The organism is Altererythrobacter ishigakiensis, assembly GCF_001663155.1.
In the GTDB taxonomy this organism is placed as follows: Bacteria; Pseudomonadota; Alphaproteobacteria; order Sphingomonadales; family Sphingomonadaceae; genus Erythrobacter; species Erythrobacter ishigakiensis.
In genome coordinates, this window is sequence record NZ_CP015963.1 from 283368 (window position 1) to 398710 (window position 115343).

The 115343-nt window shown below is 57.5% G+C and carries 94 protein-coding genes, 2 tRNA genes and 2 pseudogenes (2 of these 98 cut by a window edge); 56 read left to right on the plus strand and 42 right to left on the minus strand.

Annotation, left to right across the window (positions count from 1 at the left end; genetic code table 11):
* The 4 genes from A6F69_RS01385 to A6F69_RS01400 form a co-directional block, all read left to right on the plus strand.
* Positions 1 to 177, plus strand: partial view of a hypothetical protein gene (locus A6F69_RS01385; RefSeq protein ID WP_144573548.1) — the 3' end only. Its footprint begins 378 nt before the window's first position; 177 of the gene's 555 nt are visible here — the last part of the coding sequence; the start codon falls outside the window, past its left edge; it ends in the stop codon at positions 175 to 177.
* Between the two features lie 221 nt (positions 178 to 398).
* Positions 399 to 5051 (plus strand): glutamate synthase large subunit, encoded by a 4653-nt coding sequence (gene gltB / locus A6F69_RS01390; RefSeq protein ID WP_067596613.1) that lies wholly within the window; start codon positions 399 to 401, stop codon positions 5049 to 5051.
* 19 nt (positions 5052 to 5070) lie between these two features.
* Entirely contained in the window at positions 5071 to 6507 is a 1437-nt protein-coding gene (locus A6F69_RS01395) for a glutamate synthase subunit beta (RefSeq protein WP_067596614.1), read from the plus strand.
* Positions 6508 to 6622: 115 nt separating this feature from the next.
* Entirely contained in the window at positions 6623 to 7972 is a 1350-nt protein-coding gene (locus tag A6F69_RS01400; protein ID WP_067596615.1) for a carbohydrate porin, read from the plus strand.
* On the opposite strand, the gene A6F69_RS01405 is transcribed toward A6F69_RS01400, so the two are convergent.
* The 3 genes from A6F69_RS01405 to ung are packed head-to-tail and all read right to left on the minus strand — an operon-like array spanning position 7969 to position 9788.
* Entirely contained in the window at positions 7969 to 8754 is a 786-nt protein-coding gene (locus A6F69_RS01405; RefSeq protein ID WP_083984816.1) for an enoyl-CoA hydratase, read from the minus strand. The two genes, A6F69_RS01400 and A6F69_RS01405, sit on opposite strands and share 4 nt — an antisense overlap.
* Before the next feature lie 10 nt (positions 8755 to 8764).
* Positions 8765 to 9136, minus strand: coding sequence for a TraR/DksA C4-type zinc finger protein (locus A6F69_RS01410; protein ID WP_245638311.1), 372 nt, complete (start codon positions 9134 to 9136; stop codon positions 8765 to 8767).
* Entirely contained in the window at positions 9111 to 9788 is a 678-nt protein-coding gene (gene ung, locus A6F69_RS01415; protein ID WP_067596616.1) for a uracil-DNA glycosylase, read from the minus strand. Before ung ends, A6F69_RS01410 begins: the two co-directional genes overlap by 26 nt.
* 79 nt (positions 9789 to 9867) lie before the next feature.
* Between ung and A6F69_RS01420 the strand changes: the two genes are divergently transcribed.
* The 3 genes from A6F69_RS01420 to A6F69_RS01430 are packed head-to-tail and all read left to right on the plus strand — an operon-like array spanning position 9868 to position 11725.
* A complete protein-coding gene (locus A6F69_RS01420; protein WP_067596617.1) occupies positions 9868 to 10488 on the plus strand; it encodes a ribonuclease D in 621 nt (206 codons plus the stop codon).
* 26 nt (positions 10489 to 10514) lie between these two features.
* Complete coding sequence (locus A6F69_RS01425; RefSeq protein ID WP_067596618.1) at positions 10515 to 11180, plus strand: LPS export ABC transporter periplasmic protein LptC; 666 nt, start codon at positions 10515 to 10517, stop codon at positions 11178 to 11180.
* Positions 11180 to 11725, plus strand: a complete 546-nt coding sequence (locus tag A6F69_RS01430; RefSeq protein ID WP_067596619.1) for an LptA/OstA family protein — start codon at positions 11180 to 11182, stop codon at positions 11723 to 11725. The genes A6F69_RS01425 and A6F69_RS01430 overlap by 1 nt, the downstream gene beginning before the upstream one ends.
* Before the next feature lie 3 nt (positions 11726 to 11728).
* Here the strand turns inward: A6F69_RS01430 and holA are convergent, their stop codons facing one another.
* The 4 genes from holA to A6F69_RS01450 are packed head-to-tail and all read right to left on the minus strand — an operon-like array spanning position 11729 to position 16263.
* On the minus strand, positions 11729 to 12769 hold the full coding sequence (gene holA / locus A6F69_RS01435) for a DNA polymerase III subunit delta (RefSeq protein WP_067596620.1): 1041 nt from the start codon (positions 12767 to 12769) through the stop codon (positions 11729 to 11731).
* Entirely contained in the window at positions 12766 to 13266 is a 501-nt protein-coding gene (lptE, locus tag A6F69_RS01440; protein ID WP_067602188.1) for an LPS assembly lipoprotein LptE, read from the minus strand. The genes holA and lptE overlap by 4 nt, the downstream gene beginning before the upstream one ends.
* A complete protein-coding gene (gene leuS, locus A6F69_RS01445; protein WP_067596621.1) occupies positions 13266 to 15785 on the minus strand; it encodes a leucine--tRNA ligase in 2520 nt (839 codons plus the stop codon). Before leuS ends, lptE begins: the two co-directional genes overlap by 1 nt.
* Positions 15786 to 15810: 25 nt before the next feature.
* Positions 15811 to 16263: a DUF3576 domain-containing protein gene (locus A6F69_RS01450; protein ID WP_067596622.1), complete on the minus strand. Its 453-nt coding sequence runs from the start codon at positions 16261 to 16263 to the stop codon at positions 15811 to 15813.
* 401 nt (positions 16264 to 16664) lie between these two features.
* On the opposite strand from A6F69_RS01450, the gene A6F69_RS01455 reads away from it, so the two are divergent.
* The 4 genes from A6F69_RS01455 to A6F69_RS01470 all read left to right on the plus strand — a co-directional run bounded on the left by A6F69_RS01455 (position 16665) and on the right by A6F69_RS01470 (position 19785).
* On the plus strand, positions 16665 to 17417 hold the full coding sequence (locus A6F69_RS01455; RefSeq protein ID WP_067596623.1) for a hypothetical protein: 753 nt from the start codon (positions 16665 to 16667) through the stop codon (positions 17415 to 17417).
* Between the two features lie 125 nt (positions 17418 to 17542).
* Positions 17543 to 18265: an acetoacetyl-CoA reductase gene (phbB, locus tag A6F69_RS01460; protein ID WP_067596624.1), complete on the plus strand. Its 723-nt coding sequence runs from the start codon at positions 17543 to 17545 to the stop codon at positions 18263 to 18265.
* Positions 18266 to 18481: 216 nt separating this feature from the next.
* Positions 18482 to 19549, plus strand: a complete 1068-nt coding sequence (locus A6F69_RS01465; protein ID WP_245638261.1) for a fatty acid desaturase — start codon at positions 18482 to 18484, stop codon at positions 19547 to 19549.
* The gene (locus A6F69_RS01470) at positions 19546 to 19785 is read left to right on the plus strand and encodes a ribbon-helix-helix domain-containing protein (RefSeq protein ID WP_067596625.1); all 240 of its coding nucleotides are present in this window, start codon (positions 19546 to 19548) and stop codon (positions 19783 to 19785) included. Before A6F69_RS01465 ends, A6F69_RS01470 begins: the two co-directional genes overlap by 4 nt.
* A 119-nt stretch (positions 19786 to 19904) precedes the next feature.
* Here the strand turns inward: A6F69_RS01470 and murA are convergent, their stop codons facing one another.
* On the minus strand, positions 19905 to 21188 hold the full coding sequence (gene murA, locus A6F69_RS01475; protein WP_067596626.1) for a UDP-N-acetylglucosamine 1-carboxyvinyltransferase: 1284 nt from the start codon (positions 21186 to 21188) through the stop codon (positions 19905 to 19907).
* A 103-nt stretch (positions 21189 to 21291) separates the two neighbouring features.
* On the opposite strand from murA, the gene galU reads away from it, so the two are divergent.
* Positions 21292 to 22176, plus strand: a complete 885-nt coding sequence (gene galU / locus A6F69_RS01480; protein ID WP_067596627.1) for a UTP--glucose-1-phosphate uridylyltransferase GalU — start codon at positions 21292 to 21294, stop codon at positions 22174 to 22176.
* On the opposite strand, the gene A6F69_RS01485 is transcribed toward galU, so the two are convergent.
* The 6 genes from A6F69_RS01485 to A6F69_RS01510 form a co-directional block, all read right to left on the minus strand.
* Entirely contained in the window at positions 22169 to 23473 is a 1305-nt protein-coding gene (locus tag A6F69_RS01485) for a cytochrome P450 (RefSeq protein WP_067596628.1), read from the minus strand. The genes galU and A6F69_RS01485 overlap by 8 nt on opposite strands.
* A complete protein-coding gene (locus A6F69_RS01490) occupies positions 23473 to 25011 on the minus strand; it encodes an acyl-CoA synthetase (protein WP_067596629.1) in 1539 nt (512 codons plus the stop codon). The genes A6F69_RS01485 and A6F69_RS01490 overlap by 1 nt, the downstream gene beginning before the upstream one ends.
* Before the next feature lie 174 nt (positions 25012 to 25185).
* On the minus strand, positions 25186 to 25896 hold the full coding sequence (locus A6F69_RS01495; RefSeq protein ID WP_067596630.1) for a M23 family metallopeptidase: 711 nt from the start codon (positions 25894 to 25896) through the stop codon (positions 25186 to 25188).
* Between the two features lie 141 nt (positions 25897 to 26037).
* Positions 26038 to 26829 carry a ferritin-like domain-containing protein gene (locus A6F69_RS01500; RefSeq protein WP_067596631.1) on the minus strand — a complete coding sequence of 264 codons (792 nt, stop codon included), beginning with the start codon at positions 26827 to 26829 and terminating at the stop codon, positions 26038 to 26040.
* 9 nt (positions 26830 to 26838) lie between these two features.
* Positions 26839 to 27312 carry a peroxiredoxin gene (locus A6F69_RS01505; protein WP_067596632.1) on the minus strand — a complete coding sequence of 158 codons (474 nt, stop codon included), beginning with the start codon at positions 27310 to 27312 and terminating at the stop codon, positions 26839 to 26841.
* Complete coding sequence (locus tag A6F69_RS01510; protein WP_067596633.1) at positions 27309 to 30005, minus strand: bifunctional [glutamine synthetase] adenylyltransferase/[glutamine synthetase]-adenylyl-L-tyrosine phosphorylase; 2697 nt, start codon at positions 30003 to 30005, stop codon at positions 27309 to 27311. The genes A6F69_RS01505 and A6F69_RS01510 overlap by 4 nt, the downstream gene beginning before the upstream one ends.
* 113 nt (positions 30006 to 30118) lie before the next feature.
* Here A6F69_RS01510 and A6F69_RS01515 point away from each other — a divergent pair, with 113 nt between their 5' ends.
* Genes A6F69_RS01515 through A6F69_RS13025 form a run of 3 tightly spaced genes read left to right on the plus strand, consistent with a single transcriptional unit; the run spans position 30119 to position 33006 of the window.
* Positions 30119 to 31816 (plus strand): M28 family metallopeptidase, encoded by a 1698-nt coding sequence (locus tag A6F69_RS01515; protein WP_179946163.1) that lies wholly within the window; start codon positions 30119 to 30121, stop codon positions 31814 to 31816.
* A gap of 46 nt (positions 31817 to 31862) precedes the next feature.
* A complete protein-coding gene (locus A6F69_RS01520) occupies positions 31863 to 32819 on the plus strand; it encodes an agmatine deiminase family protein (protein WP_067602197.1) in 957 nt (318 codons plus the stop codon).
* A gap of 46 nt (positions 32820 to 32865) precedes the next feature.
* Positions 32866 to 33006, plus strand: a complete 141-nt coding sequence (locus A6F69_RS13025) for a hypothetical protein (protein ID WP_157092814.1) — start codon at positions 32866 to 32868, stop codon at positions 33004 to 33006.
* Between the two features lie 8 nt (positions 33007 to 33014).
* Here the strand turns inward: A6F69_RS13025 and thrS are convergent, their stop codons facing one another.
* Entirely contained in the window at positions 33015 to 35015 is a 2001-nt protein-coding gene (thrS, locus tag A6F69_RS01525; RefSeq protein ID WP_067596634.1) for a threonine--tRNA ligase, read from the minus strand.
* A gap of 370 nt (positions 35016 to 35385) precedes the next feature.
* Here thrS and A6F69_RS01530 point away from each other — a divergent pair, with 370 nt between their 5' ends.
* The 3 genes from A6F69_RS01530 to A6F69_RS01540 are packed head-to-tail and all read left to right on the plus strand — an operon-like array spanning position 35386 to position 36352.
* Complete coding sequence (locus A6F69_RS01530) at positions 35386 to 35565, plus strand: hypothetical protein (RefSeq protein ID WP_067596635.1); 180 nt, start codon at positions 35386 to 35388, stop codon at positions 35563 to 35565.
* Positions 35562 to 36164, plus strand: a complete 603-nt coding sequence (locus A6F69_RS01535; RefSeq protein ID WP_144573546.1) for a hypothetical protein — start codon at positions 35562 to 35564, stop codon at positions 36162 to 36164. Before A6F69_RS01530 ends, A6F69_RS01535 begins: the two co-directional genes overlap by 4 nt.
* Positions 36161 to 36352, plus strand: coding sequence for a helix-turn-helix transcriptional regulator (locus A6F69_RS01540; RefSeq protein ID WP_067596637.1), 192 nt, complete (start codon positions 36161 to 36163; stop codon positions 36350 to 36352). Before A6F69_RS01535 ends, A6F69_RS01540 begins: the two co-directional genes overlap by 4 nt.
* A 13-nt stretch (positions 36353 to 36365) precedes the next feature.
* Here the strand turns inward: A6F69_RS01540 and A6F69_RS01545 are convergent, their stop codons facing one another.
* Entirely contained in the window at positions 36366 to 38027 is a 1662-nt protein-coding gene (locus A6F69_RS01545; RefSeq protein WP_067596638.1) for an alkaline phosphatase D family protein, read from the minus strand.
* A 98-nt stretch (positions 38028 to 38125) separates the two neighbouring features.
* On the opposite strand from A6F69_RS01545, the gene A6F69_RS01550 reads away from it, so the two are divergent.
* From A6F69_RS01550 to A6F69_RS01570, 5 genes are all read left to right on the plus strand, one after another.
* Positions 38126 to 38860 carry an alpha/beta fold hydrolase gene (locus tag A6F69_RS01550; protein ID WP_067596639.1) on the plus strand — a complete coding sequence of 245 codons (735 nt, stop codon included), beginning with the start codon at positions 38126 to 38128 and terminating at the stop codon, positions 38858 to 38860.
* Positions 38861 to 38869: 9 nt separating this feature from the next.
* Complete coding sequence (locus A6F69_RS01555; RefSeq protein ID WP_067596640.1) at positions 38870 to 39709, plus strand: tetratricopeptide repeat protein; 840 nt, start codon at positions 38870 to 38872, stop codon at positions 39707 to 39709.
* Positions 39706 to 40689, plus strand: a complete 984-nt coding sequence (locus A6F69_RS01560) for an LLM class flavin-dependent oxidoreductase (RefSeq protein ID WP_067596641.1) — start codon at positions 39706 to 39708, stop codon at positions 40687 to 40689. The genes A6F69_RS01555 and A6F69_RS01560 overlap by 4 nt, the downstream gene beginning before the upstream one ends.
* Before the next feature lie 187 nt (positions 40690 to 40876).
* Complete coding sequence (locus tag A6F69_RS01565; RefSeq protein ID WP_067596642.1) at positions 40877 to 45571, plus strand: NAD-glutamate dehydrogenase domain-containing protein; 4695 nt, start codon at positions 40877 to 40879, stop codon at positions 45569 to 45571.
* 59 nt (positions 45572 to 45630) lie between these two features.
* Complete coding sequence (locus tag A6F69_RS01570) at positions 45631 to 46860, plus strand: NAD(P)/FAD-dependent oxidoreductase (RefSeq protein ID WP_067596643.1); 1230 nt, start codon at positions 45631 to 45633, stop codon at positions 46858 to 46860.
* On the opposite strand, the gene queG is transcribed toward A6F69_RS01570, so the two are convergent.
* Positions 46844 to 47905, minus strand: coding sequence for a tRNA epoxyqueuosine(34) reductase QueG (gene queG / locus A6F69_RS01575; RefSeq protein ID WP_067596644.1), 1062 nt, complete (start codon positions 47903 to 47905; stop codon positions 46844 to 46846). The two genes, A6F69_RS01570 and queG, sit on opposite strands and share 17 nt — an antisense overlap.
* A gap of 51 nt (positions 47906 to 47956) precedes the next feature.
* Here queG and A6F69_RS01580 point away from each other — a divergent pair, with 51 nt between their 5' ends.
* The 4 genes from A6F69_RS01580 to msrB all read left to right on the plus strand — a co-directional run bounded on the left by A6F69_RS01580 (position 47957) and on the right by msrB (position 52275).
* The gene (locus A6F69_RS01580; protein WP_245638312.1) at positions 47957 to 48949 is read left to right on the plus strand and encodes an ABC transporter ATP-binding protein; all 993 of its coding nucleotides are present in this window, start codon (positions 47957 to 47959) and stop codon (positions 48947 to 48949) included.
* Positions 48946 to 50235 carry an ABC transporter permease gene (locus tag A6F69_RS01585; protein ID WP_067596647.1) on the plus strand — a complete coding sequence of 430 codons (1290 nt, stop codon included), beginning with the start codon at positions 48946 to 48948 and terminating at the stop codon, positions 50233 to 50235. The genes A6F69_RS01580 and A6F69_RS01585 overlap by 4 nt, the downstream gene beginning before the upstream one ends.
* 120 nt (positions 50236 to 50355) lie before the next feature.
* Positions 50356 to 51696, plus strand: a complete 1341-nt coding sequence (locus tag A6F69_RS01590) for a cytochrome P450 (RefSeq protein WP_067596649.1) — start codon at positions 50356 to 50358, stop codon at positions 51694 to 51696.
* A gap of 57 nt (positions 51697 to 51753) precedes the next feature.
* Positions 51754 to 52275, plus strand: a complete 522-nt coding sequence (msrB, locus tag A6F69_RS01595) for a peptide-methionine (R)-S-oxide reductase MsrB (RefSeq protein WP_245638262.1) — start codon at positions 51754 to 51756, stop codon at positions 52273 to 52275.
* A gap of 12 nt (positions 52276 to 52287) precedes the next feature.
* On the opposite strand, the gene A6F69_RS01600 is transcribed toward msrB, so the two are convergent.
* The 8 genes from A6F69_RS01600 to A6F69_RS01635 all read right to left on the minus strand — a co-directional run bounded on the left by A6F69_RS01600 (position 52288) and on the right by A6F69_RS01635 (position 58478).
* Positions 52288 to 54066, minus strand: a complete 1779-nt coding sequence (locus tag A6F69_RS01600) for a hypothetical protein (RefSeq protein WP_083984628.1) — start codon at positions 54064 to 54066, stop codon at positions 52288 to 52290.
* The gene (locus A6F69_RS01605) at positions 54066 to 54479 is read right to left on the minus strand and encodes a GtrA family protein (RefSeq protein ID WP_067596653.1); all 414 of its coding nucleotides are present in this window, start codon (positions 54477 to 54479) and stop codon (positions 54066 to 54068) included. Before A6F69_RS01605 ends, A6F69_RS01600 begins: the two co-directional genes overlap by 1 nt.
* Positions 54480 to 54559: 80 nt before the next feature.
* The gene (locus tag A6F69_RS01610) at positions 54560 to 54919 is read right to left on the minus strand and encodes a GtrA family protein (RefSeq protein ID WP_169816529.1); all 360 of its coding nucleotides are present in this window, start codon (positions 54917 to 54919) and stop codon (positions 54560 to 54562) included.
* A 67-nt stretch (positions 54920 to 54986) separates the two neighbouring features.
* A complete protein-coding gene (locus A6F69_RS01615) occupies positions 54987 to 56558 on the minus strand; it encodes an NAD(P)/FAD-dependent oxidoreductase (protein WP_067602203.1) in 1572 nt (523 codons plus the stop codon).
* Positions 56559 to 56645: 87 nt separating this feature from the next.
* On the minus strand, positions 56646 to 57320 hold the full coding sequence (locus A6F69_RS01620; protein WP_245638263.1) for a PilZ domain-containing protein: 675 nt from the start codon (positions 57318 to 57320) through the stop codon (positions 56646 to 56648).
* A gap of 176 nt (positions 57321 to 57496) precedes the next feature.
* Positions 57497 to 57583, minus strand: a tRNA-Leu gene (locus tag A6F69_RS01625).
* Between the two features lie 90 nt (positions 57584 to 57673).
* Positions 57674 to 57955: an integration host factor subunit beta gene (locus A6F69_RS01630; RefSeq protein ID WP_067596657.1), complete on the minus strand. Its 282-nt coding sequence runs from the start codon at positions 57953 to 57955 to the stop codon at positions 57674 to 57676.
* Positions 57956 to 58139: 184 nt separating this feature from the next.
* Positions 58140 to 58478, minus strand: coding sequence for a GntR family transcriptional regulator (locus tag A6F69_RS01635; RefSeq protein WP_067596659.1), 339 nt, complete (start codon positions 58476 to 58478; stop codon positions 58140 to 58142).
* A gap of 187 nt (positions 58479 to 58665) precedes the next feature.
* Between A6F69_RS01635 and A6F69_RS01640 the strand changes: the two genes are divergently transcribed.
* From A6F69_RS01640 to A6F69_RS01660, 5 genes are all read left to right on the plus strand, one after another.
* Positions 58666 to 60315 carry a peptide MFS transporter gene (locus A6F69_RS01640; protein ID WP_083984630.1) on the plus strand — a complete coding sequence of 550 codons (1650 nt, stop codon included), beginning with the start codon at positions 58666 to 58668 and terminating at the stop codon, positions 60313 to 60315.
* Between the two features lie 68 nt (positions 60316 to 60383).
* Entirely contained in the window at positions 60384 to 61778 is a 1395-nt protein-coding gene (locus tag A6F69_RS01645; protein WP_245638264.1) for an amidohydrolase, read from the plus strand.
* Positions 61775 to 63061 (plus strand): amidohydrolase family protein, encoded by a 1287-nt coding sequence (locus A6F69_RS01650; protein ID WP_067596661.1) that lies wholly within the window; start codon positions 61775 to 61777, stop codon positions 63059 to 63061. The genes A6F69_RS01645 and A6F69_RS01650 overlap by 4 nt, the downstream gene beginning before the upstream one ends.
* Before the next feature lie 72 nt (positions 63062 to 63133).
* Entirely contained in the window at positions 63134 to 63808 is a 675-nt protein-coding gene (locus A6F69_RS01655) for an NnrU family protein (RefSeq protein WP_067596663.1), read from the plus strand.
* A 109-nt stretch (positions 63809 to 63917) separates the two neighbouring features.
* Positions 63918 to 64919 (plus strand): MlaA family lipoprotein, encoded by a 1002-nt coding sequence (locus A6F69_RS01660; protein ID WP_067596666.1) that lies wholly within the window; start codon positions 63918 to 63920, stop codon positions 64917 to 64919.
* Positions 64920 to 64922: 3 nt separating this feature from the next.
* On the opposite strand, the gene A6F69_RS01665 is transcribed toward A6F69_RS01660, so the two are convergent.
* The 5 genes from A6F69_RS01665 to msrA all read right to left on the minus strand — a co-directional run bounded on the left by A6F69_RS01665 (position 64923) and on the right by msrA (position 69729).
* On the minus strand, positions 64923 to 65714 hold the full coding sequence (locus tag A6F69_RS01665) for a crotonase/enoyl-CoA hydratase family protein (RefSeq protein WP_067596669.1): 792 nt from the start codon (positions 65712 to 65714) through the stop codon (positions 64923 to 64925).
* The gene (locus A6F69_RS01670; protein WP_083984631.1) at positions 65701 to 66492 is read right to left on the minus strand and encodes an alpha/beta hydrolase; all 792 of its coding nucleotides are present in this window, start codon (positions 66490 to 66492) and stop codon (positions 65701 to 65703) included. Before A6F69_RS01670 ends, A6F69_RS01665 begins: the two co-directional genes overlap by 14 nt.
* Before the next feature lie 19 nt (positions 66493 to 66511).
* On the minus strand, positions 66512 to 68434 hold the full coding sequence (dxs, locus tag A6F69_RS01675) for a 1-deoxy-D-xylulose-5-phosphate synthase (protein WP_067596673.1): 1923 nt from the start codon (positions 68432 to 68434) through the stop codon (positions 66512 to 66514).
* 89 nt (positions 68435 to 68523) lie between these two features.
* Entirely contained in the window at positions 68524 to 68991 is a 468-nt protein-coding gene (locus tag A6F69_RS01680) for a Fur family transcriptional regulator (RefSeq protein WP_067596675.1), read from the minus strand.
* A gap of 51 nt (positions 68992 to 69042) precedes the next feature.
* On the minus strand, positions 69043 to 69729 hold the full coding sequence (msrA, locus tag A6F69_RS01685; RefSeq protein WP_067596677.1) for a peptide-methionine (S)-S-oxide reductase MsrA: 687 nt from the start codon (positions 69727 to 69729) through the stop codon (positions 69043 to 69045).
* Between the two features lie 293 nt (positions 69730 to 70022).
* Between msrA and A6F69_RS01690 the strand changes: the two genes are divergently transcribed.
* Positions 70023 to 71591, plus strand: a complete 1569-nt coding sequence (locus A6F69_RS01690) for a phytoene desaturase family protein (RefSeq protein ID WP_067596679.1) — start codon at positions 70023 to 70025, stop codon at positions 71589 to 71591.
* Positions 71592 to 71703: 112 nt separating this feature from the next.
* Here the strand turns inward: A6F69_RS01690 and purH are convergent, their stop codons facing one another.
* From purH to rpe, 3 genes are read right to left on the minus strand one after another with little or no spacing between them, the layout of a single operon-like run.
* Complete coding sequence (gene purH / locus A6F69_RS01695; protein ID WP_067602215.1) at positions 71704 to 73293, minus strand: bifunctional phosphoribosylaminoimidazolecarboxamide formyltransferase/IMP cyclohydrolase; 1590 nt, start codon at positions 73291 to 73293, stop codon at positions 71704 to 71706.
* 8 nt (positions 73294 to 73301) lie between these two features.
* A complete protein-coding gene (locus A6F69_RS01700; RefSeq protein ID WP_067596681.1) occupies positions 73302 to 75173 on the minus strand; it encodes a heparinase II/III family protein in 1872 nt (623 codons plus the stop codon).
* Positions 75173 to 75835, minus strand: coding sequence for a ribulose-phosphate 3-epimerase (rpe, locus tag A6F69_RS01705; RefSeq protein ID WP_067596683.1), 663 nt, complete (start codon positions 75833 to 75835; stop codon positions 75173 to 75175). Before rpe ends, A6F69_RS01700 begins: the two co-directional genes overlap by 1 nt.
* Before the next feature lie 267 nt (positions 75836 to 76102).
* Here rpe and A6F69_RS01710 point away from each other — a divergent pair, with 267 nt between their 5' ends.
* Complete coding sequence (locus A6F69_RS01710; protein WP_144573544.1) at positions 76103 to 76603, plus strand: DUF2141 domain-containing protein; 501 nt, start codon at positions 76103 to 76105, stop codon at positions 76601 to 76603.
* A 13-nt stretch (positions 76604 to 76616) separates the two neighbouring features.
* On the opposite strand, the gene A6F69_RS01715 is transcribed toward A6F69_RS01710, so the two are convergent.
* Both A6F69_RS01715 and A6F69_RS01720 read right to left on the minus strand, forming a co-directional pair.
* Positions 76617 to 77513, minus strand: coding sequence for a hypothetical protein (locus A6F69_RS01715; protein WP_067596685.1), 897 nt, complete (start codon positions 77511 to 77513; stop codon positions 76617 to 76619).
* An 11-nt stretch (positions 77514 to 77524) separates the two neighbouring features.
* Positions 77525 to 78574, minus strand: a complete 1050-nt coding sequence (locus A6F69_RS01720) for a diacylglycerol/lipid kinase family protein (protein ID WP_245638265.1) — start codon at positions 78572 to 78574, stop codon at positions 77525 to 77527.
* Positions 78575 to 78693: 119 nt separating this feature from the next.
* Here A6F69_RS01720 and A6F69_RS01725 point away from each other — a divergent pair, with 119 nt between their 5' ends.
* Positions 78694 to 79893, plus strand: a complete 1200-nt coding sequence (locus A6F69_RS01725) for a M20 metallopeptidase family protein (protein ID WP_067596689.1) — start codon at positions 78694 to 78696, stop codon at positions 79891 to 79893.
* A 205-nt stretch (positions 79894 to 80098) separates the two neighbouring features.
* On the opposite strand, the gene A6F69_RS01730 is transcribed toward A6F69_RS01725, so the two are convergent.
* The 5 genes from A6F69_RS01730 to A6F69_RS01750 form a co-directional block, all read right to left on the minus strand.
* Positions 80099 to 81682 carry a sodium:solute symporter family transporter gene (locus A6F69_RS01730; protein WP_067596694.1) on the minus strand — a complete coding sequence of 528 codons (1584 nt, stop codon included), beginning with the start codon at positions 81680 to 81682 and terminating at the stop codon, positions 80099 to 80101.
* 113 nt (positions 81683 to 81795) lie between these two features.
* Complete coding sequence (locus tag A6F69_RS01735; protein ID WP_083984632.1) at positions 81796 to 84204, minus strand: glycoside hydrolase family 3 protein; 2409 nt, start codon at positions 84202 to 84204, stop codon at positions 81796 to 81798.
* 95 nt (positions 84205 to 84299) lie between these two features.
* Positions 84300 to 85412, minus strand: a complete 1113-nt coding sequence (locus tag A6F69_RS01740) for an MFS transporter (protein ID WP_245638266.1) — start codon at positions 85410 to 85412, stop codon at positions 84300 to 84302.
* Between the two features lie 79 nt (positions 85413 to 85491).
* Positions 85492 to 86553: a LacI family DNA-binding transcriptional regulator gene (locus A6F69_RS01745; RefSeq protein WP_067596698.1), complete on the minus strand. Its 1062-nt coding sequence runs from the start codon at positions 86551 to 86553 to the stop codon at positions 85492 to 85494.
* A gap of 259 nt (positions 86554 to 86812) precedes the next feature.
* A complete protein-coding gene (locus A6F69_RS01750; protein WP_245638267.1) occupies positions 86813 to 90202 on the minus strand; it encodes a TonB-dependent receptor in 3390 nt (1129 codons plus the stop codon).
* A 193-nt stretch (positions 90203 to 90395) separates the two neighbouring features.
* Between A6F69_RS01750 and A6F69_RS01755 the strand changes: the two genes are divergently transcribed.
* The 11 genes and pseudogenes from A6F69_RS01755 to A6F69_RS01800 all read left to right on the plus strand — a co-directional run bounded on the left by A6F69_RS01755 (position 90396) and on the right by A6F69_RS01800 (position 105586).
* Complete coding sequence (locus A6F69_RS01755) at positions 90396 to 91916, plus strand: tryptophan halogenase family protein (RefSeq protein ID WP_067596700.1); 1521 nt, start codon at positions 90396 to 90398, stop codon at positions 91914 to 91916.
* Between the two features lie 186 nt (positions 91917 to 92102).
* Positions 92103 to 93269 (plus strand): tyrosine-type recombinase/integrase, encoded by a 1167-nt coding sequence (locus tag A6F69_RS01760; protein ID WP_067596701.1) that lies wholly within the window; start codon positions 92103 to 92105, stop codon positions 93267 to 93269.
* 3 nt (positions 93270 to 93272) lie between these two features.
* The gene (locus tag A6F69_RS01765; protein ID WP_067596703.1) at positions 93273 to 93899 is read left to right on the plus strand and encodes a hypothetical protein; all 627 of its coding nucleotides are present in this window, start codon (positions 93273 to 93275) and stop codon (positions 93897 to 93899) included.
* 86 nt (positions 93900 to 93985) lie between these two features.
* Positions 93986 to 94174 (plus strand): excisionase family DNA-binding protein, encoded by a 189-nt coding sequence (locus tag A6F69_RS13290; RefSeq protein ID WP_067596705.1) that lies wholly within the window; start codon positions 93986 to 93988, stop codon positions 94172 to 94174.
* Positions 94175 to 94374: 200 nt separating this feature from the next.
* A complete protein-coding gene (locus tag A6F69_RS13110; protein ID WP_169816530.1) occupies positions 94375 to 94515 on the plus strand; it encodes a hypothetical protein in 141 nt (46 codons plus the stop codon).
* Positions 94512 to 94982 (plus strand): annotated as a pseudogene (locus A6F69_RS13295) (bifunctional DNA primase/polymerase); the annotation flags it as partial. The gene A6F69_RS13110 and the pseudogene A6F69_RS13295, both read left to right, overlap by 4 nt.
* A gap of 180 nt (positions 94983 to 95162) precedes the next feature.
* Positions 95163 to 95399: a PriCT-2 domain-containing protein gene (locus A6F69_RS13195; protein WP_245638268.1), complete on the plus strand. Its 237-nt coding sequence runs from the start codon at positions 95163 to 95165 to the stop codon at positions 95397 to 95399.
* Complete coding sequence (locus A6F69_RS01785; protein WP_067596711.1) at positions 95392 to 96726, plus strand: primase-helicase family protein; 1335 nt, start codon at positions 95392 to 95394, stop codon at positions 96724 to 96726. Before A6F69_RS13195 ends, A6F69_RS01785 begins: the two co-directional genes overlap by 8 nt.
* Positions 96727 to 99115: 2389 nt before the next feature.
* On the plus strand, positions 99116 to 101212 hold the full coding sequence (locus A6F69_RS13115; RefSeq protein ID WP_169816531.1) for a hypothetical protein: 2097 nt from the start codon (positions 99116 to 99118) through the stop codon (positions 101210 to 101212).
* A gap of 602 nt (positions 101213 to 101814) precedes the next feature.
* Positions 101815 to 102378, plus strand: a complete 564-nt coding sequence (locus A6F69_RS13300; RefSeq protein WP_425388070.1) for a thermonuclease family protein — start codon at positions 101815 to 101817, stop codon at positions 102376 to 102378.
* An 85-nt stretch (positions 102379 to 102463) separates the two neighbouring features.
* On the plus strand, positions 102464 to 105586 hold the full coding sequence (locus A6F69_RS01800) for a class I SAM-dependent DNA methyltransferase (protein ID WP_144573536.1): 3123 nt from the start codon (positions 102464 to 102466) through the stop codon (positions 105584 to 105586).
* 219 nt (positions 105587 to 105805) lie between these two features.
* On the opposite strand, the gene A6F69_RS01805 is transcribed toward A6F69_RS01800, so the two are convergent.
* Positions 105806 to 105882 (minus strand) — tRNA-Arg (locus A6F69_RS01805).
* A 212-nt stretch (positions 105883 to 106094) separates the two neighbouring features.
* Here A6F69_RS01805 and A6F69_RS01810 point away from each other — a divergent pair.
* The 9 genes and pseudogenes from A6F69_RS01810 to A6F69_RS01850 all read left to right on the plus strand — a co-directional run bounded on the left by A6F69_RS01810 (position 106095) and on the right by A6F69_RS01850 (position 114490).
* Positions 106095 to 106493: a hypothetical protein gene (locus A6F69_RS01810; RefSeq protein WP_067596717.1), complete on the plus strand. Its 399-nt coding sequence runs from the start codon at positions 106095 to 106097 to the stop codon at positions 106491 to 106493.
* A gap of 82 nt (positions 106494 to 106575) precedes the next feature.
* Complete coding sequence (locus A6F69_RS01815) at positions 106576 to 107085, plus strand: MmcB family DNA repair protein (RefSeq protein ID WP_067596719.1); 510 nt, start codon at positions 106576 to 106578, stop codon at positions 107083 to 107085.
* 63 nt (positions 107086 to 107148) lie between these two features.
* Positions 107149 to 107871 (plus strand): sterol desaturase family protein, encoded by a 723-nt coding sequence (locus A6F69_RS01820; protein ID WP_067596721.1) that lies wholly within the window; start codon positions 107149 to 107151, stop codon positions 107869 to 107871.
* Positions 107868 to 108314 carry a DUF2141 domain-containing protein gene (locus A6F69_RS01825; protein ID WP_144573534.1) on the plus strand — a complete coding sequence of 149 codons (447 nt, stop codon included), beginning with the start codon at positions 107868 to 107870 and terminating at the stop codon, positions 108312 to 108314. Before A6F69_RS01820 ends, A6F69_RS01825 begins: the two co-directional genes overlap by 4 nt.
* 142 nt (positions 108315 to 108456) lie before the next feature.
* Positions 108457 to 109149 (plus strand): annotated as a pseudogene (locus tag A6F69_RS13205) (PAS domain-containing protein); the annotation flags it as partial.
* Between the two features lie 1341 nt (positions 109150 to 110490).
* The gene (locus A6F69_RS01835; protein WP_218916040.1) at positions 110491 to 111405 is read left to right on the plus strand and encodes an alpha/beta hydrolase; all 915 of its coding nucleotides are present in this window, start codon (positions 110491 to 110493) and stop codon (positions 111403 to 111405) included.
* Between the two features lie 9 nt (positions 111406 to 111414).
* Positions 111415 to 112767: a M48 family metalloprotease gene (locus A6F69_RS01840; protein ID WP_067602233.1), complete on the plus strand. Its 1353-nt coding sequence runs from the start codon at positions 111415 to 111417 to the stop codon at positions 112765 to 112767.
* A 38-nt stretch (positions 112768 to 112805) separates the two neighbouring features.
* On the plus strand, positions 112806 to 113507 hold the full coding sequence (locus tag A6F69_RS01845; RefSeq protein ID WP_067602236.1) for a DsbA family protein: 702 nt from the start codon (positions 112806 to 112808) through the stop codon (positions 113505 to 113507).
* 2 nt (positions 113508 to 113509) lie between these two features.
* Positions 113510 to 114490 (plus strand): M48 family metalloprotease, encoded by a 981-nt coding sequence (locus tag A6F69_RS01850; RefSeq protein WP_067596725.1) that lies wholly within the window; start codon positions 113510 to 113512, stop codon positions 114488 to 114490.
* Positions 114491 to 114499: 9 nt separating this feature from the next.
* Here A6F69_RS01850 and A6F69_RS01855 read toward each other — a convergent pair whose 3' ends face one another.
* The gene (locus A6F69_RS01855) at positions 114500 to 115108 is read right to left on the minus strand and encodes an HD domain-containing protein (protein ID WP_067596727.1); all 609 of its coding nucleotides are present in this window, start codon (positions 115106 to 115108) and stop codon (positions 114500 to 114502) included.
* Positions 115109 to 115204: 96 nt separating this feature from the next.
* Between A6F69_RS01855 and A6F69_RS01860 the strand changes: the two genes are divergently transcribed.
* Positions 115205 to 115343 carry the 5' end (the start) of a sensor histidine kinase gene (locus A6F69_RS01860; RefSeq protein WP_067596729.1) on the plus strand. It continues 1088 nt past the right edge of the window, so the window shows 139 of its 1227 coding nt (coding positions 1–139); it begins with the start codon at positions 115205 to 115207; its stop codon lies off the right edge, out of view.

Here is a 115343-nt window from a genome sequence, read left to right on the forward strand (position 1 = left end):
ACGCAAGCGACTGACGCCTTGGCGATGCCGCAGCTGATAGAGCGATTTGCAGTCGCATTGGACGATCACCGCAGCGCAGTTGAAGACGCGGTGCATAGCTATTCTCCACCGACGCCTCCTGCTGAAATGAGCGACCGTCTGCGCGCGCTATTACCCCAAACACGCCTTACAAACTGAGCATCCCCCTCTGGAACCAAGTAGCATGTGCTAAAGTTCAACCTTTGGCGCCTGAAACTTTGCTAGCGCCTTCGCAGTTGCAAAAACCATTTCATGTCGCCATGAAAGCATCAAGCAATCACAAAGCTGCGTGAATCGGGCACCGAGATTGCACTTAATTGCCGGACAGCGCCTCGCAAGCGCGGTCGCGACAGACCGGCATCTGACAGGATGGATTTTGAATGGGATACCCAACGCCCCAGGGATTGTACGACCCGCGTAACGAGCACGACGCCTGCGGCGTTGGCTTTGTCGCGCACATCAAAGGCGAGCAATCGCATAAGATCGTCACGCAGGCGTTGGAGATTCTCAAGAACATTGACCACCGCGGCGCGGTTGGGGCTGACCCATTGTTGGGCGACGGTGCAGGAATCCTGCTGCAGATCCCTGATCCGCTGATCCGCAAATGGGCTAAGGCTCAAGACAAAAATTTACCCGATCCTGGCGATTACGGCGTTGCCATGTGCTTCATGCCGCAAGACGAAGCGGCGCGCGCGTTCGTTACAGAGCAATTCGAGAAATTTACCGCCAAGGAAGGCCAGAAACTGATTGGCTGGCGCGATGTCCCTTTGACACTTGATGGCTTGGGCAAGGCAGTCGTGGATTCGATGCCAGTGATCCAGCAAGCAATCATTGCCCGCGGCGATGACTGCGCCGATCAGGATGCATTCGAACGCAAGCTGATCGTGATCCGCAAGCAAACGCTTAACCCGTTGGGTGCACTGGCTGAGAAGCACGATCTACCGGGTCTCACGCAAACCTATATGCCCAGCTTCTCAAGCAGGACGATTGTCTACAAGGGCCTGTTGCTGGCCGATCAGGTTGGCGGCTTCTACGATGATTTGCGCGACCCGGATTGTATCAGCGCACTGGGTCTCGTCCATCAGCGCTTCAGCACCAACACATTCCCCAGCTGGCGCTTGGCGCACCCTTACCGGCTGATCGCACACAATGGTGAGATCAATACGGTGCGTGGCAATGTTAACTGGATGAATGCACGCCGACGGACGATGGAATCCTCGCTGCTTGGTGTAGACCTGGATAAAATGTGGCCGCTAATCCCGCATGGCCAATCTGACACGGCGTGCCTCGACAACGCGTTGGAGCTGCTTCTTGCGGGCGGATACAGCCTGGCGCATGCGATGATGATGCTGATGCCGGAGGCGTGGGCCAAGAATGAGCTGATGGACCCGGATCGGCGCGCATTCTACGAATATCATGCGGCCCTGATGGAGCCATGGGACGGCCCGGCGGCTGTCGCATTCACCGATGGCCGCCAGATTGGTGCGACGCTGGACCGCAATGGCCTGAGGCCCGCGCGTTTCTGCGTCACCAAGGACGATATCGTGTGCTTGGCTTCGGAAAGCGGTGTGCTGCCGTTCCCGGAAGAAGACATCGTGCGCAAGTGGCGCTTGCAGCCGGGCAAGATGTTGCTGATCGACTTCGAACAGGGCCGTATCATCGAAGATGCGGAACTAAAGGCCGATCTTGCGAGCGCGCAGCCATACGAGAAGTGGCTCAATCAAGCACAGTACAAGCTGGACGATCTGGACTTGATCGACCCTGAGTTCGCCGAACTGCCGCAAGATGAAAATCAGGACACGCCGACGCTGCTGCAAGCGCAACAGGCCTTCGGATACACGCAAGAAGATGTGAATCGCTTCCTTGAGCCAATGGCAGTGAAGGGCGATGACCCGATCGGATCGATGGGCACAGACACGCCGATCGCTGTGCTGTCAAACCGTTCACGGTTGCTATACGATTACTTCAAGCAGAATTTCGCGCAGGTCACCAATCCGCCGATCGATCCGATCCGCGAAGAGCTGGTGATGAGCTTGCTATCGATGATCGGCCCCCGTCCAAACCTGTTGGGCATGGATGCAGGTACGCACAAGCGGCTCGAGATCAGCCAACCGATCCTAACCAATGAAGATCTTGCCAAAATACGATCGGTCGAGGTCGCGCTGGACGGTGCGTTCCGCACGGAAACGATCGACATGACCTGGCGTGCCAGCAAGGGTGCCAAGGGCCTCAAGATGGCGCTGAAGGAAATGTGCTGGGCCGCAACAGAGGCCGTGCTGCAGGACAAGAACATTCTGGTGCTGTCTGACCGCAAGCAAGGGCCGGATCGCATCGCCATGCCAGCGTTGCTGGCCACCGCCGCCGTGCACCATCATCTGGTTCGCCAGGGACTGCGCATGCAGACCGGCCTGGTGGTGGAAACCGGCGAAGCGCGCGAGGTGCATCACTACTGCGTGTTGGCAGGTTACGGCGCAGAAGCGATCAACCCCTATATCGCTTTTGAAACACTGGAGGATCTTCGCGCGAAGAAGCATCCTAAGTTGACCTATGATGAAGTGCAGAAGAACTACATCAAGGCGGTCGGCAAAGGCATCCTAAAGGTCATGTCCAAGATGGGCATCTCGACCTACCAGTCTTACTGCGGCGCGCAGATTTTTGATGCGGTCGGCCTGTCGAGCGACTTCATCGAAAGCTATTTCACCGGTACTGCGACCACAATCGAAGGCGTTGGCCTTAAGGAAGTGGCCGAGGAAACCGTGCGCCGCCATGCGCAAGCCTATGGCGACAATCCTTTGTACAAGAACATGCTCGATGTGGGCGGTATCTACCAGTACCGCTTGCGCGGCGAGGACCACGCCTGGACCCCCGAGAATGTCGCGTTCTTGCAGCACGCAGTGCGCGGCAACAAGCATGACGACTACGAGTCATTCGCCAAGAGCGTAAATGAGCAATCAGAGCGGTTGCTCACTATCCGCGGGCTGATGGAATTCAAGAAGGCGGATGAGGCCATCCCTCTGAATGAAGTCGAGCCGGCAAGCGAAATCGTAAAGCGGTTCAGCACCGGCGCGATGAGCTTCGGCTCGATCAGCCATGAAGCGCACTCGACACTTGCTATCGCAATGAACCGCATCGGTGGCCGTTCCAACACCGGTGAAGGCGGCGAGGAGCCCGAACGCTTCAAGCCAATGGACAATGGCGATTCGATGCGTAGTCGCATCAAACAAGTCGCATCGGGCCGCTTTGGCGTTACGACCGAATATCTCGTCAATTCGGACGATATCCAGATCAAGATGGCGCAAGGTGCGAAGCCGGGCGAAGGCGGTCAGCTACCCGGTCACAAGGTGGACAAGCGGATCGGCGCGGTACGCCATTCGACTCCGGGCGTGGGCTTGATCTCACCGCCGCCGCACCACGATATCTATTCGATCGAGGATCTGGCGCAGTTGATCCACGATCTCAAGAACACCAACCCGGTCGCGCGCATTTCGGTAAAGCTCGTTTCCGAAGTGGGCGTTGGCACCGTTGCCGCCGGCGTTTCGAAGGCGCGCGCGGACCATGTGACGATTGCGGGCTATGATGGCGGGACCGGCGCTTCGCCGCTCACCAGCCTGACGCACGCAGGATCGCCATGGGAAATCGGCCTGGCAGAGACGCAGCAGACCCTGCTCTTGAACGATTTGCGTTCACGCATTGCGGTGCAGGTCGACGGCGGTCTGCGTACAGGGCGTGATGTTGCCATCGGCGCGCTGCTTGGTGCGGATGAATTCGGATTTGCCACCGCGCCCCTGATCGCTGCAGGCTGCATCATGATGCGCAAGTGTCACTTGAACACTTGTCCGGTCGGAGTGGCGACACAAGACCCCGTGTTGCGGGCGCGCTTCACCGGCCAGCCAGAGCATGTGATCAACTACTTCTTCTTTGTCGCGGAAGAGCTTCGCCAGATCATGGCGGAAATGGGCTTCCGTACAGTTGAAGAGATGGTCGGCCGTGTCGACAAGCTCGACATGCGCCGGGTTGATCGCCACTGGAAGGCTGCGGGCGTCAATCTGACCCGATTGCTCACGAAAGTGGACATCCCGGAAGAAGCACCGTTGCACAACTCGGAAACGCAGGACCATGGCCTTTCCGCGGCAATGGACAATGAACTGATTTCGGCCTGCAAGGATGCGATCACTGAAGGCAAACCGGTTCAGATTGACCGCGAAATTCGCAATGTGAACCGCACCGTCGGCACGATGCTGTCTGGTGAAATCGCCAAGGCCTATGGCCATGACGGCCTGCCGCCAGACACGATCCGGATCAATCTGACGGGTGTTGCGGGGCAAAGCTTCGCAGCATGGCTGGCACATGGCGTGACACTTGATCTGACCGGCGATGCCAATGACTATGTTGGCAAGGGGCTTTCAGGCGGTCGTGTGATCGTGAAGCAGCCGGGAGGCGTTGCCCGGGATCCGTCAGACAACATCATTGTTGGCAACACTGTGCTCTACGGTGCGATTGCAGGCGAAGCCTATTTCGAAGGCGTCGCGGGCGAACGTTTCGCAGTGCGCAATTCCGGCGCGATTGCTGTCGTCGAGGGCGCTGGCGATCACGCATGCGAATATATGACCGGCGGCGTAGTCGTGGTGCTGGGACAAACAGGCCGAAACTTCGCAGCCGGGATGAGCGGCGGCGTTGCATACGTCTATGACCCCGAAGGCAAGTTCGAACAGCTGGTCAATCCGGCTCAAGTCGACCTTGTGCCGATGACTGGCGCGCGCGATGAGGAAGACGGCACAGGCCGTCCCGCTCAACGCCCTGTTAGCGTGCACGATTTTGGCATGGGCGACATGCTCCGCCACGATGCAGAGCGTCTCAAGATCCTGATCGAACGTCACAAGCTGCACACAGGCAGTGCCAAGGCCGCTGCGATCCTTGGCGATTGGGATGCCGAGGTCAGCAAATTCGTCAAAGTCATGCCGCGCGACTATGAACGCGCATTGCGTCAACTCGAAGCCGAGCGCGAAGAAGCCGCTTCGGTTGCAGCAGAATAAAGTCAGGGAAAGCTAGAACATGGGCAAGGAAACAGGCTTCCTGGAACTCGACCGCCGCGATCGCGACTATCTCGATCCGACAGAGCGACTGGGCAATTACCGTGAGTTTGTCATCCAGCCGGATGATGTCACGCTGAAATCGCAGGCCAGCCGCTGCATGAACTGTGGAATTCCATATTGTCACAACGGTTGCCCGGTGAACAATATCATCCCGGACTGGAATCATCTTGTCTACGAGGGTGACTGGCGGAACGCGCTCGACGTGCTCCATTCAACCAACAATTTCCCTGAATTCACGGGACGGATTTGTCCCGCTCCGTGCGAAGCAGCGTGCACGCTCAACATCACTGACCAGCCTGTCACGATCAAATCAATCGAGTGCGCGATTGTCGATCGGGGTTGGGAAGAGGGCTGGATTACCCCTCAGGTGTCTGAAAAGAAGACCGGCAAGTCCGTGGCCGTGGTCGGATCTGGCCCCGCCGGCATGGCCTGCGCACAGCAGCTCGCTCGCGCTGGGCATGCAGTGACTGTGTTTGAGAAGTCGGACCGGATCGGCGGACTGCTGCGATACGGCATCCCTGACTTCAAGATGGAGAAGCATCTCATCAACCGCCGCGCGGTTCAGATGGAAGCCGAGGGGGTCGAATTCAAAACCTCCAAAGAGGTGGGTGTCGATGTTTCCTTCAAGAGCTTGCAGGAAAACTTTGACGCTGTGGTCTTGGCTGGTGGCGCTGAAGACGCGCGCGCTCTTGCCATCCCCGGTGCTGAGATGAACGGCGTACGCTTGGCGATGGAATTCCTGACCCAGCAAAACAAGCGCAACGCTGGCGATGATGAAGTGCGTGCGGCACCGCGCGGTAGTTTGCTCGCGACCGGCAAGAAGGTTGTCGTGATCGGCGGCGGAGACACCGGCAGCGACTGTGTCGGCACATCGAACAGGCAAGGTGCGGAAAGCGTGGTCCAATTGGAGATCATGCCCAAGCCGCCGGAAAAGGAAGACAAGGCGCTGACTTGGCCCGATTGGCCGCTCAAGCTCCGGACGTCCTCCAGCCATGAGGAAGGCGTAGAGCGCGATTGGGCTGTCCTGACTAAACGTGTGGTTGGCGATGGCGAAACCGTCACCGGGCTGGAATGCGTGCGTGTCGAATGGAAAGACGGCGCGATGCAGGAAGTCGAAGGCTCAGAATTCACCATCGAAGCCGATCTGATTCTGCTTGCTATGGGCTTTGTCGGGCCGAAAAAGGCGGGCCTGCTTGATCAGGCCGGGGTTGAGCTGACGGGCCGCGGTAACGTTGATGCGGATACAAACAGCTACGCGACCAGCGTTGAGAACGTGTTTGCTTGCGGCGATATGCGCCGCGGGCAATCACTGGTCGTGTGGGCGATCCGTGAAGGGCGACAGGCTGCTCGTGCCGTTGACGAAGCATTGATGGGTGTTTCAGAGCTGCCGCGGTAAGGCCGTTTATCGGACTGCGCAGATAAAATCTCCCGATGTCGGCCCTATACAATGCGGTCCGGCAAAAATGGTGCATCTCTCAAGCACTTGAACATTCACGGGTTTGGGGAAGTAAATGGTGGTCGCATTGGCTGCGCGGATTTCGCGCACGAAGCAGTTTATCGGTTGCGCCTTTGGCGCGGTGGCGATTGCAATGTTTTCGTCCAGCCCTGTTTTGGCTGAAGAGCCGCACAACCTTGAGTCGGCATACGGCAACGAATTCACGAAGGAAACGGGTACAGTCGGGCCGGTTGAATCCAGCAACGGCGCGAGCGTGAATTCGGATAACGCCGCGGCGCCAGCCGCGTCTGTTCCGCCCGAACCGCCTCAAACGGCTCCGGTCAAGTTCAAGCTGGTCACCTCTCAGTTCGTTGACATGCCAGCGCAGGGCAGCGCAGCCGAAACTCTGCGCTATTCAGGCCGGGCTGATGCATATCTGGACATATCCGGTAGCGCATTTGGCGGCGATGACAGCCTAACGCTAACCGTTCGTCCCGAATACACCTGGGGCAAGGATTCGAACGGCGAGATTGGCCTGATCCCGAACAATACTGCGTTGTTCCGCGGTGAAGGGCGTGGCGACTTTGATTTATCTGTGAGCGTTTCAAAGCGCTGGAATTCTGGCGCGAAGCTTATAGTGGGCAAGGTCAACGTGCTCGACCAAGGTGCCAAACTGCCAGTAGTGGGCAGCGACGGGCACTACGGTTTTCAGAACCTGTCGATGGCGCTGCCACCTTCCGCGATCATCCCTAATACGATCACCGGAGCACTGCTCGAAGTGCCGACAGAGAAGGTTCTCTATCGGCTTTGGGTCTACGATCCGGATTCACAGTACCAGCGCAGCGGTTTTGAAACAGCGTTCGAGAGCGGTGTGGGCTTTTTGGGCTCTGTGACTTTCCCGGTGAAGATCGGCGGGAAGCCGGGATACTATGCGCTAAAGCTCTCGGGCTCGACACGTGATGACATCAATGCTGACTCGCTGCCCTCTGTCCTCATCCCATCGCCGGGATCGGGTTTTGGCAAAAAGAAAGGCGAGTTCGCCGCGGTGCTCGCTGGATACCAGTACCTCGACGTTTATCCCGAGGCTCCCGGAAAAGGCTGGGGCATTTTTGGACAGGTCTATATGTCGAACGGCGACCCCACCTTCCTTGATCGCAGTGCGATGCTGGGCATTTCGGGCAACCCGCGTTTTCGTCCGCAAGACCGGTTTGGCGCGGCGTGGTTCCGATATTCGCTGACCAATCAGCTTGTCCGCGCGCTTGATCAGCGCCTTGCTCTGCAAGATGAGGAGGGCGTGGAGTATTTCTACACGCTCGGTCTGTCCAGCAATGTCCAGGTGACTGCAAACATTCAGGTCATCGACAGCGCGGTTGCCGCGCGCGACACCGGCGTGATGGCCGGGCTCAGGCTAACCACTCAGTTTTAGTCTTGTTGACGCGCCCTCGCTTGCACGGCTTCGCGCCGCGCTTCGACTTCCTCCGGTGTGACAGCTGAATTGGCGGCGGAGGACAGTTCGGCCTCCAGCGCCATTCCGTCGGAAAAACTTCGAGCATAGCCATCATCAATCAGCTTCTTGTACTGTGCAAGAAACGCCGGATCGATGCTTGCCATGTCATTGGCCAGCTTCCGCGCCAATGGCAGCAATTCGACCGGCTCCACCACATGATTCACCAGCCCCCAAACCTTAGCAGTCTGCGCATCGAGAAAATTGCCGGTAAAGCTTAGCTCTTTCGCGCGGCTGATCCCAATCATGCGGGAAAGCTTCTGCGAGAGCCCCCAGCCCGGCACAATCCCGACCCGCGCATGGGTATCGGCAAATCGCGCATTGGTGCTCGCGATCAGAACATCGCAAGCAATCGCGACTTCGAATCCGCCGGTGATCGCCACGCCGTTGATCGCACCTATCACCGGCTTCCGGCACAACTCGATCGCCTTGACCGGATTTTCGTCCGCGCCTTCCGCATTGGCGGCGCCCAATGCGCCCTCTTCACTGCCCAGCTCTTTCAAATCGAGTCCCGCAGTAAACGCGCGCTCGCCAGCTCCGGTAAGGATAACGGCGCGCACGCTATCATCGCCATCGACTTGCTTCATGACTTGATAGAGCTGCGAACGAAGCGCTTTCGAAAGCGCGTTCATTGCTTGCGGGCGGTTGAGCGTGACCGTGGCCACGCCATCCTCGATATCAAGCAACACCAGATCTTCGCTCATCATCTTGCTCCTATCCCGCCCCGCTCGCGCAGTTCACGCAATTGGCGACACTGGGATCATGCCTAAGCCGTTTCTCGGCGATTTCCTCCCCGCACTTTAGGCAATAGCCCCACTCGCCATCGTTGATCCGTTCCAGAGCGGCCGCTATCCGGGCACGCTCGGCCAAGCGTCGCCGCTCGGTCGCTTGCGCCATGGCTTGCTGTTGCATCGCATCCATTCGGCTAAGACGCCCGACACTATCTTGCTGAAGCTCAACGGTTTCGCGCGAATCCGCATTGGTGGCATCCTCCGCATCCAGCGCTTTGCGCCGTGCGAGCAAGGCTATTCTGGCATCATCCTCATTCATAACGACAAGATCACCACGCAATACGCCCCCGACCATGTGACTCAAGAAATGCATTCGTTTGACTGAACGGCTTCGAACCAAAGAAGCCACGGTGCGCTGACAATGGGCTGGGGTGCGGGCTCTTGATGATCAGGTGATTATTGCCGGCCCCAAGTCCCTGCACCCGACCAGCTTTCTTTTGTGCATGGCTGCCCCACAGGATGAACACCGTTGGCAAGCCTTGCTCCACAACTGCCGCCACACAGGCATCAGTGATCGCATCCCATCCGCGCCCGGCATGGCTGCCTGCTTGACCCGATTCGACTGTGAGTGTGTTGTTGAGCAGCAATACGCCCTGTGTAGCCCACCGGGTCAGGTCGCCATTTGCTGGGGGCTTTACACCCAGATCGCTTTCAATTTCCTGATATATATTGCGCAAGCTTGGCGGTAGTTTGACGCCCTCGCGTACCGAGAACGAAAGCCCATGCGCTTGTCCGGGGCCATGGTACGGATCCTGCCCCAAAATGACGACCCGCACTGAATCAAGCGGAGTCATTGCAAGTGCCGCCAGCCTTTCCCCGCGCGGCGGAAAAATCGCTTTGCCCGCCTCCTCTTCTGCGCGCAGCCAGCCGCCTAACTTGCGCGCTTCGGGCTTAGCCAGAACTGGCTCCAGCGCAGGCCTCCAACTGTCAGGGATCGCTTCACTCATAGTTTGAGAATAGGACTAGTTGGTCCGATACGTCACCACCCCTTTCCCTCTTTCCCCAATCGGCGTAAGGCGAGATCATATGGCTGTATATTTTCATGAAGAAGACTTGCCCGCCGACGTTTTGACCGGCGATGCGCCGCTTGCGGTGGATACTGAAACCATGGGTTTGATCACACATCGGGATCGGCTGTGCGTCGTGCAAATAAGCGATGGCAGCGGCGATGAACACCTGGTTCGGTTCGGCCCGGAAAGCCCCTATGACGCGCCAAACCTAAAGGCACTGTTAGGCGATCCCAATCGCTTGAAGCTCTATCATTTTGCGCGATTCGATCTGGCAGCGATCGAATATTACCTTGGCGTCATAGCCGCACCGGTGTTTTGCACCAAGATCGCCAGCAAGCTGGTGCGCACCTACACCGATAGGCATGGACTCAAGAATCTCGTCGACGAAGTCTTGAACGAAAATCTATCCAAGGTTCAGCAATCAAGCGACTGGGGCGGGCCAGAGCTGAACGATGCACAGCGTGATTATGCCGCATCTGATGTTCGTTTCTTACATCGCTTGCGAGAGGAGCTGATCAAACGGTTGGAACGCGAAGGTCGCATGGATATCGCGCAAGCCTGTTTCGACTTTCTGCCAACTCGCGCAAAGCTCGATATCGCTGGCTGGCCGGACCACGACATATTCAGCCACAGTTGATGGAAGAGACCGTATAAGCGCCTGTCATGGAACTTCACAGCCGCATAGAAACCCAGGAAGCCAAGCAGTTGCGCAGCCAGCGTCAGCATTTCGCTGCGCCTGGTGGTTCGCATGATCGTCTGGTCCGGTTTCTGAGCAAGGCTCTGCCGATGGGCGTCGGAATCGTCGCGGCGCTCATGGTGATCACACCACTTTCGCCGGGAAGCGAAGTCAGCTTCCTGCTTGATCGCAACAAGGTAGCGATGATCGATGAACGGCTCTCGGTATCCAACGCCATGTATCGCGGGCAGGATGACAGCGGGAGACCGTTCTCCTTGACCGCGGGCGAGGCGGTGCAACGCTCCAGCGCGGAGGGGATAGTCAGGATGCGCGACATGATGGCGCAGATTTTGCTGAGGGACGGGCCCGCTCGGATCAGTGCCGATGGCGGAGCCTATGACATAGACACTGAAGTCATGTCGGTAGACGGGCTGCTACGCCTTTCTTCTGCAGATGGATATTCCATGACGGCACGCGGTGTTTCAGTTGACCTGCAGTCCCGTGTGATGACGGGATCCGGGCGTGTGCAGGGCGAAGTGCCTGCTGGCGCGTTCGAGGCCGACAGCATCGAATTAGATATAGACGAGCGCAGAATATCACTGCGCGGCAACGCACGTCTGACCATGAGCCCAGGCGAATTGAGGGTACCGTAATGGCGCATTCTGTTCTCAGCACTTCATTCCGATCAGCCGCGATCGGCTTTGTTGCGACACTGGCTGCCTTCGGGGGGATACAGCTGCACGCGCAGGCTTTCTCTGGCCATAATTCCAACGCCCCGGTTCAATTCGATGCTGGCGACATAGACGTTGAAGATCGGGAGAACCGTGTAGTTCTGGTGGGCGGCGTGACGGTATCCCAGGCTGGAATGACTGTCCGTTCGCAGCGCATGCTCGTAAACTATAGCGACGACGGCGATCTTTCGATTGCCCGCATTACCGCCACCGGCGGGGTTGATGTCCAGCGCGGCAATGAGCGTGCGCGCGGCGATGTTGCTGTCTATGACTTGCAGCGCCGCATCATCACGATGGCAGGGAATGTCACGCTTAGTCGTGGTGGTGACAGCCTTAATGGCGGGCGTTTAACTATCGATCTCAACTCTGGGCGCGCCAGTGTGGACGGCCAAGCTGCGACCAATGGTGAAAGTTCAAGCGGGCGCGTGACAGGCACCTTCACTGTCTCTGAAAGTGACGAGAACTAGGGGTTATCGCCGCGCAGCAAAACGCGCGATTTCGGTCAGCCCCTGGGCCAGCAATAGCTCGGCAGCCTGGCTGTTACCGAGCAGATCCTTGTGCAGTTGCATGAGCTTGGGACCGAGCCGCTCAAGCTTGCGCCGATGCCAGCTTTGCAGCTGATCACGGATATCGCGTTCATCGCGCCAGAATATCCCAAGGCGCGCCTTTGCCCCGCGGTCCATCCCGTCCAGTGAGCCCCGCGGCCCCAACTGCGCGGTGATTTGTGCTAACTGAGCCGCACGTCGTTCTACCGCAAGCAGGACACCTACCGCATTCATCCCATGCTCGCGCATACGCTTCAGCTCAATATCCAGCTTGCCGCAATCACCTTTCAGCACTGCGTTGACAAGCGGCATGAATCCATCTTCTTCAGTGGCTGCCCCCACGGCATCCAGGTCCTCTGCCGTGAGCGCGACCGGTGATTGCGGCGAAGCATCGCAATAGGTTGCAAGCTTCGTAACCTCGGATTGTGCAAGCCGGACATCAAGCCCAGCCGCGCGCGCAATTCGTTCGCCCAGGTCTCCACTCAATCGCAAACCCGCCGCGTCCGCCATTTGCCGCACAGAGCCTGTCACAGACGTCAGATCAGGAGGCCAAAACATGGCTACCAGCGCGTCCTTGCGCTTCTCAAGCAGTTTGGCAGTGCGCGACTTATCCGTCGCTGATGTCGCGACTATCAGAACCGGCGCAGCTTCCCCGGCTCCGGCCTCGCCAGTCTCGATTAAAGTTTTGATTGCATCATGTGCTTCATCGCCACTAGCGCGGACATAGATGTATCGCTTGTCACCAAACAGCGATCCAGAACGAGCTTCATCGCCCAAAAGCGCAGGGTCCTTCTTGATGTCGGCACCGGACAGTTCGATCCGCTCACCTGCATCGGCCAGAAGTTGAGTCAGCGATTGCGCCGCCGCGGAAGCGCCGGCTTCATCAGGCCCGCAGAAGAAGAAGATGCCACATTGATCAACGGCGCGGCGAGCGGTGGAAGAAAAATCCTTTTGCGTTGCCTTCACTGCGCGCTCTCAGCTTCGCGCAGAGTCAGCGCGACCTGGCGAACCATCCGGTCGGCGACTTCACGTGCCAGATTCTCAAGCGCGGTTTGCTCAGCAGCAATGGTTGCATATTCGGATGAAACCACATCGATACCTGCGTCCGAACCCGATGTCGCATCAAGCAGGATCGCACCACTTGCCAGGTCAACCAGCTGATAACGTGCACGCAAAATGCGGCGTTCACGGCTGATCGTGTCATCATTGAGGACGCCCAGAGCCTCTAGCGAATCATCCAGCTGCACATCCAGCCGGTAGAGCGGCGATGCACGTTCACCGGTTAGCTGTAGCCGGTCATTCAGCGCATTACGCACCAACCAACCGTCGCGTCCCTGGATCGGCGCTACATCCACAGCGGCCAACCCTTGCGCCACCGGGTCGCTGGAACCACCCGAGTAAAGCGGTTGTAGCCCACAAGCAGATAGCGTGAGCAAAGCAAGGGAGGCGATAAATGTGCGCATCATCCTGTGACAATATTGACCAGACGGTCCGGGACTACAATCACCTTGCGGATATCGGCCCCGTCAATCGAACGCTGGACTTTGTCACTGGCAAGCGCGAGCGCTTCCAGGTCTTCCTTCGCTGCCCCTTTAGGAGCAGTCAGAGTATCGCGCAGCTTACCCATATGCTGCACCGCGATAGTGACTTCGTCCTCCACCAGCATCGCGGGATCGACTTCGGGCCACTCCGCTTCGGCAATCAGGCCATCTTTTCCGATCTTGGCCCAAGCTTCTTCCGCAAGATGCGGCATCATGGGGGAAACCAGCAACAGGATGGTACGGATCGTGAAACTCCGGTCCGCGCTTGGCTTGGCCTTTTCCGCCGCACCAGTGAGTTCATAGATACGAGCGACAGCCTTGTTAAAGCTCAATGCTTCAATGTCTTCAGCCACCGCGGCGATGGTCTGGTGCGCCTTGCGAGCCAAAGATTTGTCCTCGCCTTCCGCCGTTGCATCATACTGCCCAAAGAGACGCCACAAACGCTGTACAAAACGCGCACAGCCTTCAATCCCGGCTTCGGACCATGGCAGATCGCGCTCAGGCGGGCTGTCGGAAAGCATGAACCAGCGTGCAGCATCCGCGCCATATGTGTCGATGATGTTATCGGGGTCGACTGTGTTTTTCTTCGACTTCGACATCTTTATGACGCGGCCGATTTCAACCGATGCACCGTCTGCTTTCAGTGTCGCTCCGTTGCCGGTCCGGTCAATTTCCTCTGGCAGGTAATAGACTGAGCGCCCCTCTACCTCGCGCGAATATGTCTCATGCGTTACCATGCCTTGCGTGAAAAGGCTGGCGAAAGGCTCGGCAAAATCCAGCTTGCCCAACCTCTGCAAGGCGCGCGTCCAGAACCGCGCATAAAGCAAGTGAAGGATCGCGTGCTCGATCCCGCCAATATACTGTTCGACCGGAAGCCACTTGGCGACTTCTTCTTTGTCGAAGGGCTGGTCTGCGGGCTGACTGGCGAAGCGCAGGAAATACCAGCTGGAATTGGTGAATGTATCAAGCGTGTCCGTCTCACGCTCTGCTTTGTCGCCGCAAGTCGGGCAATTGGTGTGCTTCCATGTGGGATGACGCAGCAACGGATTGCCCGGGATCGAAAAGTCCACATCCTCGGGCAGTTCAACCGGCAGCTGATCCTTGGGTACTGGCACTACACCGCATGCTTCACAGTGGATGAAAGGGATTGGCGTCCCCCAATAGCGCTGGCGTGAAACACCCCAGTCGCGCAAGCGCCAGACGGTGGTCCCTTGCCCCCACCCTTCGCTTTCTGCGCGCGCGTTGACTGCGGCCTTGGCTTCTTCAACGCTCATATCATCCAGAAAGTCTGAATTGACGCAAATACCGTCACCCGTGTCGGCCTCTGTCAGCGGATCGCCAGCATTCTCTTGCGATCCGGCAATGACTCGGATGGTCGGCAATTCGTATTTGGTCGCGAATTCGAAGTCGCGTTGGTCGTGCCCCGGCACACCCATTACCGCTCCGGTGCCGTAATCCATCAGCACGAAATTCGCGATGAAAACGGGCAGTGCATCGCCCGTGAATGGATGGCGCGCGGTGATACCAGTCAGGAAGCCGCGCTTTTCCATGGTTTCCAGTTCGGCCGCGGTGGTACCGCCTTTTTTGCACTCTTCAATAAAACGCGCCGCATCGACATTGTCAGCGGCTACGCCTTGCGCGATCGGATGATCAGCGGCGACTGCAACAAAGCTTGCGCCGAAGATTGTGTCGGGCCGGGTCGAGTAAACCGGTAGTTTTTCACCGTTTGACAGATCGAAGCTGAATTCGAGACCGCTCGATTTTCCGATCCAGTTCTCCTGCATCAGTTTGACCTTGTCCGGCCAGTTGTCGAGCGTGCCAAGGCCTTCCAGCAGGTCTTCGGCAAAATCAGTGATTTTCAGGAACCATTGATCAAGCTTGCGCTTCTCGACTTCCGCACCCGAACGCCAGCCTTTTCCGTCAATCACTTGCTCGTTGGCGAGCACAGTCATGTCGACCGGGTCCCAGTTCACTTCGCTCTGGCGCCGATAGACCATTCCTGCTTCATACATGTCTATGAACAGCGCTTGTTCATGGCCGTAATATTCCGGATCGCAGGTCGCGAATTCGCGTGACCAGTCGAGCGCAAAACCGATGCGCTTCAATTGGCCTTTCATGTTGTCGATATTCTCGCGGGTCCATCCGCCCGGATGTACCCCCTTTTCCATCGCGGCATTTTCTGCGGGCATGCCGAACGCGTCCCACCCCATCGGATGAAGCACCTCATGGCCGCGCATCTTCTTGTAGCGAGCCAGCACGTCACCCATGGTGTAGTTGCGGACGTGCCCCATGTGGATACGGCCCGACGGATAAGGGAACATCTCGAGCACATAGCTTTTGGGTTTGCTGCTATCGGAATCGGCGTGGAACGTGCCGGCCTGCTCCCATGCACGCTGCCAGCGGCCGTCGGCCTGAGACGGATCAAATCGCGTATCGGTCATGACAAACCCGTTAAGGGGAAAAGGGTCAGGAAGACAATGTCTGTCGGCGCAATTCGCGTGCGCGCGTCAGGATAATGTCTTCCAGCTTCTGGACAGTCGCAGCCTGAACCGGCGCATCAACCCAAGTACCGCTTTGAGTAACCTGACGGCTTGCCGCCACACGCAACGCGTCTGCCCGTAGATCCTGATCAAGGATGGTTACCGTTACTTTGACCCGTTCTGCCGGATTCTGCGGATTGGCGTACCAGTCCGTAATGATCACGCCGCCCATCGCATCAGCCTGCAGCAGGGGCGCAAAACTGAAGGTTTCAAGGGCCGAGCGCCACAGGTATGAGTTCACACCAATCGTGTTGACTTGCGCCGCAGCCAAGTCGGCTTGCGGGCGCTCCCGGCCGCCACAGGCAGCAAGCGTAGCCAGCGCCGCACATGCAAGCGCTACACGGACGGGACGACGGGTGGCGGTCTCAATCAAACTCATTTTCGCAATATTCCTCACGCGATTTGGCCCTCAACAGACCTGTCTTTAGCTCTGCTCTATAACTCCCGCTGCGCAGGGAACAAGGCAACAATCCCTACCGCAACGCCAAGATGCCCGTATTTCTGTGCCCTGACCCGCTTTACATGCGCTGAACGGACGCCGTGCACAGCCAGTTTCGCTAGCTGTGGAGACTCTGCAACAGGTAAATGGCGCTAGCGCGCACTAACCATTGCAAGCATTGCTTCGTATAGAAAATCCGCCATATCATTCTGTATCACGACTCGAAGTCTTGTTTGAGGGATTCGTTTCGTGGTCATGTACGGTTCAGCAGAGTTGCGCTTAATAAGTTCGCAAACGCAGTGAAATACCGTGCTCAAAAGGGAAGGGGTTTGACGAAAGCAATGGCAGGAAAGCGATCAGCATCCGCAGCACTTAAGCTGCCCTTGCTGCTGGCTGCTGCCGGTATGGCTTTTGGCGTGCCTTCCGCTGGATTGGCAGTTGTTGCCTTCGGTGACGAAGCTGCCATCGCTGATTTGCCTTCCTTTGCGATGTTCACGCCGGCGTCGGCTGATCCTGAGTTGGCCAAGCGGGTTGCCGAACAGGCCCGGACCAGTGGCATGCGCTTCACCCCTGCAGGCAGTGCGATCAAGCGTGATCGTACAATTACTGTTGCGGTTCGCGTTGACCCGGAAACAGCACGCGCGATTTCGGTCCGTCAGGCTCTGGATGTGGCGCCGGGTGCGACCAACGCGCTAAAGGCACAAGCGGTGACCCGCTATGATCTTGGCACTGCGCGCGGATATCAAAGTTTCAAACGGCCGCAACCGCAGGTTTCGCTTTCAGGCACCGTGCGTGATATTTCGATGCCTGACCTTTCCGCATTTGAGCCTGCTGGCCCTACTGCTGAAGACAAGCCCAGCCGTTTCCAGACCCGCATTGCGCTGGAAGATGAACAGGCTGCAGGACGTTCTCCCAACACACTGGACGCGCTTAGCGCGCAAACTGTCGATCTGGGCGGCGCCTACAGCATTACCCGCAATCTTGACGTGACAGCGGGTGTTCGTTTGTCGCAGGAGAGGGATCGCCTCTCTCCCATCACGGACAACAAACAGGACAGCCAGTCAGTCTATGTCGGCACGCAATTCCGGTTCTGACGCGGGCAAGCTCGTCATCATCTAGTGAATTCGTATGAGAGACCCCGCTGCGGCGGGGTTTTTCATTCCCTTGACGTTACGGCACCGCTACTTCTGTAGCCCAGACGAGCTTTGGAGATTCGAAAATGTCACGCGTTGCAATCGTTACTGGCGGAACTCGCGGTATTGGCCGCGCAATTTGTGAGAAGCTGCAAAGCGACGGATTTACAGTCGTTGCCAACTATGCCGGGAACGATGCCGCTGCCGAGCAATTGAAAGCCGACACCGGCATACGCTCATACAAATGGGACGTCGGCGACCATGAAGCGTGTCTTGAAGGATGTGCCAAGGTGGCCGAGGAGGTCGGCCCGGTTGACGTTGTGGTGAACAACGCCGGTATCACACGAGACGGTACGCTTCACAAGATGTCCTATGACGACTGGAACGAAGTCATGCGCATCAACCTGGGTGGTTGTTTCAACATGGCCAAGGCATGCTTCCCTGGAATGCGTGAGCGCGGATGGGGCCGTATCGTAAATATCGGTTCCATCAACGGACAAGCGGGCCAGTATGGTCAGGTGAACTACGCAGCGGCAAAGTCCGGTATCCACGGTTTCACTAAGGCTCTGGCCCAGGAAGGCGCGAAATTCGGGGTGACGGTGAACGCTATTGCGCCGGGCTATATCGACACCGATATGGTCGCAGCGGTACCCGAGCCGGTTCTGGAAAAGATCGTCGCCAAGATCCCGGTCGGACGTTTGGGAGAGGCGCAGGAAATCGCCCGTGGAGTAGCGTTTCTGTGCAGTGAAAATGCGGGCTTCGTCACCGGCTCTACTATGAGCATCAACGGGGGTCAGCACATGTACTGACGGCCATTCGCCGGCTTTCATCAAAGAAAAATGTCTGCACTATCGACTGACTGATCAAACAGCGCAGCCCGCGCTTTTCCGCCTACGTCAGGGATTTTGATCGCAACAAGATCTGCTTCGATAGCTAAGCGGGCCAAGCGGCTGCTCTGCAAAAGGACCTTGGCGACCGACCGGCGTTAGTGACTTTGTCATAGTGACGAGTTACGGATTTTTCCTGTGACACGTCTTCAAGAAAAATTCGCCGGTGTGGCAGACGCCAAGAGCAGCCCCGCAGCGGAACTCGAACCACGCCAGTTAATGCGTGAGCTCGCCGCATTCAAAACTCCCAAGATCAGTCGAGGCAGCTGGGAGCTCGCTTCAACGCTTTTACCATTCGTTGCTATGTTCGCCGCGATGCTGTTTGCGGTTGATGCGGGCTATTACTGGGCGCTGGCTTTGGCTCCGGTGACGGGACTTCTGCTGTTGCGCTTGTTCATCATTCAACATGACTGTGGCCATGGTGCCTTTCTGCCGGGACGTAAAAGCAATGACTGGGTCGGCCGCGCGATGGGCGTGCTCACCCTGACGCCATATGATTGCTGGGCACGGTCACACGCCATCCACCACGCGAGCACAGGCAATCTAGATGAGCGTGGATACGGCGATGTCGATACGCTGACGGTTCAGGAATATGCCGACAGTCCTCGCCTGAAACGCTGGTTCTATCGCTTCTATCGCAGCCCTGCGGTCTTGCTTGGCCTTGGACCGGCATACCTGTTTCTGCTGCGGCATCGCCTGCCGATTGGCTTGATGAAGGCAGGCTGGATCTACTGGATCGCAGCGATGGGGACCAATCTTGTCACAGCATTGATCCTCGCAGCGCTGATCTATGCCTTCTCATTCGCCAGCGTCGCTTTGGTATTTGTGCCCGTTTTGCTGACTGCCGCCTCGACAGGTGTCTGGTTGTTCTATGTCCAGCATCAGTTCGAGCACGGCCATTGGGACACGGATGCCGAATGGTCATTCCATGACGCGGCATTGATGGGCAGCTCTCACCTAGAGTTACCCGCGGTCCTGCGCTGGTTCACAGGCAATATCGGCATCCATCATGTGCATCATCTGGCCAGCCGCGTGCCGTTCTATCGACTGCCAGAAGTGCTTCGGACATTCCCTGAGCTGCGCGAGCTCAATCGCTTCACCATGCGCGACACATTCACAATGATGCGCTTGGCATTATGGGACGAAGGCCAGAGACGCCTGGTGAGCTTTCGCGAGGCAAAGCAGCTTGTCCGCGCAAAACCATGAGCAACACTCCGCCCTATCATCCGCCGGTCAAGCGATCGGTGCAGATTGAAGGGCACAAGACCTCCATCAGCCTTGAGCCAATATTCTGGGATATGCTGCGCGACGCGGCAGCGACACAGGGCATTGCGATCAACGCACTGGTCGCGAAAATCGACGAAGAGCGGATCAAGTCTGATACCCCGCCGGGGCTCGCCAGCGCCATCCGGGTCTGGCTGGTTTCAAACAACGTGACCTAGATCCGGCTTAGGCTTCACCGAAATTTTTGCTGAGGCGTGACCCGGCGCGCAGCGACCTGTCTGGCCGTGAACACCGGAGGCATGCGTCAGTGCAATTTGTAGGCCAGCATAAGGCGGATCTAGTCGTCGCCGACGCGCTGGATGTCTGCCCCCACCAACTGCAGCTTCTCTTCAAGCCGCTCATAGCCGCGATCCAGGTGATAGAGCCGCCGAACAGTCGTCTCACCTTCTGCCGCAAGCCCTGCCAACACTAGGCTGAAGGAAGCGCGCAAATCGGTTGCCATCACTTCTGCACCCGTCAGCCGCTCAACGCCTTTGACAATCGCCGTGCGCCCCTCGGTTTCGATATCCGCGCCCATCCGCGCAAGTTCGGGCACGTGCATGTAACGGTTCTCGAAAATCGTCTCTTTCAGCACGCTGGTGCCTTCCGCCTTGCATAGCAGCGCCATGAGCTGCGCCTGCATGTCTGTCGCGAGGCCAGGATATGGAGCTGTCGTGAGATTGGTCGCCTTGAGTTTGCCATTCGCTTTGACGCGGATTGCCTTCGCCTCTTCCTCAACCTCAACCCCGATATTGCGCAAGGCATGAATCGTGGCCGCCATTTCATCGGGCTTGGCCCCTTCCAGCCGTACGTCCCCGCCCGTTATCGCGGCCGCGCATGCATAGGAGCCCGCCTCGATCCGGTCCGGCATGACGCGATATGTTGCCCCGTGCAGCCGCTTGACACCATAGATGGTCAAATCTGACGTGCCGATCCCTTCGATCTCCGCCCCCATCGCGACCAGCAAATTGCACAGATCGACGATTTCGGGTTCGCGCGCTGCGTTGAACAACCGGCAGGTTCCGCTGGCCAGTACCGCCGCCATGACCGCATTCTCTGTCGCGCCAACCGACACGACCGGGAAATCAAACTCCCCGCCCGGCAATCCGCCATCGGGCGCCATGGCTCTAACGTAACCCTGAGCAAGCTCGATCTCGGCACCGAAAGCTTCCAACGCCTTCAAGTGCAAGTCGATCGGCCTGTTTCCGATCGCGCAGCCGCCCGGCATGGAAACCGTCGCTTCACCCATTCGCGCAAGCATTGGGCCGAGTACAAGGATCGACGCGCGCATCTTGCGCACAAGGTCGTAAGGCGCAACGGTTGACGTGATACGTGGCGCCTCCAGGCTCATCACCCGGCCAAAATCCTCTGGACGCGTTCCCTGCACAACCGTTGTGATCCCGAACAGGTTCATCAGGTGTTGGAACCCGTCAATGTCCGCAAGCCGCGGAAGATTGCGCAACGTCAAAGGCTCTTCAGTCAGAAGCGCGCAGGGTATGAGAGTGAGCGCAGCATTCTTCGCGCCTGAAATGGGAATTGTCCCCTCGAGGCGGTTACCGCCTTTGATTACCAACTTGTCCATTCATCGCTCCTAGCCCAACATTCCGTTCACGCAAATGAACAAGATTTGCCAGCACGTTCATTGCGCTTGCGGGCGTGTGGTTTGCTCCCTATCCCTAGGCCCTATGAGCACACCCAAACCGATCAAGAAAGCCGTCTTCCCCGTTGCCGGGCTCGGCACCCGATTCCTGCCTGCGACGAAGGCTATCCCTAAGGAATTGTTGCCGATCGTTGATCGTCCGTTGATCCAGTACGCGGTCGACGAAGCGCGCGAAGCCGGGATCGAACAGATGATCTTTGTGACGGGTCGGGGAAAGACCGCGATTGTAGAACATTTCGACATGGCGTTCGAACTTGAAACGACCATGAGCGAGCGCGGCAAGGACATGAATGTGCTGGAGCCGACACGTGCGACGCCGGGCGATATCATCACTGTGCGCCAACAAGTGCCAATGGGCCTTGGCCACGCGATCTGGTGCGCACGCGCGATTGTTGGCGATGAGCCCTTCGCGATCTTCCTGCCCGACGAGCTGATGATCGGCAACAAAGGCGGATCGGGCTGTATGAAGCAGATGGTCGATGCCTATAGCCAGACCGGCGGCAACCTGATCAGCGTGCTAGAAGTGCCGCATGAGGAAGTTTCAAGCTATGGCGTGATCGATCCTGGCAAGGAAGATGGCTCGCTGACTGAAGTCAAAGGCCTGGTCGAGAAGCCACCCGTTGAAGAAGCGCCATCGAACAAGATCATTTCAGGCCGCTACATCCTGCAACCGGAAGTGATGCGCACGCTTGAAAATCAAGAGAAGGGCGCTGGCGGGGAGATCCAATTGACCGATGCGATGGCGAAGATGATCGGGACCCAGCCGTTCCACGCCGTCACATTCGACGGCAAGCGTTATGACTGTGGCAGCAAACTGGGCTTTGTCGAAGCCACGCTGGCTCTGGCTTTGGATCGCGAGGACATGGGCGCTGATGTGCGCAAGATGGCGGAGCGACTGCTCGCTAGCTAGTTGTAAAGCGCAGCGGCAATGTCTTCAGCCCGCCAACAAATGTGGAAGTTGCGCGTTTGGGCTCTCCAGCCAGTTCAATACTTTCGATCCGGTCAAGAATAGTCTCGAACAGGATCTTCATCTCCATGCGAGCCAAGTGAAGGCCAAGGCATTGGTGCGCGCCAGCGCCGAATGCTGCGTGGCGATTGGGCGATCGCGACGCATCAAAATCACGCGGGTTTTCAAACTGCGCCGGATCGTGATTGGCCGAGACATAGTTGATCATCAGCCAATCGCCTTTCTTGATTTGTTGCCCGCCTATTTCGACATCTTCTGCCGCAGTACGCATGAAATGCTGCACCGGAGTGGTCCAACGGATCGCCTCTTCGACGATCCCCGGCAGCAGGGTTCGGTCTGCCTTGACCCGCGCCCATTGCTCCGGGTCTTGCGCGAGCGCCATCATCGCGCCGGCCGTAGATGCAGAGGTCGTGTCGTGCCCGGCTGTAGCGACGATAATGTAATATCCCGCCATATCACGTTCGGGTAACGGCTCACCATCAACAGTGGCGTTGGCGATAACGCTCGCTACATCGTCTGTAGGATTGGCCCTGCGGTCCGCCGCCAGTTCGGCGAAATAGCCTTCAAAGGTTTTGACAGCCCCGGCAACTAGCTGGACCACCATCTCTGGCGTCATATTCTCCATGCCAGTGCCAGACAGATCGGCATCCTGCCCACCGAACAATTGCTGTGTCAGCATTTGCATGCGCGGTTCGTCTTGCTCCGGCACGCCAAGAATCTGCATCACAACATGAAGCGGATAGGGTCCCGAAACGAGCTTGACGAAATCAACAACGTCACCATTGCCACCAGCCTCGATCAGACGGTCAACCGTGGCGTTCGCGATGGCGCGGATCTCATCCTCCATCTTTGCCAGGTTGCGCGGCATGAACCAGTCTTGCGTCAGGCGGCGATACTTGGGGTGAATCGGGGCGTCGAATACCACCAGCGAATCAACCAGCATGTTCGATCCGGTGGCTTTACGGCTGAATTCAATCGCATCGCGAAAGCTGAATACAACCGGGCGCGGGTTGTTGAGGAAGGTTTGATTGTCCTTCGATATCCGCATCACATCTTCATATCGTGTGACAAGCCAGAACGGGTCGAACAGCTCCCCGTCTTCTGGCTCTACCCGTGCGACCGGGGCTTCTTTGCGCAGCCGGTCAAAGGTATCGAGCAAGCCGTCCCATTCAGCATAGGAGTGGGGATCAATAACTTCGCGTGCGACATCGGGCGGCAGGATTGCAGGACTGTTAGCCATCACGCGCCCTCCTGCGCCTTCGCCGCATACTCGTCGCGCAACTCTCTCTTGTAGAGCTTGCCATTGGCTTCCCGCGGCAGGTCCGGGCGGAAGTCGAACAGCTTGGGCATCTTGATGCGCGCCAATTGCGGGCTGAGATAGTCGCGCAGCTCCTGCTCGAAATCGTCACCAGCATTGCTCATGTCCGTGGGCTGGACGACTGCAACAACCTTTTCGCCAAGATCGGGATCGGGCGCGCCGATCACCGCAGCATCCATCACCTTGTCATGGCTGACGAGCAGGTTTTCTATCTCTTGAGGATAGATATTCACCCCGCCAGAGATGATCATGTGGCTCTTGCGATCAGTTAGATAGAGGAAGCCCTCATCGTCGACATGGCCGATATCGCCCAGCGTCATCCAACCCTTTGGATGCATGGCATCCTTCGTCTTGTCCGGATCGTTGTGATAGGTCGGCAAAATTTCGTTTTCGAAATAGATCAGCCCGTCTTCGCCCGCTGGCACCTCTTCCCCGTCAGGCCCACAGATATGCAGGGTGCCGTGGATAGCGCGCCCGACACTGCCAGGATGAGTAAGCCAATCTGGCGAATGGATCATCGTCATACCGATGCTTTCACTACCAGCATAATATTCGTTCACGATCGGCCCCCACCACTCAATCATCTGTTGCTTGATGGGCACCGGACATGGTGCGGCGGCATGAAGCGCGCGTTTGTGGCTCGATAAATCATACTTGCCGCGAACCTCTTCAGGCAACTTCAGGAAACGGACAAAATGCGTAGGCACCCATTGACTGTCAGTGACCTGATATTTCTCGATCGCGGCAAGGGCGGTCTCCGGATCGAACTTTTCCATCATCACCACGGTCCCGCCCAGGCGGTGCACGGTGGATGACCATCCAATCGGGGCAGCGTGATAAAGCGGCGCCGGCGACAGGTAGACCATGGTGCCGTCAGCCGGCATGCCAGCCCCCATCACGGCAAGACCTATCAAGGGATTCACTGCTTGTGGATCGGGATCTTCAGGGGGCTTGGGCCTGATGCCCTTGGGCCGGCCAGTCGTACCGGAAGAATAGAGCATCACCAGGCCCGCCGTCTGGTCAGCAATCGGCTCCGGACTTTGCGCAGCCAGTGCATCGGCAAAGCTTTCTTCACCTGCTTCATCCATGATCAGGACTGGCAGATCAGGGTGTTCGGCACGGATCCCGGGCAGGACGTCGTCGAAAGCGCGCGAAGTGATCAGCAACTTCGCCTCGCTGTCCTTCAGGATATAGGCGATTTCAGGTGCTGTGAGCCGCGTCGATATCGGCACCAGCATAGTGCCCGCACGCTGCGATCCCCAGATCAGCGTGTAAAACTCAATTCGGTTCTCCAGCAACACAGCAAAGGCATCGTCTGCAGCAAAGCCTTTCGCCCGCAACAGGTGTGCAAAACGATTGGCCTCGGCATCCATCTCGCCAAAGGTCATCATTTCACCGCTGCCCGCCATGATGACTGCGGGGTGGTCAGGCCGGGCCTGTGCATGGTGAATAGGGTGCATCTTGGTTCTCTCTCCTTTGCGGGTCTGGATAACCGCCCGCTTTGGGATAGAAACCTAATAGTTCAGCGCATGCGCACAAGAAAAAAGGCGGCGGGAAAACCCGCCGCCATTGATCGGACATCCTCTCCTCTGTCCGAATTCCGCTTCCAGGCGGAAAACCTTTGCTGCGGCCAGCTATTCGCCCCCTTGGCCGCCTTCAACTTCCGAAGCCTCTTCCAACTCCGCCAGCTGCTGAATCACTGGAGCTTCCACCATATACGGAATCGGATTGACTGCAACACCTGATACACGAACTTCGTAATGAAGATGCGGTCCGGTAGAGCGACCTGTTGAACCAACATAGCCAATCAGATCGCCTTTGCTGACCCATTGCCCCTCAGCCACTGCGAGCCGGGACATGTGAGCATAACGTGTTTCAAGTTCTGCGCCGTGATCGATTTCAACAAACAGACCATAGCTGGAAAACCACTCTGCACGATCGATAATGCCGTCCGCTGTCGCGTAGATGGGTGTACCGGTTGGCGCCGCCAGATCGATACCCTTATGCTTGCGACGGCCGCCCAGAACCGGATGCGTGCGCATCCCGTATCCACTGGTCAGCTTCGCATCTTGAAGGGGCATGATAGACGGTACGGAAATCGGAGCGGTGACAGTTCCCGCATCTTCGCCGTTTTCTTCCAGGGCTTCCCAGCTGGCGAACAATTGCTGATAGCGAACGTCACCTTGAAGAAGTGATTCGTCTTGCGCGTCACGAACTGTATCCCGGATATCGACCGATGCAGCATTGGTGTTAGCGAGAGCTGGTGCCGCCGCTGTAGCAGCGAAGCCTGCTGCAGCTAAAACTGCGGCGCGGCTAATAGTTTTCAGGATTTGCGATCCGATCAAAACTTGTTCCTCAACACGGACCTTTTGTCAGATCCGTTTTGTTTAAGAGCGACCCGAAGATGGAGCTGTTTGAACTGCACCCATGGGCTGGCATCTTTTCGATGACGCCTTTGTACAATTTTGGGTTAACGGCCAAAAAGTTTACGAAGCAATAGCGTCGTAGAAGTCTCGCGATAAACCGGCAGCAAGACGCGCCGAGTCGTTAAATGGTGGCTTAACGTTCCCACGGAAGTAGCGAGAAACCAGATTTTGCCAGCTTTTCTGGGGTGATTCTTCTGCTTCGTTAGCCAGTGCGATAAAGTGCTTGGTGCCAAAGCCGACATGGCGAATCTCATCGTCAAGGATTCGTTCGAGAATTTTGGCGCCGTTTTCGTCGCCCGCTGATCTGACCCTTTGAAGCGTCGACGGTGTGACATCGAGCCCGCGCGCCTCCAGCACCATTGGCACAATCGCAAGCCGCGCGCGGATATCATCGCGGGTCTCATAGGCTGCTTGCCACAACCCTCCATGCGCAGGCAGCTCACCATATCGGCTGCCTAGACTTTCAAGTTTTCGAGCCAGAAGGGCAAAGTGCATGGCCTCGTCTGCTGCAACGGAGAGGAAGTCGTTCACGAACTCCCTGCCCATCTCGCTACCGAACCTCCCGACAATATCGAGCGCAAGGTCGATCGCGACGAATTCAATATGAGCCAGCGAATGCCACAGAGCTATGCGTCCGCGTTCCGATCCGCCTTTGCCGCGTTTTGGCATTTTGTTGGGCGGGAGCAACTCGGGCTGATCCGGACGCGCGGGTTCATCCGGCATCTCAACGTCGAAAACAAACTCCAGCCGACCAAGGCGCCAGTTGCGCGCGACTTCACGCGTTGCCATGGCCTTGGCGCGCGGATCAGCTGTCAGAAGCGCTGACCGGGTGGCGGTTGCTAGCGAAGCCATGACCCGAAGCTATAGCGCCTTCGCCGCGGACAACACCTCCTCCGCGTGCCCTTTCACCTTTACCTTGTTCCACACCTGCGCGATCTTGCCATCGGTACCGACAAGGTAGGTTGTGCGCACCATGCCCATGTACGTCTTCCCGTACATCTTCTTTTCGGTCCAGATGCCGAGCGCATCGGACAAACCGTTCTCTTCGGCATCGGTTGCAAGCGGTGTTGTGAGATCATGCTTGGCAATGAAGTTCTGGTGCTTCTTTGCCGAATCCTTGCTGACACCAAGCAGCGCAACGCCGGCCTGATCAAAATCGCCTTTAAGCGCGGTGAAGTCTTTCGCTTCGGTCGTGCAGCCCGGCGTGTTGTCTTTCGGGTAGAAGAACACAACCAGCTTCTGGCCGGCAAAGTCGGAAGCCTTCACAACGCCGCCATCGGGAGTTTCCATTTCAATGTTGGGCATCGCATCGCCAACATCCGGGAAAATGCTCATTCCTCTATCTCCAGTTCCAAATCAAATGTCTGTTGCCAAATCGCGGCGACGCATTGCCGCGCCTCACGCAGTCTACGCAAGAGCGCGTCATAAGTTTCGCAATCGCACGCATCGGCCAGCGCGCTAGCGGCTGATTTCGGAGGCGTCGCCAGATCTGGAGCAAGAAGCCGCCCTGCCACCAGGGCGCGGGTCAGCAAGTCATGCGCTGGCTTCGCCTCTGCGGGAAGCAGCTGTTGATCGATCAGTTCGAGAATGGCTGTGCCCAGATCAGGCTGTAGCGCAACTCCATTGCGCAGCTGGAGGAAATGAACGGCAAATTCCAAATCAACCAGTCCGCCGCGCATCAACTTCACGTCAAGCAGACCGCTGGCGGGTTTGTGCTGTGCCATTTCATTGCGCATTTTCAGCACGTCTTCGCGCAGCCGCGCCGGATCCCGCTCTTGCGCCAGCACATTGGCGATCAGCCCCTCGAGTTGCGCGCGCGCCGCATCACTCCCCACCAGAACGCGCGCGCGGGTAAGCGCCATGTGCTCCCAGGTCCACGCCGCTTCGCGCTGATACTTCTCAAAAGCTTCGATCGTAACAGCGAGCGGCCCTTGAGCACCTTGTGGCCTCAGACGCGTATCGATCTCGTAAAGCGCGCCATGGGCGGTCGGCACTGACAAAGCGGCGCTTACGCGCTGAGACAGGCGATTGTAATAATGCGTGCCGCCCAGCGGGCGTTCTCCATCTGACTCTGCGCTCGTCTGCCCTGTAAAGAGATAGATGATGTCCAGATCGCTGGCATGCGTCAGCGCTCCACCCCCTAGTCTGCCCAGGCCAAGGACCATCAACTCGCTATCGACAATCTGGCCATGCTTGACGGAAAATTCCGTGCTGGCCGCTTTGTGTGCAACCTGCAAACCTGCCTCTGCCGTCCGGGAAAGGGCCGCTGCGATATCAAGCGGATCGTGGACGCCCTGCACCAGCTGCAGACCAAGCGCAAAGCGCAGCTCGCCCGTGACGATACGGATACGGTCAAGCTGACGCTCATAATCTCGCGCTGCATCGCCTGCTTCCATGCGTGCAGCAATTGTGGCGACATTGCCCGGCAGGTCCATTGCGCTCGCGTCAATAAGCGTGTCGAGCAATTCAGGCCGCCGCCCCAATTCCTCCGCCAAGGTGGGGGCCAGCGTCAGAATTGCCATCAACTGCTCGAACAGGCCCGGGCGCGCTTCGAGCAAGCGGAAAAGGTTGATCGCAGAGGCTGCATTGGCAAGCACGCTTTCCCAACGCAGCATTGCGCGCTCAGGATCGTCAGCTCCGGCGAAAGCCTCAAGCAGAGCGGGCAGCATGGCATCAAACGCGTCGAGAGCTGCGCTGGATTTGAGAGCTTGATAACGCCCGTCACGCCAGCCCGTCACCCGTTCCGCTAGCGTTTCCGGCTCGTCGAAGCCCAATGCATTGAGCCGGTCCGCCAGCGGGGACACCGCCGGTGCAATTGGAACGGCATCGCTGCCGCCATCCAGCAATCGGTCATATGCACGGGCCACCTGATCGGTAACATTGCGTAGATCGTCGAGCAGCACGTCACCGTTATCCAACCCGTCCAGCCGCGCCACTGCATCAAGCGCATCACCTGCGGGCAGTGCGTGCGTTTGACGGTCACCCACCATCTGCAAACGGTGCTCGACCACTCGCAAGCGATCATAGGCTGCGCCAAGCACAGTCGCCTCTGAACTTTCGATCCGACCCGCGGCCGCCAACGCATCAAGTGCAGCGCGGGTGCCGCGTAGCCGTAAGGATGGATCGCGGCCACCATGGATCAATTGATACGTTTGCGCGAAAAACTCGACTTCGCGAATTCCGCCGCGTCCATGCTTCAGGTTGAAACCCGGGCCTACTTCATTGGGGCCTTTGTAGTTTGATCGGATACGCTCGGTCAGTCGGCGAATCTCGTCAATCGCACCAAAGTCCAGACTGGAACGCCACACGAATGGTTTGATCGCGCTCAAGAACTGTTCGCCCGCCGCAATATCGCCGGCACAGGCGCGTGCGCGAATAAAGGCGGCGCGTTCCCACGCCAGAGCCGAGCTCTCATAATGGGTCAGCGCAGCGTTGGTAGAAATCGCCAGCGGGCTGACTTCGCTTGCGGGCCGAAGCCTCAAATCGACTCTGAAAACATATCCTTCCGCTGTATTCTCAGACAGAGTCCTCACAATTTCGCGCGCATAGCGCTGCGCCGCTTCCCCCGGTTCATCACGTTCGCGCCTTGGTAAAGTGTCTGGATCGTAAAGCAGGATCGGATCGATATCGGAAGAATAGTTGAGTTCATGGGCGCCATGCTTGCCGAGCCCAAGTGCAATGAGGCCGCGCAAGTCGGCGCCTTCAACCCGGCGCAGAATGGCATCGTTGATCGCCAGATCAAGCGCACGATCTGCCAGATCAGACAATTCGACCATCACGAAATCGAGCGAAAACGCCCCGGCCAGATCACCAATCGCCAGCGCCGTGGCATAAGCCAGACGTTCACGGCGCAAAGCGACACCTGTCGAAGGCGCCCCTTCGCCCGCCTGGCGGGCCCATTCGAGCGCAGCGTCACTGCTACCCTGCTCCAGCAAGTCCGCCAGCTCCGGTTGCCGCTCCAGCGCGCGCGCCAGAAATGGCGCCTCCGCCCGCGCCCGCGTCAAAGCATGCTGCCAATCACCGTTCATCCTTGCTCACTGCCTTCACAGGCATGCAAGCGCAAGCGTCGCAATCTCTTGCCCCTGGGCTGCACGCATGCAAAGGGAGCGCGCATTGCTTTCTGACAGAGGACACTTCCCTAATGATCACAACAAGGATCAAGACCGGATTCATTGCAGCCACTGCCGCTCTAACGCTGACTGCCTGCGACATGATGGGCACAAGCGAACCAGCGCTTGATATCCCAGAGGTTGCAGCCGGCGATATTTCGCAAGCGACCATGGTGGATATCACGCGGACGCTATCCAGCGACGAGTTCGAAGGTCGGATGCCCGGCACAATAGGAGAAGAGCTGACAGTCGCACTTCTAACCGAGAAGTTCGAGGCCGCTGGCTTACAGCCGGGCAATGGCGATAGCTGGGTTCAGGATGTCCCATTGGTCGAAATCACCGGCAAGAATTTCGCACCTTTGACAATCACCAATGGCGAAACCGATCTGGTCTATGACTTCGGTAACGAATGGGTTGGCGTGACCTATCGCGAGGATGCACAAACCCAGCTTGCGAATAGCGAGCTGGTGTTCGTGGGCTATGGCATCAATGCGCCCGAGCGCGACTGGAACGATTACGAAGGGGTGGATGTAACAGGCAAGACCGTTGTCATCCTTGTCAATGACCCCGACTGGCAAACTCAGGGACTGGAAGGCCCCTTCAACGGCCGTGCGATGACCTATTACGGACGGTGGACGTACAAATACGAAGAGGCTGCAAGGCAAGGTGCAGCAGGCGCGATTATTGTTCATGACACCGAACCGGCGAGCTACGGGTGGAATGTGGTTGAATCGAGCTGGTCAGGTGCTCAGGCCTATCCCGAATATGGCGCCAATGCACCGGCCCGCACACTTGTAAACGGCTGGGTCCAGATGGATGTAGCGCGCGAGATCCTGAGCGCTGCCGGGCAAGACCTTGATGCCTTGTCCGAAGCTGCGAAGAGCAAGGATTTCAAGCCGGTCGAGCTCGGCTTTACTGCGTCGACCAGCTTCCAGAACGACATTCGCAAGTTCATGTCGAAGAATGTGATCGGCGTGCTGCCGGGGGCGACGCGCCCGGACGAATATGTTATCCACACGGCCCACTGGGATCACCTAGGCCGCTGCACGCCTGCGCCCGACGGTGATGACATCTGCAACGGCGCGGTCGACAACGCCACCGGCACCGCAGCGTTGGTTGCACTGGCGGAAGCGCACGGTAAAGCTGGGGCACCCGATCGCAGCCTGGTGTTTCTGGCGGTAACCGCAGAGGAATCGGGCCTGCTCGGCGCGCATTACTATGCCGAAAACCCGGTCTTCCCGCTCGCGCAGACCGTCGGCGGCATCAACATGGATGCATTCGATATGGCCGGTCCAGCGAAAGACGTGACTGTCGTTGGGCCTGGTAAGTCTCAACTCGACCTGTTTCTCGAGGCCGCGCTGGTTGCGGACGGGCGCGTGCAGACACCAAACCCGTCGCCCGAAGCCGGTTACTACTACCGCAGCGATCATTTCGCCTTCGCAAAGCGCGGCGTGCCGATGCTGTATCTCGATGGCGGGCAGGATCTGATCGATGGCGGTCGGGAAGCCGGAGCAGCCCTGGCCGACGACTATCGCGCCAATCGCTATCACGGACCAAAGGACGAATTTGACGAGAATTGGGACTGGTCGGGCGTGATGGCCGATTTGCAGCTGTTCTATCGCTTGGGCCGGATGATGGCGATGAGCACAAGCTGGCCCAACTGGAACGAGGGCGACGAATTCAAGGCGACCCGCGATGCGGATTGTGCCGGCAGCGAAACCGGCTGCTGAATTCGTCTGAACTGATCGAGAGAGCCGGTCCGTGGCTGATATCCTGATGCCGCCTGAATGGGCACCGCAGGACTGGCTGTGGATCGGCTTCCCGCATCTGGCCGATGAATGGCCGGGCTATCTTGAGGCGGCGCAAGAACAGATTGCCGCTTTCGCGAGCGTCGTCGCGGAAGGCGGACAAGAGGTGCGCCTGCTGGTGCGCGACGAAGCCAATGAAGCGCGCGCGCGTGAGTTGGTCTCTGCCAGCATCAAGTTGGAGCGCCGGGTCTATGGCGACGTCTGGTTACGCGATACCGGGCCGCTGGTGCGCGGCGATGGATCCGCGCTGCGTTGCGGTTTCAATGGCTGGGGCGGCAAATATTTGATGCCGGGGGACCAAAGCATTGGTGCCGAAATCGCATATGATGCGGGATTGGCAGTCATTGACGGTGACTGGATACTGGAGGGTGGTGCCGTTGACGGAGATGGGACCGGCATTGCGCTGACCACCGAGCAATGCCTGCTCAACGCAAACCGCAACCCGCATCTCTCGCGCGCAGATATCGAAGCGCGGCTAGCGCGCGATCTGGGATTTACGCAGGTCGTGTGGCTAGGCGACGGACTGATCAACGATCACACCGATGGCCATGTCGACAATCTCGCGCGCTTTGTTGCGCCGGGAGAAGTTGTTTTGCCGCGCGCCACAGGCGGCGATGATCCCAATGCAGCGATCTATGCCGATGCGAAGGCCCGCATTCTTGATGCCGGGCTAAACCTACACGAGATTCCGTCGCCTGGCCTGGTCGAGCGAGACGGACAGATCGAACCGGCCAGCTACGTCAATTTCGCGATCACGACGCATCTGGTAGTGGTGCCAACGTTCGGCTCGCCGCATGATGACGACGGCGTGGCGGCGATTGGGGAGCTTTTCCCGGATCGCGAAACAGTCGGTTTGCCGGGGGATGCAGTCCTCGCAGGCGGGGGTGGGTTCCACTGCGCCAGCCAGCAGATGCCGCGCCTATGAGCACGCATTAACGGGTCGTTAGGAATTGAGGCGGATAATTCCGCTCATGTCCAAGGTCATTTCTTTGACGCGCGCGGTCCGCCTGTCGGATAAAGTCGCAGAGGCACGGCTCGAGGTGATCCGCGTTACGCTGGTCACGACTTGCGCCGTCGCACTCATCGCAGCCGACCGCGCGCTTCCTTTTTAAGACCGGACTTAGCCGCGCAGATCAGGCGCGGTTGCTTCTTGCTTCAGCATCGCAATCGCTTCATCCAGGCTCATCACGCGTTGATGCTTCTCGCCCAGTGTCCGCACGGCAACGGTGCCTTCCTCTGCTTCGCGCATTCCGACAACAAGCAGGTGCGGAACCTTCGCGAGTGAATGCTCGCGAACCTTGTAATTGATCTTCTCGTTGCGGAAGTCGCTCTCAACACGGATGCCCGCAGCTTCCAGCTTGGCGACCGCCTGTTCTCCGTATCCGTCCGCCTCAGAGGTGATCGTCGCCACCACAGCTTGAACCGGCGCGAGCCACACCGGCATCCGCCCGGCGTAATGTTCGATCAGGATCCCGATGAAGCGCTCGTAGGAACCGAAGATCGCGCGGTGCAACATGACGGGGCGGTGCTTCCCGCCATCTTCGCCGATATAGGTTGCATCGAGCCGCTCTGGCAGCACGCGATCAGACTGGATCGTGCCCACCTGCCATGTGCGGCCGATCGCATCGGTCAAATGCCATTCGAGCTTGGGCGCATAAAAAGCGCCTTCGCCAGGCAATTCTTCCCAGCCATACTCCTCTGTCGCCATGCCCGCTTCGATCACGGCGTCGCGCAGTTCTTGCTCCGCCTTGTCCCAGTCCTCATCAGAACCGAACCGCTGCTCCGGGCGCAGCGCCAGCTTGATGTGATAGGTGAAGCCGAAATCCTTGTAGACGCTGTCAGCAAGTTCGCAGAAAGCGCGCACTTCATCGACGATCTGCGCCTCGGTACAGAAGATATGCGCATCATCCTGCGTGAACTGACGCACGCGCATTAGGCCGTGCAGCGCGCCGTGTGGTTCGTTGCGGTGGCAACAGCCCATTTCGCCCAGTCGGATCGGAAGTTCCTTGTAGCTGGTGATGCCTTGCTTGAAGACCAGCACATGCGCGGGGCAGTTCATCGGTTTCAGCGCCATCCAGTCGGCATCGCCGGAGATGATTTCGCCTTCGTCTTCGGTGTTCGGAACCTCGTCAGGGATGACGAACATGTTCTCCCGATATTTGCCCCAGTGGCCCGATTGCTCCCACTGGCGCGCGTCCATCACTTGCGGCGTCTTGATTTCCTGATAGCCGGCACCGTCCATCTTGCGGCGCATATAGGCCTCAAGCTCGCGCCAGATCTTATAGCCATTGGGATGCCAGAACACGCTGCCATGCGCATCTTCCTGCAAATGGAACAGGTCCATCTCGCGTCCGAGCTTGCGGTGATCGCGCAAGGCGGCCTCTTCCAAACGGTGGAGGTGCGCATTCAGCTGCTTCTTGTTCAGCCAGCCGGTTCCGTAGATGCGCGTCAGCTGCGCATTGCTTTGATCGCCGCGCCAATACGCGCCCGCAACGCGCATCAGCTTGAAGGCGTCCGGGTCAAGCTTGCCGGTCGAGGCCAGATGCGGCCCGCGGCACATGTCGAGCCAGTCATCACCTGACCAGTAAACTGTCAGCTCTTCATTCTCAGGTAGCTCTTTGGCCCATTCCGCCTTGAAGGTCTCGCCTTCAGCTTCCCACTTCTCGATCAGCTGTTGGCGCGACCAGACTTCGCGGCGCAGCGGCTTGTCCGCTTTGATGATCCGCCGCATTTCCTCTTCGATCGCTGGCAAATCATCCATGCCAAAGGGATCGCGGCTAGCGGGCGCCATCACGTCATAATAGAAGCCATCGTCAGTCGCCGGACCAAACGTGATTTGCGTGCCTGGCCACAGCGATTGCACCGCCTCTGCCAAAACATGCGCATAGTCATGGCGGGCGAGTTCGAGCGCGTCGGCCTCGTCACGGGAGGTAATCAGCGCCAGTTCGGCATCGCCATCGAACGGCCGATTGAGATCGCGCAGTTCCCCGTCGACACGCGCGGCGAGCGCGGCCTTGGCTAAGCCCGGTCCAATCGCGGCCGCAATGTCTGCCGGGGTCGATCCAGGCTCGACTTCGCGCACTGATCCATCGGGCAAGCTGATCTTCAGAAGTTCGGTCATCAAATTCGTCCGTCTCGTCTAGGCGGTGTTTGCAAGCGCCACTGCCACAAGCAAAGGCACACCGAAAGGGCGGTGTCACGTGATTAGTCAAATTTTCGGGAGGCTGACACCCAAGCCACCCGAAATCGGGTGGCGGTGACTGCGACTATGCCGCGACCAACCGCCCCCGGATATCCGAGGTGGTAGTTGTCGTGGTCGTGGTCAGCAGTTTCGCCATGGCGAGGCATATAGGCACGAGTTGTTGCGATGTCATTAGCGCAATTCTTCACCCTTCGCGCGGAAAGCAAGCGCTCCATTATGGAAGGTGTGCTTGACAATCACTCGAATCAATGTCAAATACCCTTTCCATATTTGAAAGGAAACTTGACCAATGAATAACATCTATAAGGGATTGGCCGCAGCCGCGTTGATGCTCGTCGTTGCCGCAATCGCAAGAAGCACAGGCGTCAACTCGAACATCTCGTTTAGCGTCGTGACCGCAATCTCCGGCTTCGCCGTATTGTGGATCACGCGTGGCACAAAGCAGAACGGCAACCGGTGCGCGCGATGACCTCAGATTCCTCATCCTCGGCTACCAGACTATGCCTTGGTGCCGCCGCTTCGTCTGTCATCGGAGCGATTGCGCTGCTGTTCCTGTGGAAGTCAGACGCCATTAACACCACTACCGCCTACATTCTTGCGATCATCCCTGTCAGCCTGATGGTCTTCGCTTTTGTCAGAAGCCTGAAGATGGCCAAAAACAACAGCAAGGCATCGCATCGCTATCTGACCCGGATGGCGCTTGTGATGGCATTCTACCTTCTTACGCTGTTTGCAGCGGAACACTTCATCGAAGACCGCGGAGTGACAGGTTGGTTGGCAGCCGTCCTTGCTCTGCTTCCCGGGCTTTCGTTTGCTGGCGTAATCTGGATCTTCGGTGCCTTGATCGTGGAAGAAGACGATGAGTTCTACCGGCTACTCTATGTGCGTCAGGGGCTGATCGCGACGGGGGTGTCCTTTACGCTGGCGGCGATCTGGGGCTTTCTTGAAACCTACAACATCGTAGATCCTGTGCCCGCGTTCTGGTGGCCGACAATATGGTGCTTGGGAATCGGGATTGGCGCCATTGCCAACAAGCTAAAATACGGCACCTACGGAGAGATTCGATGAATAATCGTCTCAAGGTCCTCCGCGCAGAACGCGACTGGAGCCAACAGGACCTGGCTGATCGCCTTGAGGTCAGCCGTCAAAGCGTGAATGCGATCGAGAAAGGGCGCTATGACCCCTCGCTTCCGCTCGCATTCAAAATCGCCGATGTCTTCGAACTACCCATCGAAGAGATCTTCAGCCGCGACTAGCTCTCCCCCCAAGCTAGATCGTGAGCTCGCGGGAGCCGGCGGAAGTGGAAATCCGTTTGGCTCCCGCAATACGTGTAGAGCGCTGGCGTATACCCGCCATGAAACGAAATTCTGCGCTGGCACGCTCTGGGGTCAACTCAACCACCATATAGCCGCGCTGCGACGTATCTGCATATTTGAGGGGCGCATTGTGGCTGACAATTGCGCGGGACAGATCCTGCGGCGGAATCGCGCCCAGATAGCTTTCCAAGCCTGGCGAGCTAACTGAATGTGTCGCAAACTCCACGCCAACCTTTTCCCCCGAATGCGCCAGATCAAAGCCCCAGGCATTGTGTGTGTCGCCCGCTAGCGAAATCAGGTTCGCATCCGCTGAAAGCGAGGCCTCAAAAACGCGTGCGCGCGCGGCGGGATAGCCATCCCAAGCATCCATATTCGCGGGCAATCCCGCACCGCCTGCCAGCGTACTGGCCTGCACCCGTCGCCGGATGAAATCAGGCGCGCTATCGGGCACCGCCTCAGCGAGTTGGGGCGCAGTAAAGAGCTCACCCATCAAGACCTGCTGGACCAACACTTGCCATTGAGTCCCCGCCTTGCGCGACGCCATCAGCCGATCCGCCAACCACGCCTGTTGTGACGCGCCGAGCAATTCGCGATCTTTGGCGCGATAGGCACCTTCACGGAACGCCACCAAGGCCGCACCCATTTCTTCTGGCGAACGCTTGCCCTGAATCACTTCGCCAATATTGAACTGTTTCTCGCGCCCCTCCAGCCGCGTATCAAGCCGCAGAAGCGTCGCCAGATCACCTAGCTGATATTCGGCATAGGGCTCATCCGAAACCGGCATCCATTCGCGATAGACGCGCTTTGCAGCGGCCTTGCGCACTTCCCAATCGCCTTCAGTTTCCGGCTGATGGTTTTGCGCACCATCTTTCCAGCTGTCATTGGCGCTTTCGTGGTCATCCCACACGCTAATCATCGGCAGCAACTGGTGTATCCGCCGCAGGTCAGGATCGCGGCGATAGGTGGCATAACGCAGCCGGTAATCTGCCAGCGCCACGATCTCGCTTTCCGGCCATAGCAAGCGGTCAGGATGCGCATCGCCCGCTGATGGATAGGTCCCACGATTGTACTCGTAGATATAGTCTCCCAAATGCACAGCAAGATCGACATCGTTTGCCTCAGCCGCATGGGCATAGGCATTGAAATAGCCGAATCCGTAATTAGAACAGCTTAACACTGCCATGCGGAAGCGCTGCGTCGCGCCTGCAGGCAGGGTGCGCGTACGGCCGATATCAGACATCGATCCGTCGGGAGCAACAAACCGATAGTAGTACCAGCGGTCCTCGCGCAGACCATCGGCCCAGGCCTTCGCGCACCAATCGGTTTCAGCGCTGGCTCTGGCGCTGCCTCCCGCGACCATTTCGTCAAATTCAGGGGTCACGCTGACCTGGAACTCAAGCCACACGTCTTGGTCCGAAACGAAGCGCGTCCACAACATCACTTTATCCGGGCCCGGTTCGCCGCTGGCAACGCCATGCGTAAAGCCAGTGCCGAAGCTGCGAGCAAAGGCGGGCGTGCTGGCCGTGGCGGCTGCAAGTCCGCCAAGCTTGAACAGGTTGCGGCGGGAAAGAGCCGTAGAGGCTGCAGATGGAGCGGGTGGTTCAGTCTTTATCATGATCGTTCCGTAAGCTGCGCCTGTGTCGAAGAAATGACAAGTGTGAATGCGCTGTCCCTCTTGCACTAGTCATGCTTGCAAGGGCATGAAGCGCCCCCATGAGTGATGTGCAATTTCACGAAATGAGCGATGGACGGCGTCTCGCCTATCGTCATTCTCGCGGCCGTGGCCCAGCGATGGTTTTCCTGCCCGGGTATATGTCAGACATGGATGGCGGCAAGGCGACTGCGATCTTCGCTCGCGCGCAAACTGAGGGCCGCGAGTGCCTTCTGCTCGATTATTCGGGCTGCGGGCAATCATCGGGAGAATTCGCTGACGGATCACTCAGCACATGGCGCGATGAAGTTCTCGCATTGATCGACACCTGTATTGACGGTCCAGTTGTCGTCATTGGCTCTTCGATGGGTGGTTGGCTGATGCTGCTGGTGGCAGCGGCTTTGGGCGATCGACTGGCAGGCCTGGTCGGAATTGCAGCGGCGCCGGATTTTACCGACTGGGGATATTCGGACGAACAGAAAGCGCAGCTGGCGGTGGGGGAGACGATCTGCGAAGACAATCCCTATGGACCGGAGCCGACCCCGACGCACGCCAAATTCTGGCAGGATGCGAAGACCCATCTTCGCCTGAAAGGCCCAATCGAGATTTCCGCTCCTGTACGTTTGCTCCACGGCCAGCGGGACGATGACGTGCCATGGCAGATCAGTATGCGGCTTGCTGAACACCTCCGTTCGGATGATGTACAGATTGCTTTGGTCAAAGACGGCGATCATCGTCTGTCGCGAGAGCAGGATATCGCCTTACTCCAACGACAGGTTTGGAGCCTTCTGGATTAGGATCACCCAATGTTTTTGACTGCCACAATTTTACCTTTCTTGCTGCAAGCCGGGCTCGATCCAGCCCGCGGCGGTGTGCCTGATTACTCCGCCGACATACAGGACCGTCCGCCGCGCGAACTCTCAATCATAGATGCGCCTCAACCCACGAGTTGGCTGGCCCAGTGCCTCGATCAACTGGAAAAAGAGCCGACGCGTGCGCATGTCCAGGCGCAGATCCGGCGAGACACCACCAATGGGCAGGATCGCGTGCTTGCCAACCATTGTCTGGGCCTTGCGTCAGTAGAACTCGGCCGATGGGAAGAGGCGCGCGCGGCTTTCACTGCATCGCGCCAGGAGACCCCTGAAAAAGAGGCCCGACTGCGCGCACGATTTGGAGCAATGGCGGGCAACGCGGCATTGGTAACCGGTGATCTGGATGGGGCCCTGGTACTGCTGGATGCGGCACGCGGCGATGCAGTGGCGGCAAGTGCAGGCGGCATGCAGGGTTTGATCGCACTTGACCGGGCACGGGTGCTGGTGGGCCTTGATCAACTGGCAGCAGCAGAAGAGGCGCTGGCTGAAGCGCGGCGATTGCAGCCCGAAGATGCGGAGACACGGTTGTTATCGGCCACGCTCCTACGCCGGATGGGCAAGCTGGCGGAGGCTCAGGAACAGATCGAACAGGCAGCCAAGCTTGATCCCACGGGGCCGGCCATTGGTCTGGAAGCAGGTGTCATCGCGATCCTTGACGGGCGCGAAGACGCAGCACGCAGCAGTTGGCAATCGGTTGTTGAACTATCGCCAGACACCGAGTTTGCGCAAAGCGCGCAGGTCTATCTCGATCAGCTGGGACCGGCGACAGAATGACACAGCTATCCGTACTCGACCTTGTACCCGTGCGCGAAGGCGGCACGGTCAGCGAAGCGTTGGCCAACGCTGCACAGCTTGCCAGAGCTGCAGAGAAATATGGCTATGGCCGGTTCTGGGTGGCGGAACATCACGCGATGGATGGCATCGCCGGTGGAGCAACTTCGGTCGTGCTCGCGCACATCGGCAACGCGACCTCCCGCATCCGCATAGGTTCTGGCGGGATCATGTTACCCAACCACACGCCGTTCCAGATCGCTGAACAATTCGGCACGCTCGACGCGCTCTTTCCCGGGCGGATCGATCTGGGGTTGGGGCGTGCACCGGGCGCCGGGCCTGAACTGCAACGCGCGTTGCGCAAGAACCTGCATCAGGCCGCCGAGATGTTCCCGCAGGATGTTCTGGAACTGCGCGCACTCATAACCGGTGACGTCGATCTGCCGATCAATGCCACTCCGGGACGCGGTGCTAAAATCGAATTCTGGATGTTGGGCTCAAGCTTGTTCGGGGCACAGCTCGCCGCCAAGCTCGGCATGCCCTATGCCTTTGCCGCGCATTTCGCGCCTGACCATCTCGACGCTGCACTGGCGCTCTATCGGCGAGATTTCGAACCCTCCGAGCATTGCGAAAGACCGCATGTGATGGTGGCAATGAATGTGTTCGCAGCTGAAACCGATCAAGAGGCCGAATTGCTTGCGTCCAGCCAGCAACAAAGCTTTGTACGGCTGCGCAGCGGCAACCCCGGCAAACTGCCTCCACCAATCGCAGAATACGCCGACATTTTGCCAGCACCGGCGCAAGCGATGCTGGAACATTTGAGTCAGGCCGCGGCTGTCGGATCTCCTGCGACAGTCAAAGAGAAGATCGCCGCATTTGTTGAACGCACCAAGGCGGATGAAATCATTGTTTGCGGCGCGACATATGATCCAGAGGCTCGCATGCGTTCGCTCGATCTTACTATGCAGGCCGTGAACCGATAAGCGCCGCGCATAATTCCGTAGCGGAAAAACTGTGCGTGGCGAACAATTCTAATGTAAAGCCGTCTCTGCGCTTTCGGCTTTGAAATGTGAACGTTTCTTCGCTTGCGGGGGCGCAGTGAGAAGCCTATCGGCGCATCATTGATAAACGCGAACAATAGAAAATTGCGCGTGCAGGGAAAGCAGGACTATGGCGGCCAAGACTAGTGCCAGCTCGGGCGGGAAAACTGCAGCTGACGATATGGTGAAGAACATCGCGCGCCACATGCGCGAATCGATCCTGCCCGGCGATACGCCTTTCAAACCTTCATCGCTAAAGAAAGCCGCGCAGTTTGTGTTCGACACAGCGCGCGAGCGCGAAGAAAAGCGCAGTGCGCTGGGTATGGTTTCAATCGCGGGTGATCGCCGTTTCTTGCGCATCGCGATCATAAATGACGATATGCCGTTTCTGGTCGATTCAATCGCTGCGACGATTTCGGATCAAGGCCTTTCGATTGACCGATTGGTCCATCCGATCATCCCGGTCAAGCGCAGCATAGCAGGCAGGCTAACAGGTCTTCCTCATGGCCAAGATGCCAAGGCCGCACCTCGCGAATCGATGATCTACATCGAGACTGAACGGGTTGATGCACGCCAGCGGCGAGAGCTTGAGCGCCGGCTGCGCACGACTTTGGGCGATGTGCGTGGAGCAGTAGAGGATTGGCCCAGACTACAGGCGGTAATGGCCGAAGATGCGGAGCGTTTGGGCAATGACGAAAATGTCGCGCTGCTCGAATGGTTCAATTCAGGCATGCTGACGCAGCTTGGACATCTGACGCGCAAGCGGGATGGTAGCCACGCAAATATGCTGGGGATTTGCCGCAAGAGCGCGCGTCAGTTGCTGGCCGACAGTTCTTATGAACGCGCCTTCAAATGGTTTGAAGATGAGGGCGCTGCCGGGCGTCCCTGCGATATCCTGATCGTGAAAGCCAACAGAGTCGCCAATGTCCATCGCCGCGTGCCTCTGGACCTTTTCATGGTTCCGGTGCGCGAAGACGGAAAGCTCACCGCTATTTCCATCCATGCAGGCGTCTGGACCAGCGCCGCCTTGGCCAGCCCCCCTCACAAGGTGCCGTGTCTGCGTCGGTCTATGAGCGAGATCTCCGCCCGGCTTGGCTTTCATCCGGGCGGTCACGCCGACAAGGCATTGGTCCACGCATTTACCGCGTTGCCGCACGATCTGCTAATCGGGTTTGAATCTGCTGACTCAGAACGCGTCGCTACGACCATGATGAGCCTTGTGGATCGCCCGCGTCCACGCCTGGCGCTGGTCCAAGCCCCCCTGGAGCGGCACGTTTTTGCTTTCGTCTGGTTTCCGCGTGATCTGCATTCGACCAAGGTGCGCGAGCAAATTCAGTCGATGCTGACCGAGATCGATGGCACCGAAATGCTCGATTGGAGCCTCGATATCGAAGGCGGCAATCTGGCCATGCTGCGCTTTGTACTGGATATCCGCGACGCTAAATCAACATTGGACGAAGGCGCGCTGGAAACGCGTTTGCAAGACATGCTGCGCGGCTGGAACGAAGCGGTTGAGCGGCACCTTGCCGAAAGCGAAGATGCGTCTCGTGCGGCAGCGATCGCAAGCCGATACGCGCCGGCATTTCCTGTCGGCTATCGCAATCATTACGGCGCGCGCGAAGCAGCAACCGATATCCAGCGCCTGCGGAAGATCGGGGCCAGCGACAGCCGTCAGCGGGATGCCCGCCTGTGCCGTCTACCAGACGACGCCAGTGATCGACTGCGGCTGAAGGTTTATCAGGAAGAGGGTGCACTACCGCTTTCTGACGCGGTCCCGGCGCTCGAAAACTTCGGCTTCCGGGTGCTCACCGAGATGCCCACATCACTTGAGGGAGGTGAGCTTGGGACAATCCACGATTTCACGCTCGCGCTGAAAGACGGCGGAGAGACTGAAGGCCTTCTGGATCGCGCCGAGATCATCGAGGACGCTATCGCTGGAGTCTTGAGCGGCGAAAATGAGGATGACCCGTTCAACCGCCTGGTGATCGAAACCGGTCTGTTCGCGAATGAGGCCAACTGGCTGCGCGCATTTTACCGTTATCTGCGTCAGGCGGGAATGAGCTTTACGATATATACCGTCGTTGACGCGCTCACCCGTGCCGCTCAGGTCACGCGCGACATCATTGGCCTGTTCCGGGCCCTGAACGATCCAAAGTTCGGCAACGGCCGCGATGATGCGGCCAAACAGGCAAGGGACAGCATTCGCAGAGGTCTGAGCAAGGTCTCAGCCATCAACGATGACCGCTTGCTACGGCTCTATGTTGCCTTGGTCGAAGCAATCCTGCGCACCAATGCATTTGCAAGTGCAAGCGACGAAGCGCTGGCGTTCAAGATCGATTCCTCGCTGGTCCCCAATCTGCCCAAGCCGGTGCCATGGCGCGAGATATTCGTCTATTCACGCCGGGTCGAAGGAATCCACCTGCGCGCTGGCCCGATTGCACGTGGAGGCCTGCGTTGGTCAGATCGCCGCGATGATTTCCGCACGGAAATCCTTGGTCTCATGAAAGCGCAGAAAGTGAAGAATGCGGTAATCGTTCCTTCTGGCGCGAAAGGCGGATTCTATCCCAAGCAGCTGCCATCTCCGCAAAAGGATCGCGAAGCCTGGGCCGCCGAAGGTCAGGCGAGCTACGAAATATTCATCCGCACTTTGCTGTCGATCACAGACAATCTGTCCGGCGGCAAAGTCGCCCACCCAGACAATGTGCGTATCCTTGATGGCAAAGACCCCTACTTCGTTGTGGCAGCGGACAAAGGCACCGCGCGCTTCTCAGACATAGCCAATGGCATAGCGGAAAGCCGTGATTTCTGGCTAGGCGACGCTTTCGCCAGCGGCGGTTCGAACGGCTATGACCACAAGGCGATGGGCATCACTGCGAAGGGCGCATGGGTGTCAGTTCAGCGGCATTTCCTGGAAATGGGCACGGATGTCCAGAAGGACCCGGTGCGCGTAGTCGGCTGCGGCGACATGTCAGGCGATGTGTTCGGCAATGGCATGCTGCTGTCGAAGGCGATCAAGCTGGTTGCAGCGTTTGACCACCGCCATATCTTTATCGACCCGGATCCGGATCCGTCCAAAAGCTGGAAAGAGCGGCAGCGGATATATGATCTGCCCAGCTCAAGCTGGGATGATTACAATGCCGAGTTGATATCCAAGGGCGGCGGTGTCTATCCGCGCAGCGCAAAGTCGATCAAACTATCAAAGCAGGCGCGCGAAGTGCTGGGCATTGAGGAGGACGAACTCGACCCCGATACCCTGATCAGCGCGATCTTGAAAAGCCCGGTTGATCTGATCTGGTTTGGAGGAATCGGCACCTACATCAAGGCAGAATCAGAGAACAACGCAGTAGTGGGCGATCCAGCAAACGATGCGTTGCGGGTGAATGCGGGCGATGTCCGCGCAAAAGTTATTGGTGAAGGCGCCAACCTTGGGGTGACGCAGGCAGGGCGCATTGCCTTTGCGCTTTGCGGTGGGCGTATCAACACAGACTTCATCGATAATTCCGCCGGCGTCGATTGTTCTGACAATGAAGTGAATATCAAGATTGCACTGGCAGCCGCGCAACAAGGCGGAAAGCTGTCTGCAAAGAAGCGCAACAAGCTGCTTGAGCAAATGACGGACGAAGTGTCTGACATCGTGCTTGAGGACAACAGGCTTCAGGCACTGGCATTGTCCATCGCTCAAATGGGAGGCGTCAAGGCAACCGCATCGCATGTTCGGCTGATCGAGAAGCTCGAGGAAATGGATGCGTTGGACCGCAAGACCGAAGGTTTGGCTGACCACGAAACCTATTCGCGCCGCGCAAGCGAAGGCAAAGGCCTGACCCGGCCAGAGTTGGCTGTGCTGTTGTCTTCAGCCAAGCTGGTTCTGCAAGACGCAATAGAGGCAGCCGACTGGATCGGCGACAAGGCGCTGGAGCCAATGCTGATCGAAGCCTTCCCGGCAGCGCTGCAAAAGGATTTCCGCAAGCAGATCCTCACCCACCAATTGCGCGACGAACTGATCGCGACCAAGCTTGCCAACCGCATGATCAACCGCCTGGGCTTGATCCATCCTTTCGAACTGGCCGAAGAGGAAGGTGTAAGTCTGGCCCAAATCGCCGCAAGCTTCGTTGTCATCGAAGAGCTGCTGGAGATGGACCAGATCTGGCAGGCGATCGAGAGCGGTGATATGCCGGAGACCGCGCGGCTCAAGCTGCTAGAGCGAACTGCGGCAGCGATGAGTTCGCACATGGCGGATCTCTTGCGCCACGGAGGCACCGGATTCGCTCCGAGTGAGCTGATCAATTCTCTGACGAAAGGGATCGGTCAGCTGGAAAAGCATTCGGGCGATCTGCTGACGGAAACCGCGCGCGAACGCTCGGCCGAACTTTGCCAGCATTTTGTCGAACTGGGTGCGCCAAAAGCCGCCGCTGGCAAAGTTGTGCATCTGTTTGAAGTTGATGGCTCAATCGGGTTGGCTGGGCTGGCCCGCGACAGCGGGATTTCACCGGAAGTCCTGACTGAAGCATTCACCCAGCTTGGCTCCAAGCTGGGTCTGGACTGGGCGCAGCAAACCGCAGAGGACATGGCGCCATCGGATCCGTGGGAACGCTTGCTGGTCAACGGCCTTGCGCGCGATTTCCAGCATATGCGATTGGATTTCCTGCGTCGCCGCGCAAATCGCAAGTCGGGTCCGGCTGTTGCTGTCGAGCAATGGCTCAGCAACCATGAGGCGTCGGTGTCGCAGTTCCGCTCCATGATCGGACGCGCTCAATTGCATACGCCGGTCGCCCCGGCCGTTCTGGCGCAGATTGCCATCCAGGCGCGAAATCTGCTCGAGCGCTAAGGCGCCGCCGGCACACCGGCACTTGACCTTGCCGCGTTTTGCGGCAAGCCCTGCGCCTTATGGATAGTGCAGACATTGTCATTGTGGGAACGGGTCATGGCGGGGCGCAAGCAGCAATTGCTTTGCGACAGCAAGGACACGAGGATTCAATCCTGATGTTGGGGCGCGATGCCTATCCGCCTTATGAGCGGCCGCCGCTGTCGAAGGAATATCTAGCGGGCGACAAGCCGTTTGAGCGGATCATGATCAGGCCTGAAAAGTTCTGGTCAGGCAAGGGTATTGAAATCCGCTTGGGCGCAATGGTCAGTGACATTGACTGGATGGCGCACGAGGTGGTTCTGAGCGATGGCGCACGAATCGGTTATCGCAAGCTGATCTGGGCGGGCGGGGGCGATCCGCGCAGGCTCTCATGCCCCGGTGCGAACCTCAAAGGGGTGCACGCCGTGCGCGACCGGCGCGATGTTGATATGATCATGGCGCAGCTTGAATCTGGCGCGCGACGTTTCGTCGTGATCGGCGGTGGCTATATCGGGCTGGAGGCAGCCGCCGTGCTGCGCAAGCTCGATTGTGAGGTAACACTGCTGGAGGCACTACCGCGAGTATTGGCACGTGTCGCCGGCGAAGAACTTTCACGATTCATAGAGTCAGAGCACCGCGCACACGGCGTGGATGTGCGGCTGGAAACAGCGGTTGAAGCCATCGAAGGCGAAGACAGTCAGGTCACGGGTGTCAAGCTGGCCGATGGTGAAGTCATCCCCTGTGACGCCGTGATCGTTGGAATCGGGATCGTGCCAGCTGTCGGCCCGCTGATCGCGGCGGGCGCTGCAGGATCAAACGGAGTTGACGTGGATGAATTCTGCCGCACCACGCTCGACGACATCTATGCAATCGGTGACTGTGCCGCGCATGCGAACCCCTATGCTGGTCAGGCGATCATCCGGCTGGAGTCGGTCCAGAACGCCAATGACATGGCGAACACAGCCGCGCGCGCAATCATGGGTGACAAGCAGCCGTATCACGCGCTGCCGTGGTTCTGGTCCAACCAGTATGATTTGAAGTTGCAGACCGCCGGTCTGTCAATCGACTATGACCAGACGATGGTTCGCGGTGATCCAGCAGAGCGCAAGTTCAGTATCGTATACCTCAAGGAAGGCAGGCCGATTGCATTCGACTGCGTCAACAACACCAAGGATTATGTTCAAGGGCGTAAGCTGCTTGAAAATCAGGTAGATGACGTTGATCTGGATTTGCTCGCCGATCCGGAAGTGCCGCTCAAGGAACTGCTCTGAGCTTGGTGATCGCCCAGCGGGCTGCATCGGCAACCGCCGGATTCGGGTCATTTTGTAACGCCTCTGCATGCGCCAGCAATGTAGCATCGCCACTGTTTCCCGCCGCATAGAGGCAGTTGCGGATGAACCTGTCGCGCCCGATCCGCTTGATTGGAGAGCCTGAGAACAGTTGGCGAAAGCCAGCGTCGTTCAAGTCCAGCAGCTCATTCAGGCGGGGGGCCACAAGTTCCGCGCGGGGAAGAAAATCCCGATTTGACGCCGCAGTTTCTGCAAACTTGTTCCACGGGCAAACGGCCAGACAGTCATCGCAGCCATAAATCCGGTTGCCCAATGCCTCACGAAACTCCTCCGCAATCGGGCCTTTGTGCTCAATCGTAAGATACGAAATGCAACGCCGGGCATCCAGTTGATACGGCGCCGGGAAAGCGTCAGTTGGACACGCCACCTGACAGGCTTTGCATGATCCACAACGATCCGAATGTGGATTATCCGGCTTCAGCTCAAGCGTTGTGTAGATCGCGCCCAGAAACAACCAATTGCCATGCGAACAACTGACCAGGTTGGTGTGCTTGCCTTGCCAGCCGATTCCAGCTGCTTCGCCCAGCGGCTTTTCCATCACCGGCGCGGTATCTACAAAGACCTTTAGCTCGTTATCAGGCTCGTGCTCGACCATCCAGCGCGCCAATGCTTTGAGCTTCTTCTTGACCGTATCGTGATAATCCTTGCCGCGTGCATAGACGGAGATGCGCGCCTTTTCCGGATGCGCCTCAAGAGCCAGCGGGTCATCGGCAGGGGCATAGCTCATGCCCAGCGCGATGACGCTTTTTGCCTCCGGCCACAACGATTGCGGCCCGTGCCTTACATCGGCGCGCGTTTCCATCCACTCCATCGAAGCGTGATGTCCGGCACCAAGCCATTGATGCAGCCGCTTTGCGCGTAGCGGATCGTCCGTCGCATCAGTCACGCCGAACGCGGCAAAGCCCAGACGCTCCGCTTCAGCCGCAATGCGTGCCTTCAGGTCCGATTTTGAAGCGGCGTTAACCACGCTTGGGGTTGCTCCCGTTTAGCCCTGACGGTTAACAGGGCAGCCATGGACATGTCGGTAAGCGATCACGCCCCTGCGGGCAATGCAGCTCACGCCGGTGCTGACGCGCCTCTTGCGATTGAAGCGCGCGGGCTGGTCAAACGGTTTGACGGCACGACCGCCGTTGACGGGGTCGATATCTCGATCCCACAAGGCGCGATCTACGGCATTTTAGGGCCCAATGGCGCGGGCAAGACCACAACTTTGCGCATGCTTTTGGGAATCATCGACCCAGACGAAGGCATTCGGCGTGTGTTCGGTCATGATCACCCGCACGATATCGGACGACTGATTGGCTATTTACCCGAAGAGCGCGGGCTGTACCCTGCCATGAAGGCTGTCGAAGCCATCGCTTTCATGGGCGCATTGCGCGGCTTGCCGTTAGCCGAAGGACGCGCCCGAGGGCGCGAACTGCTCGAGCGGCATGATCTGGGCCATGCTGCTGACCGCCAGATCCGTCAGCTTTCAAAAGGCATGGCGCAGACTGTGCAATTGCTCGGCACGCTGGTGCATCAACCTCGCCTGGTAGTGCTGGACGAACCATTCAGCGGGCTCGATGCGATCAATCAGGGCAAGCTGGAGCGAATGATCCGCGAGCTGGCAGACAATGGCGTAACGGTCATTTTCTCGACTCACGTCATCCACCATGCAGAGCGGCTTTGCGAAGGTGTGGCCATCATTGCGGGCGGGAAGGTTCCCTATGCCGGCAGCGTGGAAGCGGCGCGTGACCGGATTCCTGCGCAGGTCCGGCTTGAGACGCATCAACGCGAAGGGGCGTGGACCGCTGCCTTGCCACCAGACACCCGACGCGAAGGTGACTTCTTCCACTTTCCGCTCCCCGAAACCGGGATTGAGCCCTTGCTCAAACAGTTGATCGAAGGCGAAGCGGGCATTGAATCTTTGTCTATCGAGCGGGCCGGCTTGCATGATGCCTTTGTGTCGATCGCAGGTGAAGCCGCCGCGCGAGCTATGGACGAGGAAAAGGCGCAGGAGGGCAGGCAATGAGCAAAGCAGCTCCCCCTCCCATCACCTCTCACCAGAATTCGCGACTCTCGACAGTACAGGCGGCTTTCGTGGTCGCCCGACGCGACTTTGTAGCAATTCTGTTCAGCCGAAGCTTCCTGTTCTTCCTTCTGGGGCCGATTTTCCCGTTGATCATCGGGTTGGCATCCGGCGGGCTTGGCGCGGCAGCTGCAGAGCAATCGAATCAAGCCCGGATCGCGATGCAAATGCCTCGCGAGGATATGGACGCAATCCGCGCCGCGCATAGGCAGATCGAAGACGAACTGGGACCGGCGCGAATCCCGCATTTCTACTTTTTTGATCGGGCCGAAGGCTACAAGGAACTCGATCCGCAAGAAATGCTGGCAGACAACACGGGGCGCTATGGCGCGGTGCTGATGGGCACACTGGATTCGCCCAAGCTCGTTGCGCCGCGCGAACAGATGAACGCCTGGCGCGGCTTTGTGGCAATGCATTTGGCGATTGCGCAAGGTAAGCAGGAAATCTCCTATCCTGCGCTTGAGACCGAGATTTCTCAGGTTAGCGGCACCAAGGTCAGAGACGAGCGGCAGGACACTGCGCAGCTTTCGATGACGCTGCTGTTTCTCCTGATGATGCTGCTTGCAGGTATGGTGCTTTCAAATCTGGTGGAAGAAAAGGCCAACAAGATCATCGAAATTCTGGCTGCAGCGCTGCCTATGGACGCAGTTTTCCTGGGCAAGCTGTTCGCGATGCTGGCCGTTTCATTAGTCGGAATAATGGTGTGGTTCAGCGCGATTGCCGTTTTCATCGGGATTGCCGGGGACGTGGGCGATGTGCAGGCAACGATTACCGGCATGCCTACGCCTGCGATTGGATGGCCGTTGTTCACGCTGATGTTCGTGATCAATTTTTCAATGGGTTATCTGCTGATAGGCTCGATCTTCCTTGCGATTGGAGCGCTCGCCAGCACAGTGCGCGAAGTGCAGACGTTGTCCATGCCGGTTACCATGCTGCAGCTGTTCATTTTCTTCTTCTGCATGTTCACACTGTTCAGTGGCACCGTATGGCTAGAACTGGCCGCAATCCTCTTCCCGCTAAGTTCACCCTTCGCGATGACAGCACGCGCTGCTCAATATCCCGAGATTCTGCCGCTGATCGGCGCGTTGGCGTATCAGGCAATGTGGGTCGCGATATTCGTCCGCCTTGGCGCAAAGCTCTTCCGCAAACGGGTGATGAAGTCAGGTGGGGGCGGGCCCAAACGCGGCATTGGAGAGCGGCTTAAACTGCGTTTTGCCCGGCAGAACTGACACCCGAACGGCGAGAGTAGGTCGCAAATCGCAACTGACTATTGACAACGCTGTCAATAAGAGCAGGATGAAAAAAGAAACGACGGGCGGCTCGACGAGTCGCCTGCGCAGGAGAGAAAAATGGCTACAATTGCTCCGCAGCGCCCCGAAGTGCGCAGATCCCCATCCGCTTACGAAGCGCTGAAACAGCATTTCGCGGAGCATCCCGAGGACGCGTTGGAGCACACCCATAAATGGGATGTAAGCCGGAGCGACATCTACGTTGAGAACAGATGGCAGCCAATCTTCAAGGAAATGCGGGATGCGGGCCCACTCCACTATATTCCCGATAGTCCGTTCGGGCCCTATTGGGCAGTAGTCGGCCACAAGGCGATTCAGCATATCGAAGCGTTGCCAGAAACATTCTCTTCCAGTTGGGAATACGGCGGGATCACGATTCTAGAGCGGTTGAGCGATGAAGAAATGGCCGCCCGCGGCATCGAAGAGCGTCGTGAGTTGCCTATGTTCATCGCCATGGACCGGCCGCAGCACACCGGTCAACGCCGCACTGTCGCCCCCAAGTTTACACCCAGCGGCATGGCCGAGATGGAAGGCGAGATTCGTCAGCGGACCGGCGAACTGCTCGACTCTTTGCCTCGCGGTGAGGTTTTCGACTGGGTCGACAAGGTCTCGATCGAGTTGACGACTGGGATGCTGGCGATCCTGTTCGGCTTCCCCTGGGAAGACCGCCGCCTACTGACATTCTGGTCTGACTGGTCAGGTGATACAGAGCTTGCGACGGTGCGCGAGCTGGATGAAATCCGCTGGGAAATTCTCAACGAAATGGGCGCCTATTTCCAGTCGCTGTGGATCGAGCGGACCCACGACAAGGAACCCGGCGACGATCTGATTTCGATGATGATTCATTCGGACGCGATGAATCAGATGAGCCCGCAGGAATTCATGGGCAATTTGATACTGTTGATCGTCGGCGGCAATGACACGACCCGCAATTCGATGAGCGGCATCATTTACCAGCTCGACAAGAATCCGGACCAGCGCAAACTTTACGAGCAGAAGCCTGAGTTGATTCCCAATGCCGTTCAGGAAATCCTGCGCATGCAGACACCACTGGCACATATGCGGCGCACTTGCACCGAAGACACCGAGGTCTTTGGTCAGCAGATCAAGAAAGGCGACAAGGTTGTCCTATGGTATCTGTCGGCCAACCGCGACGAAGAAGTATTCGACAACCCTGACAAGCTGGACATTGAGCGTGAGAATGCGCGCCGCCATATCGCGTTTGGTTATGGCATTCACCGCTGCGTCGGCGCGCGGCTGGCAGAGTTGCAATTGCGGGTTTTGCTGGAAGAAATGCACAAACGCCGGATGCGCGTTCATGTCGCAGGCGACATTGAGCGAGTGCGCGCCAATTTCGTGCACGGCTTCCGCAAGCTGGAAGTCGAAATCACTCAGTTTTGATCGGTGCATATCGGCCGAGACTGAAACCAAACCGCTTGTCCTGCCGTATATACCTACATGAGCAGACAAGATGGGACTGAGATGAAGCTGAAATCCAACGCAGATCGCCGCCGTGTTCTGATCGGACTGAGCGCCGGTGCCGCTGTGCCGGTGCTGGCCGCTTGTGGCACGTCGCCAGCGCAGGCGAAAGATTTCCCGTTTCAGCTCAGCGAAGCCGAGTGGCGGCGTCGATTGACCAAGGACGAATTCTATATTCTGCGCGAGGCCGGTACCGAACGCAGCTTCACATCGCCACTGAACGACGAAAAGCGTGATGGTACCTATCACTGCGCTGGCTGCGACAATCTGATTTATTCATCCGAGACCAAATACGAAAGCGGTACTGGCTGGCCTGCATTCTATCGAGCCGAGCCAAATGCGGTCGGAACATCGGTCGACTACAAGCTCGGATTTCCGCGAACTGAAGTGCACTGTGCCGATTGCGGCGGTCATCTGGGCCATATTTTTGGAGATGGGCCGCCGCCTACTGGCAAACGTCACTGCATCAATGGTATCGCGATGGACTTCAAGCCGGCCTAATCGCGCAGCCACTTAGTCGCGCACGACCCGCCAAAGCCGGAACTCGTCCGGCCCACCCAGATCCACCCGCTCAAGCCATTGCGGCGGATCATCGCGGATCAACCGGGTAGCGAGAGATTCCTCGCCTCCGCGGCGGCTGAAATTACGCGGCTCAAGCAGGTCGCTGCACATGAAAACATAATCGGCGCGGTGCCGATCAATGGCTAGCCTTGCATCCTCGGGCGTTCCCACAAATCCTGCGATAACATCGCGCATGGCAAAGGGCGTGCGATGGTGGCCTGAGGCGACCACACTATGGTGTGTCTGGTAAAGTAGTGGCGCACCCATATCGAGTGGAGCAAACACACTCCCCGCCTGGACCGCGTTCAATCGCCCGACATTGGTCGCCAGATCGCACTTCGTTTCGGAGAATAATACGCCGACTTCGCCCGGCTCCTCTTCGGGCGTGAGCGCGTTCTTCAAGACAAGCGGGAAAGCCGGTAGCAGGACGAAATAAAGCACAATCGCCACACCTAGTTTCGGCAACAGGGTTTTATAGGCACGCCAACGATCGATCATGCGCACAACAAACCAGCCTATCGGAATAGCTGCCAGAATGCTGGCGAAGGCGATTGATCTGATAGTGAGCAAGCCACCAATGTAGGCGATCAGCAACAGGGCAGCATACTCGAACCACCACTCTCGCAGCCAGGCCCTGTTCTGAAGCGCCAGATAAAGCGCGATCAGAATGGCAAACAACGGCTGCGCAATTGCTGCAACCGCATTTACAGGGGGTGCGAACCAAACTGGCCTGCCCTCCAGAACGTTAAGGTACCAAAACTCCCTAACCAGCGGATCAAGTTCGGAAAATGGCAATGCCAGACAGTGCGGGGCAAGCCAGGTGAAGAAAGACAGACCCAAGACCCCGGAAACACCCAAACCGACAATCAAGGGGATGCGCGGAATTGCGCTCGGCACAGCCAGCGAACCTGCCCCAAGCGCGACAATCACAAAGAAGCCCAGATGAGCAAGCGAGATCGCGTCACAATGCTGCGCCAGATCCACCCATCCCCGCGTGGCGGCGAACAAGACGACCATTCCCAAAGCAAGGGCCTGCAAGTAACTCACCAGCCACCAGCGTGCGCTTTGATCCCTGAGCCACCTCATGGCCAGGATCAGACCAAAGCCGGCAGAAATGAATATGACCTCCATCGAGATCATCAAACCCGCCGCCATTGCCAATCCGGCCATCGCCCCGCCTTGCCCGGGTTTCCGCCAGGAAATGCCCCAGACGGCCATCGCAACTGTCAGGATTTGCCATGCGTGGTGATCGATCCGCATCGGTTTGAACTGGTTCACGATCACCGGCAGCAGCAGCATGACAAGGCACGCGATAAACGCGGTTTTGCGGTCAAACAGTCTCCAGGCGAGGCGACCGGTAACCAGCATGGTCAGCAGCAGCGCAAACAACGGCAGGACCACCATTGTGACCCGCTCCGCCATGGGGGGTTCTAGAAACAATGAAAAGAACAGCACCAGGGCGGCAATCGGCACATCGACGAGGCGCGACCAATGCATCAATGTACCGTCTGGCGGAGTCATCCTGTATTGGTGCAAGTCATACCACCCCTGGCCCGCCAGAAGATCGCGCACCTGCACCATCCGCAAGGCATCGTCAGGCCCATGATACTGCCCTGCAACGATCTGCGGTGCCCCGATGGCGAGCAAGATTGCACTCGCAAGGAACCACGCAAGGATGATGCTGAATGTCGGGGTTTGACCACTCCGCAGTCTGCGGTCTTCACGCATCATCAGTCTTTACCGTGCTGGAACACGACTTTGCTCCGCAGCACATAGGTCAGCGTGAAGCTGGCGACGATGGCAACAAGTTTGGCCAAACGCGGATCAAATCCGGCATAGTCAGCGCCGCCTACAATCGCTGTGGTCAGGCCAAGGCCCAATAAGGCCGAAATCACAAAGAGGGTTTTCTGCCAGGTTCTGGCCTTGCCGCCGTGCGCAACCTTGTCCTGGAACACCTTGCGGCTCGACAGCAACCAATGCGCAATTATACCAAAGGTATAACCAAACGCCGAAGCTGGCGCCGCTACGACGTTCGCGGCCAACAGGGCCAGGAATACGCCAACATCAACAGCGAGAGCGCCCACGCTGGCAAAGCCGTAGCGGATCAAGCGGACGTCGCGCAGTTTGGCAAGAAAGGAAATCACCCGTACCCCCCAAGGACACGCAGGTTAGCGCAGAAGCAAGCTCTTGCAAAACAAGGTTAACAATTCGCGAAGTGGCTGTCTTATTTGCGCGCGCGGAATACGATTGTCAGCCGCATGAGAAACACTGCCAAGAAGCTCGCTGCCATGGCCGCACCCTTGGCCAGCCATAGTGGGGCACCTGCCGTAACACCCCAATCAACAATCACTCCGGTCATGGCGATTCCGCATATGGCCGATACGACAAACAGCACTTGCTGCCAGCCACGCTTAAGACCAACGTTCGCAAGACGATCCGGGAAAACAAATCGGCTTGAGACAAACCAATGTGCAGCGGTGCCGAGCGCATACCCTGTTGCGGCGGCCAAACCTGCACCTACACCCATGGAATACAACAACCACAAGCTCGCGAGATCGATAGCTGTACCGCTCGCGCTTGCCACACCGTAACGGGCCAGACGCCATTCAAATAACGAAGCGACGAGTTTTCTCAGCGTCGTTCCCTTTGCATCAAGCTGATTTCTTGATCCGTTCTGGCACGTCCCGCACCGACTGCAAAGCTGCGGCCTGATCCTTGCTCACTTCGCGTGCCCCGATGGCGTTATCGTCGCCTTCGTCGCCCGCTTCGTGATACTCCGCATCTTCGTTGACACACCAGGTATCGTACAGGCGTTCCCCGGCAATGATATTTTCAACTGTCAGCATCGCGGTCATCATCGCGTGATCCTGATTGTTGTAGCGGTGCATGCCGTTGCGACCAACCAGATGCAAAGTCGGGTGCTTCTGTTCGAGCTCAACGCGCAGTGCCTCAACGTTCGCCTCGTACTCGTCATCATATACAGGATAGGCCTTTTCCTGACGGACAACCGCCCCGCTCATCACGCGGGCCGGGTCACACAGGCCCAGAATTTCCATTTCCCGAGTGGCCTGCTCGACCAGATCCTGATCCGATGACGACCAAAGCCCGTCACCTTCAAAACAGAAATATTCAAGACCGACGCATGCCATGTCTTCGTCTGGCACCATTTCAGGCGACCAGCTGCGGAAATTCTGCACACGCCCCACCTGCACACGGTCGTCATGGATGTATATCCAATTGTCCGGGAACAGGTCTTCGGACTTGACCATGAGCGCAACCGTCAGGAAATCGCGATACTTCAAACCCTTAGCCTGAAGCGAACTTTCAGGCAGCGGATGCAGACGCGCGGCCAGTTCGCGCATCGGTGCGGAGCTGAGCGCATGTTTCGCCCGGATCTGAATTTCGCCTTCGGGTCCGTCGGCAGTCATAGACCATCCGCCGTTGCCGTCGCTGGCAAGTTGCTTGAGCGCATGACCCATCAACACCTGGCCTTTGCCCGTGGCGATGATCTTGTCACGCGCTGCGTCCCACATCATGCCCGGGCCAAGCCGCGGATAGCGGAAGGTCTCAAGCAGGGTTTTTACTTCCTGCCCGTCATTGGGTTTCTTGTTCAGGCCAAGCGAACGCTTCAGCCCGTCAGTCACCGCATTCCAGAGCGACAAGCCCTTGATGCGCTGTGCTGCCCAATCCGCGCTCATTTCATTGCACGGCATGCCCCACACCTTCTCGGTATAGGTCTTGAAAAAGATCGAATAGAGCTTCTTGCCAAACTGATTGGTGGTCCAGTCTTCAAAGCTTTTGACGTCCTTGATCGGAAAAAGCTTGTAGCGAAGATAGCTGGCCATGCAGACGGTGGAGCGCAGAATGCCCAGATTCCACAGGGCCTCAAACGCGCGCAGCGGATAGCTGTAAAATTTGCCTTCGTAATAGATGCGGCTCATCCGCGGGCGCTGAATGAAGTCGTCCGGCAGGATCTCGTTCCACAAGTCCACGACTTGCTGGCTCTTCGAAAAGAAACGGTGTCCGCCAATATCGAAGCGGTAGCCCTCATGCTCGACCGTGCGGCTGATACCGCCAACGTAGGTCGCGTCTTTTTCGATAATTGCGACTGATTTGCCTTGCTTTGTCAGCAAATAGCCGGCGGTCAGCCCAGCTGGACCAGCTCCGATAATTGCGACATCCACATCCACTGCGGCATGGCCTTTGGAAGCAGGGTTTTCCATCAATTCCCCCGTTAACGGTTACAGACCGTGGAGTGAAGGAAATTGGTTAACGCCGAGTTAGCACTGCGCAGGAATTCACGCCGAAATCTACTCAAACAGAACCGGGCACTGCATCTGCGCGACCAATTGAGCAAAATCGCGCAATGAGAAAGTGTCATCAAAGACGATGCCATAGCAGTCCCCGCGCCTCCAACGCACTTTGGCGCGAATTGCTCGCAAATTATCGCCTTCGATCATAACACTCTGATCGATCGCCAGTTTTCCGCTGCAAACCAAGCGGGCGCCTTGCTGAGAGAAATTCTCGACAAATGCCATATGCGCAACCGATGCTGCTGAAATAGTGATCGGAAAACTCAGATCTAAACGCAATCCACGCTTCGGAAAGTTGCTTGGCTCGGCTATCAGAGTGCCGATATCCACCTGGCTGGAAAAAGCGAAGCCCGCCTCGCCATCGCGCTCCCACACTTTGGCCATTTGGTAGGCCTGGCCGTTCTGCATCTCCAAAGTGTACTCTTCGCAGCGGGGCAGTTTGTGGAACAGCTTCGCGCTTACCCCGGTGCGCGATACATCTCGCAACACGCAGATGAATTCACCCTGCGGCGATACCAGTTTGGCTGGTCGTATAAGCAGGGAATACCGACGGGCCGCGCGTTGCTCCGCCGGCTCCACCGTCTCAAATCCTGCGTCCGGCTTCAAGGCCGCCTGATCCATTGCTGCATACCCCTGACTTCTGCGTCCCGATTTGGCCGCGCTGAAACGCATCTAACCGGCCACAGTTTATAAGGGGGACCTACGCGAATAGGGGTTAAGACGGAGCTAACGCTAAAGCTTGCAGCAATGACGTCAGGGCATCACGCCAAAACACAGGCACAAATGCCCCGGTATCGATACAGTTTTCGGTGACGGAGGCTGTCGCAAGTCAGCAGGGCAATTGAAGCTGGTGCGGGTGGTGGGACTCGAACCCACACGATCTATAGGATCAGGGGATTTTAAGTCCCCGGCGTCTACCATTCCGCCACACCCGCGCAGGCCGCGTACTGACCATGCGGAGGCAGCGCATAGCGATACCGCTTAGCCGCGGCAACGGATTTGAGACTTTGAGAGTAGGAAGACCGTTACTCGTCGTTCAAGCGCTTGCGCATGTCCTTGCCAGCTTTGAAATACGGCACACGCTTGGCAGGAACTTCAACCGCCTCGCCAGTGCGCGGATTGCGCCCGACGCGCGCTTCACGCTCACGCGTAGAGAAAGCACCAAATCCGCGCAGCTCCACGCGCCCGCCCTCAGCAAGCCTGTCGGATATTTCATCAAAGAAGATGTCCACCACTTGTTCGATTTCTTCAGCGCGCAGTTCCGGATTGTCCTGATGAAGCGCCTGCAGCAATTCGGATCTAATCATTTTTCTCTCCCAGCCGCGCTAGGCGGCAGCCGCAATTTTGGGGTGTACCCCACCGCAAAGCCTCCCCGACCCGAGAGGAAGCTTCAGCCCCAGTGAATCAAGGTACAGCAAATCGCGGATTCCGCAAGCGACGCGGGAGAGTTTTCGCGAATCCAGACAGCTATTTAGACTGCCCTACGCTTGTTCAGGCGCTTTGAGCGAGTTCGGCCGGATTGATCCCAAGTCGTTTCATGCGCGCACGAATTTCGGGCCATTCCTTATCGAGAAAATTCTGCCGTTCCTGACTACGCAGGCGATCAGCCGCGCCGTCGACCACATACATGCCTACGCCGCGCTGAACCTCAACCAGACCATCGTTCTGGAACTGCTGATATGCTTTGGCCACCGTGAGCGGATTGGCACCTTCTTCAGCGGCCAGCGCACGCACAGACGGCAGCATCGCACCTTCGGCATAGCGGCCTTCAATAATGGCAGCTGCGATTTGATCGCGCAGCTTCAGATAGACGGGTCGGTTCTGGCTCATGTTTTCCCTCGCGATTAGTGCTTCACTGCCATAACACAGTCATGCGCGTCAAGTTCCCGATGCAGAGCAACAAAAGCGGTTTCGCTTGAAACAAATGCTTCACATGCAAGATTGAGCCGCTAGGGTGCGCCGCCTAAAGCCCGCTGGGTCGCGGGCCAATCAATGAGCTCCACGGGGAGGGTCGTTCATGACACTTGAAGAAATCATCGTTGCCATCGCGGCGACGTTTCTGGTGCTGCTGCTAATTGGCGGCGCTACAATCGTAACGTCCAAGAATGAGGAATTTGCCGGACATCCCAAGGGGCTGTTCGTCTTATTCTTTGCCGAGATGTGGGAGCGTTTCTCCTATTACGGCATGCGCGCCTTGCTGATTTTCTATCTGACACAGCACTGGCTCTTCAACGATGAAAAAGCCTCAGTCATCTACGGCGCCTACACAGCGCTTGTGTATATCGCCCCGGTTCTAGGCGGGTATCTGGCTGATCGTTACCTGGGCCAGCGCAAAGCCGTACTGTTTGGTGCCGTGCTTTTGACCATCGGTCACTTCTTGATGGCATTCGAAGGCGAAGCGGGGACCGGCTTTCAGAACAACCCCATGATCGATGTTTTCTGGGCCGCGCTCGCGTTCATCATTGTCGGTTCGGGGTTCCTGAAGGCAAACATCTCGGTCATCGTGGGGCAGCTGTACCCGCGCACCGACATCCGCCGCGACGGTGCGTACACCATCTTCTACATGGGCATTAACGTTGGTGCAGCCGTCGGCACGATCATCGCCGGTTACCTTGGCCAGACCTATGGCTGGGCATACGGCTTTGGCGCGGCCGGCATCGGCATGCTGCTGGGCCTCATCGTCTTCATCGTGTTCAAACCGCTGCTGCTGGGCAAAGGTGAAAGCACTGTGCCGGAGAAACTCGAAGCGCCATTCATGGGCATGAAGTTCGAATGGGTACTATACATTATCGGCTTCGCAGCCGTCGGCGTTACGTGGTGGCTGGTTCAGAATCAGGCGATCGTTGGAACGATACTGGGTGTGTTCGGACTTGCCCTCGTGGCATACGTTGTATGGGAGGCGATCAAGATTGGTGGCCACGACCGCGACCGGATCTTCGCAGCCATGTTCCTGATCATCGGTTCGGTCTTGTTCTGGGCATTGTTCGAGCAAGCGGGTTCATCGCTGAACCTGTTCACTGACCGCTATGTCGACCGTCAGGGTGTCTCTGCCTCGATCTTCCAGTCGATCAATCCGATCTACATCATCATGCTTGCGCCGTTGTTCGCAGGGCTGTGGACCTGGCTCGCAAAGAAAGGCCTGGAACCCTCAACGCCTGCGAAATTCGGATTGGCACTGATCCAGTTGGGTGCTGGTTTCCTTGTGCTGGTGCTTGGCGCAAACTCAGTAGGCATGGAGAATATGACACCGGTCATCTTCATCTTCCTTATCTATCTGCTGCACACCACGGGTGAGCTTTGCCTCTCGCCGGTCGGACTCTCAGCCATGAACAGGCTGGCTCCTGCGCATATGGCATCGCTGATCATGGGCACATGGTTCTTCGCATCGGCGACCGGCAATTTCGTTGCCGGACTGATCGCGGCCGCGACCGGTTCCGAAGCCGCATCAGGCGAGGGCGCAGCCAAGGAAACCGTGCTTGCGGTCTACAGCCAGATTGGCTGGATCACGGTTGGTGTCGGTGTGGCGGTTATCGTGATCAGCCCGCTGATCAAGCGCCTGATGCACCTCGATACGCTCAAGGATGATGAAGCGCTCGAAGGCGTCGCAGAAGCTGGCCTCGAAGCGCAAGAGGGCGGGATACATCCGGCCACTCGCTCGTCTAACTAATCAAGAGCAAGAATTGGGGGCCTCGGCATGCGTCGGGGCCCCGCAACCATTTTAGCAAGGGGATACGCATGACAGGCGTAATGCGCGCACTCGCAGGTATGGGGAGCGCACTGGCGCTGGCCGCCTGCGCCACGACCGGCAGCAGTCAGGCATTGGCGGATACAGGTGGGCAAGACTCCTTCCCGGTAACCGCCGAGTTCGACAAGAACCCCTATCCCAGCACTTATCGTCCTTATCCGGGTGTGCCGACCGCGCTGGTAGGTGCAACCGTGTTTGATGGCACAGGCCGCGAATTCGCTGACACCACCGTCCTCTTCCGAGATGGCAGGGTGGAAGCTGTAGGCAGCGGTCTGGACACCAGCGGTTACACCGTGATCGACGGGACCGGCAAATATGTGACGCCGGGCATCATCGATATTCACTCTCACTTGGGTAACTATCCGTCACCTTCGGTTCCTGCGCATTCTGACGGTAACGAAGCCACCGCGCCTACTACACCCGATGTCTGGGCAGAGCATTCGGTCTGGCCGCAGGACCCCGGATTCAGCCGCGCACTGGCCAACGGCGGCGTAACTGCGCTGCAAATCCTGCCCGGATCGGCCAACCTCGTGGGTGGGCGCACTGTCACGCTCAAGAATGTCTATTCGCGCACAGTGCAGGGCATGAAATTTCCCGGAGCTCCTTACGGCATGAAGATGGCTTGCGGGGAAAACCCGAAGCGCGTTTATGGCGGCCGGAACCGCCAGCCGTCGACGCGAATGGGCAATTTTGCGACGAACCGCCAGAAGTGGCTCGACGTGATTGCCTGGGCTGGCGATGAAGACCGGAAGCGTGACCTCGCTAATGAAACAATGGCGGGCGTGCTTGATGGAGAAATCCTGGTCCACAACCATTGCTACCGCGCCGATGAAATGGCGCTTGTGATGGATATGGCGAAGGAAATGGGATACCGCGTCACCGCGTTCCACCACGCCGTTGAGAGTTACAAGATTGGTGATCTGCTGCGCGAAAATGGCGTGTGCAGCGCGATCTGGGCCGATTGGTACGGTTTCAAGATGGAAAGCTATGATGCGATCCCAGAGAACGGGGCCTTACTGCATCAAGCGGGCGCCTGCGTAGTTATCCACTCTGACAGCGATCAGGATATCCAGCGCCTGAACCAGGAAGCAGCCAAGGCTCAGGCCGCCGGCGAGCGCATGGGGATCGACATTCCCGATGGCGAAGTGATCCGCTGGATCACTCTGAACGCAGCGACCGCGATGGGCATCGACAAAATGACCGGCAGTCTGGAGCCAGGCAAAATGGCCGATGTTGTATTGTGGAATGGCGATCCACTGTCCGTCTACTCGCGGCCTGAGAAAGTGTGGGTCGATGGCGCACTGATGTTCGACGCGTATGATCCCAAGCGCAGGCCTGTCAGCGACTTCGAGCTTGGCCAACCAGGTGAAGGAGATGTGAAATGATCCGTCAGACATTTCTCGGCGCCACCGCTGCGCTCGCTCTCACCGTTCCCGCCGCAGCGCAGGACCTCGCCATAACAGGCGCAACAATTGCCACCGGAGATGGCAGCGCGCCAATCGAAAACGCTACGGTCGTCGTTCGCAATGGCAGGGTCATTGATGTTGGTGCGGATGTGAATGTGCCGGGAGGCATTCCGACGCTGGATGGCAGCGGAACCTGGGTCTCCGCCGGGCTAGTCGCCGCGGTCACCGACTTGGGTCTGGTTGATGTTAGCGCGGTCCAATCCAGCAATGATATCAGCGCCAGCAGTTCGCGTTTCAATGCAGCGCTGGATGTGGCACCTGCGATCAACCCGGTCTCTCAGCACATTCTGGTTGCCCGCACGAACGGCATTACCCGGGCCGTGGTTGCGCCGGGCAATTCCAACTCGATCTTCGCCGGGCAAGGCGCGATTATCGATACGTCGGGCAATGGTGACGTTGTGATGAAGCCCCGTGCGTTCCAAATGGTGACGCTGTCGGAAAGCGGCGCGCGAATTGCCGGCGGCAGCCGCACCGCAAGCCATGTCGAGCTGCGCAATGCCTTGCGTGAAGCAACTGATTTTGCCGCCGGGCGCTGGAGCGGAGAAGACAATCTGCTTACACGGGCCGATGCCGAAGCGCTGGGCCCCGTGATTGGCGGGCGCCAGCCATTGCTGGTGCTTGCTCACCGCGCCTCGGACATTCGAGCGGTGATTGCGCTTGCCGAAGAATTTCCGCGACTTGATCTGGTACTGGTTGGAGCGACCGAGGGCTGGATGGTTGCAAGCGAGATCGCTGCCGCGGGAATCCCGGTCATTGCTGAAAGCTTGCAGGATTTGCCCGAACGTTTCGAGCAGCTGGCTTCTACTCAAAGCAACATTGGCCGGATGCACGCGGCCGGGGTTGAGGTGGCATTCAATGCCTCCACCGCGCGTTTCACACATATGTACCGGCAATATGCCGGTAATCTGGTGGCACTTTCGCGGATGCCGCGCGCCAGCGGACTGACGTGGGGTGAAGCCTTCGCATCGATCAGTTCTGCTCCTGCGGAAGCCATCGGGATGAACGGTCAGATGGGCGTATTGGCGCCTGGCGCTGTAGGCGATCTGGTGGTGTGGGATGGTGACCCGCTCGAGGTATCCAGCGCAGCTTTGCGCGTCTTCATTGATGGCGTCGAAGTTCCACTGGAAAGTCACCAGACGCGCTTGCGCGAGCGCTATCGTGACCTCGACGAAAGCGACCGGCCGAAAGCATACGATTGGTAGTTATCCCAAGCGCGCGCTTGCCAAGCGCGCGCAGCTGTGGCCAAATCCCGGCGAATGGTCGGGAGATGATCCATGGATAATGCTCTGGTCGAACTGATCGCTGCGAATGTAGCGTTTGTAGGCACCCATTTTGCGATGTCGCATCCATTGCGCGCGCCAATGGTCCGCGTTCTGAAAGAAGGCGGCTTCAGTGCCGTTTATTCGCTCGTCAGCGCAGCTACGCTGGTTTGGGTTTATCTTGCCTATAAGTCGGCGCCCGTCGCCGACCTTGGTGGTTCAGGCGAGTTTGGCTGGATCGCAGCAACCATCCTCACGCTACCCGCGCTTGTTCTTCTCGCCGGATCATTGGCCGGCAATCCTGCGCTGCCGATGCCAGGCGCAGAGAAGCAGGCCCGTGCCGAACCAAAGGGCGTCTTTCGTGTCACGCGGCATCCAATGATGTGGGCCATCGGTATTTGGGCCTTTTCACACATCGTTCTCTGGAACAGCTGGCGCAGTGTCATCACTGCATTGGCAATGGGTATTCTAGCGCTGATTGGCGCGCATTTGCAGGATCGCAAGAAAGAAGCCCTGATGGGCGATGCCTGGGCAGAATGGGAAGGCCGCACCAGCTATTGGCCGAATTGGGGGGCAATATTTACCGCCGGCGTGATCTATTGGGCAATCGGGATTGCCTTATGGCTCCTACTCAGTTGGGTGCATATGCCGCTGGGCGGTATGCCCGCCGGCATATGGCGCTGGCTCTGATCTGCAAATAAGACGAACGGTTGCAGTTAAGCTATTGCCAGTAAGCTTTTATTTGTCTTGAGCGGTCATCTTGTGCCACATGAGGGACGCGGGGCAGAAAAGGTAAGGCATGGCGTTTTCGCTGGCATCTTTTGCGCTACTCGTTTCAAGCGCCCCTGCTGCATTGGTGATGCAGCCACAAGCCGTGGCGCTTGCGCAGGCAGCGTCGCAGCAGAAACAGGTCTCTGAAGAGCCAGTCGACGGCTCGCCTCCTGTCGAGAGTGAGAACGTTATTGTTGTTACCGGAGAAGGCGCCGATCCGCTCAAGGACCCGCTGGAGAGCGTCAATATACAAGCATATGAACTGACTCGGGACATCGACAAAGCTTTCGTGGAGCCGATTGCGGATGTTTACGAGGAAGACTTGCCCAGCCCGATTCGCAAAGGCCTCAGGAACTTTCTGCGCAATCTGATGGAGCCGGTGAATGCGCTCAACTATCTGCTGCAACTAAAGCCGGGCAAGGCGTTGGAGACTGTGGGGCGCTTCGCAATCAATACCACTGTCGGCATGGCAGGATTGTTCGATGTTGCGAAGAAGGAGCCTTTCAATCTGCCATACCGCCGCAACGGCTTCGGGAACACTTTGGGCTATTATGGGGTTGGGCCGGGTCCGTTTCTGGTCTTGCCTTTGGTCGGCGCAACGACGCTGCGAGACCTGCTTGGCAGCGGGATCGATCAAGCCATAATCCCGTTCGCCGTCGGCAAGCCATTCAATACGCCCTATTACGCGATCCCCGCCTACACAGTGAATTCGCTGGAGTTCCGGATCGAGTTTGATGAACGGATCGGCCAGATCAACGACAGTGATGATCCCTACTACGCGCTGCGAGAGAGTTATCTGTGCAACCGCGAAGCCGACATTGCTGCGCTCAAGAATCAGCCGCCGCCACGCGATTGCAGTATCGAAGCGATAATGCGCGGACCAGAGCCCGCCGATTCCCTGATTCCGCAAGATGCGCCTGAAGTTGAACCAACTGCCGGGCCGGTCGCGGTTGAGCCGCCACCTCAGCCGCCTGCGATCATCTATATCAGCGAGGAAGTGGTCCAGCCGCTGCCAGCTGATTACCGTTAAGCGTCACTCGCCTTTGAAATTCGGCGCGCGCTTTTCGATCAGCGCGTCGACCCCTTCCATGTGATCCTCTGTCAGATGCATCAAAGCTTGCGTGTTCGCAGCCATCTCCAAGGCTGTGTCATATGACACGTCGCGGCCTTGCCGCATCAGGTTTTTGGCATGGCGCAATGCATGCGGGGGCAGAGCCGCGATTTTGTTCGCTAGTCCGTTTGCCTCTTCGAGCAGCGCATCGTGATCTACAACTCGGCTGACCAAGCCCCAATCCAGCGCGGTGGCGGCATCGATCACGTCACCTGTGTAGAACAGCTCTGCCGCGCGCGCCTCGCCGATTATGCGCGGCAGGATCCATGTGCCGCCATCGCCCGGAATGATGCCGAGCTTCAGGAAGGTTACGCCGAACTTCGCCTTCTCAGACGCAATACGAATATCACCCAGGCAGGCGACATCGCAGCCAAGCCCGATTGCCGGGCCATTGACGGCGGAGATCACCGGGACACGCAAGCCATAGAGTGCGCGCAGCATGCGGTGGATATTGTCACGATAGCCGTCAGAGATTGCGGGCGCGCTACCGCCGAAGGTGCCGCTACGTGACTTCATTGCCTTGATATCGCCGCCGGCGCTGAATGCGCGGCCTGCGCCGGTCAGGATGACGCAGCGCACATTGAGATCGCGGTTGATATCGTCGCAGGCCTTGGTGAAAGTGTCGCCATCGCCTGGAGCGCCCAACGGATTCATTGTCTCGGCGCGATCGATAGTGAGCGTAGTGGTGTGGCCTGTGGTTTCAATCTGCAGCATCAAGCGCCTCCAGAAAATGCAGCACAGTTTGCTCCGCTTCATCATTCCACGCAAGATCGTGGCCGGCGCCCGGAAAGATTATCAGCTCCGCCGCCGGGTTGGCACGCGCCAACTGCTCGGAATGGTGGTGTGGGATCAGATCGTCGGCATCGCCATGCAACAGCAGGATTGGCGCACTGACTTGGGGTATCTTGGCGATGTTGTTGAATCGATCGCGCAGAAGCAAGTCCACGGGCAACCACCACAGTTTTTCACTGGCGACCTGAGGCAAGCTGGCGAATGGTGAGATCAGAATGATCGCGCGGGCGTCGATCTCAATTGCCATTTGTTTGGCCACACCGCTGCCAATGGAATTGCCGATCAAGACCATTTCGTTTGACGATACGCCGCGTGCTTTCAAAAAGGCCAACGCCGCGCGACCATCTGCGTACAGGCCCTCCTCACTTGGAGAGCCCGGATTGCCGCGATAGCCGCGATACTCTGCTGCAAGCACTCCGTAGCCCGCCGGAGTTAGCCGGTCAGTCGCGATGACCGAACTCTGCCAGTCTGCGCCATTGCCGTGGAAGTAGACAATCGTCGGCATGCCGCCGCGCGCAGGTTTGTAACCCGCCATGAGATCAAGCCCATCTGATGTGCGGTAGAGTATCTCTTCGAAACCCGGCACTTCGCGACCTTCGCCCTTGGGCGCGGGGTAGATAAAGTAACGTTGTCCCAAAGCGAGGAGGAGCAGGACCGCAAAATATGCGGTGGCCGCCATAACAAGCAATTGGGCGGCCATGCGCACCGGCCGCGCTCGCTCAGGCCCGCGCCTCTTCTACGCCAGCTGAATTATGCCGCAATGCGCGCAAAACTGTTGCAACGATATCGGGAGCATTGAGGCCCGCTTCGTCATATTGCTTATGCGGGTCGTCCTGATCCTGAAACACGTCAGGCAAGCGCATGGTACGCACTTTCAACCCACCATCCGTCAAGCCTTCGTCGCTGGCAAAGGTAAGCACATGCGCGCCCAGCCCGCCGATCGCGCCTTCCTCGACTGTCACGACAACTTCATGCGTACGCATCAGCTTTTCGATCAGCTCGGTATCGAGCGGCTTCGCAAAGCGCAGGTCAGCAACTGTCGTCGAAAGGCCTTTCGCCTCCAGAGTGTCTGCTGCCTTTTGGGCCTCGGCCAGGCGAGCACCCAGCGACAGAATCGCGACCTTTGACCCTTCGCGAACGACCCGGCCTTTGCCGATTTCCAGCTTCTGCGGGGTTTCAGGCAGTGGGACCCCCGCACCCCCACCGCGCGGGTAGCGGAATGCGATGGGACCTTCATCGTACTCTGCGGCGGTATAGGTCATATGGACCAGTTCAGCTTCATCAGCTGCGGCCATCACGACAAAATTGGGCAGCGTCGCCAGATACGTAATGTCAAACGAACCTGCATGCGTGCAGCCGTCGGCACCAACCAGCCCCGCTCGGTCAATTGCGAACCGCACCGGCAGGTTCTGAATCGCGACATCATGCACCACCTGGTCATACGCACGCTGTAGGAAGGTAGAATAGATCGCCGCAAACGGTCGCATGCCCTGTGCGGCCAGACCTGCCGCAAAGGTCACGCCGTGCTGCTCGGCAATGCCGACATCGAAAGCGCGGTCGGGATGCGCCTTGGCGAAGCGATCCACGCCAGTGCCCGATGGCATCGCCGCGGTAATCGCGCAAATGCGCTTGTCGGTCTCGGCCAGCTTGGCCAGCGTATCGCCAAATACGTTCTGATAGGCTGGCGGGCCGGCTTTGCCCTTGGCTTTCTCGCCCGTCACTACATCAAACTTTGGCACGCCGTGATATTTGTCTGCGCTATTTTCAGCCGGCTCGTACCCCTTGCCCTTCGTGGTCACGACATGGACCAGCACCGGCCCCTGTTCGCTGTCGCGCACATTCTCAAGCACCGGAATCAGGTGATCGAGATTGTGCCCGTCAATGGGGCCAACGTAATAGAAACCCAGCTCTTCAAAAAGCGTCCCGCCGGTCACCATGCCGCGGGTGAATTCCTCTGCCTTCTCGACCGCCTTGTGCACACGGCGCGACATCTTGGACGTAACCTTGGAGGCAAGCGAACGCAGGCCAAGATATTCGGATGAGGAAACCATCCGCGCCAGATATGCCGACAAACCGCCTACCGGCGGCGCAATTGACATGTCATTGTCATTGAGAATCACAACCAATCGGTTGCCCGCCTGCTCGGCATTGTTCATCGCCTCATAGGCCATGCCAGCGCTCATTGAACCATCACCGATTACGGCGATGCCGCGGCCAGGTTTGTCATTGAGCTTGTTCGCTATTGCAAAGCCCAAGGCGGCCGAGATCGAGGTTGAGCTGTGCGCTGCGCCAAACGGATCGTATTCGCTTTCCGCACGCTTGGTGAAACCACTAAGCCCGCCACCCTGGCGCAGAGTGCGGATCCGGTCGCGGCGACCGGTAATGATCTTGTGCGGATAGCATTGGTGGCCCACATCCCACACCAGCCGATCTTCCGGCGTATTGAACACATAGTGGATCGCTGTAGTCAGTTCGACCACGCCAAGACCCGAACCCAGATGCCCGCCCGATGTGCTGACTGCATCGATCATTTCGGCGCGAAGTTCGTCGGAAAACTGGCGCAGCTGCGATTTGTCGAGCTTGCGCAGATCAGCCGGATATTGAACCGTATCCAGTAGCGGTGTGTGCGGTGGTTGACTCATGATTAAGGCATTTACACGCGAATTATCGAACTGTCGATGAACGCTTTGACCACAAAAACATACGGTTGGTCGCGCCAAAGGCCGCAAGGCTAGCCCCTACAGGCTTTGCAGAGCCCGCGAATCTCTATCACCGGGCGGCGTGCACTGAAACCGCAGCCCGCGGCCAGTTCGCGCACGCGACCAGAAGTCTGATCATCGTCGATATGCGTAGCCTCCCCGCATTCGTCGCAGACCAAGAAGATGCAGTCATGCTCGCAACCCGGGTGGGTGTTGGCAAGGAATGCATTCGCACTCTCAACCCTAAGCGCCAGATTGTTCGCCACGAAGAGATCAAGGATACGGTATATGCTGTTTGGCGCAACGCGTTTGCCGCGCTCGCGAGAAACATTGTCCGCAATGTCATAAGCTGAAACTGGACGGTCGTGCTGCGCAAGCTCTGTAAATACGGCTTCGCGCATACCGGTCCATTGCTCACCCGAAGCGATCAAGGCGTCTTTCGCAGCGTGGATCAGGCCAGTGCCTGAATGCTCTTCATGTGCATGTGAATGGCTACCCATGCGGGCGTATATAGTGCGCCCTGCGTACTTACGCCAGATCGCTTGATTGGACTAGCTACCGTCGCGCAGAAACGTGCTGGTATAGTGCTCCGGGTAAAGCTCTTGAAGTGCACGGACCTTCGGCGCGTCCCAACGCACGATATATCCGTGTCGCGGGTTTTTCGCCATGAAGTCCTGATGATAGTCTTCGGCTTGGTAGAACTTTTTGTAGAATTCGATTTGAGTGACGACCGGGGCGCCCCACACTCCGGATTCGTCTAACTGTGCAAGATAAGCCCGCGCAACTCGCGCCTGTTCACGGTTCATGGGTACAATTGCGCTGCGGTAATGCGCGCCAACATCCGGTCCCTGACGGTTAAGCAAGGTCGGGTCCGTAACAACCGAAAACAAAATCTGAAGCAATTCGTCATAGCGGATGACTTTGGGATCATAGACTATGCGCACAGACTCTGCGTGATCGGTGAGGCCGGTGACAATCTGGCGATATGTTGCTGTATCTGCGCGGCCACCGTGAAAGCCGGAGACCGAAGACTTGACGCCCCTCACGTGGCTGAACACGCCTTCGACACCCCAGAAACATCCACCAGCGAAGATCGCCACCTGCAAGCCATCTGACTCGTTGGCTTGCACCGCCGCCTCGGGCGCCTGGACAATCTTCTCGCTGGCGGTAGCCGCGACCGAACACCCGCTGAGCGCCAATGCGCCTGCGGCAATCATTAATGACTTGCGGATTTGCATTATTGGGTAGCGGCAGACTCTGTGTCCGCGGCCGCGGCCATAGCCGGAGTTGCGACTTGCGCTTCCCAGTTCTGTACAGACATCGCGCCTACCATCAGGGCGCCGATCAGAAACCCAATGCCGAAATTGCGGGGCAGATCTGATTTCAGAATCGTCATTTGTACTGTACTCGCGAACTGTCTTTGTTGGTGTTGTTGAGGCCCTTTTAACCTCGATTGGTTGCGGAGCGGTGAACATGAGTTTCATCAAAAGTCTATTCGCAGTGAGACGAGTTGTGGTTACAGACTGACAGAATGTTGGATGCAGTAATCATTGGCGGTGGCCACAACGGGTTGACCTGCGCATTCTATTTGGCGCGCGCAGGCATGAAAGTGAAAATTTTGGAAGCGCGCGAGGTTATCGGCGGCGCCGCTGTGACAGAAGAATTCGCCCCCGGCTTTCGCAATTCGACCGCCAGCTACACTGTAAGCCTGCTGCAGCCCCGTGTAATCGCAGATATGGACCTTATAAAGCGCGGCTATCGCGTGATAGAGCGGCCAGTATCGAACTATCTCCCGCTGGAAAGCGATTACATGCTGATGGGCGGCGGGCTCGAAGCAAGCCAGGCGCAAGCGGCGCGGTTTTCCAATGCCGATGCAGAGCGCTTGCCTGAATACTTCGACATGCTGGAAGACGCCGCAGAGGTGCTGCGCGGTTTGGCATTGAAGGTGCCGCCCGATCCCAAAGGCGGATTGCGTTCGTTGGTGGACGCGGCAATGCAGGGCCGTGCCCTGTCCAAGCTATCGACCGAGCGCCAACGTCAGGTCCTGCAGATCTTCACGCGTTCAGCGCGCGAAGTGCTGGATGACTGGTTCGAAAGCGATCCGGTCAAGGCTGCGTTCGGGTTTGACGCCTGTGTCGGTCACTATGCGTCCCCCGATGAGCCGGGCAGCGCCTATGTGTTGCTGCACCACGTTTTCGGCGAAGTGAATGGCAAGAAGGGCGCTTGGGGCCATGTTATTGGCGGAATGGGCGCGATCACGCAGATGATGTCCCAGGCATGCCGCGAAAAAGGGGTCGAGATCCGCACCAATGCGCCCGTCACGCGGGTCGTGGTTGAAAACGGCGAAGCTGTTGGTGTCGAACTGGCGGATGCAGATGTGCTGCGCGCCAAGCGCGTCATATCCAACATGGGGCCGAAGCCGCTATTTGACCGACTGATCCCGCGCGACGCGGTCCCGGCAGATTTCGCTCGCGCGATGGTCGGTTATCGTGGAGGTTCAGGCAGTCTGCGCATGAATGTCGCGTTGTCGGGTCTGCCTAACTTCCGCCACGCGCCGGATGGCGATGCGCATTTGCGCAGCGGCATCATCATGGCGCCTTCGCTGGATTACATGGACCAGGCGTTTCACAGCGCGAAAGCGAGCGGCTTCAGCACGCAGCCAATCGTCGAGATGCTGATCCCGAGCCTTGTAGACGACAGCCTCGCGCCAAAGGGGCAGCATGTCGCGAGCCTGTTTTGCCAGCATGTCGACCCTGATCTTCCCGAAGATCGCGAGGACGAAGCGGTCAATGCTGTCTTCGACGTGATCGAACATCACGCGCCGGAGTTCCGCGAGCTAGTGCTGCATCGGCAAGTCCATACCCCGCGCAAGCTCGAGGCAAAGTTCGGCCTGTGGCGCGGGGATATCTTCCACGGCCGTATGAGCCTGGATCAGTTGTGGGCGGCGCGGCCCGCGCTCGGCGCAGGAAGCCACAAACTGCCGATCAAGGGGCTTTGGCTCTGTGGCTCAGGCGCGCATCCCGGCGGCGGCGTGACGGGCGCACCGGGGCACAACTGCGCACATGAGATCCTGAGGCACAGGCGTTGGTGGAGCCGCTAGGTCACGGCAGTCAAAGCCCGACCGGGCATCCGCAGCGACGCGGCCGTGAGGCCGTGAGAGCGAGGAAAGCCAAGCGAACGGATGTGAGCGCCGGCGCTTGAGGCCCAAAAAACTAATGCCTGAAATGCCGCATTCCGGTGAACACCATCGCCAGACCTGCCTCATCGGCCGCTGCAATCACTTCATCATCGCGGATTGATCCACCCGGCTGAATGATCGCGGTAGCGCCCGCTTCAGCTGCGGCAATCAAACCATCTGCGAAGGGGAAGAATGCGTCTGAAGCGACCGCGCTGCCGACAGTCTTTGGCTGCGCCCATTCATAGGTTTCCGCCGCTTCGGCCGCTTTCATCGCGGCAATCCGCGAACTATCGCGGCGGTTCATCTGACCTGCACCGATACCGGCGGTCGCGCCATCCTTGGCATAGACTATCGCGTTCGATTTCACATGCCGCGCCACCGTCCATGCGAACATACAGTCCTTCAGCTCTTGCGCAGTTGGTTCGCGCTTGGTCACCACTTTCAGATCGCTTTCCGAAACCGCGCCATTGTCACGGCTCTGCACCAACAAACCGCCGGTGATCGGCTTCACCATCAACCCGCCGCGACGAGGATCAGGCAAGTCGCCCACCGTCAGCAATCGCAGGTTCTTCTTCTTCGCAAAGATTTCGCGCGCTTCATCAGTAACGCTGGGTGCAATGACCACTTCCGTGAAGATCTTGGCGATCTGCTCGGCGGTGGAGCCGTCCAGCTCCTGATTGACGGCAACAATCCCGCCAAAGGCCGAGACGCTATCGCATTGTAATGCGGCTTCCCACGCTTCGACCAGCGAGCCAGCCTGCGCCACGCCACAAGGGTTGGCGTGCTTGACGATGACCACTGCCGGATCACCGCCACCAAATTCGGCACATAGCTCCAGCGCTGCATCGGCATCGTTATAGTTGTTGTAAGATAGCTCCTTGCCCTGCAGCTGTTCGGCTTGGGCTATGCCTGCGCCATGCGGGCCCGAAGGCGTATAAAGCGCCGCCTGCTGGTGCGGGTTTTCCCCATAGCGCAGCACGGTCGGCGCGTTGCCGTTGACGGCGAGGAATTCGGGGAACTGCTGCTGCTGATCGGCAAATGCAAACCATTGGCTGATCATGCTGTCATAGGCGGCGGTTGCAGCAAACGCCTTCGCTGCGCATCTTCTGCGAAATTCCAGCGAAGTCGCGCCATCATTGCCGTCCAGTTCGCCCAGCAGTTCCTCGTAATCCGCCGCGTCGGTGACAATGGTGACAAAGGCATGGTTCTTCGCCGAACTTCGCACCATCGAAGGCCCGCCAATATCGATATTCTCGATAATCTCGTCACGCTCTGCCCCACGCATGACCGTTGCTTCAAACGGATAGAGATTGACCACAACCAGATCGATCGCACCAATTGCATGCTCTTCCATCGCGGCGGCATGTTCGGGATTATCGCGGACCGCCAGCAAGCCGCCGTGAACCTTTGGGTGCAGAGTCTTGACCCGCCCATCCATCATCTCCGGAAAGCCTGTCATCTCGGAAATGTCGCGCACCTCCAGCCCCGCGTCGCGCAGCGCCTTCGCCGTGCCGCCGGTCGAAACCAGCTCAACCCCGCGAGCAGCCAATGCCCGACCCAGTTCAACCAATCCGCTTTTATCGGACACTGAAAGCAGCGCCCGCTTGATTGCCACGTCCGTCACTTCGGAATTCACCCCATTTTCTTGAGCAGCCAGGAGAATTGCCCCCCGCCGCGCGATATCATTCCCTGCACCACCAGCTGATCGATGGCATGCGGATGCCCGTCACCGTTGACCCACATGCTTTCTTCCATGGCCACGTCTGCACCTGCGTCATTCCCGCCAAGGCGGAACTGCCACAGAGCGCCGTCGGGCAGCACAAGGCTGGCTCCGCGCTTGTCTTCAGATAGCCGCGCTTCGACGCCGCGCCCCAGATGAAAGCGAATGGCAAGGCCCAGCTTGCCGCGCTGCCCCTTGCGAGTGGATGGCATCAACACATCCTCTCCTCGCAACTCGCTGCCGTCGCCACGAAGCATCAGGATCCGGCGGTGGATCAAGCCAAAGCGGGACGCATAGCCGTCATGGCTCGCTTCGATGCGCTGCACCTCGGCATTGCCGCGCGCAATCTCGCTGCGCTCGACCTCGACCTGCTCAACGCCTTTGCCCAGCTTGCCGCCCAACAGCACCGAAGTGGAATTCACATTGTCGAGAATCAGTGTCGAATGTGCCGCTGTTGCGCGCAGGCCCTGTTCAATCCGATGAGGCACCAGGCCGCCTGCCAGCGCCGCGCCGCCGCAATTGACGATCACCCGATGTGCGCCGTCCGACATTTCAAATGCAAGTGTAGAAGCACAGCCAGAGCGCGAATGCTTGGCGCGCGGAGGCGGAGCTGCGTCCATCTGAACAATGGTGTTGCCGCCGGTGAGGCGATGGAACCCCCAGTGCTTCACTTCCTTCAGCGGGCGTGTGCGCACTGTGCTGGCATCAATCAGCGCGGCCAACCTGTCTGCCCGCATCGCACCTGTGCCCTGCCAATTGCCCAGCGCGCCGTCACCATGACGCAATGCCAGGATCGGTGGCACCAGCAATTCGCGCATCAGGCCAAATGCATTCGGGAGATCGCGATCAGTCGCCTTGTAGCAAGCCTCGAGGTCGATCAGCATGGCGATTACGTCCATCTGTGCGATCGGGCTGCGGGACAGCGCACCGCCATCTTCGCCTGCGAAATCGCCCAGTGCCGCAACCAAGCCAGCCTCGGCATAGAGCCTGCGCGGCTTGCCTTGCGGCATCAGCAGGCCTGCCGCGACCAGCGCGCCCCAACCCAACACAGAGCCAAGCGGATCACTTGAGCGCCGGACTTCCCGGTCCAGCCAGCGCGCGGTTTCGTCAATCGCGCCGAGCATGTCCGCCCGCAAATTGCCATCCTTGCTCGATAGCAAAAGCGGTGCATGAACCAGCCACGCCATCAGCCGCATTGCGGTATAATCGACATACCAGGCCGCACATTTGCCCGGCTTCGGATTAGCCTTGAGCCATAGCCCGGCAATTCGTTCGGCCGTTTCAACGCATTGTTCGCGCTGCCCCGCAGCCGCCAAGTCACGAAGCCAGGCGAAACCATGGATCATCCGTTCAAACGGTGGTGTCGCGCGCGATGAGCTTTGATATTCAACTTCGGAGATCGGCGCCTTTACGCCATTGATCATGAAATGCCCGGCACGCAGTGCCATACCGGCCACCCGGTCTCCCGCCAGTGGAGTGTCGACCGTAGCCAGTAAACGCGGGCGCGCGGGCTTGCGAAAAGGCGCCGTCAAAACCGCACCGCCCACACCCAGACGATAGGCAAAGCGGATCAGCTTTTCAGTTAAGTCCGCCTTGGGCGGGACAAAATCACTCAGCACCAGAGCCCGCGATTCAGCGAGCGGCATTTCCGCCTCGGCGTCTGCTTCGGACGTAGGTTGTTCCCGCCGATCCTTTAGCGGCAGCGCGGAACGATCATCCTCGATCTCGCCAAAAAGGTCTTCACTCTGCTTGGCATCGCTCGACCCGGAGAGGAGCGCGTCCATCACTGCGCGCCTTTCAGCGCCGCTATATTTGCGGCGTAATGCTCCGGCCCGCCTTTGAAAGTCGCAGATCCTGCAACCAGCACATCCGCGCCAGCGTCCACGCACAAGCGTGCGGTTTCAGGGTTGACCCCACCGTCGACCTCCAGATGGATCTCGCGCCCGGTCGCATCGATCATGCTGCGAATTTTGCGGACCTTGTCGAGCTGTGAATGGATAAAGCTCTGCCCGCCAAAACCGGGATTGACGCTCATCACCAGAACCAGATCAACCAGGTCGATCAGGTTGTCGAGCACTTCCACCGGCGTGCCGGGGTTTAGAACTGCGCCGGCTTTCTTACCCAGCGCGCGGATGGCCTGCAGCGTGCGGTGCACGTGCGGCCCGGCCTCCGGGTGGACAGTGATGATATCTGCACCAGCATCTGCAAAGGCTTCCAGATACGGATCCACCGGAGAGATCATCAGATGCACGTCGAAGGTCTTCTCGGAATGCGGCCTCAACGCTTTGACCACGTCAGGTCCGATAGTGAGGTTAGGCACAAAATGCCCGTCCATCACATCGATGTGGATCCAATCCGCGCCCGCTTCGTCAACCGCGCGCACTTCTTCACCCAGCCGCGCAAAGTCAGCTGAGAGAATTGATGGTGAGATCAGCGGTGTCGCCATGGCCTATTTCCGGAAAATCCGCGTTTCCTCGCAGTAGCTTTGAGCGCGACTCGCCGACAAGAAGCGGTGCGGCCTTTTCCACACGCAGCGTTAGTCCGGATTAAGGATACCCGCAGAGCCAATTCAGCCGGAATTCAGCCCAATCGATGCAAATGGGTGGTGGAATTGGCCTGAAAAGCCTATTCCCGTGCCGATTCCATGCTGCACCAACCCATTGGGGTAGCAGGGTTTTACGAGATAAGGACGTTCAAGACGATGCGATCAGGAATGATCACAGCTGGAATTGCACTGGCCGCAGCTACAATTGCTCCGGTCACAGCGACCGCATGGGCGCAAAACGCTGCTCCAGTTACCTACCGTCAGGAAATCTCCAACAACATGCGCGCGTGCGCACCGGGTGGAGGCCCTGCGGTGCGGGTTACCGTCGCCGGGATCAAGTCGTCTGAAGGCAAAATCCGCGTACAGAGCTATCGCGGAGTAAAATCTGACTGGCTTGAGCGTGGCAAATGGATTCACCGCATCGAAGCGCCGGCGCGCGAGGGGAACATGGTCTTCTGCATGCCTGTGCCACGCGCAGGCATCTACGGCATCGCCGTACGCCATGACGTGAACGGTAATGGCAGCACTGACATCACCAGCGATGGCGGTGCGATGTCGAACAACCCGTCGATCAACATCTTCAACCTGGGCAAGCCGAGCTACCGCAAGACAGCGTTTGAAATCGGCGAAGGTGTGACATCGATCCGCATCAACATGCGCTATATGTAAGAGGTCTTCAGGCTCAGCCCCGCTGCTTCTTTTGCTCTCGCCAGACCTTGCACAATACGCCCGGTGCGGCCAGCACGGGGTGCTTTTCGCGCCAGGGTGTTACTTCAATTGGCACGCCGGTATGGCGCTCTACTTTCCACGCGGCATACCGTGCGGCACCGTCAAACGTGGTGCTCGCCTTTAGCAGGCGCAGGATATTGAGCGGCTTGCCAAGCCGTCGACGATGGCTCCACCAAGATAGAATTTCGCGCCGGGCATTGTCCGTCAGTTTGGGTGTCAGCCGCCCCCCACCTTCATCAAACGCAATTCCTTGCGCCTCGAGCGCCAGAGGCAACAGCCCATCAAAATGTGCTGCATTGACTGACAAGATACTGTCTTCGCGGCCCGCTTTCTCGACCCGGAATTCCGCCTTGTAGGTGGCCCGGAACAATGCGCGCCAATAGTCATCGGCCGTGCCACTCGCCGGCCCTAGCGCCACAGCTAATCGCGCTGCGGTCTGTGCTGCTGCACACAGTACATCAAGCGTCTGCACCCTTGCATCATCATCACGCGCCCAAACCAATGCAGACGGCTGCACGAAACGCGCCCAGATAGTGGTGTCGCGCGACAGGCCAGAAGCTGCCTTGGCAAATTGCGCCAACGCCATAGTGGCGATCTTGGCACGCAACATCGTGCCATTCTTGTCCCATTCGCGGTAGCTTACCCGCGGCCAGATTCTCTCCTGCTGCGCGCCCGGAAGCAGCACGTAATAGTCGAGCACGCCTTCAAGCGACCCGGTTCGCAGGTTGGAGCCGTAAAACAAGACCGCCAATGCGCCCGATTCTCTTGCCAAACGAGCGGCGAATTCGGTGATGGCAGGGTGCACTTCAACGGCCGACTTTGCCGCGATACGTTTAGTCAGTGTGCTCATGCCAACATCGCTTAGGGCGCGACGAACTCGATCTCAGGTCCCGCCTCGATGCGGTAGCGCCCGGCAGGGAATGCTTCGCCGTCAAGAATGAACTGATCATCCAGTTCGAAGTCGAACGATTTCGCTGCCAGCTGATGGAAGCCGCGCTCACGCAAATTTTTCGGCCCGCGTTCAAACAGGATCGCCGGGAGCATCAGCGTCATCCACCGACTGATCTGATCAAGCACCGCCAGTTTCAGCCCCTTGCCCAGCGATCCAAACGGCCTGATGCCGCCCGGAAAGCGCTCAAGAGTTGAAGCCAAGAGGATCAGTCGCCGATCAGCCTCCCCCATTCCGCTATGTTCGAGCGGCACGCCATTGGGGGCCAAACGTATGTCCATCTTTGCGCCACGCCGCCAAGGATTGGCGCGTGAACCGAACACCGCTTGCAGAATGCCCCAAAGCGTCGTGACGCCAACTGCCAGCGAATTGAATGCACCAAGCTTATGCGCGCTCTGGCCGGCTTTGGTGCCCAAGGTGAACGCACCCGCACCAAGAATAAAGCCCAACACGCGGGCGTCGGGTTGATCGAGCGGCGTAATCGCCATCGGGCTTCGCCTTATTCGTTTGCCATTCTCGAACGCGTCCAATGCGCATTGAAGCGTCCAGTCCGATGGCCCGCCAAGATCGACGGCCAATGCATTGGTCTTCCCCTTCGGAAGGACCGCCACGACCGGCCAGTCATCGCCAAATATCGGCTCTCCGCAGGTCAATACATCGCGTACTGTCCCATCGCCGCCATTGATGACCAGCAAATCGATACCACGTTCTGCCAAGCGCGCCAGAGCATCGGGTAACTGGTCACGATTGCCCGGTTGCGCGACAAAGACATCGGGCGAGACCTTGCTGGTCAGGTCCTGTCCTTTGTTGTGGTGGCTGCGCGGATTATAGATGAGCCCCACTTTGGGCGGAGCGCCGTCCGCACGCGCATTCCGGCTTGCCCGCCAAGCGGAATTCGCGCCCTGCCTGGGGCGGGGCAAATGGGAGAATTCGTGGATCGGGCCAGCCATAATGAAAGTCACTTAGAAGGAAACCATGTGCATTCACTAGGTGATTTTGCACTGCACCACAAATTTATGGCGGAACGTGACCTGGTTACAATGCCGCTTCCTATGCGGCACAATTGCGCTAAACTGCACCCATGCTGACTGAGAACCTGCTGAATTCTGCTCGCGAACTGGGTGAAGGTATCATCTCCTTGCGGCGCGCGATCCATGCGGAACCCGAACTGGGCCTGCACACACCCAAGACCATGGCAAAGGTGCGCGATGCGCTGGCTGATTTGCCGCTTACATGGCGCGAAGGCACCTCCACCACGGGCCAAGTGGCGACTTTGGAAGGGGCAAAGCCCGGGCGGCGCGTTCTGTTGCGCGGCGACATGGACGCCTTGCCGATGGACGAGAAGACGAACCTCGAGTTTGCCTCGACGATTGAAGGTCGAATGCATGCTTGCGGGCACGACACGCATACTGCGATGCTGGCGGGTGCGGCGCGCTTGCTCTGTGCCAAACAGGAAGAAATCTCAGGCACGATCGATTTCATGTTCCAGCCGGGCGAAGAGGGCTATCATGGCGCGCGCTTCATGCTTGAAGACGGCCTGATTGATCCACTGCCCGATGCCGCCTTTGCGCTTCATATTATGCCCAATGCACCCTTTGGCGTGCTGGCTGGCAGACCCGGGCCACTATTGGCGGCGGCAGATCAATTCACGATCACCCTCACAGGGCAGGGCGGTCATGCTTCGATGCCGCATGATTGTGTTGACCCTGTGCCCGGCACTGCCGCGCTCGTTAGCGCGCTTCAGACAATGGTCACGCGGCGGTTCAACGCTGCAAGCGCGGTAATCGTGACAGTCACTCAATTTCACGCCGGAACGGCATTCAATGTCATCCCCGACGAAGCCGTGATCAACGGCACGATCCGGACGCTCAGCAAAGAGCATCGGGTGAAAGTGCGCGAGTTGATGACCGAAACAGCCGATCATGTTGCTGCCGCGCATGGCCTCTCTGCCAAGGTGGAAATTGTCGAAGGTTTCCCGGTCACGATGTGCGATCGACGCGCGGTGGATCTGGGCAGGGCAGTCGCGACGGAACTTGGCGGCGCAGAGGGCTGGCGCGACCTTGCTGACCCGATCATGGGGGCGGAGGATTTCTCCTATCTGCTGGAAAAAGTGCCCGGCGCAATGTTTTTCCTGGGCGTTGCAAACGAAGGTGAGGATTGGCGCAGTTGCTGCGCGATCCACTCACCCCGCATGCATGTAGATGAAAACGCGCTGCCCAAAGGAACCGCGATGCTGGCGGGATGCGCTCTGAAGTTTCTGGAAGACGGGTTCGGAGATTAATGCCCGGCTAGACGTCCTTTGCGAGGCGTAGCAGAGCGCCAGCATGACCGTGTGCCCTCAGCGGCGCGGGCTCGTCCGCAGCCGTGAGGAAAACTCACTTAGCGGATGTTAATGCTTCAGGCTAAATCGAAAACGCCGGAGCCACCCTCCAGCGGCTCCGGCGTTCCTGTCTGGCGTTCCCCCCAGAACGCCAGCTGGAGAACTCTTACCAGAGAACTACATAAAGTCCGATCAGAATCGCGACTGTCAGCATCGCCAGCGTATTGAACAGCATACTGGTGGCGAAGGCGATATCGCCAAGCTTGACGGTCTGCTGCTCCTCTGGCGGCGTGGTCATACGAGACACCACCGCTGCTGCGACGATCGACAGCATGAACACGCCCCAGATGCGAATGATAAAGGGGACATCAGGCATGCCGAACTTAAGCGCGACATTGACTGCAAGCGATCCTAGCAGGGCGGTAAAGGCGCCCGCTGCGTTCATCTTTTTGTCAAAGAAGCCAAGCAGGAAGACCACCACGATGCCCGGCGCGATAAAGCCGGTGTACTCCTGAACCGTCTGGAACCCGCTTTCGAAGCCGCCGATAAACGGGCGGGCCAAAAACAGCGCAATAATCATGGCGCTGAACGCGGCCACACGGCCAACAGTCACATAGTGATGCTCGCCCATGTCAGGCTTCCAGCTGCGATAAAGGTCCATTGTGAAGATGGTCGAGATCGAATTCATCATCGATGCCAGCGAGCTGACCACCGCTGCGATCAGCGCTGCAAATACCAGACCGCGCAGACCCGCGGGGGCAAAGCTCATCAGCTCGCCATAAGTTCGGTCTGACTTCTCTGCCAAAGCCGCGCCATCAAGCATGCCTTGCTGGGCAAGGATGACCGCTGCGATGCCCGGGATAACCACTATGAACGGCACAAGCACCTTCAGGAAGGCTGCAAAGGCCAGGCCCTTTTGCGCTTCGCCCAGACTCTCTGCGCCCAGGGCACGCTGAATGATGTATTGGTTGAAACCCCAGTAGCTGAAGTGGAGGACCCACAAGCCGCCAAGCAACGTCCAGATGCCGGGCAGGTCAGAATATGCCGGGTTGCTTTCATCGAGGATCATCTCGAAGTGTCCGGGCATCTCTTGCCAAAGCATCGCGAGCCCGCCCAGCGCGCCCTCTGCGGGCAATGCATCGAGCGCGATCCATGTGATGGCAAGACCGCCCAGGATCAGAATCACAACCTGGATTATGTCGGTCAGAGCTACCGCCTTAAGCCCGCCATAGAGCGAATAGAGTGCCGCAAATCCAGCCAAGGCCGCCATTGCCGTCATCACGCTCCAACCGGTCAGCGATGTGACCGCCAGCCCGCCTAACCACAGAACCGTTGTCAGGTTTACAGCTGTGTAGAGCGCGACCCAGAAGAAGCTCATCAGCGTCTTCACGCCGTGGCCATACCGCTGGTCCAGGAACTGCGGCATGGTGTAAATCTTGCGCTTGAGGAAGATCGGCAGGAAGTATTTCGCAACGATGATCAGGACAATCGCAGCTTGCCATTCATACGCCGCGATGGCGATGCCAACTGCATAGCCCTGGCCCGATTGACCGATGATTTGTTCAGCCGAAATGTTTGACGCAATCAGCGAAGCGCCGATGGCCCACCAAGGCAAGGCGCGCCCGGCGAGGAAGTAATCCTCTGTGTTCTTGTCGTGCCCCTTGGGTTCACGACTGACAAACAGCGCAATTCCCAACAGCGCAATCGCATAGCCTGCGATGATAACGATATCGATCGTTTCGAGCGTCACCGAATTTTCCTCCCCCTTGCGGCCAGCTCTCCCGGCCGCAGACCCTTATCTTTGCAGACTAGCGGCGCATTCCCGCCTGTCCAGCCGCATACGTTCTCATTCACTCATTCCCGTCAGAACGAGCATTCGGTTCCTTCTGCCACTTCCTCGCGTTTGATACTGGAAATGCGGAAAGTGATGTCGGCTTCGGATTCAAAGGCGATGCGTTTGCCAAGACCCGAAAGGCAACTTTCCGTTACCACCATTTCGCGGAACCCCTTGGCCAGCGCGAGTTCAAACTGCGCGGTGACATCGAGCACGGCATCACCTGAACGTAAGCGGATCGCGCCCGTCGGCCGTGTAACCACTTCATAAGCGATGCGATAGGCGCCACCTGTGTCATTCGACTGCTCGACGCCGAAATAAGTGCCGTCCGGCATAGCTATCTCGCGCGAATCTTCCTGCGCATCGCGATCATAGCCACTCAGTACAACACCCGCGCCATTGGTATCGCCCCGCATGTTCGGCATCAGCTCTTCGATGCCCGTGCCGTCCACACGGCCAACAAATGCGCTGGTCCCGGAACCCAAACGGCCCGATCCGAACAGATTGGTACTATCATTGGCTTCTAGTGCCGCGCATTCTTCGCTCAAATCAGCGAGTGGGATAGTGTCCGAAAACGAACGGCCAAATCCGAATGCAAAAAGAGCGCCATCGGGCGAGTTGACCGGCTGCCCCTCGCAGCTTGCAGGCCATGAGAACGACAGACGACCGGTCGCCTCGCGCTGGCCGGTCAGAACATCAGCCACGCCAGCGCCTTCACTGCCTGGCAGCCATGATGCCACAAATGCGTCAGCCGCGTTCAGTTCACGGTTCATCCACATCGGGCGACCCGAAAGAAACACAGCGACGGTTGGAATATCCTGTTCGCTGAACTGGCGAAGCAGCTTCAGCCCTTCTTCGTCGCGGAAGACCAGATCACGCTGATCACCAGCAAATTCGGCATAGGGATACTCACCGAATACGACAATTGCAACGTCAGGGCGCGCCTCGAAGGAGCCATCTTCTGACAACGTCGCACTGCCGCCGTCTGCGGTCACGTTCTCTTTGATGCCATCCCAAATCGAGGTTGCTTTGGGAAAGTATTCTCTCGGCAATGTGTCCTTGCGGCCACCCTGCCACTCAAGAGTCCAACCGCCCGACTGTTGACCCACGTCATCGGCCGCAGAGCCTGCAACCAACACATTCGCGCCTGCCTTCAATGGCAGGACACCATCGTTCTTCAGCAGAACCTGTGACTTGGCGACGGCTTCGCGCGCCAAAGCGCGATGCTCTGGCGAGGCGAGCAGATCATATTGCCCCGCGACGCCGCGTTCAGAAGGACGCTTGGCGTTTTCGCCTAATAGTCCGGCGCGTTGCTTTACCCGAAGGACCCGTGTGACCGCTTCATCAACTCGCGCCATGGGAATGGTCCCATCTTTGACCTGCGCGATGAGCGACTCCATCAGCGGCTTCCAATCATCAGGCACCATGTAAATGTCGAGGCCGGCCATCAATGATTGCGGACAATCGGTTACCGTGCAGCCTTTAATCTGGCCGTGACCATTCCAGTCGCCGACCACTAGGCCGTCAAAGCCCATCTCACCGCGCAAGACACCGGTCAGTAGTTCTTTGTTGCCGTGCATCTTGCGGCCATTGATAGAGTTGAAGCTGGCCATCACGGCCTGAACCCCGGCATCAATTGCCTCGGGATACGGACGGCCGTGCAGATCCAGCAGTGCGTTGATGTCGCCATTGACATCACCCTGATCGACGCCTTGTTCGGTACCGCCATCACCGAAGAAGTGCTTGGCCGTCACAAAAACACGGCCATCGCCTAGGAAATCGTCGCTGCCCGGTACACCTTGCTGCCCAACGATCAATGCCGCGCCCAGTTTCGCCACCAGATCGGGGTCTTCTGAATAACTCTCATAGGTGCGCCCCCAACGATCATCGCGCGCAACCGCAACCGTGGGCGAGAAGTTCCAGTCGATACCCGTTACTTCGATTTCGATCGCCGTGGCGTGCCCGATCCTTTGTACAAGGTCGGCATCGCCGGTCGCGCCAAGCGCGATATTGTGCGGGAAGAGTGTCGCGCCAACGATATTCGAGTGACCGTGGACGGCGTCAGTGCCCCACATAGTCGGTATCGCCGGCTCGCCATTCGGAAGCGGCTTAACCGAGGCGTCATACATTTCATCGGCATAGCGCAACCACTCTGACGCAGGCGCAAATTCATCGCCATATGGGCCGCCATTGCCACCATTGAGGTAGCTGCCGAAACGATAACGTTCCATATCGTCTGGGGTGAAGGAGTTTATCTGCGGCTGAATCAGCTGGCCGATCTTGCGCTCCAACGACATGCGCGAAACAATATCCGCTATCTGAGCTTCGCCAGTCTTGGCTGGTATTGTTGGCTGAGCAGTTTCACTCGCTGCTTCCGGCACGGTCGCACAACCCGAAAGGCTCAAGCTGGTAGCAAGCGCAAGCGCAATGTAACGCATTAGAATTCTTCTCCCCCGTCCAATACGAGATCAATCGCAATGTGAACGTTCCCAACTGGCCTGACCTGACATGCTCAAGAAAAAAAATCAAGCTCCTATCGGCGGTAACTCATCTGCGCCAAAAGCAGGCTTGCGACGCCAACAAGTCCTGCCAGGACAAAGAACAGCCCTCCGAACCCAAAAGTCGGTACCATTGCGAGCGTCAGCCATGGAATTATCAATGAGGGAACGGTGTTGGTGAGGTTGAAGATGCCCATATCTCGCCCGCGATTCTGAGGCTTGGGAAGAACCCGCAGAGTCTGCCCATTATGAAGCGACAGGAAGGTCATCGATGCTAGACCAAAGAACGCATAGCCCAGGATAGCGGCCTGAATATCCTTGGAGAGCGCCATCAATACCAAGCCCAAGGCCGACAATGCCGCACAAATTGCTAATGGAAGCATCGGACGTCGACCCTTGTCTGACCATCTTCCCGCTACCAACGCAATCGGAACTGCAACACAAAGTACAGCGCTAAACAAGTTGGCGACCGTGTTCTCTCCAATGGTTGGTGAGAGCGAACGGAGCCAGAAGAGCAGAAATGCAAAGAGCGCGGCTTCCGCGATTTGGACCAGTAAGCGAGCGGTCCACATGCGAATGATTGCTGGGCGCGACTTGAAGCTTTCCGGGTCGTTAGGAATTGGCTCCACCACTGGTTTCATGAGGACCGGCAATTGCCGCCCCCCCCCAAGAGCTAGTGCTGGACTTACAAGTAACGCGACAAGCGCAGCAATAATCCAGAGGCGCTCCGTAGCATCAGCAAGGCCTGGTAGCGTAACAAAGGTTCCTGCCAACGCACCCATAGCCGGGGCAAGGGCAAAAAGTCCCCCCAGAAGCCCTTTTTGCATATCTGGCACGCAGTCACCGGCCCAGGCCAAAAGCGGTGCCAGCATCATGTTCAATGCAAGCTGCCAAGCTATAACCAGGACCATCAATGCGACGATGGTATGCGCTTCTCCCATAGCAATAAGGAGAAAGCAGGAAAGAAGGAGACCTGCTGCAATCCAACTTCGTCGACCACTCCATTTGTCACTGGCCCAGCCAAATCCAATGTTGGCCAGGCTGGCAAAGATCGCCCCAGCAAATGTTATGTAGGACAAGGCTTCAATATTCTGGCTGGATGCCAACTCATTGACTTTGAGCGGCAAAAGGACCGTCAGGAACGGCACGTAGGCTACCGCGCCCCCTGCCACAGCTAGAGCCAAGGCTATCAGGAACCAAAGCGGTTGCCTGATTCCTGCAGTCGGCTCAGATGTCATTCGCCCCGCGCGCTGGCCCGGTAGAGCCGCGTATCTCAAGCTTGCCTTCTACGTTTATGGGCTCACTAGGAAGCGGAGCTTTGGAAGAGTTGATCAATAACTCAACTGCGCGCGATATTGTTTGCGCAATTGGTTGGTCCACGGCTGTGAGAGGAGGGTTGGTAAACCTTACAATAGGCGTATTGTCGAAACTGATCAGCGATAGATCTAGGGGCACAGCCAAGCCAAATTCGCGCGCCACTTCGAGCGTTGCGAGGGCCATCTGATCGCTGGAAGCAATAATTGCGCTTGGCCTATCAGATTGGCTTAGCAATTGGCGAGCTGCCACCACGCCGCTCTCAAAACCAAAATCACCTTTGATGCACAAGCCTTTGGTTTCAAGGCCAGCAAACTGCATTGCAGCCTGCCACCCGTTCACCCGCCATCCGCTTAAACTATAGTCGTCCGGCCCGGCAATGAATCCAATGCGCCGGTGGCCAAGTTCGATCAGCTTTTCTGTAGCCAAGGCGGACGAACGTTCGTCATCCATAGTGAGGCAGATGCCCGGGCCAGCTTCGCGCGATCCTATGCGCGCGAAAGGAATGTTCTTTTTCGCGAGCAATCCGGTGATCAATGGGTTTTCTGAGTGGGGAGGTGTCAAGATCACGCCATCCGGCTGAAGGGCAGCGATTGCTCCGCTCAATTCACGCTCGACATGATCACTGTGCGTATCCACTAATTCAACCATCATACGATAGCCGTGTTCAGCGCAAGTCAGCATGCCACCAAGCAACATCTGATCGACCCAGTCCGTGCCCTGACGTGCACGCCAATCCTCGATCGTGCGCTCTCGATCATTCAATGCCAATATTAGGTATGAGCGCGAACCACTCATTCGCTGAGCAGCAATGGAAGGAACATAGCCAAGTTTGTCGATCGACGCCTGGACCTTCTCTTTCATGGCAGGACGTACGTTTGGTTCTTTATTAATGACACGACTGACGGTCTGAAGAGAAACGCCTGCATCGTCCGCTACGTGACGAATAGTTACCGCTTGCCGCCGACGCGCCATTTGAATTCTATTCCCGTCCGTTGGTCAGTTGATCCCAAAGCGCCCATCACCCCAAAATCAGCGCGACCACCCAAACCTGTTTATTAAGCCTGTGCATCGACAAATATAGCCTATGAATCAAGCCCCTTGCCGCGGCGGGGCCAAACCTCAGTACGAGCAGGCAGACCCGACCACAGTGATCTTACAACCTCAAAATAGAAGAGGGCCTCTGTGCCAAATTCACAGAGGCCCAACTTCATGTCATAACGAAGCGCTCGTCCTAGAAGTCAAAGCGAGCAATGAACGTGTAACGACGGTCATTGCGGAACGCTGAGCGCGGCACTCGCAGGCCCTCGAAGTTTACAACTTGCGAGGTACGAGTAACTTCATCGAGCAGGTTCACGCCCTGAACACCAACCTTGATGTTGTCGGTCACCGAATAGAAGATCGACGCATCAAGTTGGCCAGTGGATTCTTGCCAGATAGGTGAGAACGGAATGATGTCGTCGCGCGGGGTCACCAAGAATGCAGAACGCCAGTTATAGGCTGCGCGCGCCGCAAATGGCCCCTTCTCGTAGAACAATGTCGCATTGACAGTATGCTTTGAAATCCCCGCCAATGGCTGACCATCGACAAATGCCCCGCCGCCCAGTTCATTCGTCCCGCTAGTGACCGACGACTGGCCTACATCGGAAAGATTTGGGTTTGAGAAGTCAGATCCATCTACATAAGTGTAGGTGAACTGCCCGCCCAATCCGCTCAGCAAGCCTGGGAGGAAATCCCAAGAGTGCTGATAAGCAATTTCGAAGCCCTTCAGATTGCCGCTCTGGTCATTGAATGGGCCTTGGAAGACATAGTCCGCCGTAGGTGACTGTTCTCCCTCGAGCTGTCTTGTCTCGAAGCCATTGTTGATGATGCCTGAGATGTCCTTGAGGAACACCGAAGCTGTCAATGAGCCGACATCGTCGAAATACCATTCAGCCGAAAGGTCATAGTTCCATGACTCGATTGGCCTTATTTGACGGTTGCCAGTCCGGATGTTGAAAAGCGGGCCAGTCAACAAGGTGCCGCTTTCTAGCAGGTTGCCAGTATTGTCGCCCACCGCGCCATTGATCGAGACCAATTGCAGGTCTGGGCGTGATATGCCTTTGGAAACAGCGAAGCGGAATAGCAGCCCATCGCCTACGTCCAGTTTCGCGTTGAAGCTGGGGAGCCAGCTATCAAATTTGATCTTCTGGTTCGTGGGAATGATTTCGCCTGTATGGGCCGCAGCAAATTCTGCAAGCCGCGGCGCGAATGCCGGATCGCAATAGCCCCTAACCGCACCCGGGATACGGACCGGACCAAGACAGTTCGCCTCAATCTCGGAGACCTGCACAATGCCATCGCCATTGCCCCCGGCGACTACGTCATCAAAACGGCCGGGGTCAGGATAAGCAAGCAATGCAGGTGCATCGATTTCCGTTTCGATGTAACGAAGACCGAAGTTGCCTTCGAGGTTCCAACCGTTGTTGAAATCAGTTCCGAAATCGATCCGGCCATAGGCAGCCTTGGTCTGCTCATTAACCGTCGAAACTTCGCTTGGGCAGAAGAAGCCCTGGATATCACACGGGATTGTATTGCCTGGAACCGGGTTGAATGGATCCTGCCGGGTTCGACCATTCACACCATAGTTGAAACGCTCTGGCGACTGGCCAGCTGTCGCGATCTCATCAAATTGCTGATCGCTGACACCAGCGAGATACTCTCCGAGGAAATCATCGCCCCCAAAGTACCAAGACCCACCGCCGTCAACCGGCGTTGGCGCGTTCCCGCGCTGGAAATTGTCGCCGAACGGAGTGAGGAAATTCGCGTACTGCGGAAATTCGTCGACATAAACGCCGCCCGCAATCGCAAACTCCTGTCCCGGCAGGCCCGTATAGAAGCGGCCAGGAGTAAAGCCCGCCCAGGACGGCGTAAACGGCCCAGGGCCCTGGAAACAGCCAGGCCCTTCACCCCAAGGAGCACAACCAGCACGGCCAGCCCAAGGCGCCGACAGGTTGCCCCAGGTGCTAAAGTTCGTGTTTCGCGTTGTGCGGTCACGATCTGACCAGCGCGCACCGAAACGAGCAGCTTTAAAGAAACCGTCATCGCTGATGTCGTACTCGGCATCAAACCTTACGCTGTCGAGCTCACCTTCGTTCTTCTCACGGCTATCAAGGCCAAACCAGTAGTAGCTATAGAAACCGCTGGTGAAGTAGTCGCTTGGCGAATTTTCTGGCGCAAGAAATTCAACACTGGGCGTCTTGCCTGATAGATCAAGCGCGACATCAGCCCAGGTACGGGTAGCGCCAAATACTGAGTCGCGACGCAAGCTAGAATCGATGTGCTGCGCCTCGATGTTCACGCGGAATCGATCTGTGAGGTTCCAATCGACGTCGAAAGAGAAGTCTTCTGTAACCGACTTCGCAGCCCTCACGAAACGAAGAGCCTCAACGTTGAGGCCGCCGTTGCCGAATGGAGTGGCATAAGCATCGCCAGGCCGCTGTGTCAGAATGCCGCTTTCGAAAACACCATTCTCATCAAACTGCCATGTGCTGCCAGCACGCGGCACTGGAAACAGATTGTCAACATCTGCAGCAGGCGGAGCGATAAAGGCGAATTCTTCGGTTTCAAATGTTGTTTCAGAGCGAAGGTATTCGATCGTCGCAACGAAATCGCCGGTCGGATCTTCGTACTGGAAAATCCCAGACCAAGCTTCGCGGTCGCGGTCGAGATCCGTTGTACGGACACCAGCACCCTTTGGAACTACAACGGACCCAGCCGGCGGGAAATTGCTCTCATCAAAGCTCGGATCGCCACTAAAACCGCCGGACGTAAGCGTAAGAACGCGAATACAGTCGGCGTCGTAAGTAGTCGCACGATAGCACGGGTCGGCAATCTGTGACGCGTCGGTGCGGCTCTTCAACTCAGAGGTTGAGTATGCAAGCTGAAAACCCACTGTTCCGCGATCGGTATCAATGGTTGTCGACCCCAACAGGTTGAATGTCGGAGACCAATCTTCCCTTAAATCGCCGTAGTTGGCCTCGACTGATCCAGCAATCTTCAATCCAGGATTGTCTAGAGGCTTGCGAGTCACGAGATTGACGGTACCCGCAATGGCGCCTTCAACCATATCAGCTGTGACGTTTTTGAATACCTCTACTCGACCAAGTAGCTCCGGCGACACGTCGTTAAAGCTCAGCACTCGACCACCGTTCGCCGAGAAAATTTCGCGGCCATTTAGCTCGGAGCGCACATAGGGAATGCCGCGAATAATAACGCCGGTGCCCTCAACCGAGAAGCGGTCGGGGTCAGTCGTCTTTTCAAATCGGCCAATGTTGACGCCGGGAACACGCTGCAATGCCTCAGCCACGGACCGGTCCGGTAGTGCACCAATGTCTTCCGCCGTGATCGCGTCAACGAAGGTATCGGAGTCACGCTTGATATTCTGCGCACTCTCTAGTGAAGCACGGAAACCAGTGACCACAATCACATTGTCGGCCTCGGCCGCCGCTTCTTCATCACCCGATTCCGCATCCTGCGCCATGGCTGGAGTCGCAATCATCGCTGATAGCGCGATGCTCGAAGCAGTGCTGAGTGCCAGAAAACGCCGCGAGAGCACGGCTTCGGTTTGCTTTTGCTGAGACAAGTTTCCCTCCCCGGATGTGAACCTCACGCTCACGTATGTCCTATTAACACAATATTCCTTATCGGATGATGTTAGCGTTCACAACCCCAAAATGAACGTTCACATTTGATACTTTCGCAAAGTTGGGAATCATGGCATTCATGCAACAACAGCGTTATTAAGACAACGTCGACACAGAGGGCGCAAATACACAATGAACTACGGCAACCCTATCAAACGCATCGTGATCGTAGGCGGTGGTACTGCAGGATGGATGGCGGCAGCAGTCCTCTCACGCCTCAAAAAGGGTCGAGATCTCGATATTGTTCTCGTCGAATCAGAAGCAATTGGAACAGTGGGAGTCGGCGAAGCAACAATTCCACCGTTCGTTGAATTTAATCAAATGCTCGAGATCGATGAGCGCGAAATGCTCGCCGAGGCACAAGGCAGCTTTAAGCTTGGCATTCAATTTGAAAATTGGGGCGAAGTCGGGGACAGTTACATTCACCCCTTCGGTGCTTATGGTTATCATATGGGCGGCATCGCCTTCCATCAGGTTTGGCGTCGCATGCGCGAGGCAGGCGAGAAGCGCCCGATTCAAGCCTTCAACCTTGAGACCATGGCTGCGTATTTTGGAAAATTCGCACGCACACAAGATTATGCACAAGATGACCTTCCGCCGGTCAACTACGCGTATCACTTAGATGCCGGGCGCTACGCTGCATTCTTGCGCAAATATGCCGAAAAGCGCGGTGTAATTCGCAAGGAAGGTCGTATTGGTGATTATACGCTTGACCGGGAAAGCGGTTTTGTAATGTCAGTAGTGCTTGAGAGCGGCGAGAGCATTTCAGGCGACCTGTTTGTGGACTGCTCTGGATTTCGCGGGCTGCTCATCGAGCAAGCACTTGAGACTGGCTATGAAGACTGGACGCATTGGCTGCCGTGCAATCGGGCAGTTGCGCTTCCTTGCAACCGCGACGATGGCAGTCCACCACCGCCCTTCACGAAGGCCACCGCGCATTCAGCAGGATGGCAATGGCAAGTTCCGCTTCAGCATCGCAATGGCAACGGCCATGTCTATTGCGACGCATATATGTCAGCCGACGAAGCACACGACATCTTGGTCAGCAATATTGCAGGCAAGCCAACCGCGGAACCAAATCACCTTCGCTTCATCACCGGCCGAAGGAAGAAATTCTGGAACAAGAACGTTGTCGCTTTAGGTCTGTCTGCCGGTTTCATGGAGCCGCTCGAGTCAACCTCGATCCATCTAATTAATACTGGTGTAAACAAGCTGGTGGCACTGCTTTCGCTAGAAGGCATTAACCCCGCACAAGTTGACGCATTCAACCGTCTCACGGCCAAGGAATACGCTAGAATTCGCGACTTCCTTATCTTGCATTATAATGCAACCGAGCGCACCGATTCCGAATTCTGGAATTATTGCCGCACCATGAGCGTGCCCGACACTCTCACCGAGAAGGTCGAGCTGTTCAAAACGAACGGACAAATATTCCGCGAGGAAGACGAACTGTTTACCGAAACAAGCTGGGCTGCCGTGATGATGGGACAGCGAATTGTAATGGGCGGCCACAATCCGGTTGCAGATACTTTCGATCTGCCTGCAACTAAAAGCGAGATGGACGAGATGGAGAAATCAATCCGCTTCGTGGTTCAGCACATGCCAGGGCATGAAGACTATCTGAAGCGCTACTGCCCGGCTCCCACGATCTAGACGCTGGCGCACCCGACAGGATTCGAACCTGTGACCTCTGCCTTCGGAGGGCAGAGATTCACTGTTCGCTGACGTTCTTACCTATACGTAAGTAGCTGTAAGGCAACCATTGTAGTTCGACAAAGTCCGCCTATGTTTTACGGGAATTTTACAGGAATCTCATTCCTTCAATCCCCGTGAGGCATAATGGACCTGAGCAAAGTGAAAGAGCGAGCCAAGCTCAAGCCGGACCCAAAGGGCAAGGCAGAACCATACTGGCAGCGCCTCAGTCCTGGCTGCTTCGTCGGTTACTGCCCACATGTAGGCGACGGTGAGGGCACATGGCATGCGCGCGCATACGATGAAGACAAGCGTGGTTATCGGCGGAGGTGCCTTGGGTCCTTTGCTTCTTCCAGCGGCAACGAGCGATTCGCCCTAGCGAAAAAGGCCGCCGAGGCGTTTGCGGCAAGTGTAGAAAGCGGCGGCACCCCAGAGAAACGACTCGAAACGGTGCGGGATGCGTGCGAACAATACGCCGCGGATCGAGCTGAGGCCTCTGCCCGCTTTGAGCGTCACGTTTATGGACATGACCTTGCGAAAGTGAAGCTAATCAAACTTCGACGCAGGCATCTAGTGGGTTGGCGAGAATGGCTGAGCGGCAAGCCGGCAACCTACGGCAAACGTGCCAACGGCGCGCCCAAGACTCGACCACGAAGCCCCTCATCGATCAACCGCGACATCGCCGCGCTTCGCGCCGCACTGAATAGGGCGATAGCCCCGGGAACACCGAACACAGAGGCAGATTGGCAAAGCGCGTTAAAGGCTATCCCAAACGCAGATCGCAAACGAGACGGATACCTGCCTCGCGAACAGCGAAAAGCTGTCTTGGCGCAGCTGCCGCCAGATGCTCATGCATTCTTCACCGCGCTATGCCTTTTGCCCCTTCGCCCCGGAGCAATGGCCAAGCTGAAAGTCGCCGATTTCAACAAGCATACTAACGAACTTGCCATCGGAGAAGACAAGAATGGAAAGCCGCGCAGATTCACCGTCCCCAAACAGGTCGCACAACTAATTGCAAAACAGTCCGAAGGTAAGCCGCCTGCAGCTTTCCTATTCCAACGCTCTAACGGAAAACCTTGGAGCAAAGATTCATGGAAGATACCGTTGGCCAGCGCCGTGAGATCTCTCGAACTACCCAAGGACACATGCGCCTACACCTTGCGCCACAGCATTATAACGGACCTGGTCAACTCTGGCCTGCCGATTCTAACCATTGCACAAATTTCTGGGACTAGCGTTGAAATGATCGAGCGGCATTACGGGCATCTCGTGTCAGACGCAGCGGTGAAGGCCCTTGAGACACTGGAGGTTTAGGCGATGAAGCTGCCAAATCATCCCTACGTTTCACTTAATGATGCGCTCGATTGGGTGCATGAAATCTCGTCCAAAAGTAATCCAATCGACAGGACTTGCCTCGAGCAAGCGCTGACCCTCATCCTTGACAAAGCGGTCGAAGGCAAGATCAGGTTAGTCGGCAAGCATGCCCAATCGTACCCAGCTGAACCAAGCGAAATTCAATTGCATGCGATCCCAAAGCTGGCATTGCTCGAATACCGGCAGTGGGACCGCGATAACATTGCGCTGAGACATGGCGAAGGACTCCTCGGCTTTCCAGACCAGAATGGCGAATGGTCACCCGACCAAATTACAGGAAGGGAAGATTTCTACTGCGATGTACGGCTTAACCGTGCGGACCTGCTCGATGAGTTCCCTGCAGCCAAGGCTATCGTTGCCGGTACTGTTGGAGCGGAAAGAAAGTGCGAAACATGGCTGGACGCAGCTTTCGCCAATGACGGCAGCCCCCATCGCTCCAAAGCACACTTCAAGCAGCAGGCCCAGCGCGAAATTCCAGGCCTAACAGGCCGCGGATTCGATCGCGCTTGGGCTAAATCCGCGCCTAGTGCCGGTCGTTCTGCAGCAGGCAGGAAGAAATTGGCACGGTGAATCGATTCACCAATTTATCGTGTCGGCTATTCGCATAAACTCGTTTGCGTACTTTGTTGCCCGATCCACTCACAGGGAACAAAGTCATGAAACAAGAAGCGAACCAAATCCCGAAACTTGCCTACAGTATTCGAGAGGCCTGCCAGGCGACGAGTCTCGGCCGTACAAACCTCTATGAACACATCGCCAAAGGTAACCTGCGCGTCGTGTATGTTGGCCGCCGAGCCCTAATCCCGGCCGAGAGTCTTCACCGCCTTGTTTCAGGAGAAGGATGATGGCCTGGAGTCCAGTTCAGCTTCGCGCGTACGCAAGACTCGAACTCCTTATGAATCAGCTGGCGAGTGAATCGTTTGGTATCGGAGACATCGTTCGTACTGCGACGAGAATCGAGCAACTAGTCGGCGAAGTCGAAAAACTCTGGCCCCATCTGCCGGGAAACCGGGATTCCTTAGCTGACGCTACGGAGCGCATGCTCATGCGCATGGGGCTTGTGCGCCGCGCATTTGCTTCGCCCAGCCCACTACCTCACCAGTGGGACTTGCGGCAGCTACTTGATCACGATCTCGACGAACTGGTCTCCGGAATGTTCAACTATCACCAGGGGGTGGGAACATGAGCGAGGCTGCTTCTTACGTATCTTCAGGTCTGGCTCTGGTGCCTATACCAAAGGGAAGCAAAGGTCCGCGGCATCTTGGGTGGAATGAAGCGCGTAACGCCATAATGGACACTAGATCAGCAGCAGGTCACGAAGGGAATTGGGGACTTGCTCACGCCTACTGCTCGCCAGAGCCAACCTGCGCGCTCGATATCGATGACATGGCGCTTGCCAACGATTGGCTTGCCTCGCGAGGGGTTGATTTAGAACAGCTGATCGACGCCCCAGATTGTGTGCAGATTTTGTCTGGCCGGAAGAACCGCTGCAAAGCGTTATATAGGTTGCCACCCGGCGCCTCCGCGATGCCGAGCCTCGCGATTCACATCCCATTTGCTCAGCGATCTTCCGTGACGATACTCGAGTTTCGCTGTGCCAGCCTAAATGGCGTGACTGTCCAGGATATTCTTCCGCCATCCATCCATCCACGAACTGGGGCGCCCTACGAATGGGGTGGCAATGGGCATTGGCGATCTATGCCGGAGATACCAAGCAATCTGCTAGCCCTCTGGCAATCTGAGTTGAGCACGCGTGAAGCAAGCAGGTGCCCAGTTCCACCGCTAATCAAGCGGATCAATGACACACCAAGGCAGCGTGCGCGTTTGACTGACATGCTATCGATTATTTCTGCCGATTGTAGTTACGAGCGCTACCGTGATGTGGTTTGGGCAATTCTGTCTCTCGGCTGGACCGATGGCTTACAGGTCGCCGAGCGCTGGTGCCGCACTGCCCCTCATCGGTATGATGATAGAAATTTCCATTTGGTCGCCGCGAACCACGACCTAAGTCGCAGCCCGACACTTGGTACAATCGTGCATTTTGCGCGCGAAGAAGGCTGGGATGGCTAGCGTTGCACCAATAGCACGTCCGACGGATCCGCTGATCGAGCTACAACAAGCCTTTTTCATGTTTTCAATTGGCGGGGACGTGCGGATCGGTCGGCACAAGGAGCTGGCTGCGCTGAAGAATGGTGCCCGTCATGAGGACGTCGGGATGTATGGCATGCAGGCGGGCAAGCTTCTTATGGAGCGCCACCTCGAAAATCTGCCCATCTCGTGTGACCCTAAAAGGGTCATCAAGGACTTCGTTACTCACCCCAATACGGTGATGTATGACGAGATCGCCTTTAGTCCTTTGCAGACCCCGCCCACGACGCTCAACTATTGGTCACCTTCCCCGATTCAACCCATGCCAGGCGACTGGCTGATCATTCGTAACTTCCTGTTGGAGCAAATTTGCGGGGGCGATATCGGCCTATATCGTTACCTTATCTGCTATCTCGCACATATGCTCCAGCGCCCCGAGGAGAAACCTGGCGTAATTCCGTCACTGATGGGTGGACAAGGCACTGGGAAGGGTACTTTTGGTCAGCTCCTTAGAGCGATCTGGCCGCATACAACTCTACAAGTCTCCGATGTCTCTCATGTCGTGGGCCAGTTCAATGCTTCTATCGAACGGCACTATGCAGTCTTCATGGATGAGGCGCTATTCGCCGGTGACAAGAAGGCCATTGATCGCCTGAAGTCTTTTGTTACCGAACCATTCGTCACGATTGAGCAGAAGCTGCAACCACGTCGTTCCATACGCTCCTTTCACCGTTTCTTCGCAGCCAGCAACCACAGGCATTTTGCCCAAGTCGATACCGACGACCGACGCTTTGTGTTTTTCCAGGTTGGATCAGGGCGCAAAGCAGACGCGCACTACTGGAACTCTGTCCACGCTGCATTGGATGACCCGGAAGTAATATCAGCTGCCGTTCACGATCTGCAGCGCATCAAACTGGATCAATTCAACGTACGCTTGCGACCCAAGACCAGAGCTCATGTCGATCAGAAGCTGCGCTCCTTGTCGGGGTTTGACCGGTACTGGTACGAGGTATTGCAGACTGGGCAGATAGCACCTGGCCAGCCCTTTAGTGAGCATTGGTCTGATGCACGATTTGTTGCCACCGCGTCTATAATGCATGGTTGGACCACCGCAGAGCGCGGCCAGCGTAAGTACGGCTCATTGCAAGAGCGCGACATCCACGAGGCGCTCAAGCGGCTCTGTCCTTCTGCGCGAAGTGGGCGGCGATTGATCAACGGCGGACATCAAAGAGGCAAGGAGATGCCGTCATTATCGGCCGCACGGGAGGAGTTCGCCAAGTATCTGGATGCAACTATTCCTTGGGACTAGTCGAAAGAGCGCAAAGCGCCGAATGCCCCTTTGGGCGCTAGTGTCTGCAACGAAGGCCAAACTTGGATTGGGTTGAGTAAGCCACTTGCCACTTTTGCCAGCTTGAAAAGAAATGTGGTCGGAGGGAACGCAGCTGTGGGGAAGGCGCTTGATCCGGCAAATCTGGCACGCACCTTCCATGGCTCAGCGACGAATACCCGTGACGCGAAAGCTTTCTAGCTGAAAAGATTACAAGTAGGATGAGCACTGGGGTTGCTCCACCCAGAACACAATGTCATCTTCATGCCATTCAAACCACTGACATTTCCGGTCTTTTAGGAAGCAGAACAAGATGCAGCCGCCCAACTATGTTTCTCGAGAGCTGGAGTATCGGGATGACGGTGCAACGCGCAGGATTGGGCAAGATGAACTGCTTAGCCAACCGGGCAACCTGGTTATCCTTGGTGAGGCTGGCAGCGGCAAGTCCAGGTTGTTAGAAGAACTGAGCTCAGATGGTTTTGAACTCGTAACGGCTCAGCGCCTAATAAACTCACCTGACCCCCAAACAAAGTTCGGTGGTGCGACATGCCTCTTGGTGGACGCCGTCGATGAAGCCTCTTCGCGACACCAAGGAGAGGCGGTAGACAATGTTCTATCCAAGCTTGAACAGTCTGGCGTCAGCAGGTTTGTTCTCAGCTGTAGGGCGGAGGATTGGCAAACAGCTACATCTAGGACGCGGATCAAAGAGACTTTTGGAGAGGAGCCGATAGAGCTCTTCTTAAGGCCCTTCGAGCATAGCCAAGCCTTGACCTTTCTGTCCGAGGGGCTTGGCGAAGAGAAGGCCTCCGCTGTTGCGAGGGACTACGAGCTGCGAGGCTTATCTGAGTGGCTTGGAAACCCGCAAACATTAATCATGCTACGAGACGTCATTGCTGAAGGTGGTGCGCCCGAAAGCACCTATGAGCTATTTGAATCTTACATCGATCTATGTCTGCCTGATGCCAACGAAAGAAGGCGAGAGCGAGACGGGGAGTTACCCCTAAATGTTAGAAAGGACGTTCTTGGTTGCGCGTTCGCGGCCCTGATTTTGTCTGGGAAATCAGCGCTAGCCCGACCTGGGGCGGAACCAAGCGATGAAGACCTAAAGCTAGCCGATCTACACACCTTGTTGGACGAGAACGATTGGAGCTCTGTGAGCGGGAATCGCTTGGTGAGGGTGTTCCAGGCGGATGCCAATCGGCAAACTTACGCGCATCGCCGCATTGGCGAGTGGTTGGCGGCCCGCTGGTTGGTTGAGAACATAGCAAACTCAAACGGGCGGAAACGTCTTTTAGACGCACTCACGGTCGATGGCGTCGTGCCTGCAAGCTTCCGCGGCTTGTTCGGCTGGCTCGGCTATTATCCGAAGTATGCCGAAGACATTATTAACTCAGACCCGATGGGCTTGATCGAATATGGGGATGCCGATTGCATTCCAGATGAGCTCGCGAATGTGATGCTACAGGCGCTACAACGATTGGCCACAAAAGACCCCTACTTCGCAGATTGGAGGGTATACCGCGCGAAATGTCTCGTTAGGGGTGAAACTCTTAAAGATTCTTTGCGGATCATTTTTGACCCGGAAAGCAATTTTACACTGCGAATTTTCTTGGCACGGCAACTGAAGAACGAAAAGCTACCTGAAGATGTTTGTGATCGCTTAAAAGGACTGGCTCTTGAGCCGCAGAATGCGTTTAGTCTGCGTGAAGACGCAGCCGCTGCGCTTGTTGGCAATTTCAGTCCAGATCAAATGAAAGATTTGATTGAGAAACTTCGTTGCCAGGGCTCACACGACTCTACGCGCCTGGCTGCTGGTCTTGTTCTGGACGTCGGATTGGACGCATTTGACGACCAAGAGGTTGTTCAAGTCATAGCGGCGAACTCGGGGATTACGATTTCCACGGTCCCGGAAGAACCAGACGACAACATGATCGGTAAGAATTGGCAATACCGGCGCGACGTGCCTGACGAACGTTTAGGTGGGTTTCTCGACGCGCTGGCGCCCTACGCTTTGGAGCTATTGCCCGAGTATCGAGGGGCGGGTTCGGGAGGCCTAGTGGACCTAGGTGCCGTCCTTATCGGCAGAAGGCTTCAACTTGGGCTCGTCGAAGCAGAGCGGCTGCTCCTCTGGCTACGCGCCTTTAGAGGCCGAACATATGATACAGGCGAGCTCGAAATCATCGGGCAATGTTTGGAAGATAACGCCGAAGTTCGCCAAGCAATGCAGCAAATCTGGCTCGCAAGAGCTGAAGATGAGGGCCATCTGCGTGTCGCTGCACATGAACTTCGGGAGTTTCACCGCAAGTTGGGCTTGCAAGATGGCGATGTGGCGGCGTTCTTGAATGCTCAGCCGGTTGAATACCCCCATTGGATGGCAGCCGCACAGCTTACACCTCACTCAGACGACAAGGGGCAGCTTACGCGCGCTGCTATTGCACGGTTCGTAAACACTGAAGCAGATCTAGCGCTTTGCTTAGAAACACTCTTGAATCCGCCCAAGCCACAATGGCAAATCGAGGATGAGGCTGCTCAAGCCAGTGTGGTTGCCGAGCGCGAGAATAGGTGGGCCCAAGTTCGAGCGGAATTAGCTGAACGACTGGATGAACTTTCCATAGGCTCGCCAGATGCGATTGTCTTGCCCGCGCAAGTGTATTTCGGAAACTTCGGCGACCTAGCTGGGTTTGAAACAGCAATAGACCGGATTACTGCCGTTTATGGCCAAAATCTCGTACCATCGATTCTGGGTGCTTTTGAAGCATATTTAAACCGGCTTCCATCAAGCCCGAAGCTATCCGAGATTGCGCGACTCTATTCTGAGAATAGATATCTCCAGGCGCGCTATTGCCTATTGAGCGGGCTGTCTGAGCGCCTCCGCCAAGCGGGCGGTCTAGGTCAACTTACCCGCGACCAATTAATCGCCGCCCAAATGCATTGCGCGCAAATGACCTTCGATGGAGATGAATGGAGGGCGCTAGAAAGCGAGATTTGGTCGGCCATCTGTGAGGATCAGGCTGCTCTCGAGCAGTACGCAAGAATGCTGCTCGAGCCAAAACTTGAGGCATCTGCCTGGCCTATTGCGGGCATGTACGAACTACTAAATTTCACCGGCCAAGAGAACCTAGCGGTTGTCGTCAATTTGGCTTTCGAATGGCTCGCGAGGTTTCCCTGCCTCGATCCCAACTGTGAAATGCAAATCGTTGAATTCTTGATGGTGAATGGCGGGGTTGGGCGGCTTGAGACATTGGCATTGGAACGACTTGCGACGGCAGGGCTGGAACTGAAATCGCGTAGAGGGTGGCAGGTCATTCTTTTGCTTAGCAACTTTGAGGCGGCCGCCATACCGATCGAGAAAAACCAGCCTATTGATCCTGGGTTATTTTGGGCATTGCACGGTTGGCTAGACTTTGGCTCTCAGTCAGTGCGAACGCCGCTGGTTCCGTCTATCAAGCTTGCGGCCTGGATCGTCGCGACATTTCGCGTAACGTTCCCCCATGCTGCCCGGCCTGGCGGCACCTCGCATGGCGATGAAAACCCTTGGGACGCAAGCGCCTTTATGCGGCGTCTGATAGACTTAGTCGGTTCAGCGAACGATGAGGAAGCAGTGCGCTTACTGGAGGAATTGGCAGAAGCGGAGGATGACTACCGCGAACACATTCTTAAGGTTCAATTTGAGCAAGCGCGCAATATTGCAGAACATCAAAAGTCGGCGCTTTCTGTAGACGATATTCAAGCTATACTCGGTGCAAAACCTGCTCAAATTATCCATTTGATTCACGGCATTCGAACACATGCTGACTGGGTAGACACCACAGAACGAACTCTTCGGCAAAACCCTGATCTAGAAGTGGCGGTAACTAAATATGGCTGGTTTGACCTAGTAAGTTTCTTGCTTCCGGGAAGATCTAGGCGCTGGCCGATCAAGAAAGTTTCGGATGACCTGTTGCATAGCTACTCTCGCGCGCAAAGAGAGGGAAAGACCCTATCTGTGATAGCCCACTCAAATGGCACTTATGCAACAGTTAATGCCCTGAAAGAAAACCCGAATATAGAACTCGAGTATCTCTTGCTCTGTGGAGCGGTAATCGGCAGCCGACACTCCCTACACGAAGTCAAGAAAGCCAACGTTAGACGAGATATAATCAATGATTATGGGACAAGGGACATATATCCTGCAGTCGCAGCGTCTGTAACTTGGGGGTACGGCAATGGAGGCACATACGGTATCGGCACGCCGGCAATAGACCGTCGACATCCAGTCGGCCACTCAGAATTCTTCCAAGAACAATTCGTTGAAGATTTTTGGGTGCCGGTTTTCGAAGACGGAACAATCGCACGCCCAAATTACAATCCGCATCCTACTCACCCCTTCTACTATCCCATTTTTGAGGTCCAATGGCGTTGGCTAATATTGCTGCTCACGATTTATGGTCTTGGGCTTGTTGCCGACGCATTTGTGGCGATGCTTTGATGTGAAACCAACGAAGTAGTGTGCCCATTGGAGCCGGCTCGTATATACGTACGATCGCCAAGTTGTGTTATACAATGGTATGCCGCTTCCAAACGTACTTTCCGGTCAAGCTCAGAGGTGTAGAGCGCAAACCAGACGCGGCAATAGGCAGTGCAAGAATCCATCGGCTTACGGCATGTCAGTGTGTCGCTATCATGGAGCGAGAAAGCCTGAGACAATCAAGCGAGGCGAAGATCATCCGCAGTTTGTACACGGAGAGGAAACGCGCGAAGCCAAAGCTGAGCGAAGCCGCCGGCTTGCAGAACTGCGGGAGCTTGAAGCGCTATGTTACAAAGTGGGAATTATGGATGGGCCGAGGTGGCCGGGCCGCAAACCGAAGTGCGTGGCTGATCGAGAAACATGATGATCAAGGCTCAAATGGAACAAATACTGCCCGGCGGAGGCCGCGGCCAAGAGTCGATTGCAACAGTTCATACTGGAGCCGAGTTAGGGTGAAGCGCTTGGCCTTCTTTCTCGTGCTTTTCCCTTCAATTGCAGTGGGGCAGGTCATGTTGGGACAGCCAAGAGCTATTGACGGCGATACCTTTGCATTTGGCGACGACATGATCCGAATTCACGGAATTGATGCCGTTGAGTCTACCCAAACTTGCGATCGGCAAGGGGTCGCATGGGAGTGCGGCGCGGAAGCGACAAAGTTAATGCAGGACCTTATCCACAGAGGCGGACTACGTTGTCAGCAAATTGATAGAGACCGGTACGGGCGCCAGGTTTCGGTGTGCCACGCTAACGGACTGGACGTTGGTCTGGAGCTGGTGTCGGCGGGCTTGGCGGTTGCGCTACCACAGTACAGCGATAGCTACATAGCAGCAGAAGAGAGAGCCCGCGCAAACGGCGTTGGCATTTGGAGCGGCATATTTCAGATGCCTTCGGACTATCGAGCTGCTGATCCCAACTTCAAAGAGCCACGCCCATCCCAGCGGGCCAACCGAGAAGCGTACGGAGAGTTTGAACCCACAATACCAAAGCCGCGTTCTCGCAATGCGTATTATCGCAATTGCGCGGCCGCTCGCGCCGCCGGAGCCGCCCCGCTGCGACGCGGCGAGCCCGGTTATAGGTCAGCCCTTGACGCAGATGGCGACGGGATAGCATGCGAACCATACCCCTAAGTGTCGGGGAAGAATGCACTCCTATGCTGAACTGATCGCGTCTTGATACTGGACAATTCTTACTCTCCACGTCACCAAATAGGTCGTGACTATAGAGGATCTAATCGCCAAGTGGAGCGGTACGCCGGGGGGTGCCGAGACTTCCAATTTTCAATCGTTCGTTACGGATTTGTGCGAAGCGCTCGAATTGAATCGCCCTGGCATTGCCCAGAAAGGAAAGCTGGGCGCCTATGAATACGAAGCGTCAGTCCCTGGCGGTTCGTTTCGATCCACCAAAGGCACTGGCTCGATCGATCTCTACAAGCGCGGCCACTTCATCATGGAGGCCAAGCAAAGCTATCTGAAGCCGGAGCAAGTGCCGCTCAATCTTGACGATGACAGCGTACCGCAAGCACCCTCCGGCGCGCGTTATGACCGGCTTATGAAAGAGGCGTGGCTGCAGGCGCGCAACTATGCCCGCAACCTGCCTTCGTCCGAGCCGGTCAGCCCGTTTCTGATCGTGTGCGATGTGGGCCGCGCCCTGGAGTTGTACGTCGATCCAGCGGGCAATGGCCGCGACTACGAATTTTTCCCAGACCGCCAGAGCTACCGCATCGAGCTTGCCGAACTGGCCAGTGATGAAGAGGTCGCGCGCACCGAGAAGAACCCGCGCGATTTGCTGCGCGCGATTTGGACCGAGCCTAAAAGCGTCGATCCGCGTTTCCGCGCTGCTGAAGTCACCCGCAAGGTGGCACGCAATCTGGCCGAAGTCAGCAAGTATCTCGAGGAAGGCATCCGCGCCAAGGGCCTGCCCGAGCGCGAGAAGAACATCGAAATTGAGGAATCCAGCCTGTTCCTGATGCGCGTGCTGTTCTGCATGTTCGCAGAGGATATCGGACTACTGCCAATCCGGAGCTTCGAGGATTTCCTCAAAGAGGCTGAAGGCAATGACGGGTACTTCGCTCATGGACTGCGCGATCTGTTCGAGAAAATGAACAATGCCAATCCCGGAAACCGCTTCTCGATGGCACTCAAGACAGATGTGCGATACTTCAACGGCGGTCTGTTCGAAAACAGTAAGACCTATCCGCTCGGCGGATTCCTGGTGCACAATCTTTATGAAGCAGCGCGGCAGAACTGGCGCAGGGTCGAACCCGCTATTTTCGGCACACTGCTGGAACAGGCGCTCGATGCGAAGGAGCGCTCCAAACTGGGCGCGCATTACACGCCGCGGCCCTATGTCGAACGGCTCGTTCGCGCCACTATACTCGATGTGCTCGAGCCCCAATGGGAAGCCATCGAAGCGCTGCCGGAAGAGAAGATTCTCAATGCGGCGCAGGCGTTCCATACGAAGCTGGTTTCCACTCGTGTGCTCGATCCCGCATGCGGTACGGGGAACTTCCTCTATGTCGCGATGGAGCTTCTGCAGGCGCTTGAAAGCCGGGTGATCGAGCGCATTCTGACGCTGGGCGGTGAAGCGCGCCCAAGGGTCGGTCCACAACAGTTTTACGGGCTGGAAATCAATCCGCGCGCAGCCAAGATTGCCGAGCTGGTGCTCTGGATCGGCTGGCTGCGCAACCGGCTGAAAGATGATCCGGACGATGTGCCTGAACCGGTGCTCAAACGCAGCGCGAACCTAAATATGGGGCGGCGCGGGCGCTATGACGCTATTCTACGGCTCACCGAAAGCGGCGAGCCAAATTATGAAAATCCGGTGCTGGCCGAATGGCCCGAAGTAGAATTTATCATCGGGAATCCGCCCTTTATCGGCGGCAAGGATATCCGCGATCGGATGGGCAGCGACTATGCCGAGGCGATGTGGAAGGCGAATGAACGCGTTCCCAGGTCCGCCGATTTTGTGATGCAATGGTGGGACCGCGCAGCGCACACGTTGGTAGCAGAGGGCAGTTCGCTGAAGCGGTTCGGATTTGTGACCACCAATTCGATCACGCAGGAGTTTAGTAGGCGAGTGATCGCACAATATCTTGGCGATGTTGGCAGCCTTTCGCTCCTTATGGCGATTCCCGATCACCCTTGGACCAAGGCAACGAAGGATGCCGCCGCTGTGCGGATTGCAATGACCGTGGCCGAGCGCGGCACGCATGAGGGTGCGCTGCTCGAAGTGACCAGTGAAGCTAATCTCGATAGCGATGACCCCAATGTGGCGCTGGCCAAGGTGGTAGGAGCGATCAACGCCAATCTGACGGTTGGGGCGAGCGCGAGCGATGCCAAGCCCCTATTGGCCAATCACGGGCTTTGCTATCGCGGCGTTCAACTCATCGGCTCAGGGTTTATCGTAACTGAGGAGCAAACACGCGATCTAGGTCTCGGTAAACGCGACGGATTGGAAGCGCATATCCGCCCCTATCGAAATGGCCGTGACCTACTGCAAACGCCACGCGGTGTAATGGTGATCGACCTGCTTGGACTTGATGAGAAGGAAGTGCGACTGCGCTATCCTGAAGTCTACGAGCATATCCTGCGCGAAGTGAAGCCAGAGCGCGACAAGAACCGTCGTGAGACCTACAAGAGGAATTGGTGGATCTTTGGTGAGCCGCGCCGCGACCTGAGACCAGCTCTTGAGGGTCTGACTCGTTATATTGCGACGGTGGAAACCTCGAAGCACCGCGTGTTTCAGTTTCTCGATATAAAGATTCTACCTGACAACAAGTTGATTGCAATCTGTGACGAGGACTGCGCAACGTTGGGTGTTCTCCAATCGCAGATCCATCTTCAATGGACATTTGCAAACTGTGGGTTGCTGGGTGTCGCGAGTTTCGAACAAGGCCATGTCTACGTAAAATCTAAAGTCTTCGATCCTTTCCCTTTTCCCGATCCCACTGACATACAACGCGAATCGATTGCCGAGCTTGCCGAAGAGCTCGATGAAACGCGCAAGGCCGCTATCGCCGAGACCGACAAGCTCACAATGACCGAGCTGTACAATCTGCGCGAGAAGCTGCGTACTGGTGAGCCTCTCTCAGACAGAGATTCCAAACGCGCCACTGCTGCGCGCGCAGGCATCGTCAACCGTCTACACGAACAGCTCGATCAGGCTGTCGCCGATGCTTATGGCTGGGGGGAGGAATGGGCCGCAGGCACGCTTGGCCCTAGCGAAATTGTAGCGCGACTAGTCTCCCTCAACCATGAGCGTGCCAAGGAAGAGAAAAGCGGCCGTATTCGTTGGTTGCGTCCAAGCTATCAGAAACCGCGCTTCAGATCAGACTAGCACTAACAAAAGTTCAGCCGCTATATTTGGACTCGTGAAAAGCCCAGAATAGCACGTATGGGGTGGTTTGGGTCCCATCTAGACGAATCCGGTGCCCCCACCTGGGGTGCAGCCTCCCAAAGGGCCAAATTGCACCAAACAACCGATCAAACTTCGCACCAGCTTTTCTGGGAATTTTACAGGAGTAAGCCTTCCTGCTTTCGTAAGTGATTGAAAGGTTGGCGCACCCGACAGGATTCGAACCTGTGACCTCTGCCTTCGGAGGGCAGCGCTCTATCCAGCTGAGCTACGGGTGCGTGGCGCTGTCTGTCGCACGCGAGCGGGGCGCTTAGCAAAGCTGTGCTGGCGCTGCCAGCGAAAATGCCGATAGCAAGAACACAACCCTGTCGTGAGCAGAACCTCGCATCGCCAGAGTTGCCGGCGGTATCGAGAGCGCATCTGTCCGATTCTTCTTTGCACGGGTTAACGTTAGTGATTTGGCAAGGCCGGTTTCTTAGCCTCGCGAATCATGGAGCGGCAAACAACACCAGGCCAGAGAACCGCTGTCACCAGTGCCGGCTTCGCCGAGCGCTGGCGCGAGGTTCATCGCGCGGGGCAGGAAATCGCGGCTATGGCTGCGCTGTCCAAAGAGTCCCTGTCGGGCGAGTTGGAGAGATTCCCGGAAGAGATTGAAGCCATCGGTGGCGCAAGATGGACGCTTGCGCAGGAGACCCTTTCCGACATTGATGCGATGCTGCGGCCTGGCCTTAGCGCATTGCGGGCAATCGCCGCGCGCGGACAGGACACCACAGCTCCCGCGCTGGCGTTGTGGCGTGAATTCCATGCATCGCGCAGCGCCCTTATGGCGCTGACCGTCTCGCAGCCATTGGCTGAGGCACCTGTCACCGCCGAGCGCATCACAGCCTAAAGCGCATACGATAATCTGCCCCGGGGCGCAGAAACGCGAACGGGGACTTGACCCTGTTCGCTTTCTGTTCCAGCCTCACTTCATGTCGAGCGCCATTCCAGACACAACTGATTCGCAAGTTTCTTCAGTTTCGGCTGTGAGCGCGGCAGAGGTTGCGCGAGGTGTCATGCGCTTGTTTGCGCGCAACGATATCTGGTGTCTGCCAGAGATGCCGCTCCGCAACAAACGACGCGCCGACCTGATGGGTGTAGACGCCAAGGGCCAGATCGTAATCGTAGAGATCAAAGTCGCGCGAGGCGACTTGCTGGGTGACGGGAAGTGGCCTGATTATCTAGAATTTTGCGATCGCTTCTATTGGGCGCTTGCACCTGAACTGGATCGCAGCCCGCTGGATAGTCCGGATTACCAGCCCGAAGCCTGCGGTGTGATTATTGCTGATGGCTACGATGCGGAGATCATTCGTCCCGCCCCGTTGCACCCATTGGCCGCCGCCCGGCGCAAGAAAGAGGTAGAGCGGCTCGCCCGCACCGCCTTGCGGCGCCATACCGGGCTGATCGATCCGCGCAGCGCGGAGCTGTTTCCGGGCTTATAGAAGGTGCTTATGAAGCGTCAGTAATCAGTCGCAAATCGACGTGCGCAGCGTTAAGACAGGCTCATGGTCTTTGGTCTTATGTTTGCAGCTGTCTCGATGACGCTGATTGTGGCGCTGCGCTATTTGATAAGCAGCGGCATGTTCGCCTGGATAACCGTCAGGCTCCGCCCCGGCCAGCATGACGGGTTGAAGCCGCAAATCCGCCGCGAGATCAAATGGTCGCTAGCATCGGCCGCGATCTATGGAGTTCCGGCCGGGCTGGCCTTTTGGAGTTGGCGGCATCTTGGGTGGACGCATATGTATCTAGACCCGCTCGACTACCCTGTGTGGTATATGCCTTTATCAGCGCTGATCTATCTGTTCGCGCACGACACCTGGTTCTATTGGACGCATCGTGCGATGCATTGGCCTGTCTTGTTCAGGCTGGCCCATTCGGTGCACCACAACAGCCGCCCGCCGACTGCTTGGGCGGCAATGAGCTTCCACCCGATCGAAGCGCTGAGCGGGGCGATAGTTATTCCAGCGCTTGTCCTCCTGGTCCCGATCCACATGGGCATTCTAGGCCTGGTGCTGGCAGTTATGACGATTATGGGCGTCACCAATCATATGGGATGGGAAATGTTTCCCCGCTGGCTTGTTCACTCAAGGTTTGGCAAGTGGGTGATAACAGCCAGCCATCACGAACGTCATCACGAAGAATATCAATGCAATTACGGGCTCTATTTCCGCTTTTGGGACAAGGTTTGCGGTACCGATCGCGGACTGACAACAAGGTTCGCGCAATGAGCGGCATTGGCAAGGCGGCTTTGCTAGCTGGTTGCGCCGCGGCACTGACCGGCATGAACGAGCCGCCAACAGGGACTGTCACGGTCACCATTACCGAGATGCGGTCATCAGAGGGGGTCGTTCGCGCTTGTATGACAACCAATCGCGAGATCTTTCCAAGGTGCCGCAAGGATCCTGCATCTCATCGCACAGTCGTCACCGCCAGCGAGAATATGACGCTGACTTTTACCGGAGTTAAGCCCGGAAACTATGCGATTGCGTTGCTGCATGACGAGAATGACAATGGCAAGGCCGACCGTGTACTGGGGATGATGCCTAAAGAGGGGTTCGGCTTCTCGCGCGATGCAAAGGTGCAAATGGCGCCGCCGAAATTTGATGATGCGGTCTTCGAATTCGATGGCAGCGCAGCCGAGCTGACAATCCGAATGCGCTATATGCTGTAAGATGACGTCAAAACAGCAGTGCGTCGTGATAACCAAAACTTGATCGGGAAATGAATCCTTTTTGTTTGGGCTTAACGCTAAGTTTACCACACTCCTCCAAAAGACCATGTAATTCCTATTTTGACAGGGGACGAATTGGGTCATGGATAGATTGAGCGGTCATTTCGATGCTTCGGATGTGTCCGATGTTTCGAACGATTACGATCTTGGCGACGAAGATTTTGCTCGCGACCTGCCGCCCGCAGCCATCGGCCAGGATGAGCGCCGCATGCAAGTGCGTGCCTACAATCACTGGGCCAGCCTGTTGGGTGAACGCAATTTCCCGTCAATCGAAGAGCTGGAGCCAGAGAATCTCCCCGATTTCGGGCCTTTCAGCGTACTTCTCGACTTTTCGACCGGCATAGAAGATCCGGCTGTCCAATACTTGGGCAATCAGCTGGCAGAGGAATGCGGCGCGGAAGGCGCGATTACCAAGCTGTCAGATGTACCTAGCCGTTCTTTGCTCAGCCGCATTACGGATCACTATCTGCAGATCCTCGCCAATCAGGCTCCGATCGGGTTTGAAGCCGAATTCATTAATCAGCGCGGCGCCACGATCATGTATCGCGGCATTCTGCTTCCGTTCTCTAGCGACAATGACACGATCGATTTCATTTACGGTGTCATTAACTGGAAAGAGGTTGCAGACGAGGACGCAGCAAAAGAACTGCTGCTCGAAATCGATCAGGCGCTTGAAACCGAAGATGCTTCGGAGGCGCCAGTTGAAGACGAGCCGGTTAAACGCGAAAATGGACCCGTAGCCGACTGGGCCGATGGACCCAGCGCCGACAATGATGTCGACGCCGCAAGTGAAGTTGAGAGCCAGTCTGAAGACGACGATGACGACAGGGTCGCATCGCTTGACCTGGCATCAGAACACGAAATCTTCGATCCGCTCAATCTGCCCGAGCCTGCCTTTGGCGAATATATGCTCGACGGTGACGATCTGGAAGAAGAGGACGAAGACGAAGCCAATTATGATTTCGCATCGCTGAGCGATCACATCGCCGCTCCAACCAAGAAGACGCAAGCGCTGGACTTGGCTGACTTCGAATTCGATTCAAGCCATTCGGATGACGAGGCTGAAGCGCCGGCAGTCGGTGCGGAAGATCAGGATGGTGTAGGCGAATCCGGCATCGCTGAAGACGCCCGGCCGGATGACGGCGATGAGCCTTCAGAGGATGCAGAATGGGCCGGTGATACAGAAGCGCAGGAAGAGGCACCGATCGGCCTCACCCCGCCTGACGTCAGCTTCGATGACGAAGCTTTCAGCATTTCTGAATCGCCAGAGCCGACACTCGGCGAAGATAGCGACCTTGCCCCGAGCACCAAATCGGACATTGTCGCGCCGATCTCTGTTGAAGCTCAGGTCAACGCGTATTTAGACTTCGATGACGAAGCGCCAGCGCAGCTGCCGGAGGATGCCGGTCTACATGACTACCTCGCAGTCGCTCGCGAAGCTGCACAAACCGCACAGGCCAGTGAAGATCGCAGCCGCAGGGCGCTCTATGAGGCCGTGAGCCAGGCCTATGACTTCTCCGTTGTGGCAAAGGACGCGCAGGAAGATTATGCCGAGCTGCTCGAAGATTGCGGCCTTGAGGCGCAAGCCCGCGCCCCGATGACCCCGATCGTCAAGCTTGTATTTGGTGTCGACTACGACAAGACACGCCTGACCGAATATGCCGCCGTATTGAGCTACGCGCACCGTGTCGGCATAACGCAAGGTGGCCTCGCAGATTACCTGAACGAGACTGCAGGCGGCCTCAAAGGTGTAGTCGGTGCAGAGCGCCGCTGGCGCAAGGAGCAGGCTGGCAAGGATGTTGAACCGGACAATGAAGTCCGCAGCGCTCTGGCCAGGAAATTGCGCCAGCTTGACCCGCAGGACTTCAGTGACATCAACGCGGAGGGCGGCGAATTCGGACTGGTCATGATCCGCCGCACCGAAGATGGCGAAGTGATTGTTCTGGGCGAAGTTGAACAAGATATCCCGCTGATCGAACGCGCGGCGCGCAAGCTGCTGGGCTGAGCGCAAGCCCGCTATTGGCGGGCTCAGATCAAATCCTCGCTGGCTTGAGTTCGCATGGCGCGTTACAGCGCGTGTATGAGTGAACCTGCATGCGTGCGAAGGCGGGCCAAATTGCTAACAGTTCTCGGTTCTTTAATCGCGCTTCTGATCGCGGCGGGCTTGGCGTTGCAGATTGCGATATGGCGTAATGGACCCGCAGTCCTTGATGCGGTGGACCGCATTACAGGCGGCTCACGCGGAGCGGTTCTTGCGGAACGCGTGAGCTATGGACCAAGCGACAAGCAGTATCTGTCTGTTTACACACCCAAAGATCCATTGGCAGAGCCAGTGCCCGTCATTGTTTTCGTGCATGGCGGCAGCTGGAACAAAGGCGATCCGGAAAATTACGGTTTTATCGGACGCGCGTTCGTGCCCGAAGGGTTCGTGGTTGTGCTAGCCGCCTATCGCCTGCACCCTGAGGCGGTCTATCCCGCCATGATCGAAGATACGGCAGCTGCGATTGCGTGGACACAGGCCAATATTGCCAAGCATGGCGGAGATCCGTCGCGCATTGTCATCGCGGGCCATTCGGCGGGCGCCTATAATGTTGCCATGACAGCATTGGAGGCGCGCTGGTTAGCCGAAGCGGGTGGGAGCACTGCGCAGATCGCAGGCGTTGTGGGCCTTGCAGGCCCTTATGACTTCTACCCCTTCGATAGCGACTCGACCCGGGCATCGTTTGGACATGTCTCACAAGGCGAAGTCACCCAGCCGATCACCCACGTGCGCGATGACGCCCCGCCAAAGCTTTTGGTGCATGGCGAAGCCGACACTCTGGTCAAACCGCGCAATTCGCGCGAATTGGCCAAGCGCTTGGAGAATTCAGGCGCCAAGGTCGAAACGCTCTATCTCAAAGATGCCGATCACAACCAGCCACTATTGGCGCTGGCGAGCCCGTGGAGGAGCAAATCGGAAGTCTTCAGCGCCTTTGTCGAGTTTGCGCGGAAGGCACGCTCTTCAGTTCCAGTTAAGGACGAAATGCGTTAGCACGGCATGATGCGTTTATTCTGTCACTTCGCCGCGTTCATCGCCGCATTTGTGTGGGCGGCTCAGCCCGTTTCGGCTCAATCGGTACTTCGCGACGCTGAAACAGAGGCGCTTCTCAATGATATGGCGGCTCCATTGGTAGAGGCGGCCGGACTTGCTCCGGGCAATGTCGATATCGTGCTGATCAATGATCCCTCGATCAACGCCTTTGTCGCCGGAGGGCAGGCGATCTACATTCACACCGGGCTGATCAATGCGGCCGATACCGCCAATGAGGTACAGGGCGTTATTGCGCACGAGCTTGGCCACATCACTGGCGGGCACATCAACCGGTTCGATGAAGGAATGTCTGCCGCGGGCAATATCTCGATCCTCAGCCTGCTGCTGGGCGTAGGCGCTGCACTCGCTGGCGCAAGCGAAGCAGGTATCGGCATCATGCAGGCCGGTCAACGCGCGGCGCTCGGTAAGTTCCTTGCCTTCACCCGAGTGCAGGAAGCTTCTGCTGATGCGGCGGGGGCTCAGTATCTTTCAGATGCGGGGTTATCCGGACGTGGATCACTCGCTTTCTTTGGGAAACTGCTCAACCAGGAGTTCCGTTACTACCGCCGCCAGGATGATGATGCGGCCTTTACCCGGACTCACCCCCTTTCCGGTGATCGTATCGCACGTCTGCGCGAAGTCTATGAACGTGACCCCGCGTGGGGTGCACCTGATGATGCGGAAATCCAGGCCAGGTTCATGCGCGTCAAGGCGAAGCTCTATGGTTATTTGTCGACGCCTGAACGCACGCTGCAATCCTATCCGGAATATGACACCAGCGTGCCTGCACGCTATGCGCGCGCTTACGCCTTTCACAAAAGCGCGCTGGTCGATCAGGCGCTGGCGGAAACCGATGCGTTGATCGCGACTGATCCGCAGAACCCCTATTTCCTTGAGCTCAAAGGGCAGGTCTTGCTCGAATCGGGCAAGCCCGATGAGGCACTTGATCCGCTACGCCAGGCAACTGACTTCAGCCGCAACGAGCCACTCATCTCGTCCATGCTGGGGCACGCTCTGATCGCGACAGAGGATGAGACAAATTTTGCCGAGGCTGAGCGCGTGCTGCGCGCCGCAGTGGCACGCGACAGGCTTAATCCTTTTGCCTGGTATCAGCTTGGCGTGGTCTATGCCGCGCGTGGAGACATGCCGCGCGCACGCCTTGCGAGCGCGGAACAACAGGTGATGCGGCGCAACTATCCAGAAGCCTTGCGCAGTGCTCAAGCCGCAGAAGCCGGGCTGGAACCCGGCACACCGGACTGGATTCGCGCTCAGGACATATCGCTACAGGCGCGCGCCGCCTTGGAGCAGCTTCGGGACCGATAGGGCGCCCGATTGGGACCCAAACAGGGGAAATGCAGAAAATGGACGCTCGGACTTCAAACTTCCTGATTACCGCAGCAATCGCCCTGCTATGCGGGTTTGGCGGGGCGGCAGCCTTCAATGCGACCGGCTTCGGTGACGCGCGGACCAAGGAATATCTGCTCAGCAACCCTGAAATTCTGCCGCAAATGGCAGAGGCCTATCAACGTCAGGAGGCCGAGCGGCGCTTGGCCGGTATTGCCGACCAAGTGATGGGCGAATTTTCAGGAGCAGTTCTGGGCAATCCCGAAGGCTCCAAGGTTCTGGTCAAGTTCACTGACTACAATTGCGGGTTCTGCCGCGCCAGCCGGCCCGATATTGATCGGCTCATTGCAGAAGATCCCGAGCTCAAGGTCGTGATCCGCGAATGGCCGATCTTCCGTGGCAGCGAAATCGCCTCACGCATGGGACTCGCCGCGGCCAAGCAAGGAAAGTTTGCTGAATTCCATGACGCCATGTTCGAACTTGCTCCGGCAACGCCGGAAAGCGTTGAACAGGCTGCCGAGCAAGCGGGAATGAACATTGATCAGGCGCGCATCGACATGGCTAGCGACGAAGTGTCAACTGAAATTGCCAAGAACAATGCGCTCGCCGCGCAGCTTGGGTTTGGCGGGACGCCCAGTTGGGTAACTAGCAATTCCGCTTTCGAAGGTGCGGTGGGCTATGCTGCACTCAAAGACGCGGTCGACAAAGCTGGGAGCTGACAATGCGGGGGCTCGCTTGCCTTGCTCTGTCAACGCTGGCCTTTTCCTTTGCGCCGCAGCCATCCATTGCCAACGACGCTGAGGACGGACCGCAAAGGCGTGCGGCACAATCTGTGTTTCAACAAAGGCTTGAACAGGATCAAAAGCTGCAAGACATTGGTTGGAAGCTTGTATCAGGTAACGCCGCGTTCTGCGCCAACGCAATCCCGTCAATCGGGCTGCAGTTGCACGATATGGCCAGTTATGGGCGGCCAGATGCAGTGCGCGAACTGCTCGGCCTCAGCGGCGATATCGCCGTTTTGACAGCGGCTGCGGGCTCGCCGTCGGCACAGGCAGGCCTCACACCAAATCAGCACATCACTGCCATCGCCGGCATTGATCCTCATGGGTGGCAAAGTCAGCCGAGGAGCGATTGGCAACGGACCAAACGAATACATGACTGGATAGATCAACGCCTTGCGGAAGATGGATCGGTCACGCTGGAACTTGCTGGAGGCCGCGAGATCGCGCTCGAACCTGTGCACGCCTGCCCATCCCGGTTCGAATTGAGCGGCGACAACAAGCGCGCAATGGCTGAAGGAAGCCGGGTTATTCTGGGCTATCATTTCCCCGGCTTCGCATACCCTGAAGACGAATTGGCGGCCGCAATTGCGCATGAGCTGGCACACAATGTCCTGAACCATCGCGATTGGCTGGACACAAACGGCAGAAGCCGCAGCAATGTCCGGCTTACTGAACGCGAAGCCGATCGCATGATGCCCTGGCTGCTTGCCAATGCGGGCTACGACCCGGCTGCCGCCGCGCGTTTCATGGAGCGTTGGGGGCCGGTCCACGATGGAGGCATCTTTCGCAAACGCACGCACGATGGCTGGGATGAACGGGTTGAATTCATCGAAGCGGAGGTTGTCCGGATCGAGAAGTTACGCGCAAAAGAGGATGTCGCGAACTGGAGCCACCATTTCGAGCGCGAGATTGCGCCTTAGTACGCCGAACTAGTCGTCAGCAACCTTGGCATACATCGAGTTGATCGGCTTCTCCATCACGCGGCGCACCATCGGCTCGAAGAATTCGAGCGGCGCGCTATCATAGTTCGCGTCGAACGCCGCCTGATCATATTTCTCGCAAAACTCTGCACAGGCCTCGAAGTGTGGATTGCCGCGATATTGCTCTCGGATATCGCGATTCATTCCCACGTGATGAAAATAGAAATAGCCCTGGAATGCACCATGCTTCTCGCAGATCCAGTGGTCGCGCTCGGAAACAAAGGGCTTGATGATCGCAGCAGCAACATCAGGGTGGTTGTATGTGCCAAGAGTGTCGCCAATATCATGCAGTAGCGCCATGACCACATAACGTTCATCGCGCCCATCGCGGTATGCGCGGGTCGCGGTCTGCAATGAATGCTCAAGGCGGCACACTGGGAATCCGCCGAAATCCCCGTCCAGCAACTTAAGATGATCCAGCACTCGATCCGCCACACCCTTGGCGAAATTGCGATACTCGCCACCGATGATTGCCCAGTCTTCAGCAGTGCCCTGCTTCATTTCGCTGAATTTCGCGCGTTCGTGATTCTCTGAACCGGGATGTTCAATCGTGGCCATGATGTCTCTCCTTGCAGATGAGCAGTGTAGCGCTCACGACAGCAGACAGCAAAACAATCTGCACCAAACCTATCAAATCGGCTAAGAGGGAACGCTATGGCAGTGCTGCCCTTTCAACCTACGCCGTTCTTTGCGAACAAGAATCGGGCATTTTGGAACCTCCAACTCGCGGGTTGGGGCGGGGCATTCTTGTTGCGGGCAAGCGCGGCGATCGCGAACGGACAGCCGCTAGATC

What these genes read in the sequence shown, in the direction of transcription:
- gltB (WP_067596613.1), top strand. Translation starts at nt 399, where the DNA reads ATGGGATACCCAACGCCCCAGGGATTGTACGACCCGCGTAACGAGCAC.
- A6F69_RS01395 (WP_067596614.1), top strand. Translation starts at nt 5,071, where the DNA reads ATGGGCAAGGAAACAGGCTTCCTGGAACTCGACCGCCGCGATCGCGAC.
- A6F69_RS01400 (WP_067596615.1), top strand. Translation starts at nt 6,623, where the DNA reads ATGGTGGTCGCATTGGCTGCGCGGATTTCGCGCACGAAGCAGTTTATC.
- A6F69_RS01405 (WP_083984816.1), bottom strand. Translation starts at nt 8,754, where the DNA reads ATGAGCGAAGATCTGGTGTTGCTTGATATCGAGGATGGCGTGGCCACG.
- A6F69_RS01410 (WP_245638311.1), bottom strand. Translation starts at nt 9,136, where the DNA reads ATGGTCGGGGGCGTATTGCGTGGTGATCTTGTCGTTATGAATGAGGAT.
- ung (WP_067596616.1), bottom strand. Translation starts at nt 9,788, where the DNA reads ATGAGTGAAGCGATCCCTGACAGTTGGAGGCCTGCGCTGGAGCCAGTT.
- A6F69_RS01420 (WP_067596617.1), top strand. Translation starts at nt 9,868, where the DNA reads ATGGCTGTATATTTTCATGAAGAAGACTTGCCCGCCGACGTTTTGACC.
- A6F69_RS01425 (WP_067596618.1), top strand. Translation starts at nt 10,515, where the DNA reads ATGGAACTTCACAGCCGCATAGAAACCCAGGAAGCCAAGCAGTTGCGC.
- A6F69_RS01430 (WP_067596619.1), top strand. Translation starts at nt 11,180, where the DNA reads ATGGCGCATTCTGTTCTCAGCACTTCATTCCGATCAGCCGCGATCGGC.
- lptE (WP_067602188.1), bottom strand. Translation starts at nt 13,266, where the DNA reads ATGCGCACATTTATCGCCTCCCTTGCTTTGCTCACGCTATCTGCTTGT.
- leuS (WP_067596621.1), bottom strand. Translation starts at nt 15,785, where the DNA reads ATGACCGATACGCGATTTGATCCGTCTCAGGCCGACGGCCGCTGGCAG.
- A6F69_RS01450 (WP_067596622.1), bottom strand. Translation starts at nt 16,263, where the DNA reads ATGAGTTTGATTGAGACCGCCACCCGTCGTCCCGTCCGTGTAGCGCTT.
- A6F69_RS01455 (WP_067596623.1), top strand. Translation starts at nt 16,665, where the DNA reads ATGGCAGGAAAGCGATCAGCATCCGCAGCACTTAAGCTGCCCTTGCTG.
- phbB (WP_067596624.1), top strand. Translation starts at nt 17,543, where the DNA reads ATGTCACGCGTTGCAATCGTTACTGGCGGAACTCGCGGTATTGGCCGC.
- A6F69_RS01470 (WP_067596625.1), top strand. Translation starts at nt 19,546, where the DNA reads ATGAGCAACACTCCGCCCTATCATCCGCCGGTCAAGCGATCGGTGCAG.
- murA (WP_067596626.1), bottom strand. Translation starts at nt 21,188, where the DNA reads ATGGACAAGTTGGTAATCAAAGGCGGTAACCGCCTCGAGGGGACAATT.
- galU (WP_067596627.1), top strand. Translation starts at nt 21,292, where the DNA reads ATGAGCACACCCAAACCGATCAAGAAAGCCGTCTTCCCCGTTGCCGGG.
- A6F69_RS01485 (WP_067596628.1), bottom strand. Translation starts at nt 23,473, where the DNA reads ATGGCTAACAGTCCTGCAATCCTGCCGCCCGATGTCGCACGCGAAGTT.
- A6F69_RS01490 (WP_067596629.1), bottom strand. Translation starts at nt 25,011, where the DNA reads ATGCACCCTATTCACCATGCACAGGCCCGGCCTGACCACCCCGCAGTC.
- A6F69_RS01500 (WP_067596631.1), bottom strand. Translation starts at nt 26,829, where the DNA reads ATGGCTTCGCTAGCAACCGCCACCCGGTCAGCGCTTCTGACAGCTGAT.
- A6F69_RS01505 (WP_067596632.1), bottom strand. Translation starts at nt 27,312, where the DNA reads ATGAGCATTTTCCCGGATGTTGGCGATGCGATGCCCAACATTGAAATG.
- A6F69_RS01510 (WP_067596633.1), bottom strand. Translation starts at nt 30,005, where the DNA reads ATGAACGGTGATTGGCAGCATGCTTTGACGCGGGCGCGGGCGGAGGCG.
- A6F69_RS01515 (WP_179946163.1), top strand. Translation starts at nt 30,119, where the DNA reads ATGATCACAACAAGGATCAAGACCGGATTCATTGCAGCCACTGCCGCT.
- A6F69_RS01520 (WP_067602197.1), top strand. Translation starts at nt 31,863, where the DNA reads ATGCCGCCTGAATGGGCACCGCAGGACTGGCTGTGGATCGGCTTCCCG.
- A6F69_RS13025 (WP_157092814.1), top strand. Translation starts at nt 32,866, where the DNA reads ATGTCCAAGGTCATTTCTTTGACGCGCGCGGTCCGCCTGTCGGATAAA.
- thrS (WP_067596634.1), bottom strand. Translation starts at nt 35,015, where the DNA reads ATGACCGAACTTCTGAAGATCAGCTTGCCCGATGGATCAGTGCGCGAA.
- A6F69_RS01530 (WP_067596635.1), top strand. Translation starts at nt 35,386, where the DNA reads ATGAATAACATCTATAAGGGATTGGCCGCAGCCGCGTTGATGCTCGTC.
- A6F69_RS01535 (WP_144573546.1), top strand. Translation starts at nt 35,562, where the DNA reads ATGACCTCAGATTCCTCATCCTCGGCTACCAGACTATGCCTTGGTGCC.
- A6F69_RS01540 (WP_067596637.1), top strand. Translation starts at nt 36,161, where the DNA reads ATGAATAATCGTCTCAAGGTCCTCCGCGCAGAACGCGACTGGAGCCAA.
- A6F69_RS01545 (WP_067596638.1), bottom strand. Translation starts at nt 38,027, where the DNA reads ATGATAAAGACTGAACCACCCGCTCCATCTGCAGCCTCTACGGCTCTT.
- A6F69_RS01550 (WP_067596639.1), top strand. Translation starts at nt 38,126, where the DNA reads ATGAGTGATGTGCAATTTCACGAAATGAGCGATGGACGGCGTCTCGCC.
- A6F69_RS01555 (WP_067596640.1), top strand. Translation starts at nt 38,870, where the DNA reads ATGTTTTTGACTGCCACAATTTTACCTTTCTTGCTGCAAGCCGGGCTC.
- A6F69_RS01560 (WP_067596641.1), top strand. Translation starts at nt 39,706, where the DNA reads ATGACACAGCTATCCGTACTCGACCTTGTACCCGTGCGCGAAGGCGGC.
- A6F69_RS01565 (WP_067596642.1), top strand. Translation starts at nt 40,877, where the DNA reads ATGGCGGCCAAGACTAGTGCCAGCTCGGGCGGGAAAACTGCAGCTGAC.
- A6F69_RS01570 (WP_067596643.1), top strand. Translation starts at nt 45,631, where the DNA reads ATGGATAGTGCAGACATTGTCATTGTGGGAACGGGTCATGGCGGGGCG.
- A6F69_RS01580 (WP_245638312.1), top strand. Translation starts at nt 47,957, where the DNA reads ATGTCGGTAAGCGATCACGCCCCTGCGGGCAATGCAGCTCACGCCGGT.
- A6F69_RS01585 (WP_067596647.1), top strand. Translation starts at nt 48,946, where the DNA reads ATGAGCAAAGCAGCTCCCCCTCCCATCACCTCTCACCAGAATTCGCGA.
- A6F69_RS01590 (WP_067596649.1), top strand. Translation starts at nt 50,356, where the DNA reads ATGGCTACAATTGCTCCGCAGCGCCCCGAAGTGCGCAGATCCCCATCC.
- msrB (WP_245638262.1), top strand. Translation starts at nt 51,754, where the DNA reads ATGAGCAGACAAGATGGGACTGAGATGAAGCTGAAATCCAACGCAGAT.
- A6F69_RS01600 (WP_083984628.1), bottom strand. Translation starts at nt 54,066, where the DNA reads ATGATGCGTGAAGACCGCAGACTGCGGAGTGGTCAAACCCCGACATTC.
- A6F69_RS01615 (WP_067602203.1), bottom strand. Translation starts at nt 56,558, where the DNA reads ATGGAAAACCCTGCTTCCAAAGGCCATGCCGCAGTGGATGTGGATGTC.
- A6F69_RS01620 (WP_245638263.1), bottom strand. Translation starts at nt 57,320, where the DNA reads ATGCGTTTCAGCGCGGCCAAATCGGGACGCAGAAGTCAGGGGTATGCA.
- A6F69_RS01630 (WP_067596657.1), bottom strand. Translation starts at nt 57,955, where the DNA reads ATGATTAGATCCGAATTGCTGCAGGCGCTTCATCAGGACAATCCGGAA.
- A6F69_RS01635 (WP_067596659.1), bottom strand. Translation starts at nt 58,478, where the DNA reads ATGAGCCAGAACCGACCCGTCTATCTGAAGCTGCGCGATCAAATCGCA.
- A6F69_RS01640 (WP_083984630.1), top strand. Translation starts at nt 58,666, where the DNA reads ATGACACTTGAAGAAATCATCGTTGCCATCGCGGCGACGTTTCTGGTG.
- A6F69_RS01645 (WP_245638264.1), top strand. Translation starts at nt 60,384, where the DNA reads ATGACAGGCGTAATGCGCGCACTCGCAGGTATGGGGAGCGCACTGGCG.
- A6F69_RS01650 (WP_067596661.1), top strand. Translation starts at nt 61,775, where the DNA reads ATGATCCGTCAGACATTTCTCGGCGCCACCGCTGCGCTCGCTCTCACC.
- A6F69_RS01655 (WP_067596663.1), top strand. Translation starts at nt 63,134, where the DNA reads ATGGATAATGCTCTGGTCGAACTGATCGCTGCGAATGTAGCGTTTGTA.
- A6F69_RS01660 (WP_067596666.1), top strand. Translation starts at nt 63,918, where the DNA reads ATGGCGTTTTCGCTGGCATCTTTTGCGCTACTCGTTTCAAGCGCCCCT.
- A6F69_RS01665 (WP_067596669.1), bottom strand. Translation starts at nt 65,714, where the DNA reads ATGCTGCAGATTGAAACCACAGGCCACACCACTACGCTCACTATCGAT.
- A6F69_RS01670 (WP_083984631.1), bottom strand. Translation starts at nt 66,492, where the DNA reads ATGGCCGCCCAATTGCTTGTTATGGCGGCCACCGCATATTTTGCGGTC.
- dxs (WP_067596673.1), bottom strand. Translation starts at nt 68,434, where the DNA reads ATGAGTCAACCACCGCACACACCGCTACTGGATACGGTTCAATATCCG.
- A6F69_RS01680 (WP_067596675.1), bottom strand. Translation starts at nt 68,991, where the DNA reads ATGGGTAGCCATTCACATGCACATGAAGAGCATTCAGGCACTGGCCTG.
- msrA (WP_067596677.1), bottom strand. Translation starts at nt 69,729, where the DNA reads ATGCAAATCCGCAAGTCATTAATGATTGCCGCAGGCGCATTGGCGCTC.
- A6F69_RS01690 (WP_067596679.1), top strand. Translation starts at nt 70,023, where the DNA reads ATGTTGGATGCAGTAATCATTGGCGGTGGCCACAACGGGTTGACCTGC.
- A6F69_RS01700 (WP_067596681.1), bottom strand. Translation starts at nt 75,173, where the DNA reads ATGGACGCGCTCCTCTCCGGGTCGAGCGATGCCAAGCAGAGTGAAGAC.
- rpe (WP_067596683.1), bottom strand. Translation starts at nt 75,835, where the DNA reads ATGGCGACACCGCTGATCTCACCATCAATTCTCTCAGCTGACTTTGCG.
- A6F69_RS01710 (WP_144573544.1), top strand. Translation starts at nt 76,103, where the DNA reads ATGATCACAGCTGGAATTGCACTGGCCGCAGCTACAATTGCTCCGGTC.
- A6F69_RS01715 (WP_067596685.1), bottom strand. Translation starts at nt 77,513, where the DNA reads ATGAGCACACTGACTAAACGTATCGCGGCAAAGTCGGCCGTTGAAGTG.
- A6F69_RS01725 (WP_067596689.1), top strand. Translation starts at nt 78,694, where the DNA reads ATGCTGACTGAGAACCTGCTGAATTCTGCTCGCGAACTGGGTGAAGGT.
- A6F69_RS01735 (WP_083984632.1), bottom strand. Translation starts at nt 84,204, where the DNA reads ATGCGTTACATTGCGCTTGCGCTTGCTACCAGCTTGAGCCTTTCGGGT.
- A6F69_RS01745 (WP_067596698.1), bottom strand. Translation starts at nt 86,553, where the DNA reads ATGGCGCGTCGGCGGCAAGCGGTAACTATTCGTCACGTAGCGGACGAT.
- A6F69_RS01755 (WP_067596700.1), top strand. Translation starts at nt 90,396, where the DNA reads ATGAACTACGGCAACCCTATCAAACGCATCGTGATCGTAGGCGGTGGT.
- A6F69_RS01760 (WP_067596701.1), top strand. Translation starts at nt 92,103, where the DNA reads ATGGACCTGAGCAAAGTGAAAGAGCGAGCCAAGCTCAAGCCGGACCCA.
- A6F69_RS01765 (WP_067596703.1), top strand. Translation starts at nt 93,273, where the DNA reads ATGAAGCTGCCAAATCATCCCTACGTTTCACTTAATGATGCGCTCGAT.
- A6F69_RS13290 (WP_067596705.1), top strand. Translation starts at nt 93,986, where the DNA reads ATGAAACAAGAAGCGAACCAAATCCCGAAACTTGCCTACAGTATTCGA.
- A6F69_RS13110 (WP_169816530.1), top strand. Translation starts at nt 94,375, where the DNA reads ATGCGCATGGGGCTTGTGCGCCGCGCATTTGCTTCGCCCAGCCCACTA.
- A6F69_RS13195 (WP_245638268.1), top strand. Translation starts at nt 95,163, where the DNA reads ATGCTATCGATTATTTCTGCCGATTGTAGTTACGAGCGCTACCGTGAT.
- A6F69_RS01785 (WP_067596711.1), top strand. Translation starts at nt 95,392, where the DNA reads ATGGCTAGCGTTGCACCAATAGCACGTCCGACGGATCCGCTGATCGAG.
- A6F69_RS13115 (WP_169816531.1), top strand. Translation starts at nt 99,116, where the DNA reads ATGGCAGCCGCACAGCTTACACCTCACTCAGACGACAAGGGGCAGCTT.
- A6F69_RS13300 (WP_425388070.1), top strand. Translation starts at nt 101,815, where the DNA reads ATGATCCGAATTCACGGAATTGATGCCGTTGAGTCTACCCAAACTTGC.
- A6F69_RS01810 (WP_067596717.1), top strand. Translation starts at nt 106,095, where the DNA reads ATGGAGCGGCAAACAACACCAGGCCAGAGAACCGCTGTCACCAGTGCC.
- A6F69_RS01815 (WP_067596719.1), top strand. Translation starts at nt 106,576, where the DNA reads ATGTCGAGCGCCATTCCAGACACAACTGATTCGCAAGTTTCTTCAGTT.
- A6F69_RS01820 (WP_067596721.1), top strand. Translation starts at nt 107,149, where the DNA reads ATGGTCTTTGGTCTTATGTTTGCAGCTGTCTCGATGACGCTGATTGTG.
- A6F69_RS01825 (WP_144573534.1), top strand. Translation starts at nt 107,868, where the DNA reads ATGAGCGGCATTGGCAAGGCGGCTTTGCTAGCTGGTTGCGCCGCGGCA.
- A6F69_RS01840 (WP_067602233.1), top strand. Translation starts at nt 111,415, where the DNA reads ATGCGTTTATTCTGTCACTTCGCCGCGTTCATCGCCGCATTTGTGTGG.
- A6F69_RS01845 (WP_067602236.1), top strand. Translation starts at nt 112,806, where the DNA reads ATGGACGCTCGGACTTCAAACTTCCTGATTACCGCAGCAATCGCCCTG.
- A6F69_RS01850 (WP_067596725.1), top strand. Translation starts at nt 113,510, where the DNA reads ATGCGGGGGCTCGCTTGCCTTGCTCTGTCAACGCTGGCCTTTTCCTTT.
- A6F69_RS01855 (WP_067596727.1), bottom strand. Translation starts at nt 115,108, where the DNA reads ATGGCCACGATTGAACATCCCGGTTCAGAGAATCACGAACGCGCGAAA.